Source organism: Flavobacterium sp. 270, assembly GCF_004368785.1.
In the GTDB taxonomy this organism is placed as follows: Bacteria; Bacteroidota; Bacteroidia; order Flavobacteriales; family Flavobacteriaceae; genus Flavobacterium.
Window position 1 is genome coordinate 281,205 of record NZ_SODM01000004.1, and the last position, 115,343, is coordinate 396,547.

Annotated in this window: 78 protein-coding genes (2 of these 78 cut by a window edge); 37 read left to right on the top strand and 41 right to left on the bottom strand. The window is 35.8% G+C overall.

The features are described from left to right. Positions 1 to 2,403: the 5' portion of a right-handed parallel beta-helix repeat-containing protein gene (locus tag EV144_RS15915; protein WP_134150158.1), read on the bottom strand. The gene continues 117 nt to the left of window position 1, outside the view; 2,403 of the gene's 2,520 nt are visible here — the first part of the coding sequence; it begins with the start codon at positions 2,401 to 2,403; its stop codon lies beyond the left edge, outside the window. A gap of 616 nt (positions 2,404 to 3,019) precedes the next feature. On the opposite strand from EV144_RS15915, the gene EV144_RS15920 reads away from it, so the two are divergent. After that, a complete protein-coding gene (locus EV144_RS15920; RefSeq protein ID WP_134150159.1) occupies positions 3,020 to 4,711 on the top strand; it encodes a glycoside hydrolase family 28 protein in 1,692 nt (563 codons plus the stop codon). 164 nt (positions 4,712 to 4,875) lie between these two features. Here EV144_RS15920 and EV144_RS15925 read toward each other — a convergent pair whose 3' ends face one another. The 3 genes from EV144_RS15925 to EV144_RS15935 form a co-directional block, all read right to left on the bottom strand. Beyond that, a complete protein-coding gene (locus EV144_RS15925; RefSeq protein WP_134150160.1) occupies positions 4,876 to 5,712 on the bottom strand; it encodes an amidohydrolase family protein in 837 nt (278 codons plus the stop codon). Between the two features lie 5 nt (positions 5,713 to 5,717). Further along, the gene (locus EV144_RS15930; RefSeq protein WP_134150161.1) at positions 5,718 to 6,515 is read right to left on the bottom strand and encodes an SDR family oxidoreductase; all 798 of its coding nucleotides are present in this window, start codon (positions 6,513 to 6,515) and stop codon (positions 5,718 to 5,720) included. A 216-nt stretch (positions 6,516 to 6,731) separates the two neighbouring features. After that, complete coding sequence (locus tag EV144_RS15935) at positions 6,732 to 7,745, bottom strand: zinc-binding alcohol dehydrogenase family protein (protein WP_134150162.1); 1,014 nt, start codon at positions 7,743 to 7,745, stop codon at positions 6,732 to 6,734. Positions 7,746 to 8,116: 371 nt separating this feature from the next. Between EV144_RS15935 and EV144_RS15940 the strand changes: the two genes are divergently transcribed. The 7 genes from EV144_RS15940 (at position 8,117) to fucP (ending at position 15,952) form a co-directional block, all read left to right on the top strand. Continuing rightward, positions 8,117 to 9,265, top strand: a complete 1,149-nt coding sequence (locus tag EV144_RS15940; RefSeq protein WP_134150163.1) for an ABC transporter substrate-binding protein — start codon at positions 8,117 to 8,119, stop codon at positions 9,263 to 9,265. After that, positions 9,262 to 10,407 (top strand): CaiB/BaiF CoA transferase family protein, encoded by a 1,146-nt coding sequence (locus EV144_RS15945; RefSeq protein WP_134150164.1) that lies wholly within the window; start codon positions 9,262 to 9,264, stop codon positions 10,405 to 10,407. Before EV144_RS15940 ends, EV144_RS15945 begins: the two co-directional genes overlap by 4 nt. A 2-nt stretch (positions 10,408 to 10,409) precedes the next feature. Then, positions 10,410 to 11,549: a CaiB/BaiF CoA transferase family protein gene (locus tag EV144_RS15950; RefSeq protein ID WP_134150165.1), complete on the top strand. Its 1,140-nt coding sequence runs from the start codon at positions 10,410 to 10,412 to the stop codon at positions 11,547 to 11,549. Next, positions 11,549 to 12,775, top strand: coding sequence for an ABC transporter substrate-binding protein (locus EV144_RS15955; RefSeq protein ID WP_134150166.1), 1,227 nt, complete (start codon positions 11,549 to 11,551; stop codon positions 12,773 to 12,775). The genes EV144_RS15950 and EV144_RS15955 overlap by 1 nt, the downstream gene beginning before the upstream one ends. 68 nt (positions 12,776 to 12,843) lie before the next feature. Next, on the top strand, positions 12,844 to 13,917 hold the full coding sequence (locus EV144_RS15960; RefSeq protein WP_134150167.1) for a Gfo/Idh/MocA family protein: 1,074 nt from the start codon (positions 12,844 to 12,846) through the stop codon (positions 13,915 to 13,917). 90 nt (positions 13,918 to 14,007) lie between these two features. Beyond that, positions 14,008 to 14,496, top strand: coding sequence for a MaoC/PaaZ C-terminal domain-containing protein (locus EV144_RS15965; protein ID WP_243854686.1), 489 nt, complete (start codon positions 14,008 to 14,010; stop codon positions 14,494 to 14,496). 151 nt (positions 14,497 to 14,647) lie between these two features. Then, positions 14,648 to 15,952 carry an L-fucose:H+ symporter permease gene (gene fucP / locus EV144_RS15970; protein ID WP_134150168.1) on the top strand — a complete coding sequence of 435 codons (1,305 nt, stop codon included), beginning with the start codon at positions 14,648 to 14,650 and terminating at the stop codon, positions 15,950 to 15,952. 218 nt (positions 15,953 to 16,170) lie between these two features. Here fucP and EV144_RS15975 read toward each other — a convergent pair whose 3' ends face one another. After that, positions 16,171 to 18,615 carry a glycoside hydrolase family 3 N-terminal domain-containing protein gene (locus EV144_RS15975; RefSeq protein ID WP_134150169.1) on the bottom strand — a complete coding sequence of 815 codons (2,445 nt, stop codon included), beginning with the start codon at positions 18,613 to 18,615 and terminating at the stop codon, positions 16,171 to 16,173. A 288-nt stretch (positions 18,616 to 18,903) separates the two neighbouring features. On the opposite strand from EV144_RS15975, the gene EV144_RS15980 reads away from it, so the two are divergent. Then, on the top strand, positions 18,904 to 19,650 hold the full coding sequence (locus tag EV144_RS15980; protein ID WP_134150397.1) for an NUDIX hydrolase: 747 nt from the start codon (positions 18,904 to 18,906) through the stop codon (positions 19,648 to 19,650). Between the two features lie 304 nt (positions 19,651 to 19,954). On the opposite strand, the gene EV144_RS15985 is transcribed toward EV144_RS15980, so the two are convergent. The 4 genes from EV144_RS15985 to EV144_RS16000 form a co-directional block, all read right to left on the bottom strand. Next, the gene (locus EV144_RS15985) at positions 19,955 to 20,443 is read right to left on the bottom strand and encodes a hypothetical protein (protein ID WP_134150170.1); all 489 of its coding nucleotides are present in this window, start codon (positions 20,441 to 20,443) and stop codon (positions 19,955 to 19,957) included. Positions 20,444 to 20,575: 132 nt separating this feature from the next. Continuing rightward, entirely contained in the window at positions 20,576 to 21,979 is a 1,404-nt protein-coding gene (locus tag EV144_RS15990; RefSeq protein WP_134150171.1) for an efflux transporter outer membrane subunit, read from the bottom strand. Between the two features lie 18 nt (positions 21,980 to 21,997). Beyond that, the gene (locus tag EV144_RS15995) at positions 21,998 to 25,165 is read right to left on the bottom strand and encodes an efflux RND transporter permease subunit (protein WP_134150172.1); all 3,168 of its coding nucleotides are present in this window, start codon (positions 25,163 to 25,165) and stop codon (positions 21,998 to 22,000) included. Positions 25,166 to 25,174: 9 nt separating this feature from the next. Beyond that, positions 25,175 to 26,335: an efflux RND transporter periplasmic adaptor subunit gene (locus EV144_RS16000; RefSeq protein ID WP_134150173.1), complete on the bottom strand. Its 1,161-nt coding sequence runs from the start codon at positions 26,333 to 26,335 to the stop codon at positions 25,175 to 25,177. Between the two features lie 262 nt (positions 26,336 to 26,597). Between EV144_RS16000 and EV144_RS16005 the strand changes: the two genes are divergently transcribed. The 4 genes from EV144_RS16005 to EV144_RS16020 all read left to right on the top strand — a co-directional run bounded on the left by EV144_RS16005 (position 26,598) and on the right by EV144_RS16020 (position 30,447). Further along, positions 26,598 to 27,647 carry a sensor histidine kinase gene (locus EV144_RS16005; RefSeq protein WP_134150174.1) on the top strand — a complete coding sequence of 350 codons (1,050 nt, stop codon included), beginning with the start codon at positions 26,598 to 26,600 and terminating at the stop codon, positions 27,645 to 27,647. Beyond that, positions 27,644 to 28,375, top strand: coding sequence for a LytR/AlgR family response regulator transcription factor (locus tag EV144_RS16010; protein ID WP_134150175.1), 732 nt, complete (start codon positions 27,644 to 27,646; stop codon positions 28,373 to 28,375). The genes EV144_RS16005 and EV144_RS16010 overlap by 4 nt, the downstream gene beginning before the upstream one ends. Positions 28,376 to 28,387: 12 nt before the next feature. Next, a complete protein-coding gene (locus EV144_RS16015) occupies positions 28,388 to 28,681 on the top strand; it encodes a DUF3861 family protein (protein WP_134150176.1) in 294 nt (97 codons plus the stop codon). Positions 28,682 to 29,217: 536 nt separating this feature from the next. After that, a complete protein-coding gene (locus tag EV144_RS16020; protein WP_134150177.1) occupies positions 29,218 to 30,447 on the top strand; it encodes a PQQ-dependent sugar dehydrogenase in 1,230 nt (409 codons plus the stop codon). Between the two features lie 73 nt (positions 30,448 to 30,520). On the opposite strand, the gene EV144_RS16025 is transcribed toward EV144_RS16020, so the two are convergent. The 3 genes from EV144_RS16025 to EV144_RS16035 all read right to left on the bottom strand — a co-directional run bounded on the left by EV144_RS16025 (position 30,521) and on the right by EV144_RS16035 (position 32,233). Beyond that, a complete protein-coding gene (locus tag EV144_RS16025; protein ID WP_134150178.1) occupies positions 30,521 to 31,138 on the bottom strand; it encodes a thioredoxin family protein in 618 nt (205 codons plus the stop codon). A gap of 3 nt (positions 31,139 to 31,141) precedes the next feature. After that, positions 31,142 to 31,621, bottom strand: coding sequence for a TlpA family protein disulfide reductase (locus tag EV144_RS16030; protein WP_134150179.1), 480 nt, complete (start codon positions 31,619 to 31,621; stop codon positions 31,142 to 31,144). 108 nt (positions 31,622 to 31,729) lie between these two features. After that, the gene (locus EV144_RS16035) at positions 31,730 to 32,233 is read right to left on the bottom strand and encodes a CinA family protein (RefSeq protein WP_134150180.1); all 504 of its coding nucleotides are present in this window, start codon (positions 32,231 to 32,233) and stop codon (positions 31,730 to 31,732) included. Between the two features lie 202 nt (positions 32,234 to 32,435). On the opposite strand from EV144_RS16035, the gene EV144_RS16040 reads away from it, so the two are divergent. Genes EV144_RS16040 through EV144_RS16050 form a run of 3 tightly spaced genes read left to right on the top strand, consistent with a single transcriptional unit; the run spans position 32,436 to position 33,673 of the window. Next, the gene (locus EV144_RS16040; RefSeq protein ID WP_134150181.1) at positions 32,436 to 32,939 is read left to right on the top strand and encodes a hypothetical protein; all 504 of its coding nucleotides are present in this window, start codon (positions 32,436 to 32,438) and stop codon (positions 32,937 to 32,939) included. A gap of 27 nt (positions 32,940 to 32,966) precedes the next feature. Next, a complete protein-coding gene (locus tag EV144_RS16045; protein WP_134150182.1) occupies positions 32,967 to 33,359 on the top strand; it encodes a hypothetical protein in 393 nt (130 codons plus the stop codon). Between the two features lie 38 nt (positions 33,360 to 33,397). Beyond that, positions 33,398 to 33,673, top strand: a complete 276-nt coding sequence (locus EV144_RS16050) for a PrgI family protein (protein ID WP_134150183.1) — start codon at positions 33,398 to 33,400, stop codon at positions 33,671 to 33,673. Positions 33,674 to 34,235: 562 nt separating this feature from the next. Here EV144_RS16050 and EV144_RS16055 read toward each other — a convergent pair. The 5 genes from EV144_RS16055 to EV144_RS16075 all read right to left on the bottom strand — a co-directional run bounded on the left by EV144_RS16055 (position 34,236) and on the right by EV144_RS16075 (position 41,513). Beyond that, the gene (locus EV144_RS16055; protein WP_134150184.1) at positions 34,236 to 34,607 is read right to left on the bottom strand and encodes an STAS/SEC14 domain-containing protein; all 372 of its coding nucleotides are present in this window, start codon (positions 34,605 to 34,607) and stop codon (positions 34,236 to 34,238) included. Positions 34,608 to 34,842: 235 nt separating this feature from the next. Then, on the bottom strand, positions 34,843 to 36,612 hold the full coding sequence (locus EV144_RS16060; RefSeq protein WP_134150185.1) for a RagB/SusD family nutrient uptake outer membrane protein: 1,770 nt from the start codon (positions 36,610 to 36,612) through the stop codon (positions 34,843 to 34,845). A 6-nt stretch (positions 36,613 to 36,618) separates the two neighbouring features. Next, positions 36,619 to 39,903, bottom strand: a complete 3,285-nt coding sequence (locus tag EV144_RS16065) for a SusC/RagA family TonB-linked outer membrane protein (protein ID WP_134150186.1) — start codon at positions 39,901 to 39,903, stop codon at positions 36,619 to 36,621. A gap of 78 nt (positions 39,904 to 39,981) precedes the next feature. After that, positions 39,982 to 40,905 (bottom strand): FecR family protein, encoded by a 924-nt coding sequence (locus EV144_RS16070; RefSeq protein WP_134150187.1) that lies wholly within the window; start codon positions 40,903 to 40,905, stop codon positions 39,982 to 39,984. An 83-nt stretch (positions 40,906 to 40,988) separates the two neighbouring features. Beyond that, a complete protein-coding gene (locus EV144_RS16075) occupies positions 40,989 to 41,513 on the bottom strand; it encodes an RNA polymerase sigma-70 factor (RefSeq protein WP_134150188.1) in 525 nt (174 codons plus the stop codon). A gap of 272 nt (positions 41,514 to 41,785) precedes the next feature. On the opposite strand from EV144_RS16075, the gene EV144_RS16080 reads away from it, so the two are divergent. Beyond that, positions 41,786 to 42,850 (top strand): phosphatidylinositol-specific phospholipase C1-like protein, encoded by a 1,065-nt coding sequence (locus EV144_RS16080; protein WP_134150189.1) that lies wholly within the window; start codon positions 41,786 to 41,788, stop codon positions 42,848 to 42,850. Positions 42,851 to 43,372: 522 nt separating this feature from the next. Here EV144_RS16080 and EV144_RS16085 read toward each other — a convergent pair. Continuing rightward, complete coding sequence (locus EV144_RS16085) at positions 43,373 to 45,313, bottom strand: metallophosphoesterase family protein (protein ID WP_134150190.1); 1,941 nt, start codon at positions 45,311 to 45,313, stop codon at positions 43,373 to 43,375. Between the two features lie 117 nt (positions 45,314 to 45,430). Next, a complete protein-coding gene (locus tag EV144_RS16090; protein WP_134150191.1) occupies positions 45,431 to 46,069 on the bottom strand; it encodes an HAD family hydrolase in 639 nt (212 codons plus the stop codon). 402 nt (positions 46,070 to 46,471) lie between these two features. Here EV144_RS16090 and kduI point away from each other — a divergent pair, with 402 nt between their 5' ends. The 3 genes from kduI to EV144_RS16105 are packed head-to-tail and all read left to right on the top strand — an operon-like array spanning position 46,472 to position 49,286. Next, positions 46,472 to 47,311 (top strand): 5-dehydro-4-deoxy-D-glucuronate isomerase, encoded by an 840-nt coding sequence (kduI, locus tag EV144_RS16095; protein WP_134150192.1) that lies wholly within the window; start codon positions 46,472 to 46,474, stop codon positions 47,309 to 47,311. Between the two features lie 5 nt (positions 47,312 to 47,316). Beyond that, positions 47,317 to 48,108 (top strand): gluconate 5-dehydrogenase, encoded by a 792-nt coding sequence (locus tag EV144_RS16100; RefSeq protein ID WP_134150193.1) that lies wholly within the window; start codon positions 47,317 to 47,319, stop codon positions 48,106 to 48,108. An 11-nt stretch (positions 48,109 to 48,119) separates the two neighbouring features. Next, the gene (locus EV144_RS16105; RefSeq protein WP_134150194.1) at positions 48,120 to 49,286 is read left to right on the top strand and encodes a DUF4861 family protein; all 1,167 of its coding nucleotides are present in this window, start codon (positions 48,120 to 48,122) and stop codon (positions 49,284 to 49,286) included. Positions 49,287 to 49,436: 150 nt separating this feature from the next. Here EV144_RS16105 and EV144_RS16110 read toward each other — a convergent pair whose 3' ends face one another. Beyond that, positions 49,437 to 50,579 carry a LacI family DNA-binding transcriptional regulator gene (locus EV144_RS16110; RefSeq protein ID WP_243854687.1) on the bottom strand — a complete coding sequence of 381 codons (1,143 nt, stop codon included), beginning with the start codon at positions 50,577 to 50,579 and terminating at the stop codon, positions 49,437 to 49,439. 14 nt (positions 50,580 to 50,593) lie between these two features. Here EV144_RS16110 and EV144_RS16115 point away from each other — a divergent pair, with 14 nt between their 5' ends. The 15 genes from EV144_RS16115 (at position 50,594) to EV144_RS16185 (ending at position 75,771) form a co-directional block, all read left to right on the top strand. Beyond that, complete coding sequence (locus tag EV144_RS16115; RefSeq protein WP_134150196.1) at positions 50,594 to 51,601, top strand: sugar kinase; 1,008 nt, start codon at positions 50,594 to 50,596, stop codon at positions 51,599 to 51,601. A 151-nt stretch (positions 51,602 to 51,752) separates the two neighbouring features. Then, the gene (locus tag EV144_RS16120; protein ID WP_134150197.1) at positions 51,753 to 52,202 is read left to right on the top strand and encodes a YhcH/YjgK/YiaL family protein; all 450 of its coding nucleotides are present in this window, start codon (positions 51,753 to 51,755) and stop codon (positions 52,200 to 52,202) included. Between the two features lie 12 nt (positions 52,203 to 52,214). Continuing rightward, positions 52,215 to 52,877, top strand: a complete 663-nt coding sequence (locus EV144_RS16125; RefSeq protein ID WP_134150198.1) for a bifunctional 4-hydroxy-2-oxoglutarate aldolase/2-dehydro-3-deoxy-phosphogluconate aldolase — start codon at positions 52,215 to 52,217, stop codon at positions 52,875 to 52,877. Between the two features lie 277 nt (positions 52,878 to 53,154). Next, positions 53,155 to 53,967, top strand: a complete 813-nt coding sequence (locus EV144_RS16130) for an SDR family oxidoreductase (protein ID WP_134150199.1) — start codon at positions 53,155 to 53,157, stop codon at positions 53,965 to 53,967. Positions 53,968 to 54,113: 146 nt separating this feature from the next. After that, positions 54,114 to 55,298, top strand: coding sequence for a mannonate dehydratase (uxuA, locus tag EV144_RS16135; protein WP_134150200.1), 1,185 nt, complete (start codon positions 54,114 to 54,116; stop codon positions 55,296 to 55,298). Positions 55,299 to 55,501: 203 nt separating this feature from the next. Then, positions 55,502 to 56,875 carry an MFS transporter gene (locus EV144_RS16140; protein WP_134150201.1) on the top strand — a complete coding sequence of 458 codons (1,374 nt, stop codon included), beginning with the start codon at positions 55,502 to 55,504 and terminating at the stop codon, positions 56,873 to 56,875. A gap of 79 nt (positions 56,876 to 56,954) precedes the next feature. Further along, entirely contained in the window at positions 56,955 to 58,604 is a 1,650-nt protein-coding gene (locus tag EV144_RS16145; protein ID WP_134150202.1) for a DUF4955 domain-containing protein, read from the top strand. Between the two features lie 204 nt (positions 58,605 to 58,808). After that, a complete protein-coding gene (locus EV144_RS16150) occupies positions 58,809 to 62,900 on the top strand; it encodes a two-component regulator propeller domain-containing protein (protein ID WP_134150203.1) in 4,092 nt (1,363 codons plus the stop codon). A 206-nt stretch (positions 62,901 to 63,106) separates the two neighbouring features. Then, positions 63,107 to 66,109, top strand: a complete 3,003-nt coding sequence (locus EV144_RS16155) for a SusC/RagA family TonB-linked outer membrane protein (RefSeq protein WP_134150204.1) — start codon at positions 63,107 to 63,109, stop codon at positions 66,107 to 66,109. A 16-nt stretch (positions 66,110 to 66,125) separates the two neighbouring features. Further along, positions 66,126 to 67,643 carry a RagB/SusD family nutrient uptake outer membrane protein gene (locus EV144_RS16160; RefSeq protein ID WP_134150205.1) on the top strand — a complete coding sequence of 506 codons (1,518 nt, stop codon included), beginning with the start codon at positions 66,126 to 66,128 and terminating at the stop codon, positions 67,641 to 67,643. Between the two features lie 386 nt (positions 67,644 to 68,029). After that, the gene (locus EV144_RS16165; RefSeq protein WP_134150206.1) at positions 68,030 to 69,211 is read left to right on the top strand and encodes a glycoside hydrolase family 88 protein; all 1,182 of its coding nucleotides are present in this window, start codon (positions 68,030 to 68,032) and stop codon (positions 69,209 to 69,211) included. A 99-nt stretch (positions 69,212 to 69,310) separates the two neighbouring features. Continuing rightward, positions 69,311 to 71,644: a glycoside hydrolase family 2 protein gene (locus EV144_RS16170; protein ID WP_243854688.1), complete on the top strand. Its 2,334-nt coding sequence runs from the start codon at positions 69,311 to 69,313 to the stop codon at positions 71,642 to 71,644. A gap of 130 nt (positions 71,645 to 71,774) precedes the next feature. After that, positions 71,775 to 73,607: a glycoside hydrolase family 2 protein gene (locus EV144_RS16175; protein ID WP_134150208.1), complete on the top strand. Its 1,833-nt coding sequence runs from the start codon at positions 71,775 to 71,777 to the stop codon at positions 73,605 to 73,607. Positions 73,608 to 73,704: 97 nt separating this feature from the next. Continuing rightward, positions 73,705 to 74,265, top strand: coding sequence for a DUF2911 domain-containing protein (locus EV144_RS16180; RefSeq protein ID WP_134150209.1), 561 nt, complete (start codon positions 73,705 to 73,707; stop codon positions 74,263 to 74,265). 111 nt (positions 74,266 to 74,376) lie between these two features. Then, positions 74,377 to 75,771: a serine hydrolase domain-containing protein gene (locus tag EV144_RS16185; protein ID WP_134150210.1), complete on the top strand. Its 1,395-nt coding sequence runs from the start codon at positions 74,377 to 74,379 to the stop codon at positions 75,769 to 75,771. A 69-nt stretch (positions 75,772 to 75,840) separates the two neighbouring features. Here the strand turns inward: EV144_RS16185 and EV144_RS16190 are convergent, their stop codons facing one another. Genes EV144_RS16190 through EV144_RS16200 form a run of 3 tightly spaced genes read right to left on the bottom strand, consistent with a single transcriptional unit; the run spans position 75,841 to position 79,680 of the window. After that, the gene (locus EV144_RS16190; protein WP_134150211.1) at positions 75,841 to 78,057 is read right to left on the bottom strand and encodes a xanthine dehydrogenase family protein molybdopterin-binding subunit; all 2,217 of its coding nucleotides are present in this window, start codon (positions 78,055 to 78,057) and stop codon (positions 75,841 to 75,843) included. A gap of 7 nt (positions 78,058 to 78,064) precedes the next feature. Beyond that, positions 78,065 to 79,045 (bottom strand): FAD binding domain-containing protein, encoded by a 981-nt coding sequence (locus tag EV144_RS16195; protein WP_134150212.1) that lies wholly within the window; start codon positions 79,043 to 79,045, stop codon positions 78,065 to 78,067. Continuing rightward, complete coding sequence (locus tag EV144_RS16200) at positions 79,042 to 79,680, bottom strand: (2Fe-2S)-binding protein (RefSeq protein ID WP_134150213.1); 639 nt, start codon at positions 79,678 to 79,680, stop codon at positions 79,042 to 79,044. The genes EV144_RS16195 and EV144_RS16200 overlap by 4 nt, the downstream gene beginning before the upstream one ends. Positions 79,681 to 80,054: 374 nt before the next feature. Here EV144_RS16200 and EV144_RS16205 point away from each other — a divergent pair, with 374 nt between their 5' ends. Further along, on the top strand, positions 80,055 to 81,191 hold the full coding sequence (locus EV144_RS16205) for a cysteine desulfurase family protein (RefSeq protein WP_134150214.1): 1,137 nt from the start codon (positions 80,055 to 80,057) through the stop codon (positions 81,189 to 81,191). On the opposite strand, the gene EV144_RS16210 is transcribed toward EV144_RS16205, so the two are convergent. Beyond that, positions 81,180 to 81,809 carry an NTP transferase domain-containing protein gene (locus EV144_RS16210; protein WP_243854689.1) on the bottom strand — a complete coding sequence of 210 codons (630 nt, stop codon included), beginning with the start codon at positions 81,807 to 81,809 and terminating at the stop codon, positions 81,180 to 81,182. The two genes, EV144_RS16205 and EV144_RS16210, sit on opposite strands and share 12 nt — an antisense overlap. Continuing rightward, positions 81,772 to 82,896 (bottom strand): XdhC family protein, encoded by a 1,125-nt coding sequence (locus EV144_RS16215; RefSeq protein ID WP_134150215.1) that lies wholly within the window; start codon positions 82,894 to 82,896, stop codon positions 81,772 to 81,774. Before EV144_RS16215 ends, EV144_RS16210 begins: the two co-directional genes overlap by 38 nt. Positions 82,897 to 83,022: 126 nt before the next feature. Between EV144_RS16215 and EV144_RS16220 the strand changes: the two genes are divergently transcribed. Continuing rightward, positions 83,023 to 83,355 carry a YegP family protein gene (locus tag EV144_RS16220; RefSeq protein WP_134150216.1) on the top strand — a complete coding sequence of 111 codons (333 nt, stop codon included), beginning with the start codon at positions 83,023 to 83,025 and terminating at the stop codon, positions 83,353 to 83,355. Between the two features lie 246 nt (positions 83,356 to 83,601). On the opposite strand, the gene EV144_RS16225 is transcribed toward EV144_RS16220, so the two are convergent. The 16 genes from EV144_RS16225 to EV144_RS16300 all read right to left on the bottom strand — a co-directional run. Then, positions 83,602 to 83,991, bottom strand: a complete 390-nt coding sequence (locus EV144_RS16225; protein ID WP_134150217.1) for a helix-turn-helix transcriptional regulator — start codon at positions 83,989 to 83,991, stop codon at positions 83,602 to 83,604. A gap of 179 nt (positions 83,992 to 84,170) precedes the next feature. After that, complete coding sequence (locus EV144_RS16230; RefSeq protein WP_134150218.1) at positions 84,171 to 84,590, bottom strand: hypothetical protein; 420 nt, start codon at positions 84,588 to 84,590, stop codon at positions 84,171 to 84,173. A 341-nt stretch (positions 84,591 to 84,931) separates the two neighbouring features. Then, positions 84,932 to 87,811, bottom strand: a complete 2,880-nt coding sequence (locus EV144_RS16235; protein ID WP_243854690.1) for an RICIN domain-containing protein — start codon at positions 87,809 to 87,811, stop codon at positions 84,932 to 84,934. A gap of 323 nt (positions 87,812 to 88,134) precedes the next feature. After that, positions 88,135 to 89,757 (bottom strand): glycosyl hydrolase family 18 protein, encoded by a 1,623-nt coding sequence (locus tag EV144_RS16240; protein WP_134150219.1) that lies wholly within the window; start codon positions 89,755 to 89,757, stop codon positions 88,135 to 88,137. 100 nt (positions 89,758 to 89,857) lie between these two features. Next, entirely contained in the window at positions 89,858 to 92,527 is a 2,670-nt protein-coding gene (locus EV144_RS16245) for a beta-1,3-glucanase family protein (protein ID WP_134150220.1), read from the bottom strand. A 172-nt stretch (positions 92,528 to 92,699) separates the two neighbouring features. Further along, the gene (locus tag EV144_RS16250) at positions 92,700 to 96,668 is read right to left on the bottom strand and encodes a family 16 glycosylhydrolase (protein ID WP_134150221.1); all 3,969 of its coding nucleotides are present in this window, start codon (positions 96,666 to 96,668) and stop codon (positions 92,700 to 92,702) included. A 213-nt stretch (positions 96,669 to 96,881) separates the two neighbouring features. Next, on the bottom strand, positions 96,882 to 99,797 hold the full coding sequence (locus EV144_RS16255) for a triple tyrosine motif-containing protein (RefSeq protein WP_134150222.1): 2,916 nt from the start codon (positions 99,795 to 99,797) through the stop codon (positions 96,882 to 96,884). A 329-nt stretch (positions 99,798 to 100,126) separates the two neighbouring features. Continuing rightward, positions 100,127 to 101,314: a serine hydrolase domain-containing protein gene (locus EV144_RS16260; RefSeq protein WP_134150223.1), complete on the bottom strand. Its 1,188-nt coding sequence runs from the start codon at positions 101,312 to 101,314 to the stop codon at positions 100,127 to 100,129. A gap of 145 nt (positions 101,315 to 101,459) precedes the next feature. Beyond that, entirely contained in the window at positions 101,460 to 102,653 is a 1,194-nt protein-coding gene (locus tag EV144_RS16265; protein ID WP_134150224.1) for a hypothetical protein, read from the bottom strand. A gap of 244 nt (positions 102,654 to 102,897) precedes the next feature. Further along, positions 102,898 to 104,832, bottom strand: a complete 1,935-nt coding sequence (locus tag EV144_RS16270) for a family 43 glycosylhydrolase (protein ID WP_134150225.1) — start codon at positions 104,830 to 104,832, stop codon at positions 102,898 to 102,900. Between the two features lie 50 nt (positions 104,833 to 104,882). Beyond that, positions 104,883 to 107,435, bottom strand: a complete 2,553-nt coding sequence (locus EV144_RS16275) for an alpha-L-arabinofuranosidase C-terminal domain-containing protein (RefSeq protein ID WP_134150226.1) — start codon at positions 107,433 to 107,435, stop codon at positions 104,883 to 104,885. After that, entirely contained in the window at positions 107,435 to 108,805 is a 1,371-nt protein-coding gene (locus tag EV144_RS16280; RefSeq protein ID WP_134150227.1) for a glycoside hydrolase family 27 protein, read from the bottom strand. Before EV144_RS16280 ends, EV144_RS16275 begins: the two co-directional genes overlap by 1 nt. Positions 108,806 to 108,929: 124 nt before the next feature. Then, positions 108,930 to 111,353, bottom strand: a complete 2,424-nt coding sequence (locus EV144_RS16285; protein ID WP_134150228.1) for a sugar-binding domain-containing protein — start codon at positions 111,351 to 111,353, stop codon at positions 108,930 to 108,932. 237 nt (positions 111,354 to 111,590) lie between these two features. Further along, a complete protein-coding gene (locus EV144_RS16290; RefSeq protein ID WP_134150229.1) occupies positions 111,591 to 113,177 on the bottom strand; it encodes a glycoside hydrolase in 1,587 nt (528 codons plus the stop codon). Between the two features lie 126 nt (positions 113,178 to 113,303). Further along, positions 113,304 to 114,944, bottom strand: a complete 1,641-nt coding sequence (locus tag EV144_RS16295) for a glycoside hydrolase (RefSeq protein WP_134150230.1) — start codon at positions 114,942 to 114,944, stop codon at positions 113,304 to 113,306. A 1-nt stretch (position 114,945) separates the two neighbouring features. Then, on the bottom strand, positions 114,946 to 115,343 hold the 3' end of the coding sequence (locus tag EV144_RS16300; protein WP_134150231.1) for a RagB/SusD family nutrient uptake outer membrane protein. 1,204 nt of this gene lie beyond the right edge of the window; only the last 398 of its 1,602 coding nucleotides appear in the window; its start codon lies beyond the right edge, outside the window; its stop codon occupies positions 114,946 to 114,948.

Consider the following 115,343-nt stretch of genomic DNA (forward strand, 5'->3'; position numbering starts at 1 on the left):
ATTGTTTTGGGTTGTTTTTGGATTTAGTTTATCCAGATTTTCACCTTTCGGAATACTGATTACCAAGATCAATTGTCTTTCGTTTTTAAAGACTTGCAATTGCTGGAAATCGGCATTACAGAAACCTTTGGCAACTTCCGGCCATTTTTCGAATTGTGTTTTGTGATATTCTACATATTCTTTCTGTAGTTTTTCATCCGAAGGTAAATTCGCTGTCAATACAATATTTTCCCAATCTGATGCCGGTTTTGAATCTTTACATCTTTCAAAATTTTGGAAATCATAAACCAGATCTTCATAAATTTTTATTTGTAAAGAAGGAAAAGCACCTGCCAGTTTTCGTTTCGTTCTTTCCGGCTCATTCATTTTTCCGTAAATCACCAGATGATTTTTCCATTGGTACAATTCCTGACCTACAATTCTGAAACCTGTCAAAGTCGATTTGATTTTTTCGATGTCGAAATCATTTCCGATTAATTCAATCGCATACGGTTTTGGCATTTCCTGCAATCCCCATTTTTCGTCGATTACGACTTCTTTTTCTAAAGCTTTATAAGGTGCTCTAATTCCAGAAGCTTCTATAATTTTCGAGCTTACATACGGATCATTGTGCTCCCAGATATTTCCTTTTGGGCCGTTATGGTTTTTCAGGATTTTCTTTTCGGCAATCCAGTTGTTTTTGATCGTAAAACCTTCCGAACCTTCATCGGTATACAAATACAGCCATAAAAACGGATCGTGCGCATACGGACTATTGTAGACTTTGTCAATATAATTTTCTTCGATTCGGCTGTTTGGCTGAGCCGAAAGCGTGTAAATTCCCGCTACATCATGAAGATGTTTGGCATAATGATGAATTTTATTGGCCAGGATTTTATTGTTCTGCATCACGTTTGGCGTATGCGTCCAACCCCAGCCCATTGAAATTCCGGAATACGAAACATCCGAAATCTCATTGTGTTCAATCGTAATATTTCGAACAAAACCTGCTGCAATTCCTAAAGTTCCCCAATCTTCATTGGTTACATCGGTGATTAAATTATCGGCAATAATTTCATCCGAAGACATTTCTCTTTCATCTTTTATGATTAAAGGCAAATGCGCCTCAAAAGGTTCTTCAGAGAAAATCCCAACATTGATGGCACTTCCGCCAATATCTTTGAATAAATTTCCTTTTACAGTATTGTGATTCGTTCCTTTATTTAAATCCAAACCTGTCGAAGACAAATGCTCAAAACGGCAGGATTCAAACTGAATGTTATTCGAATAATTGATTTCGACCGCAGCACGAGGTCTTCCCACCCAAGCCTGATTTTCTAAATTCGACTGATTTGGCGTTCCCGGTTCTTTTAGTTTATAAGCATCTAAAAGATACATTCCCGCCTGCAAAGGCACGTGACCTTGTTGCGAAGGACGAAGCCAGTTGCTGTATTGAAACGAAATGCCGCCAAAATTAAAATGATGAACAGGCGAGTCAATTGTTCCTTTTACTTCTACCAGATTTTCTAAAACAGGCGCTGTAACTTTTACTGAATTAATTTCTTCTCCCGCTTTCGGAATGTAATAGATTTTGGCATTTTTTCTATCTAAAAACCATTCGCCAGGTTCATTCAACATTGAGATTCCGTTATTTAAATAGAAAGCAGAATTTCCGTTATTTTTAGAAATCCATGGCGCCGGCCACGGATGTTCGCTTTGAATTCTTCCTTCTGGTTCTTCAAACGAAAGTCTGGCGCTGTCTTTTTTTACTTCAATATTTTTGATGCGAAGATTTGCCGTAGACCACCATTGCACTATAAACATTTCCATTCCCGGCTCGAACTTAACCGATTTATCTTTAAACGGAATCCAGCAAGTCTGCGCTTCATGATCCCAAGATAAAATTCGATCCATTTGATTTCCGGCGGTACTTTTAGCGCGAACGGCTTTTTTTCCGTTTACCCAAAGTTGTCTGTAGTTAATTAAAGCTCCCGCTTGTGTTGGCGCATCTGCAACCCAGACGGTTCCTTTTTTTAATCCGTTGATTATTGTTTGAGATTTTGTCCAGTTTTTGATTTCAACACCGCCACTTAAAATTGGTTTTGCGTTGGCATCGGCAATAATCGTTGTCGGACTTTCCGGAGTTCCGGAATCTTCAGGTCTTATAAATATTGGTTCGCTTAAATAATACGTTCCGTCCATTACTATTATGCGAATACCGTCTTTTGCAGAAGCGTCTTTTAGTCGGCGTAATTCTCTGGCTTTTCTAACCGCCATTTGTACGGTCGCCAGCGGACTTGCTTTTGTTCCGGCATTTTTATCGCTTCCGTTTTTTGATACCCATATTTCGGCTGCATTCATAGAGAATGAAACACAGATTATCGCAAAACAGATTAGTATTTTCTTAAAAGTAGTAAAGTGCATTATTTAGTTTTTTGATTTTTTTCTAAGAATAAAATTATGAGGCATTCAATTTAAACAATATTAATTTTACAAATAAATGTATTTTTAACACTTTTACCAAATAATTGGGACAATTTAAAAGAATATAAAATTATAGGCATCCTGTACCCTCCTGTTATGTGTGTTGTTTTGAACCATATAAGTTATATAAGTTCATTTAAAAGTTTTGTCTTTAGACTAATCTCGCAGAGGCGCGAAGACGCTAAGATTATTTCTCTTTTTTGTCATTTCGACCGAAGGGAGAAATCACAAAAGAAATTCCGCAAAGGGAATAGACAATCTTTGTCGACTTACGAGTGCGATTTCTCCCTTCGGTCGAAATGACAAACTGTACTTATATGAATTGAATAAAAAACTCTGCGCCTTAGCCTCTCTGCGAGATTAATTAACAAAGTAATTAAATGAACTTATATCACTTATATGGTTTAAATAATTTCAAAAATCTTAATTTTTCGACACAATTCTGTTTTGTAAACTTTTTTTAATAGATTTGTGTAATCGATTACAATTACATTTTCTTATTTATGTTGAAGAATAATTTCTGCATCAATAAAAAAATCAACAAAAAACTACTAACATGAAAACCAAACCACTTCATCAATTATTTCTTGCTGCAACATTTTTGCTGGCGAGTTGTTCTACATTAATTGCGCAAAATTCAGATTCTTATGATACGTATAAAGGTATCGAATTTAAAATGGCAAAAGTCAATGAACCTGTTATTCCGAAAAACAGTGTGAACATAAAAGATTTTGGTGCGGTAAACGGTGGTTATGTTTTGAATACTAAGGCTTTTGCTGATGCTATAGAAGCTGTTTCTAAAAAAGGCGGCGGAAAAGTAATTATCCCTCCGGGAATCTGGCTTACAGGACCGATTATCCTAAAAAGCAAAATCGAAATGCATGCTGAAACTGGCGCATTAATAAAATTTTCTCCTGATAAAAGTTTATATCCAATTATAGAAACCACTTTTGAAGGTCTAAATACCTGGCGTTGTATCTCTCCTATTTATGGTAAAAATCTGGAAGATGTTGCTTTTACAGGAAATGGTGTTTGGGACGGTTCTGGCGAAGTTTGGAGACAGGTTAAAAAAGACAAATTAACCGAAAGCCAATGGAAAAAATTTGTGGCTTCGGGCGGTGTTTTGAATGATAAAAAAAACAGCTGGTATCCGTCAGAAGTATTTATGAATGCTTCTAAAGAAGGTCCGACAGATCAGAACGTTCGTTTGGATTTGAAAACAAAAGAAGATTTTGAAAAAATTCACGACTTCCTGCGTCCGGTTATGGTGAGCATTCAAAACAGTAAAAGGGTTTTATTGGATGGGCCTGTTTTTCAGAATTCTCCAGCTTGGAATATTCATCCTTTTATGGTCGAAGATTTAATTGTGAGAAATGTAACAGTTCGTAATCCGTGGTATTCTCAAAACGGTGACGGTCTTGACGTAGAATGCTGTAAAAATGTAGTTGTAGAAAATTCAAGTTTTGATGTAGGTGACGATGCGATCTGTATTAAATCCGGAAAAGACAAAGACGGACGTGACAGAGGTGTTCCGTGCGAAAATATTATTGTAAAAAACAATATTGTGTATCACGGTCACGGCGGTGTAACGGTTGGAAGTGAAATGTCTGGCGGCGTAAAAAATCTTCACGTTTCGAACTGTACTTTTATGGGAACAGATGTTGGTTTGCGTTTCAAAAGTGCGCGCGGACGTGGCGGTGTGGTTGAAAATATCTTTATTTCTGATATTAATATGACTGATATTCCGTCTCAGGCTATTTCTTTTAATCTATATTATGGTGGAAAATCTATTGCAGAAACTTTGGAAGAAGGCGGCGATAAAGTGGTTAATAAAGCGATGCCTGTAGATGAAAAAACGCCTCAGTTTAAAAACATCGTAATCAAAAATATTACGATTAAAGGTGCTCAGCAAGCGGTATTTTTACAAGGTCTTCCGGAAATGAATTTGGAGAATATCGAAATCACGAATTTAATTGCAAAAGCGCAAAAAGGATTCTCTATTATTGATGCGAATAAAATCAAAATTACGAATGCTAGTTTGGATATTGAAGACAAGAATGCATTCGAAATTTACAATGTAAAAAACATGTCTTTTAAGAATATCGAGTTTAATGCAGGTTCTTCAAAAGCGGTTACTATTGACGGTGAAGCTTCTGCAAATATTGATTTGAGCGGTTCTAAAACTGCAGATTTTTCTAAGAATACAACTGTTGGGAAAACGGTTGCTAAAGGCGCTGTGAAGTTTTAATTTTTTTTTGAACCATATAAGTTATATAAGTTCATTTAAATTTCATTGTATATAATAATCTCGCAAAGACGCCAAGTCGCAAAGTTATATTTTCTTTGTGGCTTGGCGTCTTTTTTGTCATTTCTCCTTCGTCGAAATGACAAAACTGTGAGGTCAAATTGTAATTAATCCTTTAACTTATAAAATTTCTTAGCATTCTCAAACCAAATTTTATTCTGATCTTCAATAGAAAGATGTTTCATATAATCTTCCAAGGTTTTTACAACTTCTGTATAATCTGAAGCTACATTAAGAACCGGCCAATCAGATCCGAACATTAATTTATTCGCGCCGAAATTTTCAAAAATAACATCTAGATATGGTTTTAAATCATAGATTTTCCAGTTTTTCCAATCGGCTTCTGTGACCATTCCCGAGACTTTACAAAGAGCGTTTTCGTATTTTGAAATTTCGATAATATCTTTTTTCCACGAATCAATATTTCCTGATTTAATATCTGGTTTTGCGATATGATCTATTACAAAATTTTGATTTGGAAAATCATTTACCAAACTTATTGCAGCCGGCAATTGACGATGAAAAATTAATATATCATAGGTATAATCAAATGGTTTTAAGGCTGAAATTCCTTTGCGAAATGCTGTACCGTACATAAAATCATCAGCTTCTCCCTGCACTACGTGTCTAAAACCTTTGAATTTTTGATAATTAGAATAAAAAGCCAAACGTTCTTCTATATTTTCTGCTCTTAAATCTACCCAGCCGACAACTCCTTTTATAAAATCATTTTTAGAAGCCAAATCCAACAGAAAATTGGTTTCTTCTTCTGATTGACTTGCCTGCACTGCTACACAGCTTTCAAATTGATTGTTTTGAAGTTCTGGCAAAAGATCATCTGGAAGAAAATCTCTCTGAATTACAGCCATTGTTTCGTCAATCCAGCTGTCTCTTACGGGATCGAATTTCCAAAAATGCTGATGCGAATCTATTCTTTTACTCATAACTTTTAGTTTACATCGCTAATTAAAGCGCGGTCTAAATGTACGTAACCTCCATCTACAAAAACAAATTGTCCTGTAGTATGAGAAGATCGGTCTGAGATAATAAACAAAGCCGTATCCGCAATTTCAACAGTTTTAGTCATTCGGTTTTCAAACGGAATACTTTTGTTGATTTTGTTTAAAACGCTTTGTCCATCTTCCAATGTTTTAATCCAGTCTTCGTATGCCGGAGTATAACTTTCTGCAATAATAATCGCATTCGAACGGATTCCGTATTGAATTAAATCTACCGCCCATTCTCTTGTTAAGCCCAAAACACCGCCTTTTGCAGCGGCGTAACCAGACGTTCCGCCCTGCCCTGTTAAAGCGACTTTTGAACCAATATTTAAGATGTTTCCTTTTGATTCTTTTAAGTATGGAAGCGAGAATTTAGCCAATAAAAAATAACTAACGACATTCAGTTTTAGCGAATTCATAAAATCCTCGTAGCTTGAATCTAAACCTGCTCCGTCATTAACACCAACATTATTGATAATAGCGTCAATTCGTCCGTATTTTGCAACGATTGTTTTTACTGCATTTTCCATTTCGACAGGATCAGTAACATCTGTCTGCACAAATATAGAATCGATGCCACGCTTTTGGAAACCTTCCGCGTAAGCGAAACCTCTCGCATTTCTGTCTACCAAAACCGGGATTGCTCCTTCTTCTGCCAAACGGTTAATAATCGTTTCTCCAATACTGCCTTCTTTTCCAGCAGAACCAGAAACGACAACTACTTTATTTTTTAAATTTAAATCCATTTTGTGTGGTTATTTAAAGTTATACTTATCTTCATTTTTGTCATCCTGACGAAGGAAGGATCTCCGTAAGAAACTCGACAAGTTAAATCAAAATCTTTGTCAAAGTTTTAAACTTTGACAAAGATTGCTGCGTAAAAATCTTTGCAGAGCTACTTGTGGAGATCCTTCCTTCGTCAGGATGACAAAAAGTGTCTTAAAATATTTTATTTAATATTCTTATTCTATTTCAATCAAAGCTTTGATTACGTTATTTTTAGGATCCGTTATGTTCTTAAAATCAGTAATCATTTCTTCAAAATTAGTTCTGTGTGTAATGTATTTTTTAGGATCAATTTTTCCTTCTTTCAAACATTTCATTACATATTCAAAATCTTCAATTGTGGCATTTCGGCTGCTCATCAAAGTTGATTCTCTTTTGTGAAAATCAGGATGACTAAAACTCAATTCACCTTTTTGAAGTCCGACCAAAACAAAACGTCCTCCATGCGAAATATAATTAAACGCACTGTTCATCACACTTTGATTTCCTGTTGCATCAATTACAACATTCGCAAAATCTCCGTTTGTGATTTCGGCAAGCCTTTCACTTACATTTTCGTTTAACGGATTTATTGTTTCATCAGCATTCAATTGTTCTTTACAAAAGTTTAATCTATAATCGTTTACGTCTAAAACAATCACTTTTGCTCCGGCAATTTTAGCAAACTGAATCAAACCAATTCCAATTGGGCCTGCTCCCATTACCAAAACGGTGTCAGTAGCTTTTACAGCAGCTCTTCTTACTCCGTGTGCAGCGATTGCCAAAGGTTCAACCAAAGCCAATTCATCATAATCTAAACCTTGTCCGTGCAATAAATATTGTTCTGGAATTGTAACATATTCCGCCATTCCTCCGTCGATATGCACTCCAAAAACTTTGATATTTACACAGCAGTTCGTCAGTCCGTTTCTACACGCAACACATTTTCCACAGTTAAAATACGGAATAAAAGTTACTTTATCGCCTGGTGTAAAACCTTTTGCATTTCCTTTTATGTATTCTGCAGCCAATTCGTGGCCTAAAATTCTTGGATATTCAAAATACGGCTGCGTTCCGCCAAAAGCGTGAATATCAGTTCCGCAGATTCCTATTCTTTTAATTTTCAATAAAACTTCGCCGTCTTTTGGTTCGGGAATACTGGTTTCTTTTAATTGAAATTCCTGAGGTTTTTCACAAACAATATATTTCATCTGTTTTGTTCTTTTATAATGGATTAATTCTTTTTCTAAAATATATTTCGCCTTATTTCTATCGATTTAGATCAATACAAAACAGCTGAAAATAATAAATGTAAATTTTACAATTACAAAAGTAATTTTAATAATTAATATATGCGATATATTTTGATCTCGAAGTGTTAAAATGCTCATACTTTAAAATATTATAACATTTTTTAAACCATTTGTAAATATTTTATAAGTAATATTCTATTAATGCAAAAAATATAGGTTATTAAATGCGGGTTTTCTTGTGCATTTCAATCTTATTTCTACTTTTGTAATTGTAAATTTTACATTTATTATTTATTGCACTACAATACTACATTTTAATCCTATAAAAAATGATAAAATTAAAAGGCATAACTTGGAATCATACCCGAGGTTTACTTCCAATGGTGGCAACATCACAGCGTTTTACCGAGTTATTTCCTAACGTTGAAATAACGTGGGAAAAAAGAAGTTTACAGGAATTTGCAGACGCTTCTATCGAAGATCTTGCAAAACGATTTGATTTATTGGTAATCGATCATCCATGGACAGGTTTTGGCGCTGCTACAAAAGCTATTCTGCCGTTATCAGATTATCTTTCTCCAGAATATATAAAGGATCAGGAAATAAATACGGTTGGAAAATCGTACGGGAGTTATGTTTTTCACGACAAACTTTGGGCATTGCCTATAGATGCTGCAACTCCGGTTGCGTCTGCACGTTTGGATATTTTAGAAAAAAACGGACTTGAAGTTCCTAAAACGTACGAAGATTTATTGGCTTTGGCTAAAAAAGGATTGGTTGCTTTTGCCGGAATTCCGGTAGATGTTTTAATGAGTTTCTACATGTTTTGCTGCAGTTTGGGTGAAGCTCCTTTTTTGTCTGAAGAAAAAGTAATTTCTACAGCAACAGGAAAAAAAGCTTTGCAAATGTTTAGAGAACTGGCACAATTAATTGATCCGGCAAACTTTAACAGAAATCCAATTCAGGTTTACGAAGCGATGGTAAATTCTGATGCCATTGCCTACTGCCCTTTTGCTTACGGATATTCTAATTACTCTAGAACGGGTTACAGCCAGAAACTGCTTCATTTTTATGATTTAGTGTCATTAAATAACAATAATATGATTTCTTCTTTGGGCGGTACTGGTTTAGCGGTTTCTTCATTTAGTCAAAATATTCAGGAAGCTGTAAAATATGCCGAATTTACAGGTTCATCTCAGGTTCAGCAAAATATTTTTGCCGATAACGGAGGTCAGCCGGGACATTTACAAGCTTGGAAAAGCGATAGAATCAATGCCTTAACTCATGATTATTTTAAAAATACTTTACCGGCATTAGAAAGAGCTTTTTTACGTCCTAGATATTCCGGACACATGTATTTTCAGGATCATGCCGGAGATATCGTTCGCGATTATTTAATGAAGGGCGGTAACGAAGAACAAGTTTTAGAAGTTATGGATGCGCTTTACGCGAAATCTTTAAACCTGCAGACTACATGAAACCACTAGAAGGATTAATTGTTTTAGAATTCTGCCAGTTTTTGGCGGGACCTTCGGCTGGATTAAAATTAGCCGATTTGGGCGCGCGCGTGATCAAAATTGAACGTCCCGTAAAAGGCGAAGCCTGCAGACAATTAAGCATAAAAGATTTATTTGTAGACGACAGCAGTTTGCTTTTTCATACTATTAATAGAAATAAAGAATCTTTTGCAGCCGATCTAAAAAATCCTGATGATTTGGTTTTAATAAAAAAACTAATCGCCAGCGCGCATATCATGACGCACAATTTTAGACCGGGCGTAATGGAAAAAATCGGATTGGATTTTGAACAAGCTTTGACTATAAATCCACAGATCATTTACGGAACTATTACAGGTTACGGAAATGAAGGTCCGTGGGCAAAAAAACCGGGGCAGGATTTGCTTCTTCAATCGCTTTCTGGCTTAAGCTGGCTGAGCGGTAGAAAAAGTCAAGGCCCAGTTCCGTTTGGTTTGGCTGTCGCCGATTTAATGTGCGGCAATCATTTTGTACAGGGAATTTTGGCTGCTTTACTTAAAAAAGCCAAAACCGGAAAAGGCGTTTTAGTCGAAGTAAGTTTACTAGAATCTATTTTGGATGTTCAGTTTGAAGCGATTACTTCTTTTCTTAATGATGGTGGACAACTGCCGGAAAGAGGCGATATAAAAGGAAGTGCGCACGCATTTTTGAGCGCTCCATACGGCGTTTACGAAACTCAGAATGGCTATTTATCACTGGCAATGGGCGATTTAATTTTTATTGGAAAAGTGCTTGGTTTAGATTTAAGTAAATATTCCGATAAACATCAATGGTTTGTGCAGCGTGACGAAATTAGAACTATTCTTGGCGAAAAAATTAAAACTCAAACTGCCGATTACTGGATTGCATTATTGCAAAAAGAAGGCATTTGGTGTGGTAAAGTTTTGAATTACGAAGAGTTAGATAATCAGCCTTTTGTAAATGAATTACAATTGAAACAAACCGTAAAAAATTCCGAGGGAAAAACTTTGGTTACAACAAGAAGTCCGATTCAGCTTGATGGTGCGGTTTTGCTAAGTAAAAAAGCAGCGCCAAAAGTGGGAGAAGATAATGAAAACATACACAAACAATTTTTAAACAATTAGAAGTGAAACCATTAGAAGATTATTTAATTATAGATTTCAGCCAGTTTCTTTCTGGACCGTCTGCGAGTCTGCGTTTGGCAGATTTGGGCGCGCGCGTTATAAAAATTGAGAAACCGGGAACGGGCGATATATGCCGTACTTTATATACTTCTGATTTGATTATGAACGGAGAATCTTCTGTATTTCATACCATTAACAGAAATAAAGAATCCTTCGCTATAGATTTTAAACAACCGGAGAAACTTCAAAAATTAAAAAAAATATTGGCCAAAGCCGATGTTGTGATGCATAATTTCAGACCCGGAGTTATGGAGCGCATTGGTTTAAGTTATGAAGAAGTAAAAACCATAAATCCAACGGTTATTTATGGTTCGATTTCTGGTTTTGGCAACCATCCTGATCTTAAAGATTTACCGGGACAGGATTTATTATTACAATCTCTCACCGCTTTAACCTGGTTAAGCGGTAATCAGGAAGATGGTCCTGTACCAATGGGATTATCCATTGTAGATATGCTTGCGGGCGCTCATTTGGCGCAGGGAATTTTGGCTGCTTTATATAGAAAAGCGACTCAAAATATTGGAGGTACAATCGAAGTGAGTATGCTGGAATCTGCTTTTGATTTTCAGTTTGAAACTATTACGACATTTTTTAATGATGGCGGCGAACTTCCTGTACGAACAAAAACCAATAATGCACATGCCTATTTGGGTGCGCCTTACGGAATTTATCAAACTAAAAACGGTTATTTAGCATTGGCAATGGGATCGATTCCAGTTTTGGCTTCACTTTTAAAATGTGATGCTTTGCTGGCTTTTCCAGAAAATAAATTTACGCTTAGAGACGAAATTAAAAATATATTGGCTTCTCATTTACAGACTCAGGAAACACAATTCTGGCTGGATATTTTAGAACCCGCAGACATTTGGTGCGCTGGAGTTTTAAACTACGAACAACTTTTTGCTTCAGATGGCTTTAAGGTTTTAGAGTTTACACAGCAAGTGCAAATGATTGATGGCTACTCTTATAAAACAACGCGCTGCCCGATTAAAATTGATGGTGAATATTTAACTTCAAGTAAAGGTTCGCCAAAATTAGGTCAGGACAACGAACGAATTATTAAAGAATTTATTGACTGCTGATGGAAAAATTTAGAATCGCCGTTAGAAAATTCGATCCTTTCGAAAGTACACTGCAAAAGCTGTGGGATGCTTTCTGCCTAAAATACAATATTTCAATTGCCGTAGAAATGATTCCGTACGAATTGCATAATCTTTATGTAGAAACGATTGCAAAGAAAGGGCTTCAAAACGGGACTTGGGATATTGCACATCTTAATACAGATTGGATTTTTGATGCTGCAAACGAAAAAGCGGTTCTCGATTTAACTTCATTAATCAATCAAAATCCACCGGAAAATTATCCTGACGGATGGCATAAATCTTTACTGCATTTACAGCAGATTAATAACGGAACTTTCGGACTTCCGTTTCATGACGGGCCTGAATGTCTGATTTTTAGAAAAGATTTATTTGAAAATTCCATTGAAAAAGAAAATTTCAAAAAGCAATTTGGTTACGAACTTCATCCTCCTAAAACCTGGGAAGAATTTATGCAGATTGCCACATTTTTTAATAGACCTGACGAAAATTTATACGGTTGCGTTTTTGCCAATTTTCCAGACGGTCATAATATGGTTTTCGATTTCTGCCTACAATTATGGACGCGTGGCGGTTCTTTATTAAACGAAAACAATCAAATTTACATTCATCATAATAAAGCAGTTCAGGCTTTAGATTTTTACAGGAAAATTGTAAATAACAACAAAGCGGTTCATCCAAAATCTAAAAAATTTGGTTCTGTAGAAGCTGGTTTGGCTTTCGCCGAAGGACAAGCAGCAATGGCAATCAATTGGTTTGGATTTGCATCGATGTGCGAAGTGATTGAGGAATCTAAAGTAAAAGGCAAAGTTGATATCGCTGAATTACCGCACGATAAAAACCATAATACGGCTTCTCTAAATGTGTATTGGCTCTACACAATTGGTTCTGGAAGTAAACATCAAAAACTGGCTTACGACTTTTTGAGATTTGCAACTTCTGCAGAAAGCGATAAATTATTAACGACAGAAGGCGGCATTGGATGCAGAAAATCAACTTGGAATGATGCTGAAATCAATACATTAATTCCATATTATCATAAATTAGAAATGCTGCATGAAAATGCGCTGACTTTACCACAGACTCCAATTTGGCCAAAGGTTGCTGAATTAATAGATCAAATGGTTTTGAAAGCAATTGAAACCGAAGTTTCGTCTGAAACACTTTTAAAAGAAACACAAAAAGCGATTACAAAATTAACGAGTTGAAGCGCAAAAACCTTTGTCAAATTTTAAAACTTTGACAAAGGTGCACGAACTCAAAAAACATATATAAAATGAATATTCCATACAAACCTTTACTGCCCGAAACAGTCCAGCCGATTATTATTATCGGTGCAAGCGGTATCGTAAAAGATGCTCATTTACCAGCTTACGAAATGGCTGGTTTTTCTGTTTTTGGCATTACCAACAGAACGATTTCTAAAGCGTATGATTTGCAGAAACAATTTAAAATTGATCATGTTTTTGAAAATGTTGCCGAAGCGGTAAAACACGCACCAAAAAATGCAGTTTACGACATTACGGTTCTTCCTGATCAATATATTGAAATATTAGAACAATTGCCTGACGGAGCTGCGGTTTTGATTCAGAAACCAATGGGAAATGATTTGGCGCAGGCTAGAGAAATTGTTGAAGTATGTGAACGTAAAAATCTGGTTGCTGCAATTAATTTCCAGCTTCGTTTTTCGTCTTTTGTAAGCGCTGCAAGACATTTGATTAATGAAGGAATTATTGGCGAATTGTACGATCTGGAATTTAAAGTGACGGTAAATACGCCGTGGGAATTGTTTCCGCTGATAAAAGAACATCCTAGATTGGAAATTCTTTTTCATAGTGTGCATTATATCGACTGTATCCGTTCTTTCTTAGGAAATCCAAAAGGTGTTTATGCAAAAACTGCAAAACATCCGCTAAAAAAGTTATCTTCGAGCCGCTCAACAATTATTCTGGATTATGGCGAAGATAAACACGTGGTTATCAATACGAATCACGATCATCATTTTGGTCCTAAACATGAAGAAAGTTACATAAAATGGGAAGGAACAAAAGGCGCGATTAAAGCCAAAATGGGATTATTAATGAATTATCCCGACGGGCTTCCTGATGTGTTTGAATATGCCTTACCAATTACAGAAGGCGGTAATGATTACGAATGGACAAAAGTTGAATTGGAAGGTTCGTGGTTTCCGGAAGCTTTTATTGGCGCAATGTCAAATTTAATGCGTTTTAAAGAAGGTTCGGATAAAGTTTTATCTGCGAGCGTACAAGACGTTTTAGGAACGATGAAAGTTGTCGAAGCGTGTTATATAAGCAACGCAAATGGCGGCATAACACTAGATAAACTATAAAAAAATATTGAACCATATAAGTTATATAAGTTCATTTAATATATTTTGCGTAAAGCTTTTATTAAAGTCAATATAAGACTGAAAAATTAAATGAACTTATATCACTTATATGGTGAACCAAAAAAAAATAAAACTATGTATTTCAAATCGACTTTTTTTGAAGATTATACAATCGACGACAAACGAGTAACTGTAGGCAGAACGATAACAGAAACGGATTTTGTGGTTCATGCCGGACATACGGGAGATTTTTTTCCACATCATATGGATGAAGAATGGTGCAAAACACAGCCTTTTGGACAAAGAATCGCTCACGGAACAATGATTTTCAGTATCGGAATTGGATTAACGGCTTCTGAAATTAATCCTGAAGCTTTTTCCAGAGGTTATGACAAAATGCGTTTTGTAAAACCGGTGCATATTGGCGATACGATTCACTCTGAAATTACTATTTCTGAAAAAGGAGAAGCTAAAAATCCAGAAATGGGCGCTGTTACTGAACATGTTGAGATTATTAACCAACGTGGCGAAGTTGTTTTGGTTTGTGATCATTTACTTTTTGTGAAGAGAAAGGTCTAAGGTTCTGAGTCTATTAGCTTTAAAATAATCTCGCAAAGGCGCGAAGGCGCAAAGTTTTTCTTTTCTATATTTTAAAACTTTGCGATTCTGCGACTTTGCGAGAAACAAAAAAATTAACTTCAAAAAATTAACTTCAAAAAAACTATCAAGAATGCAAATTACAAACCAAACTGGCGATCAGCATGAAGTGCCAACCGAAGGCGGAAACGGTAAACAATATCTTCTGCCTTTTATCTTAATTACGACTTTATTTTTCCTTTGGGGAATGGCGCACAATCTGGATTCTATCCTGATTCCGCATTTAAAAAAGGCCTGCGAACTAAACAATCGCCAATCTACTTTAATTGATACTGCGGTATTCTTTGCTTATTTTGTTATGGCAATTCCGGCGGGAATGCTTATTAAAAGATTTGGTTATAAAAACAGTATAATCACAGGATTGGTTGTTTTTGCATCTGGAGCTTTCTTATTTGTGCCTGCGGCAAATACCAGAACTTACGAATTATTCTTATTTGCTCTTTTTGTAATTGGCTGTGGATTAACCATTCTAGAAACAAGTGCAAATCCGTATGCTGCGATTTTAGGACCTGCAGAATCATCTTCTAAAAGATTAAATCTTGCAGCTTCGTTTAACGGTTTGGCGGCTATGGTTGCGCCAATTGTAGGTTCGTTGTTTATTCTTTCTGGAACTAATCATACTAAAGAACAAATGGCTGCAATGCCAGACGCGACAAGAGCAGCTTATTTACTTGAAGAAGCTGGCGCTGTAAAATTGCCATATATTATTTTAGGAACGGTTTTAATTTTGGTTGCTGTGATCTTTTATTTCATGCATTTACCATCAATGAAACCACAGCATACTGAAGCTGAAATTAAACCGGGCTTTTTCTCTGTTTTAAAATTCAGACACTTAAGCTGGGCAGTTGTAGCGCAGTTCTTTTATGTGGGTGCACAAGTTTGTATCACAAGTTTCTTTATCAGAATCGCACAACAAGGCGCTGGATTAGACGAAAAAACGGCTGGATACTATTTAGGAATTTATGGTTTCTTATTTATGGCTGGACGTTTTATCGGGACTTTCTTTTTACGTTTTGTAAAAGATTATGTATTGCTTTCAATCTACTGCGTAATGAGTGTAATTCTATGCGTTGTAGCTATTTACGGTACAGGAATCGTAGTTATTTATGCACTTGGAGGAATTGGATTCTTTATGTCAATTATGTTTCCAACGATTTTCTCTTTGGGAATTGTAGGTTTAAAATCAAATACTGAAACTGGATCTTCTTGGTTGGTAATGTCTATTGTTGGAGGTGCTATTTTGCCTTATTCAATGGGAACTTTAATCGATATGAACCATGATGATATTCAGTCTGGATATATTATTCCGCTGGTTTGTTTCTTGATCATTCTTTCTTTTGGATTGATTGGACACAAAGTAAAAAACGCTGCAGCATAGTTTTTTGCCACAGATTATATGGATTTAAAAGGATTTTTTTATCTCCATAATCTGCCAAATCTGCGAGAGTAATTTTTTCACGCAGATTTAGCAGATCTGGCAGATTTTTTAATCAGTGAAAATCTTTTTAATCTGTGGCAGAAAAAAACAAATCAAAAAAGCCTTCAAAACTTATGTTTTAGAAGGCTTTTCTTTTTTAACAAATAACTAACCAAATCTTAAGGTTTTAAGTCCGTGAATTTTAAATCAGACTCAAAGGCTTTTTTTACTTTTTCAACAGTCAGTTCATTATCAACAGAAAATGAAGCTGTTTGTTTGATATTTAAAGAGGATGCCCCAACCAAAACTTTATACGTTCCCGCTTCTGCAATCCATGCGCTTTTGCCTTCTAAAAATGAAGCCAAATCTTTTGGAGATAAAGTGAAAGTTAATGTTTGGCTTTCTCCCGGTTTTAATTCTTTTGTTTTACCAAAAGCTTTTAATTCTTCTTTTGGTTTGTCTATAGATTTAGACGGAGCATTTAAATACAATTGAACCACTTCTTTTCCAGCCGTTTTTCCACTGTTTTTTACTGTAACCGAAACCGTTAATTTATCTTTAAAAGTTGAAGAACTTACTTTTATTCCAGAATATGCAAAAGTGGTGTACGAACTTCCGAAACCAAACTCGTAAGAAGGTTTTACATTAAAAGTATTATAATAACGATATCCCACATAAACGCCTTCTTCGTATGTAACTTCTTTCGGATCATTTGCCGGAAGTCCCAACCAATTTTTTGCTGACGGCGTATCTTCATATTTCATTGGGAAAGTCATCGTTAATTTCCCGGACGGATTTACTTTTCCGGAAAAAACATCTGCTACAGAGTTTCCTCCTTCTTGTCCCGGCTGCCATGACAATAAAATTGCATCTACTTTGTCTTTCCAGCTTGCGGTTTCGATAACGCCGCCAATATTCATAATTACAACAACTTTTTTCCCTTTAGCATGAAAAGCTTCAGATACATTGTTGATTAATTCAATTTCATCCTGAGCCAGATTAAAATCGTTATCAACAGTACGATCTCCGCCTTCGCCAGAATTTCTTCCCAAAGTAATTATTGCCAAATCAGATGATGAAGCTTTCTCGTTTACTAAAGATTTATCCAGTTTTAATTCCGGTAATCTTTGCGGTAAAGCCAAAATTCCTTTATTACGACGACTTTCTAATTCTGCTGCTTTTTCTTTTGCTACAAACGGCGTGTACAACGTTTTTAATTCTCCGTCAAGCGGATAACCAGCTTTCGTTAAACCTTCGATTAAAGAAACCGTATAAGCTTCGTTTACGTCGCCGCTTCCAGTTCCTCCAGAAATAAAATCGTAGGATGTCACACCAAAAACTGCTACTTTTCCTTTTTTATTGGTAAAAGGTAAAACGTTTTGATCATTTTTCAGCAAAATCATTCCTTCAGAAGCTGCTTGTCTGGTGATCTGAGCATTTTCTTTTAAGTTAGGTTTATCCGAATATTTATAGTTTTCCATAATCGGAGATTTCAAAACCAATTCTAAAATACGCTGTACATTACTATCTACAGCTTCTTTAGAAAGTTTTCCGTTTTTCATGTTCTCCTCAATCGCTTTTCTTTGCGCAGGAATTCCCGGCATCAACAAATCGTTTCCCGCTTCTAATTGCTGTGTAACATTACTTGAGCCTGCGCTGATAGATTGAAAACCTGCAAATCCGCCAAACCAGTCTGTCATTACAATTCCTTTAAAACCCCATTCTTTACGCAGAATATCTGTCAATAAATCTTTTCTGGCAGAAGTATAAGTTCCGTTGATTAAATTGTACGAAGACATAACCGTCCACGGATCAGATTCTTTTACCGTAATTTCAAAACCTTTCAGATAAATTTCACGCATGGCTCTTTCGCTGATATGTTCGTTAATCGAAAGGCGATTGGTTTCCTGATTGTTTGCTGCAAAATGCTTGATAGAAGTCCCTACTCCATTCGACTGAATTCCTTTTACCATCGCCGACGCAATTTTTCCTGCAACCAACGGATCTTCAGAATAATATTCGAAATTTCTGCCACACAAAGGATTTCTGTGAATGTTTAGCGCCGGAGCCAATAATACATCAACACCATATTCTTTTACTTCATTTCCCATTGCTTTTCCAACAGTCTGAATCAATGCTTCGTTCCAGGTTGAAGCCAAAGCTGTTCCTACCGGAAACGCAGTACAGTAATAGGTATTTTTATCGTTTTCACGAATGGGTTTTATGCGAAGTCCCGCAGGACCATCGGCCACAATTATCGCTGGAATTCCTAAACGTTTGATTTCGTAAGTTCCTCCTGCAGCGCCCGGAACACGTCCTTCTACTGCGCCAACAACGGGAGTTAAACCATCAAAACCGGGCATTCCGGTTCCCATCACAAAATTTGCTTTTTCTTCATCAGTCATTTTTTTGACCAAATCGGCTGCGCGTTCGTGTATAGAAAGACGCGTGTCTTCGTAAATATCGAGTTTTCCATTTTGGTTTAAATCCTTAAATGTAAAACCGTTAATCGTAATTAATTGAGGAACATTTCCGTCATTCGGAACTGTATTCCAAGATAAATTCGAAAGTATCAAAGCGGTCAAAAGAGATACCCGAGCTGTTTTTGTAATGGTGTGTTTCATAGTTGAAGTTTTAAATCCTTTTTAGGAAATGAAAGCTTTAATTCTTTTTAAAAAATATCATTGCTTCATTATGAAGCAATATTAATTACTTTTTTTCATATCAGCAAATAAAACGTTCTTAAATTTCACATAAACCAATGTAAATCAATAACAAATATCAAATTAGCAATACTTTTATCATTTTAATAATAAGAAAATCTTTTCTCAACAGGAATATATCCGAACATTGAATTATTTACATGATATTTAAAATTGAAAAAGATTAAATTTGAAAATAATTACAGCATAATGGAATTCAAAAAATTAATTGAAAAGCGGTCTGAAGAGTATTGGAAAAATTATATTCCGACACTTTCTATTGACTGCGTTATTTTCAGTTTTCACGAAACTACACTTCAGGTTTTGATTCTTAAAATGAAAGAGCAGGACAATTGGGGACTTCCGGGCGGTTACGTAAAAAAGGAAGAGAATGTTGATGAAGCTGCTGTACGTATCTTAAAAGACCGAACTGGAACTGAAAATATCTATCTGCAGCAATTTTATACTTTTGGAAATTTAAAGCGTTCTGAAAGCGCTTTTGAAGATTATAGCGATGCTCTTTGGCACAAACAGCGTTTTGTATCTATTGGGTATTTTGCCTTGGCAGAACATTCGAATGTAAAGATGATTGTTGATGAATATTCTAACTTAGTTGAATGGCACTCTATTGATAATCTTCCGCCTTTTATGATGGATCACAGAACTATTGTCGACAAAGCTTTGATTACGCTTCGCGAACAGGTTAACAATCATCCTATTGGTTATAATCTTCTTCCTGAAAAGTTTACAATGCCGGAACTTCAAAAATTATATGAAATTATTTTGGGCAAAAAACTGAACAGAGGAAATTTCTACAGAAAAATACTTCGCTATGATATTCTGATTAAGCTAGACGAATCACGAAAAGGCGGTGCACACAAAGCTCCAGATTTGTATAGTTTTGATTTAGAAAAATACAATGCTGCTTTAAAAGACGGATTGCAGGGGAACTGGTAATTTTTTAGCCCCGAATTACACGAATTGCACTAATTTATAATATCGTGTATTTCTTTTGCCACAGATTAAAGGATTAAAATATTTTTTTTATCTCCATAATCTGCCAAATCTGCGAGAGTAAATTTTTTCACGCAGATTTAGCAGATCTAGCAGATTTTTCAATCAGTAAAAATCCCTTTAATCTCTGGCAAATAAAAAAAATCGTGCAATTCGTGCAATTCGTGTAATTCGTGTAATTCGTGGCTAAAAAACCATAAAAAAAACGCCTCCAAATTGGAGGCGTTTTTCATCTAACAAATTTTAATTAACGTCTATCATTGCCATGAGAATGGTCGTGATCATTTTTAGAGTTTCCTCTGCCATTTCCTTTTTCGTTGCCATTATTTGATTTATGGCCTTGTGGTCTGGCTTTTTTCTCTGGTTTTGGTCCTCTGTTTTTTTGAGGTTTTCCAACATATCCTTTTGGATATTCAGCTCTGTGTTTTGTATGATAGCTATACGGTTTATCGCCTCTGTAATCGTTTAAAACTACTTTGTAACCTGAATAGAAATCATAATTTCTGTATCTCGCAGGTACTCTTTTTTCGCGTACCCAAACACCATTATTATCGTAGATATACTGACTGTTTGTTACATCATAATAGATATCAATATCTGGTAAATAGTAATATCTGCTGTCATCATATCCTTGTGGTCCCCAGCTTGGAGGTGTGCCAATATTTACATTGACAGAAACTTGTGCATGTGTAAAAACACTTACTAAAAGCACTAAAGCTAATCCTAGTTTTTTCATTTTTTTTCGTAGTTAAGTATTAAATTTGATTTGTATAAATCGAAAATAATACCAAATTTATCGTTAGCATTATACTTTAGACCGAGAGGCAAAACTAATCGACGAAAACCCGATTTTACCCCACTTAAACTTTTATTTCCAGCCTCCGCCTAATGCTCGGTACAAATCAACCAAAGCCTGCAGTTTTTGCAAATTGTCATTGACACCGCTTAATTGTGCTGCCAAAAGATTTTGCTGTGATGTTAATACATCGGTATAATTGGTTGCAGAACTGTATTCTAAAAGCTGCTGCGTAAAATCTACTGCTTTCTCTAAAGATTCTATTTGTTTTGCTCTTGAATCTTGTTTTTCTGCCGCCATTTGATACGCATACAAAGAATTTGAAACTTCCTGACCAGCAACTAAAAGTCTTTGTTGAAAATTATTCAACGCTTGTAATTGTTGTGATTGTGCAGTTGTTAATCTGGCTTTGTTTTGTCCGTGATTAAAAAGTGGCTGCGTTAATCCTCCGATAATCGAATAAAAAATAGAGCGATCAAAGAAGTCTTTTATTTCTAAATTCGAAAAGCCGCCGCTTGCTGTAAGTGTAAGACTTGGATAGAAATAAGTGCGTGCCAGATTGGTACTTTCAAAAGCTACTCTGAAATTAAATTCGGCCTGACGTACATCCGGGCGATTTTGTAATAATTGAGAAGGCATACCAATTGCAATATTATCCGGAACTGCCTGCTCGCCCAAAACCCCTCTGTCGATTGGTCCCGGAGCTTGTCCCATTAAAATATTCAAAGCGTTTTCGGTTTCACGAATGCTTTGCTTTAAATCCGGAATTAAAACTTCGGCAGCATAACGATTGGCTTCACTTTGTACTACAGCGGCGCCGGTTACGATTGCTCCTTCTTTTAAATCTTTTATCGTTTCAACATTTTTGATACGGGTTTCTAATGTTTGTTTTGTTATTTCTAACTGCTTATCAAAAGCCAGTAACAAGAAATAATTGTTGGCAATATCAGAAATCAATTGTGTCTGTACGGCTTGTTTTGCAGCATCTGTTGCCAGATAAGATGCTAAAGCAGATCTTTTAGAACTGCTTAATTTTCCCCAGATATCAGCTTCCCAAGAGGTACTTAAACCTAATTTATAAGTCGTAGTTAAGGTATTGATATTGATTCCTGCCGGAAAATTAAGTCCTGCTTCTGATTGTTTGGTACGCGTAACGCTGGCATCCAAATTTAAGGTTGGATAATACGCTAACTTACTTTGACGTAATGTGGCGCGCGCCTGAACGATATTTTCTATCGCATTCTTCAGGTTTAGATTCTGATCGATTCCTTTCTGAATTAAGGCATTTAGTTTCGGATCTTTAAAAACAGTCTGCCACGGCATATCTGCAATTGTCGTAGAATCTGTCGACGTTTCATCGCGATAAAGTTTATCTGTAGAAACCGTTGTGGGACGCTCGTACTTTTTAACTGCACACGCACTCAAAAGTACGCTTGCGGTTACTATAAGTATATATTTATTTGAACTATGAGTCATCTTTTTTTAATTAAATTATTACTCTTTATGAGCTTCTATTAGCATTACTTCCTCGTCATCATCACCGTCATCGTAACCATCTTTGGCCGGACCGCTTATTCTTTCTTGTAAAGTCTGGAAAACGATAAACAATACCGGAATAACAAAAACTCCTAAAACAGTTCCGATTAACATTCCGCCTACAGCTCCAGTACCAATAGATTTATTACCAACAGCTCCTGCGCCAGACGCAAACATTAAAGGCACAAGTCCTAAAATAAAAGCAAAAGAGGTCATTAAAATTGGTCGTAAACGTGCTACTGCTCCGCTTACTGCAGCTTCTACAATTGCCATTCCTTTACGTCTTCTTTCGAGGGCAAATTCTACAATCAAAATACCGTTCTTCGCCAAAAGTCCGATAAGCATGATTAGGGAAATCTGCAGGTAAATATTACTGTTTAATTTGAATATAATCGAGAACAAATACGCTCCTGCCAATCCAAAAGGAATCGAGAATAATACAGCAAATGGTAAAATATAACTTTCGTATTGTGCACTCAATAAGAAGTAAACAAACACAAGACATAATATAAAGATGAAAACAGTTTCACTTCCCGAAGCCAATTCCTCACGCGTTAATCCAGAGAATTCATAGCCATAACCAGCAGGAAGATCTTCTGCAGCAACTTCCTGAATGGCTTTGATGGCGTCTCCTGAACTATACCCCGGATTTGGAGCTCCGGTTATAGAGATAGAAGAGAAAAGGTTAAATCTTGAAATAGATTCTGGCCCAAAAACTCTGGTCATTTTTACAAACTCTGTAATTGGAGCCATGGTTCCCGAACTGTTTCTAACGAAGATTTTATTAAGTCCTTCTGTATTGGCACGAAATTCTGGTGCAGCCTGAATCATAACACGGTATTGTTTTCCGAATTTATTAAAGTTCGAAGCGTATAATCCACCATAATAACCCTGCATCGTAGAAAGAATTGTATTTACAGAAACACCTGCATCTTTGGCTTTTGCCAGATTAACATCCATCATATATTGAGGGAAACCCGGATTAAAAGGAGTTGTTGCATATTGAATTTCAGGACGTTTAGACAACTTATCTAAAAACTCTGTATTAACCTTAAAGAATTCAGCCGTTGTGTGCCCGCCTTTATCCTGCAATTGAAATTCAAATCCACCACTTTGTCCAAATCCCTGAATGGTTGGAGGCGAAATAAAGAAGATGTTAGCTTCGCGAATGCCGCTTGTTTTGGCAAAAAGCTGTCCGATAACATCATTTACACTTAAATCACGTTTGTCCCATGTTTCTAGTTTTACAATAACCATACTGTAGGCACTTCCCGCTCCAGCGGTAAAGTTCTGCCCTACAATACGAAGCGTGTTTTTTACACCCGGAATTGTATTGGCAATACTATCCACTTGTTTGGCGATTTTATCAGAACGCTCCATAGAAGCCGATGGCGGTAAACTAATATTGGCGAAAACTGTTCCCTGATCTTCCGCAGGAACGAAAGCTGAAGGCGTAGTTTTCATCATATAAAATAACGATGCACCAGCAATAATAATAGCTGCCAAAACAATCCATTTTTTAACGGAAAGAAATTGAACCGAACGTTTGTATTTGCCTGTTACATTATCAAATGCAACGTTGAATGACGTATAAAATCTCTGGATAAAACTTTTATGTTTATGATCGTCAGCATGAGGTTTTAAAAGCAAAGCACATAATGCAGGGCTCAAAGTCAAGGCATTAACTGCCGAAAGAATAATCGCAACCGCTAATGTAATACCAAATTGTTTGTAGAAAACCCCTGTAGATCCATTAATAAAAGTTACCGGAATAAATACGGCCGCCATTACAAGTGTGATCGAAATAATCGCTCCGGAAATTTCGTCCATCGCATCAATTGTTGCTTTTTTAGACGATTTATAACCGTGATCGAGTTTGGCATGCACAGCCTCGACGACGACAATCGCATCATCGACCACAATACCAATCGCTAATACCAATGCAAAAAGCGTTAATAAGTTGATTGTAAACCCGAATAAACTCAGGAAGAAAAACGTTCCTACAATCGCAACGGGAACGGCAATTGCCGGAATTAAGGTAGATCTAAAATCCTGAAGGAATATAAATACAACGATAAAAACCAAAATAAAGGCTTCGATCAAAGTATGGATTACTTTTTCGATAGAAGCATCTAAGTTTTCGTTAACGTCAACCAGTAATGTATATTTTACTCCTTTTGGGAAATTTTTTGCTGCTTCTTCAATTAGTTTTTTAGAATTATTAATTACATCACGCGCATTAGATCCCGGCGTCTGGCTGATCGCCATCGCTGCAGATTCTACACCGTTTGTTTTAATAGTTGCTGCATAACTAAGCGATCCTAATTCTACTTTGGCAACATCTTTCAATCGTAACATTTGTCCGTTTCCGACCGATTTAATGATGATATCACCAAATTCCTTGTCGCTTGTTAAACGTCCTTTGTATTTAATTACGTATTGAAAAGACTGATTTCCGTTTTCACCAAATTTACCTGGTGCCGCTTCTATATTTTGTTCTGCCAAAGCAGCCGATATATCGCTCGGAATCAGTTTGTATTGCTGCATAACATCTGGTTTCAGCCAGATTCTCATCGAGTAATCTTTTGCTCCAAAAACCGTTACATCTCCTACCCCAACAACACGCTGGATTTGCGGTACAAGATTGATCTTAGCATAATTTTGAAGGAAAGTCTGATCGTATGCTTTATCATCACTATATAAAGAGAAAATCAATAAGTTACTACTCTGACTTTTTGTAACTGTTACCCCAGCCTGAGTTACCTCTACAGGCAATAAACTTGTTGCTCTGGAAACCCTGTTCTGAACGTTTACCGCTGCTAAATCGGGGTTTGTTCCTACTTTAAAGAAAATCTTAATAGAAGCATTTCCATCATTTGTTGCTGTAGAAGTCATGTACGTCATGTTTTCTACACCGTTGATTTGCTCTTCTAACGGAATTACAATACTTTTAAGTACTACATCGGCATTTGCTCCGGTATAACTTGCCGAAACGTTTACTGTTGGCGGCGCGATATCCGGATATTGAGAAATAGGAAGCTCAACCAAGCCTAAAACTCCTAAGATGACAATAATAACCGATATTACTGTCGAAAGTACAGGTCTTTGTATGAATATTTTAAACATTTTTTTCTTTTATTTTAAGTCAGCGTAAACCGTTTCTGCACTCACATTAGTAGCCTTAATTTCAGATCCGTCTTTAAGTGAAGCTACTCCTTCTAAAACAATTTGATCACCAGGTTTTAAGCCGCTTGTCACAACATAATAATTACCCGCAGTATTTTCAAGTTTCGTAATATTCACATTTTTTGTTTTTCCGTCTTTTCCTACTGTCACTGCAAAAATTTTATCCTGCAATTCGAATGTAGCGCTTTGAGGAACTAATATTCCGTCTTTTACTTCTTTCGGAATTCGCACTGTTGTACTGCTTCCGCTTCTGATAATTCCTTTTGGATTAGGGAAACGTGCTCTAATATTTACAGTACCAGTTTCGGTATTAATTAATCCGTTTACAGTTTCAATATGACCTTTTTGATCATATTCTGAACCGTCTGAAAGTAATAATGAAACGGCTGGCATTTTTTTGATTTTTTGTGCCAAAGATGCGCCTTCATTTTCCTGTGTAAGGTTAAGAAGCATTTTTTCATTCAATGCAAAATAAGCGTATACATTTCCGATGCTAGAAACAGTTGTCATTGGCTCAGCTGTTGCAGAACCTACCAAACTTCCTAAACGGAAAGGTATAGAACCTACAACACCATTTACAGGACTTGTTACGGTAGTGTAACCTAAGTTAACTTTGGCGTTTACCAAAGCTGCATTTGCTTGCGCTAAACTTGCCATTGCAGACTCATACGTATATTGAGCAGATTCTAAATCGTATTTGCTGATAATTCCTTTTTCTACCAATGGTCGCACTTTATTTACAGCCAGTTTTGCTGTACTTACTTGTGCCTGAGCGCTTTTTATACTTGCAGAAGCCGTACGAACTTGCTGCTCGTATTCTGGTGCGCTAATTTTAAATAAAGGCTGCCCCGCTTTTACAACGGCACCTTCATCTACATATATTTTATCGATATAACCTTCTACTCTTGGTCGGATTTCTATATTTTCCTGTCCCTGAATACTTGCCGGATAATCTGTGTTTAAAGTTGCAGATTGCGACTGTAAAGTCAAAGTTTTATATTCCTTAACTTGCGGTGCTCCTCCGGCCTGTGCCGATTTATCATCTTTTTTACCGCATGAAGCGATTACAATTGATGCTGCGAGAATGCTTAAAAATGATTGCTTATTCATTGTAAAAATGTGTAATTATCGATTATATACTGACAAAATAAATAAAATAAAAGGTACGATTTTTTTTCAATAGACGAACAGCAAAACACAATCGATAGAGATAACTTAATATCCGATGGAATTTTAGATGTATTAAACGAGTGTTTAATTTTTGTCTCATCGGCTCTAAAATGCTCTTTAAGGATTGTGATTCTATGTTGAGCGATTGGTTTAAAATCGTATTCAAATAAAATGTAATATTGCCTTTAAATCCTATTTTATAATGGCACCAAATTTTTTCAGACCCTACTTATTTGCCGGACTTCACATTCTTGGCTGGTTGTTATTGGGGTTTATTATGTTGTTTTATATTCCCTTAACCTGGAAGGTTGTACTTCCTGATGTTTTTTGGCTTTGGCAGATTATTGTTTTGGTCTTATTGATTGGTTTGTTTTATTCTAATGCCAAAATAGTCGTTCCAAAAACCATTATTAAAAACAATACTTCTCCTTATCTGGCGTGGGCTTTTTTAATGATTGTTGTCATGCAGGTTATTGCTTATTTTTATTCTTCTCAAACCGATGTTCATACCAAAGTAAGTGCCGTTTTAGGCTTTACCAAATACAGAAATCCGTATTTCGATAATTATGTTTTAATGCTCACTTTGTTGGTTTTAGGTATCAGTACGAGTTGGTCTATGTTGCAATACTGGCAGAAAGCAGCACAGCACAAACAGAAACTGGAGCAAGACAAAACAATGGCAGAACTTGCCATGTTGAAAGCACAGATCAATCCGCATTTTTTCTTTAATTCACTTAATAGTATTTATTCGCTTACATATTCTAACATAGAAGATTCCAGAAATGCACTGCATACTTTGAGTCGCATGATGCGTTATTTATTGTACAGCACAGAAGGCGAACGTACTACTTTATTGAAAGAAGTAGAATTTTTAAAAGACTTTATTGCGCTAATGAAACTTCGCGCCAACAGCAAATTAACGATTACTACAGAAATTCCCGAAAAACTGCAAGATTATCCTATTGTACCGATGTTATTATTACCTTTAGTAGAAAATGCTTTTAAACATGGCGTAAATGCAACAGAGAAAAGCGAAATTATTATCAAATTAGAACAAGATGATGCCAATCTTAAATTTGGCGTAATCAATACTTTCTTCGAAAAAACCGCAAACTCTGAACCGGGTGGAATTGGTTTAACGAATACAAAACGCAGATTACAGCTTATTTATCCTCACAAACATTCTATAGAATGTGGTATTAATGAAGAAGGGAAATATGAAGTAAACCTGCAAATAACTTTAGAACAATGACCGTATTAAAATGTATTGCAGTAGACGATGAACCTTTAGCTTTAAAACTGGTAGAAACTTTTATTGCGCAGACTCCTTTTCTGGAATTGTCCTGCAGCTGCGATAATGCTGTAGATGCAATGAGTCTGATTCGGGAAAAACAACCGGATATTGTTTTTTTAGACATTAATATGCCCAATTTAACGGGTATGGAATTGGCGAGACTTTTACAGGAACAGCCGGGACCGCTGCCTAAAATTATTTTTACAACAGCCTACAATCATTATGCTATTGAAGGTTACAAAGTAAATGCCGTAGATTATCTTTTAAAACCTTTTAGCTACGAAGAATTTCTACGCGCTGCAAATAAAGTGCTGCAACTTTCTGAAGAAGCATCCAATCAGATTCAATCCGTTACTGCAGATGATGAATTTATCTTTTTGAAGGTAGAATATCAATGGGTTAGAATTTCGCTGAAAGACATTTTATACATTGAAAGTTTAAAAGATTATGTAAAAGTGCATCTCGAAGATTCTCAAAAAGCTTTACTTTCTTTAATCTCTTTAAAAGCATTAGAAGAAAAACTGCCATCCTCCAAATTTATGCGCGTTCACCGTTCGTTTATTGTTTCATTAGATAAAATAAATGCGATCAGTAAAAACTCGATTTTTATTAATAAAACCGAAATTACAGTTGGCGAACAATACAAAGAAACCTTTAAGACCATTGTAGATAAATGGTTGAAATAAAAAATTAGTATCATGGAAAAAAGAGCCAATAAATACCATTTAAAATTAGCACTTACACAATATGCCAACGGTGAAACTGAACCTGCAAAAGAGCTGGAAATTGATTTTACCAATCATGACGAAATATTCGAAATTATCGAAAGAATGAAAAATAAAGGTCTTTTTGAAGATCCGTCAGAAGCCATTCAGTTTGCTTTGGGACTTAAATTATTTGGCGAAATCAAATTGAAATACCGCAAAAATCCACTTTTTGACGAAATAAATGAAGCGTTTCCTGTTTTTATGAAAAAACTGAAAAGCTTGTAAAATTGCTGCACTGATTTATTGGAGGCAATTATTTTAACACATAGAAACATAGTTTTATGCACTAAAAAAGGCGTTTCACTTAGTTGCAATTCACATAGCTTCTATGTGTGAGAAATAAATTTCTTTTTTATATCTCTTTTAGATTAAAACCTATGTTTCTATGTGTTAAAATCTTTTTTGAAATAACACCCCACGAATTTAAATTTACTTCACTACGTAATATACGAAAAAGAAATTCAATAAAAAAACAATAATAATATTCTTACGTACAATATTATACAATAAACCTTCGTTCAAATTAAAGCATACCACTAAGTAAATGTCAATTAGCTTTTTTTCTAAGAAATAGAAAATTCAGCAACTTTTGTAAATGACTAAAGAATTCTTAGCGGAATTACATTGATAGAAAATTGAACGTAAATAATATATAAAGAAACCTAAAGCTCGTTTTTTAAGCGGGTTATTTTTACAGCAATCTTCTGCTTCGGTGTGGTTAATAATTAAAAAAACATTTCTAACCCTAAATTGAAAGCATTATGATGATTCAAAAAAGCATTTATCTACTTACCTGTATTTTAGCATTAAGCAGCTGTTCTAACAACGATTCAATAGGTACTGATCCCGATGTTGGCACTGTAGGAAATCCAGTAGAAACGAATCCGGCAAACAGTTCTTACACTCCTGCCTTTGCCGGACAAACCAGAGCCGGAAGTATTCAGACTACAACAGAATACGAAGTTAAAATCCTTACTAGCAACCTTGCGTCTCCGTGGGGCGTAGCGAGCCTTCCTGACGGTCGCCTTTTGGTAACCGAAAAAGCAGGAAAAATGAGAATTGTTACTCAAGCCGGAGTTGTTAGCAACGCCATTACCGGAATTCCAACCGTAAATCCTGCAGATCAGGGAGGTTTACTCGGTTTGTGTATCGATCCTAATTTTGCCACAAACCGAATGATTTATTGGGTATTTTCTGAAGCCGTTGCAGGAGGTAATATCACCGCTGTCGCGAAAGGAAGACTGGCAGATAACGAAGCCACAATAGAAAACGCCACTGTAATTTATCGTTCTAATACGCCAAACAGCAGTACATTACATTATGGAGGACGCGTTTTATTTGATAAAAACGGAAATCTTTTTGTGAGTATCGGTGAACGTTCTGTATTGCAAACACGTCCGCTTGCACAATCTGTAAGCAGTAGTTTAGGAAAAGTTGTCCGCATTACAACCGGCGGTCAGCCTGCATCCGGAAATCCTGTTTTTACAGGAGCCGGAGCTTTACCAGAACTTTATAGTATGGGGCACAGAAATCCGCAAGGATTGGCTGTACATCCTACAACGGGAGAACTTTGGCAAAGTGAGCACGGCCCAAGAGGCGGTGACGAAATTAACCGAATTACGCCCGGAGCAAATTACGGATGGCCGACAATTACGTACGGAATTGAATATAGCGGCGAAAAAGTTGGAGCCGGAATTCAGCAGCAAACCGGATTAGAACAACCTGTATATTATTGGGATCCTGTGGTATCGCCAAGCGGTATGACTTTTTATAAAGGAAACCGAATCAAAGAATGGGAAAACAATCTCTTTATAGGCTCTTTGAGTGGTATGCACATTGTACGTCTGGCATTTAAAGACAACAAAGTTGCAGGAGAAGAAAGATTATTGGCCAGCGAAGGCCAGCGTTTTAGAGATATTACGCAAGGAAAAGACGAAGCATTATACGCCGTAACCGATCAAGGAAGACTTTATCGAATCGATAAAAAGTAAGCTTGTTCACATACATGCACGAAAAACGCCCCAAATTATTGGGGCGTTTTGTATTTTTAAAAACAATAAAAAATTATGCTTTCGCTTTTCTTTTTACGGTACAGCCAATTTCTTTTGTTGCCGTTACCGTTGGTTTCTGATTGCTTTTTAATGCTGCAATTACATCTTCGGCATATTTTGTTTTTTCGGTTTTAGTGCCTTCAGGATCATTGTCTATTGCGCCTACATATTCTACCACATTTCCTTTGGCAGTTTTAGACACAATAAATAAATGCGGCGTATGCTTTGCCCCGTATTGATCGGTAATCAATTGTCCCTGATCGAATAAATAAGGGAATGAATATTTTTTAGACTTTGCCAATTCCTGCATTTTATCAAAGCTATCTGCTTTAGAAGCTTCCGGATCATTTGGGTTTATGGCAATTACCGGATATCCTTGTGGTTTAAATTTCTTATCCAGTTCCATAATTCTTTGTTCGTACGCCACTGCATAAGGACAAGTGTTGCAGGTAAAAACTACAATATAACCTTTTGCTTTTGGAAAACTCTCAAAAGATACTTCTTTGTTATCTACATTTTTAAGTTTAAAATCTGGTGCAGTATCGCCAGCTTTAAGTGTTGTCGTCTGTGTCTGTGCCTGAGCCAGAAAGGCAGTAAATGCCAGGACTAATTGAAGGATTATTTTTTTCATTGTTTACAGTTTTTTATATTCAGTTAATAATTGTTCGTAGGTAAATTCATTTTCGGCAAATTTTCGTTTATCGCCTTTGATGAAGATTGTTGCGGGAATACTTCCTGACCAGGACGGTTCTATTCTATCTATATATTCCTGCGGATTGCTTTCGTTAAGAAGAAATACTTGACTTTTCATATTTTTTCTTTTTACGAATGGAATTACACCAGAATTTAATTTGGATTTAAAATCAACTGAAACCAATAGAACTGCCAGTTTTTCTGATTTGTGTTCCTGATTCAGACGTTCAAAATGCGGCAATTCTTTTATACACGGCGCGCACCAAGTTGCCCAAAAGTTGACAACGTATGTACTGTCTTTTCCGTTTTGTATTCTTTCTTTCAATTGATCTACGGTAAGTAGTTTTACGTTCTGACTGTAAGAGTCCAGTGACAAAGATAAGAATAGGAAAAGAGCAATTTTAGAAACTATACTTTTCATAATACAATAAAACGGCAGAATGCCTTTAATTTATAAATGCTTATCACAAATATAAACTAATGAATCGCCGCTTTTTGTTAATAAAAGTTTAATGCTTTAAATTGTAATTTAGTTTTCGGGAAGGTTTTTATCCTCCTTTTGAACTTCATACAAAAGTAAATCTGCAATATGATCGATCGCCTGATTGATAATACTTTCGGCATCTCCTGTAAATTGAAAACGCTTTGCAATTTCATAATCAGAAAAAACAATGTGTACAAATATTGTCCCTATGGGTTTAGTCGGACTTTCACTTCCGCCCGGAGTTGTTAATCCGGTTAAGGCTACACAAATATCCGATTTTACATAGCGATAGAAATTCTCTGCCATTAATTTGGTTACAATGGCAGATTCTGCAGTGTGTTTTTCTATAGTGCCGGGAGAAATGGACAATAAATCTTCTTTCATCGAATGGTGATAACAAACCATTCCTCCTATTAAGATTTGTCCGGAATTTATAACGGTAGAAAATTCGTAATTCATTTTTCCTGCCGATGCACTTTCTACAAAAGTAATCGTCAATTTTTTTTCTATTAATGCCTCACAACAGGCAGTAACTTTATCAGAAGCCATAATGTTTTGAAGTTAAAATTAATTTCTATTAAAATTAAAACTATACTGGCTAAACGAATTTACACAATTCCGCACGAAGCTTATATTATAAATAACTGATAATTATAGAACTACAAACTGTATTTGTATAAAATTTAAAACTGGGTCCTTTCCTAATTTTGTAAAACACCCAATATTTAAATTAATTTAAAAACGATATATCATGGAAAATTTCAATAATGAAAATTACGGACATATTGATCCTGATTTTATAGAACAAAATACTTTTATCGAAAGTTCAATGAATTCTTATTATGATGATGAAATGAAATTTGATCTTCATAACGAGGAAAATAATTATGGTGTTTCTGATCCTGATTATATTGAGCAAAATATTTTTATTGAAAATGAATTTGTGGCCATTTATGAGGAACAAAATCATTTTCATTACAATGAAGATTATATAGATGACACTAATCATCAAACGAATGATTTTAATCGAAATGAAACTTTAAGAGCTGAAAATATTCCGAATGAAGAAAGAATTGTAAATGAAGACGGCCTTATTACAAATGATGAAGAAAGAAGTGATCTTGATGATGATGACAATTCTACAGGTTTGGATTATGAGGATGATGACATAGAAAAAGATGGTGATCTGGATAATGATGAGGAATTGGATGATTTTGACGCGGAGCATTATCCAGAAAATCACCCTCGAGAATAAGTTTAGTTTTCAAAAACCTGATTCATTATGACTATTGGCACTCAAATTATCTGGCTTTTTGTACTCGCTGTTCCGATAGCTTGTATCAGCTGGACTGTAACGCACGAAGAGATTTTTAGAGAACCGCATGAATGGTGTGTAAAACATTCGCAGACAGAACGCTATTTATTGTCGAGAAAGTTTTTCTATCTCCTTACCTGCGAATATTGTTTTAGTCATTACATTACAATTGGTGCTTTATTTTTTACCGATTATAAACTTTTGTTAATTGATTGGCGGGGCTATATTTTGGCAGGCTTTTCGCTGGTTTTTATGGCAAATATCTATATGAGTCTTTTTGCTTTGTTAAGACAGGCAATTAAAAAAGAAAAGGTAGAAATTGAAAAAATTGAAAACGAAACGGAAAATATCAAACAATAAAGATTTAAGAATAAGTATAATTAAAATAAATTAACATCATGGAAAATTTAAATTTTATAGACCCGCTTTTACACGGAATTGTACCTCAAGGATTAGAACAATCTACTACTAAACTGTCTGTTAAACAAATGGTTTTAGCCGGAGTTGGTTCTTTGGTTGCCGGAGCAATTTTGAAAAAAACTGGCCATCACATAACTGGTGCTATTGTAGGTTCACTAGCTTTACCCATATTAGCTACTGCATGCTACAAGAAATTTGGAAATAAACCAAAAGACGAAAGCCACGTAAGCAGCGGTATTGAATATAATCATTAGAAAACAAAACTTTATAAAAAAAGAGCACTTTACACTGCTCTTTTTTTATGAAGTTTTGTTTTTGTTTCAGGTTCTGTTTGTTTCAGGTTTTGTTTGTTTCTTGTTTCAGGTTTGAAGATTGAAGTTTCAAGTTTCAAGTTTCAGGTTTCAAGTTTTTACCACGATCTTGTCATTTCGACGGAGGAGAAATCTCTGCAAGAAACTCTACAATCAAAATCTTTCTCAAAGTTTAAACTTTGACAAAGATTGCGCGAAGTACTTCCGCAAACTTGTCATTTCGACCGAAAGGAGAAATCACACTCGTAACCACAAAGATTGTTACTAACGGTACGGAATTTCTAGTGTGATTTCTCCCTTAGGTCGAAATGACAAAACTGTGCGTATAATCATAAATAATAAACTATAAGTCAATTATCTATTTATTACAAAATCCGCCGAATCTGCAAAATCTGCGAGAGAAAAACACTAACGATATTGATTTGTGGTAACATAAGCTAGGCGAACTGCCATGCGCCTCTAAAGAAAACCTTTGTCCCTCTGCACCTCAGATCCTTTGAACCTTTTAAAAAGAAATATTTCCTTCAACCCAATTCAAGGCTTTATTGAATTCTGTTTTTTTGAAACCTTTAAATTCACCAGGAACGATATAGCTGAATCCGTTAGTAAAAGAAATGATTTCATCTGTATCGGTAACGATTGCTGCTCTGTTCCATTTTCCCAGATGTTTTAGACCTAGCAATGCATCCTGAAGCCATGCACCAGCAGTAAAATTTTTAATATCGGTATCTAAAACCAATAAGAAATTGATTTCGTTGATTTCTTTTACCAAATGTTCTACCGCAGGAATAACTGCAGTTAAAAAATCTTCTTTGGTAACTTCTGCCAATGCTCTAAAAGCTACAATATTATCTGTAGTATCAATTTGATGTATCATGATATTTGATTTGAGTTTATTATAAATTTTGCTTGGATTTTCAAACTAAATTCAAAAGAAAAAGGTTTAAAATTTTACTCAAAATTACCCACAGATTGTCATTTTATTCTTATATTTTATGATTCATTTCTTACAGAATAACTATCTGATTATTTAGTGTATTTTATAAAATAACAAAAGCCCGTTTCTTGCGAAACAGGCCCTTTGTAAAAAAAAAATAAACTAACACAAAATTTTAATTATATCCTTGGTTTTGAGTGAATTGTTTCGTCACATCAATTGTTGTCTGAGGAATTGGGAATATTCTTCTGAATGGCTGTGAAACTGGTTTTGCAGTTCCTGCCAAATCAAATTTTCCGAAACGGATCATTTGTGGTCTTCTGTACAATTCCCAGTATAATTCAAAACCTATTTCGTTATACAATACTGTTGCATCGATAGCAGTAAGCGTTTTTCCTGGAGCACTTCCGTATAAAGATTCTCTCTTTCTGCTAGTACGTAAAATATTTAAATCCTGAAGTGCAGCTCCTGTGTTTCCTTTTCTAAAATAAGCTTCTGCTCTCATAGTGTAGATTCCACCTAAACGGTACAATGGCATATCAACATTACTATTACCATTTCCTCCTTCTGGGTCAAATTCGTATTTAAAACAACGAGCTCCCTGATTGATTTCGTTTTGAGCAAATACTGCCTGAGTTGGGTCTTTAAATGTTAATGATGGTGTAAAATCCATTCTTGTAGTCGTGCTTTTTTCCATGTATAATGGAGAAACTTTAATACGTCCACCAACCATTTCTAAAGATCCTGAAGGCAATAATATTGGTCCATATTGTGGTCCTGCTATAATACCTCTTGTAAAGTGAAACCATGGCAGACCAGCGCTTTTTGGTACAATGTCTGTTGCTGGGACACTTGGGGTTGTGCCGTCATTTGTAAACCATGTTCCGTCTGAGTACTGATATGCCTGATTAAATCTTGGATCATCATGATTATTATTCCAAGTTGCGTAAAACTCTGGAGTTATACATGATGAATTTGTTCCTCTGTTTGCAGCAGAAGTTCTTTGGTTACGCTCCATAGAGGCATAAGCAAAACTGTTAGAACCGTTTCTGATGTAATCGATTTTTTGTACAATCGCAAAAATAAGCTCACTTCCGTTGTCGTTAGTTCTTGCAAAGTTTTTAAAATAATCGCTTTCTAATTTGTATTTTCCTGAATCGATCAATAATGATGTATAGTAAATAACACGGTCCATATCTGACCCTGTACCGGTTACAGCTGGCTCAGTAAAATTAAAATTAGAAGATGCATTAAAACGATCTTTAAATACAGCACGGTTTAAATACATTGTACTTAAGAAACCATAAGCAGCTTCTTTTGTAAATCTTCCGTGGTGTGTTTGCTGCTCGCCCATACTTGCCAAATCTGGAATCAATGCTTCTACATCTTTAATCAATTGATCGATTTGAGTATCTGCTTTTAAGATTTGCAATGGCGCATTTGGATTCATTGGATCTCTATATGGCGCTTGTCCGTATAAATCTAATGTTGTGTATAAATAGTATGCTAAAAGTCCTTTAGCTTCTGCCAAAAACAATTTCTTTTCTGGAATTGTACTTGTTTCTGCAGACTGAATTGCAGTAAGCGAACGTGTGATTCCGTTTGTCAACAAATCCCAGTTGCTTCCAATAACAGCATTATCAGACTGCCATGTAAATTCGTGCATCGCTCTCCATTTTCCACCATCTCCCCAGTCACTTCCGCGAGTTGGTAAAATAGCTTCGTCTGAAGAGTATTCCTGCATAGCAAAAACAGCTCCGTGATCTGTAAAAGTTCCGTCTCCTAATCTGTCGTAAGCTGCTGCAAGTGCTCCAGCTGGATTAGAACCGTTTTCTCCTAAAACCTCGTCTAAAACTTTTTCGTCTAAACTTGTACAGTTAGCAAAAAGTAAAACAAAAGAAGATAAGGCTAATGTCTTTATATTAAAAAATGTATTTGTCTTCATAATAAATTATAATTTTAAAGTTGCTCCAAAACTAAAAGTTCTAGAAGTTGGGTAACTAGCATAATCAATACCAATAGATTGGTTTCCACCGTTTGATTTTGGACTATTAATCAAAGGATCATATCCTGTATAATGTGTAATCGTAATCAAGTTTTGACCTGTAACATAAAGTGTTAATCCGTTGATCCAGCTTAATCCTTTTAAATCAAAATTGTATCCTACACGAGCTGTATTTAATCTAATGAAATCAGATTTCTCTAAAAACAAAGTAGATAAAATTGGAGAGTTTGTAGCATTTGCACCAGACTCATAATATCCTGTAGCAACGTTTCTATCTGAAGCTAAATTATTTATGTTTAATGCATTAAGACCTGTATTGTTTAATAAATAACCTCCAGTTTGTCCGATAATAGAGAATGATAAACTAAAGTTTTTATATCTCATATCACTATTAAATCCGTAGTAGAAAGTTGGTAAAGCGCCTTCGATAATAATTCTGTCGCTGTTATCAATTTTACCGTCTCCGTTTTGATCTTTAAAGATATTCGCTCCATTTGCATCAAAACCAATGTGTTGTAACAAGTAGAATGAACCTGCAGCATAACCGCTTTTGTAAATGTTAGCATTTACACCAGATTGTCCTGGCCCAGAAATAGTTCCTGTTAAGATTTCTGAAACTGGAAGATTTTCAATTTTATTGTTTAATGTTGCTCCGTTTGCATCAACATTCCAAGAGAAATCTTTAGTATCGATAACTTTTGCACCAACCATAAACTCTAAACCTTTGTTGATGATTTTTCCATCAATATTTGTCCAGATTGTAGTTGTTGGGCTCAAAGCCTGAGATGGAATATTTAAGATCGCATCTGTAGTTGTTTTATTGAAATAATCTAATGTTCCGTAGAATTTATCATTCCATAAACTAAAATCTAAACCTACGTTGTATTGTGTAACAACTTCCCATTTTAAGTCAGGATTTGGAGTTCTGTTTACAGAAACACCATTTACAAGATTTAAATCATTGTACAAATAATATCCATCTGCACCAGCAAGAGAATAACTTGCCTGAGTAATTTTATTTTGTACTTCCTGATTTCCTGTTTGTCCCCAGCTCGCTCTTAATTTTAAGTTGCTAAGTGCTTCAACATTTTGCATGAAACTTTCTTTAGCAATATTCCAACCTAAAGCAAATGATGGGAAGTAACCGTATTTGTTATTTTTACCAAAACGAGTAGAACCGTCAGCTCTCATAGAAGCTGTTAAAAGGTATTTATCATTAAAAGTATAATTCAACCTTCCGAAGTAAGACTGTAATTCATTCTCTTGAGCGTAACCTGTAGTTCCAGATTGTGTTCCTGCAAAACCAGGATTAATAGATGGTTTTATACCTGTTCCTTCATTTGCAATTCCGTCAATACTAAAAGCAGTTCCAGATCTTTCAAATTTTTGATAAGAGAATCCGCCTAAAGCCTCGATTTTATGTTTGTCTAAGGTAACATTATACGTTAAGTAGTGCTCTACCAAAGAGTTTTTAGAATCAAGATTGTTTTGTACGTATCTTCCTTTTGGATTTAAATCGGTTAAGTTTGGAAAAATAGTAGTATTTCTTTCTGCAGTAGAACGGTCAATACCAAGATTTAATTTATATTCTAAACCGTCAACGATTCTTAAAGAAGCTTCAAAATTTCCTAAAACTCTCAAAGTACGAGTTTGATCTTCGTAGATACTCAATAAATACGCTGGGTTGTAGTGCGCATTCATGTTGAAATTTGTATAATTTCCGTTAGCATCAAAAACAGAACGAGTTGGGTTTGCCATCAAAGTGTGCACCAATAATTGTCCGTTAGAACCTCCATCGTCACTCGTAGGAACACCATCATCTTTAGTTTCACTTGCAGTAAGATTCATTTTTAATTTTAAACGTTTGTTGTCCAAAAATGATTCAGCAGCGTTGATTCTACCTGTCATACGTTTAAAGTTGCTGTTTCTAATAATACCTTCCTGATCTAATTGAGATACAGATGCATAATAGTTTCCAGATTCTGTTTGTTTAGCAAAAGACAAAGCGTTACTTTTTGTAACAGCTTGTCTAAAAATTACATCTTGCCAATCTGTATTTCCACCGTGATCAAAAGCAGGATCTTTAATTGCTTTTCTGTATTCGTCAGCACTTAAAACATCTAGTTTATTAGCAACAGTAGAAATTCCTAAAGAAGAATCATAAGTCAAAGTTCCGTCACCTTTAGCACCTTTTTTAGTCGTAACCAAAACAACACCATTAGAACCTCTTGCTCCATAAATTGCAGCGGCAGAAGCATCTTTAAGAACCGTAATAGATTCGATATCACTATTATTCAAAAAGTTTAACGGGTTTTTAGCAGCCGAAGCACCAAAACCAACATTTGATCCAGAAGGGCTTACATCGTCATTAGACAACGGAATTCCATCAACAACAAATAAAGGAGTACTTCCGCTTCTGATAGATCCAACACCTCTAATTGTAACATTTACTCCAGCTCCAGGCTCACCACTTGTACTTACAACACGTACACCAGCAACTTTTCCTTGAATTAAATTATCTGGAGAAATACTTACACCTTGTTTAAAACTTGAAGCATCTAATTGAGTTACAGCACCAGTAACATCTTTTTTAGATTGTTTACCATAACCTACAATTACAACCTCACTTAATTCTGAAGTATTTGGCTCTAATTGTATCGTCATGAAACTCTTTTGAGCAATTACAGTTTTAGTTTTATACCCTAAATACGTAACCTCTAAAGTTCTTCCTTCTTCTACCATAATTTCAAATTCTCCGTCAAAATTACTTACGGCAGCATTTTTAGTAGTAGCCTCAAGAATAGATGCACCAGGAACCGGTACACCGTTTTCGTCCAAAATTTTTCCTTTTACTTTTACTTTATCGGCAGCTTCAATTTTTGTAACCGCTTTTACAGCTGTTTTCTGAATCAAAACTAATTTACCGTTGATGTTGTAATTAAAAGCCGCTTTTTTAGAAAGCTCATCCAAAATTACAGCAACAGATTCATTAGTATAATTTACGGTATAAGTTGTGTTATCAGCAATTATTGCCTGACCGTAACTAAATTTATAGTCAGTTTGCTGGCTCAATTTCGAAAAAATAGAAACAAGAGTCGCTTTTTCTATTTTATTTTTTACATTTGATTTTTCTACGGGATTGGTTTTACTCTGTCCATTCTGAAATGACAGTAACGCCAGTACTAAAAAGACAATTCTCTTTAGATTTAAATAGGAAGGTTTAAAATACATGATTTAAGTTATTGGTTTTTTTTACGATACTTAATTTATTAATGGGCAGTTGTTCTCAGCAACTGCTTTTTTTTGTTTTTAATTCACTTTTACTATTTCGTCATAAACTTTAAATTTTAGGTTTGTGATATAATTTATTTGTTCTAAAACATTTTCCAAAGAGGCGTCTTTTTTGATAAATACAGTAAGCGGCACTGCCAACACTTTTTCGTCATTGTATTGAAATGCAACACCATACTTATATTGTAAAACCGAAATAACTTGTTTCAGCGTAGTTTGATTTAGCGTTATGTCGGTATTGTACCAATTCACCAAATACATTTTCTCGGCCATTTGTTTCGTTAATTTATTACCTTCAAACAAAGCTTGTTCGTTCGGAACCAAATCAACACTTTGTCCTTTTGTAGAAACATTTACTTTTCCGGTTACTACAATTACTTCGCATTTTAATTTGGATAACTGAATGTGAAATGACGTTCCTACAACTCTGGTTTTAATGGCACCAGACTGAATTATAAAAGGATGTTTTTTGTCTTTGGCAACTTCAAAAAAGGCATTTCCTTTAAGGAGCGAAACGTTTCTTTCTTCACTTCCAAATTTTTCAGGATACTGAAATAATGAGTTTGCTGCCAGATAAATTTTCGAACCGTCGCTTAATTGGATAGATTTGGGAATCGATGACGTTCTAAATGTTAACTGCTTTTCTATTGCAACGCTTGGTTTATATAAAAATCCTAAACCAACAAGAAAAAGAATACTGGCAGCTGCCATGTATTTTAAATACGGATTGAATCTTTTTTTCTTTTCTATTCTAAGTTGAATATTCTCGTATATATTTTTTGAAGCTTCATAAGAACTGCCCATAGCAACATCATCCCATTCTGAGTTTTGATATTCATTTAAAGCAAACTCATTCAGTAAATTTTCTTCTGATTCTGAAGTTTTTTTCTGCGCACTTTTATTGATAAGATATTCTAAACTATGCTTTATTCTTTTTACCATAATACTTATTGTTACCTATAAGTACTAGAAAAGCAAAATCGTACTATCCAGAAATATTATGAAACCATTAACAGAAAGTTATCTTAAAAATTATGGTGAAAAATCACGTATGGAAGTAGCCAGGTCAGGTCTTTCAAGCCTTCGCGAAGTTGTTTTAGCGCTGCAGAAATTTGATTTTTTACGGTTTGTTTCGAAATTCCAAGTTCATCTGCAATCTGATCGATAGACATATCCTGAAATTTATACATTAATAAAACCTCTTTTCTTTTCTCCGGAAGCTGGTCTAATAATTTATAAAGCATATCCATTAATTCCGGATCTATAGACGAAAAATTGTCTATAATGTAATCTTCAAATTTATCCTCCAGAATCGTCTTATCAAATCGATTGTTCTGATAATGTTTAAAAACCTGATTCTTTACCGCACGAAATAAATAAGGTTCAATTGCATTAATGTTCAGTTCGTCTTTTCGTTCCCATAAATCAACAAAAACATCCTGAACAATATTCTGCGCCAAGTCTTTATCCTGAGTCATAGTATACGAAAACGCATTTAGCTTTTTCCAGTAATCGGTATACGTTTGATTAAAAATTTCAGGGTTTTTCATAGGTAATTAGACTCGTATTATTACATGTAAAATAATAAAATGAAACACCAATCCTTTTTTCCTCAAGGTTAACTTTAAATTAAAAAATAAACTCTTTTGTTTTAATAATACTACTATTTTAGAGTAACAATGACAATCATATATCCTTTTATTTTTATTTTAGTAACACAAAAATCAAAATCTGATTTTAAATTAGTAGTTCCAAAAGAGGCAGTATTCTCAGCTCTTCTCCTCCCCACATCTATTAATAGTAATTACAATTTCAAAAAATCATGAAACAAATTCTGTTTACATTATTTCTTGCCGGCTCTATATGCAGCGCACAGGCACAAGACGACAATCTAAAAATGAATCAAATACAAGTAATTGGTTCGCACAACAGTTACAGACAAAACATTGAACCGGATTTATACAATTTCATTCAGGCAAAAGATACTTTGCGTTCTCTAAAAGGTTTACAATACACACATATTCCAATTACAGATCAATTAAATAAAGGTTTAAGAAATCTGGAAATTGATGTTTTTGCCGATTCTAAAGGCGGAAAATATGCGCACCCAAAAGGTTTAGATTTGGTAAAATCTCAAAACGCATACGATCCAAAAGGATTAATGAACAAACCCGGATTTAAGGTTTTCCACATGCCGGATATCGATTTTAGAACTTCTTGTTATACTTTCGAAATCTGTCTGCAAGAACTTAAAAAATGGTCTGACGCAAACCCAGATCACGTTCCTGTTTTTATTACTTTGGAACCAAAAGACGGCGAAGCGAATTTCTTCGGAACTAAACCAGAAGATTTTACTCCGGAATTGTTTGACGCTTTAGACAAAGTAATTCGCAAAGAATTAGGAAACGACAAACTTATCACGCCAGACATGGTAAGAGGAAAATACAAAACGCTTGAAGAAGCTGCTTTAAACAACAATTGGCCAACGCTGAAAAAAGCTAAAGGAAGATTTTTATTCCTATTAGATAATAATGGTGCAAAAAAAGAAATGTATGCATTAAACCATCCTTCTCTAAAAGGTCGTGCCGTTTTTATTAACGCCGAACCAGGAAAACCAGAAGCTGCAGTTATGTTTAGAAACAACGCCGAAGATCCGGAAATTGCATCTTTGGTTCAAAAAGGATACATCATCCGCACGAGAGCCGATTCTGATACCAAAGAAGCCCGCAAAAATGATTATACGCATTTTGAAGACGCCAAAAAATCTGGAGCGCAAATCATTACAACAGATTATTACCTGCCAAGCACTCTTTTTGATTCGCCATACATGATTAAGTTTGATGATAACTCTTATGTGAGAACTAATCCTGTGAATGGGAAGAAATAGAATTTTTTTGTTTTTTTTGTTTCAGGTTTAAGGTTTCAGGTTGAAATAAACTTAAAAATTTAACCGCAAAGATTCTAATGTAAGGTTTTACAAAGACATAAAGTTCGCAAAGCTATATTGATAAAGCTTTGCGAACTTTTTTATTTATAGAAATTGCTAATATAATCTTTGTCAAACTTTGCGTTTAATCATACAGTCATTGCGAGGAACGAAGCAATCACACAAAACTAATCGACAAAGATTTCAATTACAATATAAAAACATAGCCCACGGTTTCAACCGTGGGAACGCAATGATTAACGCAACGTTATCCCTAATACGTTTCCCACGGTTGAAACCGTGGGCTATATTTGAAATACAGATTTAATAAAACCAAAAAATCCGCAAAGCTATATTGATAAAGCTTTGCGAACTTTTTTATTTATAGAAATTGCTAATGTAATATTTGCCAACCTTTGCAAAAATCTTATCGCCCTTTGCGATAAAAATCCCCTAAATCTGCTAAATCTGCGAGAAAAAAAATTAACGTTCCTTACGTTTAATCTCCCCACTTTTCAAATCAACAGTAAAATGATCCGCAGGAACCTCATGCATAAACTTATTAAAAATAATCAAAAACAATCGCAGCTGATTTTGAAGCGGTTTCCTATCATCCTTATAATTCTCAAAAAACAAATCAGACAAAATTTTATATTGTTTTACCCTTTTCTCACCAACATCAACCAAAGCCAATTCATCGGCACTTCTAAAACGGTAAAAATCAACCAGAAAATCATAACCCGTCCAGTTTAAATCTTGTTTTTTGATCTTATTTTGAGCTAAAACCTTTTCCAATTTAAGAGAAGCATCAGCCCATTCTTTTTTATAACTGTCTTTATTTTTCAGTAATTCAGTATAATCCTTATCCGAATTTATATTCGCGAGAAGCAATAAATCTTCTGCAGAAATATTTAGAATAAAATCCTTAAAAGCATCCGGCCAATCGTCTTTTAAGAAACGCAAGCGAACCAATTCCTTTAGCTGAAAATCCGTAAAATCATGATAGTTTTTAGTCAGCAGAATATCTTTATTCCAAATGTCTTTCGTTTTTTGAGATTCTAAAAACTGATATTCCATTTTATACAAATCAAAAAGTTCGTTGTAACGCGGCACATTATCAATCGTAATCGTCTGAATATCGACAACATTCTCCTTTTTAAAAGTCAATAATTTATAAGCCGGAATATAAGCCGCCAAAGAAGGCGTCTGAATATTAACCAAAGTATTTCCTTTTGCCGTCGTTCTCGTTCCCGTGTCATTGATGTGCATATGTCCGCCAAAATGAATTTTTAAACCCGCATCTGCAAAAACCTGTGCCACTTCTTCAACCGGAACACGATTCAGCTGCCATTTATTCGGACCTAATAATTCTTTAATTTCCGTAGAAGCGTCATCATTAAAATCAATCATCGGGAAATGACTAAAAGCTATCAAAGTTTTGCCTTGTTTTTTCGCTTCAAGCGAAATATCCTCAACCCACTTTATCAAATGCTTTTTGTTCGAAAGTACATTATTATAACCTGTACTTGCCTCAGCATAGTTTTTAGAATCTGTGGCGTCTGCTGTGGCATTTTTTTTAGGAATATAAACATTACCATCAATCGCCATCAACCAGATTCCGTCAACAGGTTCAACCACATAACTTACGTCTGGAACTTCATAACCCGGCGCTACTTCGTAAACGCGGTTTGATAGTAAAGCACTTTCCTCCGCTTTCGCGAAAGTATAATTCTCACTTGTATATTTTGAAAACGGAGTTGCCCAAAACTTATATTTTTGGTTTGGATGAAAACCGAAATACTTCAAATTATCGGTAATTCCCAAATAACCATATTTTGCAATATCTTTCGTGACAACAACCGGATTTTCTAAAGCTAAATTCGGCTGATAAAGTCCGTCTTTGCTAAAAATTGGCTGACTTTTTCCGTCTTTACCCAAAAAATCTTCCTTACCCGATTCCTGCGCAAAAGGTCCAACAGGATCATGATTTCCAGTTGTGATAAAAAACTCAATATTGTATTTTTTGCTGTACTGCTCTAAAATTCTTTCTAAACCTTTTACATGTATCGGCTGTCCGTCGTCTGTATAATCTCCCGGAAGCGCGACTAACTTTATCTTTCGTTTTGCGATATCTTCCAAAGCGGCGATAAAAGCAAAATAGTTTTCATTAAAAATTCTCGTCGAATGCAATTGAGAAGCCATCGTTCTCACCAATACATATTTTCCGGTTTTTGGGTTTAAAACACCATGATAATTATTATCAGAAAAAGTTCCGAAAAGGTCTTGCAAATGCACATCAGAAAGAAAAGCGATTTGAGTTCCGTCTAGTTTTTTAGCCGTCTGCGCCGAAACTTTAACGACAAACAAAACTAAAAATAGTAATATTAAAAAGTTTTTATAGCGAAAAGTAATTTTTGAATTCATAAGTAAAACGTATAGAAATGGGGATTTCAAAATAAAATTAAAAAATACAATTTTATAGTTTTTCGCCCAATTTACGTTTATGTTATTGTTATCGAAAGATAATCTTTGCAAACAAAATTAAATTTCAAGAATCGTACTCAATTCTTCAAAACTAGAAAATAAAATAGCTCCTTCTTGTTTTAAATCTGCTGCATTATTTTCGTTAGTAAAACCGTAAACCTTAAAACCGCCTTTTACACCCGCCATAACGCCTGCCTTGCTGTCTTCGATCACAATACATTCGTTTACGGCAAAACCCATTTCTTTGGCTGCATGCAAAAATATTTCGGGATCTGGTTTCCAGCTTTTAATGGTGTAAGAACTGAATATTTTATTTTCGAATTTATCCAGCAAACCCGCAGTTTCAAGATTCAATCTAATTTTGTCCTCTGGCCCGCTCGAAGCCACGCAATACGGAATCTTTAGTTTTGCAATAAAATCTTCTACGCCTTCCATTGGTTTTACGTCTTTTTTAAAAGCTTCAAAACTTTTTTCACGATATTGATTCTCAAAATCTTCTGGAAGTTTATGTCCAATTTCATTTTCGATATAAAGAAAACATTCTTTTAAATTTCTTCCGTTGAAGTTTCGGTAAGCATCTTCCAATTTCATTTTAAAACCATATTCACCCGCCATGCCAAGCAGGATTTCGTTACCGATTTTTTCTGTATCTACAAGAACGCCGTCACAATCGAAGATTATACATTTGATATTCATATTATTATTTCAATTTTAATTGGCAATTAGGCCAGATGTAAATTACAAAAAAATATACTTTTAATACCTTAAATTTTATAATTGTGAGTGAATTTATTTTAACACATAGAGACATAGTTTTTGTGTTCTAAAAAAAGCGTTTCACTTATTGCAAAACATCCCGAGGCTTCGGGACTATGTGTCAGAAATAAATTTCTCTTTCATACTTTTTTTGCCACAATAAAATCTATGTCTCTATGTGTTTAATCTGATTTTTCAATTTATCAATATTAAAATTTAAAAACTACAGGTATCCTAGAATCCAGTGTTTTGTACATTTTTACTCCCATTATGTATTTTTATTTGACTTTTGATTTGTATTTTTATAAAATCATAATTCTCATTCAACAAAAAAATATCAAAATGTCAATATCTTACGAATCCAGATACGCATCAAGTCCAGAAGCTGTTAAACACTACGACACCACACAATTAAGAAATGAATTTCTAATTGATAACTTAATGAAAAAGGGCGAAATCGCACTTACTTACTCTCATTATGACCGTTATATTGCGGGTTCTGCTGTGCCGGTTTCTCCGCTGAAATTAGAAACTATTGATCCTCTTAAAGCTTCGTATTTCTTAGAAAGAAGAGAATTAGGAATCATTAATGTCGGCGAAAAAGGTTGTGTAGAAGTTGACGGAACGAGTTACGAACTGGGTCATAAAGATGCATTGTACATAGGAAGCGGTAATAAAGAAGTGATTTTTAAAAGTGATAATCCAGAAAATCCGGCACTTTTTTATCTGAATTCTGCTCCTGCTCACACCCAATATCCGATAAAAAAAGTAAGCTTGGCCGAAGCGAATAAACTACAGCTTGGAACAATGGAAACGGCAAACCACAGAACGGTAAACCAAATGATTATTGGCGGTATAGTAACGACTTGCCAATTGCAAATGGGAATGACGGAGCTACGACCTGGAAGTGTTTGGAACACGATGCCGGCGCACGTACACGACCGTAGAATGGAAGTTTATTTTTATCTTGATATTCCGGAAAATCAGGCCGTTTGTCATTTTATGGGACAACCGCAGGAAACCAGACATATCTGGATGAACAATCATCAGGCTGTGATTTCGCCGCCGTGGTCAATTCACTCCGGATCAGGAACTTCAAATTATAGTTTTATTTGGGGAATGGCTGGCGAAAACCTGGATTACGGCGATATGGATGTGGCGAAAATAACGGATTTAAGATAAATAATATGATAGATTTATTTGATGTAAAAGGCAAAATTGCCCTGATTACAGGAAGCACACATGGTTTGGGAATGGCAATGGCAAAGGGTTTAGGACAAGCTGGTGCAACTATTATTGTAAACGGAAATTCGTCGCAACAAAAAATTGACGATGCTGTAAAAGAATTAAAAGAAGAAGGCATAAAAGCTTTTGGTTATAAATTTAATGTAACTGATGAAAAGGAAGTTATAACCGCAATTGAGAAAATTGAATCTGAAGTTGGCGCAATTGCCATTCTGATTAATAACGCCGGAATTATCAAGAGAATTCCACTTATAGAAATGGAAGTTGCTGATTTCAGAGAAGTTATCGATATAGATTTGGTAAGCCCGTTTATTGTTTCTAAACATGTTGCAAAAGGCATGATTGAAAGAAGACAAGGCAAAATTATCAATATCTGCTCGATGATGAGCGAGTTAGGCAGAAATACGGTTAGCGCTTACGCTGCTGCAAAAGGCGGACTAAAAATGCTGACCAAAAACATGGCAACAGAATGGGCAAAATACAATATCCAGATTAACGGAATTGGCCCGGGTTATTTTGCTACTGAACAGACAAAACCAATTCGCGTAGACGGTCATCCGTTTAATGATTTTATTATCAGCCGTACTCCTGCAGCAAAATGGGGCGATCCGGGCGATTTGGCCGGAGCTGCGATATTTCTATCGTCTAAAGCAAGTGATTTTGTAAACGGTCATATTTTATATGTAGACGGCGGGATTCTGGCGACAATTGGTAAACCTTCTAACGAAAATTAAAACCTTAAATTTTGAAAAAATATCTTTTATTAACTACAATTCTGGCGGGTAGTTTTGCTGTTCATTCACAAAATAAAACCATTACTGTTACCAATTCCCTTCCGATAGATCGGGAATACGAAACGATCGAATTGACAAAAAAAGCGCTCGGATTACCCGAAAATGCTAAACTTGAAGATTATACCGTAAAAGAAAAAAGCGGCGATTTATTTTTAGAAACACAAGCTGTAGATGAAAATAATGACGGCGTTATGGATGTTTTATTGTTTCAGCCTAAAATAAGTGCTTCGTCTCATAAAGATTTTGAACTTGTTGCTGCCAATCCTGCAACTCCAAAAAACATAAATTGCTATTCGAGATTTGTTCCCGAACGTATCGATGATTATGCCTGGGAAAACAATAAAGTGGCTTTTAGAACTTACGGGCCAGTTGCTCAAAAAATGGCAGAAGATAAAGTTTCCGGCGGTACTTTGACAAGCGGAATCGATGCCTGGTTAAAGAGAGTAGAATATCCAATTATCAATAAATGGTACGAAAAAGCAACAAACGGAACGGGAACGTATCATAAAGATACGGGCGAAGGTTTGGACAATTTTAATGTGGGCGATAGTCGCGGCGTTGGCGGAATTGCTGTAAATGCAGAAAACAAATATTATTTTTCTAAGAATTTTATCAGTTGGAAAACCATTACGACCGGACCTATTAGAACAAGTTTTATTCTAACTTACGCTGATTGGGACGTTAATGGCAAAAAAGTAACCGAATCAAAATTGATCAGTCTTGACTACGGAAGTTATCTTTCTCGTTTTGAAATTTCGATTACTGGCACAAAAACAATTGCTCCCGGATTAACACTTCATGAAAATAAAGGAATTACGTCTACAAACTTAAAAGAAGGCTGGATGAGTTATTGGGAACCAATCGACGATTCTGAAATTGGTTTAGGTTTAGTCGCTCCAAAAGGAACTTTACAAAGTTTTGCTAAATATGTAACCAGAGAAAAAGACCTAAGCAACTTGTACGGAAACATGGAAGTACAAGATAAAAAAGTGGTGTACTATGCCGGTTTTGGATGGAAAAAAGGAAGTCCTTTTCAGACCAAACAAGATTGGGATGCTTATTTGAGTTCTTATTCTAAAAAGATCAATCATCCACTTATCGTTAAAATTAAAAAGTAGTTAATAATCTCGCAAAGTCGCAAATTTTAAACCATATAAGTAATTTAAGGAAATATAAGTTTAGCTTAATTGTACTTATATAACTTATATGGTTTAATAAAAACTTTGCGGCTTTGCGAGATTAATAAACTTAAACCTTTAAAATTATTATTACTTTCTCGGAGAATAATTCTCTTTCAAAATAATTTCAAGCGGGATATAATGCATGTTTTCTACCGTTTCCTGCAGCACCAATTTTTTATACAAATAATTAATCCCCATATACCCCTGCTCTTCGGGTCTTTGGTTGATTAAAAAATCGATAACACCACTATTTAGGTATTCGATATTTTCTTTAAGTAAATCGTAACCAATTATTCGAACACCTTTTATATCATTCTGATCTAAAAATCGGGCCACAATATAAGCTCTGGAATTCGGAACAAAAACGCTATTAATTCCAGAAAACATTTCCAGATTCAATTGATCGATTCCCGAATCTTTAATCGTGACTTCAGAAAATTTAAAATTTGTCAGCTCATCATGATCTTTAAAATAAGAATAAAAACCATCAATACGCTGTAAATAAACCGAAGTAGATTCTATTTCTCTCGTAATTTTAAAAATCAGAACCTGTCTTTCATTTTTAACAGCAAAACTTATCAACCTTCCAGCCAGATAACCGCTCTGAAAAGCGTCTTGCCCAACATAAGCATGTTCGGTATTCGAATCAATATTGGAATCGATCATGACAACCGGAATATTTTTCTTTTCGTATTCTTTTAAAAAACGAACCGATTCCTCGTAAAAAATTGGCGCAAACAATAAAGCATCGCATCCAAAATCTAAAACTTTTTTGACCGATTGTTTAAAAGAAGCGACATCAAAATCATAAAAGAAATAATCCAGAACAACGCCAAACTTACTAAATTCAACCGCTGCTTTTTCTATACCGGCAATCTGGCTTTTCCAATATTCAAGATTTTCATACTTCGGTAAAAAAACAGCAAAATGAAATTTCTTATTCAAAGCAAGATTACTGGCCAGAATATTTCGTTTATAACCGTATTCTTCAATTATAGCATTTACCTTATCCACATTTTCCTGAGCAACCTGCCCGCGATTGTGAATAATTCTGTCAACGGTTCCCGGAGAAACGCTGGCGAGTTCAGCAATTTTTTTTATTGTTATGATATTGATTCTTTTTAAGTTAAAATAATAGAAACTATTCTGGATAATTATATTTTTTTCAGCTAAGATAAGTTGTTTTACACAACTTTTTACATACATTTGTAAAGTTCCGTGTGCGTACACGCAAATTTACATTTATGTCAAAAAAAATCATAACTTTTGGAGAAATATTATTAAGATTTTCGCCTCCAAATACCGCAAAACTTTTTAAAGCAAAATCATTTGAAGCATTTTATGGAGGTGCAGAAGCAAATGTGGGCGCATCTTTGGCGCTTTTTGGCTGTGATGTAAAATTTGTAACTTCTCTTCCGGACAACGAACTTGGAGATTCTGCTGTAAGCGAATTACGTTCTTACGGCGTTGAACCAATTGCAGTAAAACAAGGAAACCGAATCGGAACGTATTATTTTGAACAAGGTTCTTCTGAAAGACCCGGAAAAGTACTTTACGATCGTGATAATTCTTCTTTTGCTAATTTGAAAAAAGGAATGATCGATTGGGATGCCGTTTTAGATGGTGCAGATTGGTTTCATTGGTCTGGAATAACACCTTCTTTATCACAAGATTTAGCCGAATTATGCCAGGAAGCTTTAGAAGCAGCTTCTAAAAAAAACATCACTATTTCTGCCGATTTAAATTATCGTCCAACTTTATGGAAGTATGGTAAAAAAGCTGCCGAAATTATGCCTAACTTACTGCAACATTGTGATGTGTTGTTAGGCGGTACAGATGACTCAGAAAATTGCCTTAATATTAAAATTGATTCCGCTGAAACTGCTGAAATTGTTTACAGTAAATGGAAAAAAGAATTTCCGAAACTAAAAACGATAGTTTCAACTATGCGTTACGATGCCAATGCTTCTTCTAACACAATTGCGGCAGTTTTATGGAACGACGGAAAACTATTAAAATCTAAAGAATATAAAATTTCTCATATCGTTGACAGAATTGGAGCCGGCGACGCTTTTATGGCGGGATTAATCTACGGATTAATTACATGGCCAGAACTGCCGCAACAAACATTAGAATATGCAATTGCAGCTTCGTGTTTGAAACATTCAATTCCGGGAGATATTAATTTATCGAGTATAAATGATATTACGGCACTTATGAACGGTGCGAGCGGCGGGAGAGTGATTCGATAAAAGAATATAGAGAATAGAATAAAGAATATAGATTTAGATAGATTCGTTTTATAGACTATGAGTTTTTATAAAAGTGAAACGCCTTTAAACACATTTAAAACTATGTTACTATGTGTTAAAAAAAATACGACAAACCAAACAAAACAAAAATATGATAATTGATTCATTACATAATGCAGCAAAATATTACAGTCTGCACCCGAACTTTAAAACAGCATTTGACTATGTGAGTCAAAATGATATCAGCAAACTTGAACCCGGAGCATTTGAAATTACGGAAGGTTTAAAAATCATCGTAATTACCGGCGACGCAACAACTAAAGAAGAAAGTATTAAAGGTTTTGAATGTCATGATAAAAACATTGATATTCAGATTTCTGTACAAGGGCCGGAAACTTTTGCATGGAAACCGAGAGAAAAATGTGTAAGTCCAAACGGAGATTACAGCGACGAGCGTGATGTTCGTTTTTTTCATGATAAACCGGATATGTTTTTTCAATTGCAGGAAAAACAGTTTGCTATTTTATTTCCAGAAGATGTACACGCCGCTATGATTGGCGAAGGAGTTATAAAAAAAATCGTTTTTAAAGTAAAAATTTAAAAGTTATAAGCTATGAGTACTATTCAAAACACAATTGATGTGATCGTAAAACAAGGAATTCTTCCTTTGTATTTTAATGCTGACGAGAATAAAAGTATCGCCGTTTTAAGAGCTCTTTATAATGTTGGAATAAAAGCGGTTGAATATACGAGCAGAGGTCCTGAAGCTGTTTCTAATTTTAAGAAAATGGTTGAAGTGCGAAATGCTGAAATGCCGGGAATGCTTCTTGGAATTGGTACGATCAAAAATTATACTCAGGCCGAAGAATTTTACAATGCAGGAGCAGATTTTTTTATAAGCCCGGGTTTTGTAGCAGAAGTTGCTTCATTTTTAATTAGTAAAGATATTTTGTACGCGCCTGGTTGTATGACGCCTACAGAAATTATTACTGCCGAAAATGCCGGAGTAAAATTCGTTAAACTTTTTCCCGGAAATATTTTAGGCCCTGATTTTATGAGCGGTATCAAAGATATTTTTCCGAATTTAATTTTCATGCCTACTGGCGGTGTAGAAACTACGCTGCAAAGTATTCAAGGCTGGTATTCTGCCGGAGTTTCTGCAGTTGGAATGGGAAGCAAATTAATCAGTAAAAAAGTGATGGATTATGAAGCTTACGAGACTATCGAAAAAGAAACAAAAAGAGTTTTGGATTTAATTGATAAAATTAGAAGCTAATACAATTATTTAAACACATAGAAACATAGATTGAAAGTGAATAAAAAGAGCATAAAAACAAATCTAGATTTGAACACATAGTCCCGAAGCTTCGGGATGTCTTTAGATAAATGAAATGCCTTTTTATAGACAACAACAGACTATGATTCTATGTGTTAAAAAAAATAAAGCCACAGATTAAAAGATTAAAAAAGATTAATCCATTAAATCCTTTAATCCCGATAGCTATCGGGAGTGGCAAAAAATACATAAACGCATAAAAATCAGAAAAATTTAAATGGATTCAATTTTTAATCTAAAAGGGAAAATCGCCCTTATCACCGGAGGAGCCGGAGTTTTAGGAAGTAATTTTGCGAACGTTTTGGCTAAGCAAGGCGTAATTGTTGGAATTGTTTCTCAATCTATTGAAAAAGCCAATAAAACTGTTGAAACAATCGAAAGTAACGGCGGACAGGCTTTTGCTGTTCAGGCAAATGTTTTAAACAAAGAAGAATTAGAAAAAGCAAAAGATTTTATTGTAGAAAAATACGGCAGACTTGATATTTTAATCAATGCGGCGGGAGGAAATATGCCGGGAGCTACAATTCAACCCGATCAGGCAATTTATGACATGAAAACCGATGATTTACAAAAAGTTGTCGATTTGAATATCATCGGAACAATGCTTCCTTCTCAGGTATTTTCAGAACTTTTTGCGAAACAGAAATCAGGAAACATAATCAATATCTCATCAGCATCGGCGCAAAGGCCATTATCCAGAGTAGTTGGATATTCGGCATCAAAAGCGGCGATTGACAATTTCACACAATGGATGGCGGTTGAACTGGCTGGAAAATATGGCGAGGGAATTCGTGTAAACGCTATTTCTCCAGGCTTTTTTATTGGCGAACAAAATCGTGCTTTATTATTGACTCCAGAAGGAAAATTAACGCCTAGAGGAGAAAAAATCATTGACCATACACCAATGGGACGTTTTGGAACTCCAGAAGATATTGATGGTGCATTGTTGTTTTTATGCAGCGACATGTCGAAATTCGTAACTGGAATAACGCTAAAAGTTGACGGAGGATTTGCTGCAACAAGTATCTAAAATTCTAATCCATAAAGCCGTCCTGCAAGGTTTCCAAAACCTTGTAGGTCTAAAATTTGGACTTAGAATATAAAACGTAAAAATATAACTACAAGATTTTGAAAACCTTGCAGGAAACCAAAATAGTAATTAAAAAATAACCAAAAATGGAACAAACTTTAAGATGGTTCGGACCAAATGATCCTGTTTCTTTACAAGATATTAAACAAACCGGCGCAACCGGAATTGTAACCGCATTACACCATATTCCGAACGGACAAGTATGGACTATAGAAGAAATCATCAAACGAAAAGTAGAAATTGAGCACGAAAATGGCGATCCTAAAAAGGGCAGTTCTGGCTTGACTTGGTCTGTTGTAGAAAGTATTCCCGTACACGAAGACATTAAAAAACAAACTGGAAATTATCTTCAATATATTGAAAATTATAAAGAAAGCATTAGAAATTTAGCTTTGTGCGGTATCAAATGCGTTTGTTATAATTTTATGCCTGTTTTAGACTGGTCAAGAACCGATTTGTCTTATACTACGGCAGACGGCTCTAAAGCACTTCGATTTGATATTAATGCTTTTGCTGCTTTTGAATTGTTTATTTTGAAAAGACCAAACGCACAAAAAGAATATTCACTGGAACAAATTCAAAAAGCCAGAGACTATTTTGATGCCATGACCGATGATGATAAAGTAAAACTACAACAAAACATTCTGGCTGGACTTCCTGGTGCCGAAGAAGCGTATTCTGTAGAAGATTTTCTTGTTACTTTAAGCGGTTACAACCACATTGACAGACAAGCTCTTAAGGATAATTTATTCTTCTTTTTAAGAGAAATAATACCTGTTGCAGAAAGTAAAGGCGTTTTGATGGCAATTCACCCAGACGACCCGCCCTACCCGATTTTAGGACTTCCGAGAGTAGTAAGTACCGAAGAAGATTTGATCGAATTAATGGACGCTGCAAAATCTAAATCAAACGGATTTACTATGTGTACAGGCTCTTACGGCGTTCGTGCTGATAATGATCTTCCGGGAATTGTGAGACGTCACGGCGATAAAATGAATTTTATTCATTTAAGAAGTACCGAAAGAGACGCAGAAGGAAGTTTCTACGAAGCCAATCATCTTGAAGGCGACGTTGATATGTACGAAGTGGTAAAAGCAATTATTGAAGTTGAAAAAAGAAATAACAGCAACTTACCAATGCGCCCGGATCACGGACACCAAATGCTGGATGATTTGAAGAAAAAAACAAACCCGGGATATTCTGGAATTGGCCGTTTAAGAGGACTTGCCGAATTACGCGGTTTAGAAATGGGAATTAAAAAATCACTATAAAAGTTTTAGCCGCAAAGGCACTAAGACGCAAAGATTTTATTTAAGATAATCACCTTTGTCAAAGTTTAAAACTTTGACAAAGGTTTACAAAGAAAAACATTAAAACTTTGTGCCTTCGAGCCTTTGTGGCATTAAAAAAAATAGCTAGGAACTGACCACTCCAAGCTTCTCACAAAAACAAATGCTGCAAACAACTAACTATCATGACCATCAACCACGAATCAATCGGAAAATACCGCTGGACCATCTGCGGACTTCTATTTTTCGCTACTACAGTTAATTATCTCGACCGACAAGTTTTAAGTTTACTGGCGCCAAGCCTTTCAAAAGAATTCAATTGGAGCAATACCGATTACGCAAATATTACGGCTGTTTTTCAATTTGTTTACGCAATTTCGATGTTATTTGCAGGAAGATTAATTGATAAATTAGGCACAAAACTTGGCTATATTTTAGCCATTTTCATTTGGTCAATTGGAGCCATAATGCACGCTTATTCCATACAAATTGGAGGCGCTTTTAATCATTTATTAGTTTGGGTTGGCATTGGTGCCGTTCCTGTTTCTATTGCCGGTTTTATGATTTCGAGAGCCTTTTTAGGTTTTGGAGAATCAGGAAATTTTCCTGCAGCAATTAAAGCAACTGCAGAATATTTCCCTAAAAAAGAACGCTCGCTTGCTACCGGAATATTCAATTCGGGTTCTAATGTCGGAGCAATTTTAGCGCCGATTACAGTGCCGTGGATTGCCGTAAACTGGGGCTGGCAGATGGCTTTTATTATTATTGGAGGAATTGGTTTTCTTTGGATGTTCTTTTGGTACGTTTTTTACGAAAAACCAATCTTTCAAAAAAGATTATCAAAAGCAGAATTAGATTATATTACAGCAGAAGAAGTTCAGGAAGAGAACATTGCTGAAAATATTCCGGCAGAAAAAATTTCATGGATTAAATTATTGAGTTACAAACAAACCTGGGCTTTTGCCATTGGAAAATTCATGACTGACGGAATTTGGTGGTTCTTTTTATTTTGGTTGCCAAAATATCTAGAAGCACAATTCGGAATGGAAAAAACAGAAATTACAATTCCGTTAGCCGTTTTATACAGCATGACAATGGTTGGAAGTATTTACGGTGGTTATTTCCCGATGTATTTCATCAACAAAGGACATAACCCGTACGAAGCCAGAATGAAAGCGATGTTGATCATTGCGCTTTTCCCGCTTTTTGTACTTCTTGCACAACCTTTAGGCTACATTAGTTTTTGGATTCCGGTACTTTTAATCGGAATTGGAGCGTCTGCGCATCAGGCTTGGTCGGCAAATATTTTTACGACAGTTTCTGATATGTTTCCTAAAAAAGCAATTGGCTCTATAATTGGAATTGGCGGTATGGCTGGCGGTATTGGCGGTGTTATCGTTTCTAAACTTGGCGGTGCTTTATTTGATTATTACGAAGGTTTGGGACACATAGAAACGGGCTACACGATCATGTTTGTAATTTGTGCTGTAGCGTATTTATTGGCTTGGGCTATCATGAAAACTTTAGTTCCAAAATATAAATTGATTACAGATTTATAAATCGCAGTCACCTTTGTCAAAGTTTAAAACTTTGACAAAGGTTATTGAGAATACCTAACTATCATTAATAACCACAAACATGAACAACAAAGCCGTTATAATCTGCTATAGTTTATTTCTAAGTTCGATGAATGCAATCGGACAGGAAATCCCTAAAATATTAAGTTCCAACCAAAAAGTTACTGCAAATTATTTACCTGATTTTAGTTATGCAGGGTATCATTTTGGAGAAAAAAGCCTTCCTGATTTTCAGGGAAAAATAATTAATGCAACAGATTTTGGTGTAAAAGCCAATGACGCTTTAGACGATTCTAAAGCCTTATTAAAAGCCATAAAAGCAGCAAAAGAAACCGAAGGAAATGTAATTCTGCAATTGCCTGCCGGAAGAATTATTCTAAGTGATATTTTATATATCGAAAGAAGTAATTTTGTTTTAAGAGGTGCTGGTTCTGGCGAAAACGGAACCGAAATTTATTGTCCAAGACCGATGATGTATCTTAAAAATCCAGAATCTTTGGCAGAACTTCGCGAATATTTAACCACTCTAGATAAAAGACAAAAAGAACCAGAAAATAATATTGATCTTCCTTTTTCGCAATACGCGTGGTCAGGCGGTTTTATTTGGACACAAATTCCAAACGAACGTGTAAAATCATACTTGGATAAATATGAACCAACACCAAGTTATCTGGCGAAAGTGAGTTCTGGAAATATGGGCGAGCATATTATTAATGTTTCTGAAGTAAAAAACCTAAAAGTTGGTGATATTGTAGAATTACAATTGTTTAATAAAGACGGTGAAAAAGGCGAAATTATTACCGATTTATACAAAGGTGCAAAAGTAAAACCGGGGTCTCATCATTGGAATTTTCCTAAATTACCAATCGTAAGACAACAAGTTGAAATCACAAAAATTTCGGGTTCAAAAATCACTATAAAAACGCCTTTAACAATTGCTATAAAACCAAGTTATCAGGCGCAATTAGTAGAATGGAAACATTTGGAAGAAGTTGGAATCGAACACATTAAATTCACTTTTCCGGATATTCCGAGAGTCGCACATCATGTGGAACCGGGAAATAATGCTATTTTCTTAACTCGACTTTTTAACAGCTGGGTAAAAGATGTTTCGATTACAAATGCCGACAGTGGAATCCTTGCCGAAGAAGTTGCGAATACAACCATTCAGGATATTGTGACCGATGGAAGTCATTTGGCGCATTATACAGTCACTCTTGGCGGTGTGCACAATATTTTGGTTAAGAATTTAAAGATCTATAACAAAGCCGTTCATCCGCTGAGTTTTAACACGTTTGCAACCAAAAATGTATATCAGGATTGTGAGATTTTTGCAGATCCGGTTTTAGATCAGCATTCGGGAGCGAATCATCAAAATTTATTTGATAATATTACCGTTCATTTTTCTACGGATAAAAATAATAGCTACGCCTTATTTGGCGGTGGCGGCGCAGAATATTGGAAACCTTCACACGGACCTTTCAGTACTTTTTGGAATTTGAATGTTAAGATTGAAAATCAAACAGATACAACAAAACCAATTTTGCTTTACGGCATGAAAGACGGCGCTTTTGCAAGGATTATCGGCGTAAACGGAAATGCAAAATTTGAAATAAAATACGATCCTGATCCTTATGTTGAATTTTTGAATCAATCTATGGAGAAAGTTCCTTCTCTTTATGATTATCAATTGAAGAAAAGGTTGAAATGATATTTTTTGCCACAGATTAAAAGGATCAAAAATGATTCTGTTCTGTATCAAAATAATCTCGCAAAGTCGCAGAGTCGCAAAGTTTTTTTACTTATTAAGATATTACTTTGCGCCTTAGCGACTTTGCGAGATTAAACAATTAAAACTTTTAAATAAAAACTTAGTGCCTTTGCACCTTTGTGGCTAAATAAAAATCCAATCGCTATGAAATACAAAATAGCTTTTCTAGTCCTAATCTTTATTACTGCGAATTTACAGTCGCAGAACAAATACAGATTAAAAAACATCTCTACAACCGACGGACTTTCGCAGAGTTCTGTTATTGCCATTCATCAGGACAAATTTGGCCAGATGTGGTTTGGCACGCGCGATGGTCTTAATAAATACGACGGAAGTAAATTTACCATTTTTAGAAATGATGTTAACAACAAAGCCTCTATCAGCAACAATGATATTTTGGCAATTACAGAAGACAAAAGAGGCAAAATCTGGGTAGGAACTTACAATGGATTAAATTGTTACGATCCTGTAAGAAATACTTTTAAACGCTATCTGCACAACAATACCAATAATACCATAAGCAGTAATGCGGTTTGGTCTATTAGGGAAATTGGCGGTGAAATCTGGTTTGGAACTTCAAAAGGATTGAGTATTTACAATAAAAAAACAAGGCAGTTTATTTCTGTTTTTCATTCAGATACAGAGCAAAATACGTTACCGAGCAACAATCTTCTCAGTATTTTAAAAACTAAAAAAGGCGAAATCTGGATTGGTACAACAAAAGGTTTATGCTTGTTAACAGGTAGAAAAAACAATAAGTTTACGTTTAAAACCTATTCTACAAACAACGCAGATTTATTAAATGTGCAGTCTGTAATCGAAGATGCAGCCGGTGATTTATGGGTAGGAACAAAAAACAAAGGACTTTTAAAATTTGATAAAAAAACGAACCATTTTGTTTCTTTTTTATCGGCTGAAAAAAACAACGAAATCAATAACGACATTCGTTCGCTGGCAATTGACGGCGAAGGTTCTTTATGGATTGGCGCGTACGACGGTATTTATATTTACGGAAAAGATAAAAGCCTTCAAAAAATAAACAATACCAATAACAGCAACGGAATCGACAAAGTAAAATCGGTTTATATTGACCAGAAAGGTTCGGTTTGGATTGGCTGTTATTACAAAGGTGTCAATATTTGGGATATTTCTAATGTCAATTTCTCTAATTACAACCAGAATTCTAAAAAGATTCCGATGAGTTTTGATGTTGTGAGTTCGATAATTGCCGATAAAAATCAGAACGTTTATTTTGGAACCGAAGGCGGCGGGATTACGATTTACAATAAAAATTCTGAAAACGTTTCGTACATCAACAGTAAAACAGGACAGAATATCAAAAACGATATTAAATCGATGTGTCTTTCCGGCGATATTTTATGGATCGGAACTTTCTCTAAAGGAATATCGGCATACAATACTTCATCAAAAAGAATTGAAGACAACAGAATTTCATCCGAATTAAATGATTTATTAAAGGAATCTGGTGTTTATTCGCTTAAAGCGGAAGAAAACGGAATCCTTTGGATTGGTACTTTCGGAAAAGGTTTGATTCGATATAATACGGCCGAGAAAAGTTTTGTGATGATCGAAAACGATAATTTAAAACCCAATTTCTTAACCAATAATATTGTTCGTACGATTTTAATCGATCAGAAAAAAGGCGCTTGGATTGGTACTCAAAACGGGTTGAATTATATTCCGTTACAAAATTTCAACCCAAATAAATACGTTATCAAACATTACTTTTTTGATAAAGCTTCCTTATCTGGAGATGATATTTTGACTTTGTTTCAGGACAGCCAAAAGAGAATCTGGGTGGGGACAAAAGCAAAAGGATTACATTTTTTTGATGGAAAAAAATTCAACAGAATCAATTTAAGAGTTGGAAATACGAATATTACTTCAATACATTCTATTCTTGAAGACGACGATAAAAACCTCTGGATCAGTACCAATCAGGGAATTATAAAATACAGTACTTCATTAAAAACAATTGTTATCTACGATCAAAAAGACGGATTAACGAGTAATGAATTTAATGATAATGCGGCGCTGAAATTGGCTTCAAATAAATTTTATTTCGGAAGTCCGTCTGGAGCAACTTATTTTGATGCGAAGAAAATCTCATTGAATAAATATGCGCCTCAGGTTTTAATTACCGATTTAAAAATCAAAAATGAAACTATTGATCCGAATCACAGTGCCGATATTTTAGAAAAAAGTATTGGTTATACCAAATCGATTATTTTGGATTATGACAAAGCGAATTTCACGATTAGTTTTGCGATTCCAAATTACATTCGATCCAAAAACAATCAATACAGTTACCGCTTAATCGGGTTGGAAAATAACTGGACAACGACTAAAAATACCGAAGCTATATTTGCGATTCAGAATCCGGGAACGTATGTTTTTGAAGTTCGCGGCGCCAACAACGACGGCGTTTGGAACAAAAATCCAACAACACTTACTGTTACCGTAAATCCTGCGCCGTGGCGAAGTATTTGGGCATTTTTGCTTTACGGAATTGTGATTGGTCTGGGTTTATACGGCTTGATTTGGATTATGAAATCGAAAGCGAGACTGAAACAAAAATTAGAACTGGAATATCTGGAATCGAAACGTATTGAAGAAAATAATCTGGCTAAATTAGATTTTTTTACGAATATTTCGCACGAATTTAGAACACCATTAACCTTGATTTTAGGGCCTTTACAGCAAATTTTGGCCAATTATAACGGCACAAACGAAATGTATAAAAAGTTATTGGTTATTGAAGGAAGTGCCAATCATCTTTTGAGTTTGATTAATCGTTTGATGGATTTTAGAAAATTGGAAAATCATCAGGTTACGCTGGAAACTGCAAACGGAAATCTGGTAAAATTTACCAAAGAAATCTTTTTGTCTTTTATTGAATATGCAAAAGACGGCGGTTACAATTATACTTTTGAAGCCGAAGAAGAAGAAATTCTGGTTTATTTTGACCGTTATAAATTGGAACGTGTTTTTTATAATTTGATTTCAAATGCTTTTAGATACACTCCGAAAGGCGGTGATATTCATTTAAAAATTTCCAAAAACGACGAAAACATTTTTATCGCCATAGAAGATTCAGGAGTTGGAATTGCGGACGAACATATTGATAAAATTTTTGATTTGTTTTTTGAAGTTCCGATGCACAAGAATGTTCAGAAAAACTACAATAAAGGAACCGGAATCGGTTTATCGATTGTAAAAAACATTGTAAAACTGCACAAAGGAAGTATTGATGTTGCTAACAAACCTTCTCACGGCGTTGTATTTACGGTTGCATTGCCACTAGGAAAAGAACATCTTTTGGAAAGTGAAATCATTAAAGACTTTAAAATCAGTGATGATATTGCCCAATATACTGCGCAATTAGAACCTTCAGAAACCACTGAACCAGAAGATATTGAGGATTTTGTGGTAAATGAAGAAAGAAAAACGATTTTGATTGTAGAAGATCATAAAGTGCTGCGCACATTTATGAAAAACCTGCTCAAACCCGATTATAATATTATAGAAGCCGATAATGGTAAAACAGCGCTGGAAAAAGCTTTAAAATATGCACCAAACCTGATTATCAGTGATGTAATTATGCCAGAAATGGTGGGTACAGAATTGTGTTCTAAAATAAAAGAAAACATCAAAACGAGTCATATTCCGGTAATTCTGCTGACTTCCAGAACTTCTTTGGTTTATAAATTTGAAGGTTTAGAAAGCGGCGCGGACGATTATATAAGTAAACCTTTCAATTTAATTGAATTTAAACTGCGCGTAAAAAACCTTTTAAATTCAACCGAAAGATTAAAAGCGAAATTTAGCAGTGATGATAATTTTATTCCGTCAGAAATCACGGTTTCTTCACTAGATGAAGAACTATTAAAAAAAGCATTCAAAATTGTAGAAGAAAATATTTCGAACGAGCAATTTGATATTCCGTTTTTCTGTTCAGAATTGGGTGTAAGCCGTACGATGTTATTTTTAAAAATAAAAGCATGGACAAATTATACACCAAACGAATTTATTCATGAAATACGATTAAAACGTGCTGCTCAATTATTAGAACAAAATAAACTAACGGTTTCAGAAATCAGTTATAAAGTCGGGTTCAATAATCCGAAATACTTTAGTAAATGTTTCCAGAAAAAGTATGGCGAGACGCCGACACAATTTGCAGATAAATTCTTTAAATCTTCTGCTTCAAACTAAACATTCCACTGTTTTCAAGGGTTAAAAAAGGGTATCTGTATTTTTAGATACCCTTTTTTGTATTTCTATATCGTTTGCGCCTAATACATTTGCGATATGAAAATCAAGAAAACAAAATTCCTGTTACTACAAATTCTATTTGTAATGGTCATAATAGGAATGAGTTTATTGCTTTTCTATTTTATCTAACCTTAAACCAAAAGTGAATGTTTACAAAACAAAAAATCAAATCGTTTAAATGGTGTTTGCTGGTATGCTTTTTACTGGCCAATATTGTTATGAATGCGCAGGAGAGAAAAGTCACCGGAAAAGTTACTTCCAGTGAAGACTTGCTTGGACTTCCGGGTGCTAATGTTTATGTGAAAGGATCTTCTGTTGGCGGCTCTACAGATATGGATGGAAATTACAGTGTTTTTGTTTCTGAGAAAAATGCTGTTTTGGTTTTCAACTTTGTGGGTTATCAAACCATAGAGATTCCTGTGGGAAATAAAACGGTTGTAAACGTAAGTTTAAAACCAGATACTAAAACCCTTGATGAAGTTGTAGTAGTTGGTTATGGTACACGTAAAAAGAGCGACATTACAGGTTCTGTATCTTCTGTTACAGCAAAAGAACTTACGGCTTATCCTTTGTTAAATGCAGAACAAGCTTTACAAGGCCGTGCTGCGGGTGTTGCGGTACAATCTAATAATGGTGGTGAACCAGGTGCGCCAATTAAAATTAGAGTTCGTGGAGGAACATCTATCAATGCAAGCGGCGATGCACTTGTTGTGGTAGATGGTTTTGCAGGAGTTTCTATGCCGGCGCCTCAGGATATTGCTTCTATCGAGGTTCTTAAAGATGCATCTGCAACAGCTATTTACGGTTCCAGAGGTTCAAACGGGGTTATTATGGTTACGACCAAAAAAGGTAAACCGGGAAAACCTGTTATCGAGTTTAGTAATTCTACTTCTGTACAAAGTGTAAACAACAAATTGCATTTACTAGATGCAGATCAGTTTGCGGCTTATAGAAAAAGTTTTACGACACATACGCAGGGAACTGACAACACAGACTGGCAGGACGTAATTTATCGCGAAGGAATGGTTTCTAATACGCAGTTGTCTTTTTCTGGAGGTTCTGATAAGGTGAAGTATTATGTTTCTGGAAACTATTTCAACCAGGACGGAGTTGTTATCAATTCTGGAATTGACAGATATACGATTGTAGGTAATTTGGAAGCTGACTTATCAGACAGGTTAAAAGTGGGTTTAAACACTTTTCAGAGCAAACAAAACAAAGAAGGTATTATTTCTCAAACGGGAGCCGGAGGAACGGGTGCTGCGGGTGTAATTGCTGCTGCGTACCGATTTATGCCGGACAAAGGAATCTACAATGCCGACGGAACTTATACTTCTACAGCGCCAATTGGTGATGATATTGATAATCCGTATGCTACGGCAATGGAGAATGTTTTAGAAATCCAGAATATCATTAGCAGAAATAACTTTTTTGCAACGTATAAAATTACCAAAGACCTTGAGTTTAAAACTACTTTAGGTTTATCCGATTCTAATTCTCAAACCGGAAGATATATTCCGTCAACTTTAATTGCAGGAAAAAATATCAAAGGAGAAGCGTCTGTAGGTAACAGCAGAAACTCTTCTTTCCTGACAGAAAATTATCTTACATTTAAAAGAGAAATTATCTCAAAAGGAATTTTAACGGTTCTTGGAGGTTATTCATACCAAAAAAATAAAAGCGAAACTTCTACTGCTGCATCAAGAGGTTTCTTAACGAATACCAATTCTTACCACAATTTAGGAGCGGGAACGGTATTCTTAAAACCAACTTCTTCGTTGTCTGAAACTGAATTAATTTCGGCTTTTGGAAGGTTGAATTTTGATTATGACGATAAATATTTATTGACTTTTACAGCAAGACGCGACGGTTCTTCAAGCTTTAGTAAAAACTACAAATACGGAACTTTTCCTTCTGGAGCAATTGGATGGAATATTGGTAAAGAAAATTTCTTAAAAGACAGTAAAACAGTTTCAAACCTTAAATTAAGAGCCAGTTATGGTGCAACAGGAAATCCTTCTATCGACGCCTACTCTACACTTTCTAGGTTTTCTGAAATTTATGATGTGAGCGGTGACGTTATTGTAAATGCGGTTCAGTTGACTTCATTAGATAATCCGAATTTGAAATGGGAAACTTCATACCAGCAAGATTACGGAATTGATTTAGGTTTGTTTGACAACAGAGTAAACATAACAGCAGATTATTATAAAACGATTACCAAAGATTTGTTGTTTAACAGACCATTGCCGGGAGTTTCTGGAATTGCTTCTCAATTACAAAATGTTGGAGAATTAGAAAACAAAGGATGGGAATTGGGCATTAATACTAAAAACTTTATCGGACAGGATTTTACATGGTCAACAAGTTTTAATATTTCTTCAAACAAAAATAAAGTATTAAAATTAGCCGATAATAAGGATCTTTTAATCAACTCTACGCCTGGGCATTTCCTTGCTACAGATTCTCAAATCCTGAGAGTCGGGCAGCCGGTGGGTTCTTTCTTCGGGTTTGTTTATGATGGTGTAATTCAGCAGGGAGAAACGGCTCTTCCGGGTAACTTTGAAACGGCTCCGGGCGGTGAAAAATTTAAAGATGTAAATGGTGACGGAAAATTAGATTCTAATGATAAAACATTAATTGGAAATCCAAATCCTGATTTCATCTTCGGTTTTAATAATGATTTCACTTATAAAAATCTGGACTTGAATATCTTCTTTCAAGGTTCTGAAGGCAATCAAATTTTAAATTATACTTTGATGGAACTGGCTTCTGGAAACAACAATGCTACAACAGAAGTTCTAGATGCATGGACACCAACGCACACCGATACAAATGTTCCTGCAAATGCGGCAAGAACCAAAAGAGTAACATCAAGATTTGTTTACGATGCAAGTTACATTCGTCTAAAAAACATTTCTCTTGGTTATAGTTTAGATGAAAAAGTAGTTTCAAAAATTGGATTGAGCAAAGTTCGTTTTTTCATCAGTGCACAAAATATCTGGACGATTACTAATTATCCGGGTTCTGATCCAGAATCAAGTTATCTAAATGATACCAACGCCAGAAGTAACACCAACTTAGGTTTAGAATACGGAAGTTATCCTAATGTGAGAACTTTTACAGCAGGTTTTAATTTAAAATTCTAGTTTAAAAAATAACATTATGAAAAAATATATAGCTTTTCTTTTCTTAGGAATGTTCGCTTTAGGATGTTCAGACTTAGAAGAACATCCGGTTGGAGTTATTAGCCCAGATAACTTTTTTAATAATACAGACGATTTACAGGCGGCAGTAAACGGTGCTTTTGCCAACATTGCCCACAATAATTATTGGGGAAGAGAATTTACAATTGCCCTAATGCTTCGCGATGATATGTCTGATATTGGCGACAGAACGACACAGGCGGCGAGAATTGATGTAAATGATTTTAGTATGAATGATACCAACGCGCTGGTTGCCAACTTTTGGCCGCAATCGTATATCATTATCACCGCAGCAAATCAAGCCATTGAAGGCGCTAAAAAAACGCCGGGAGATCCTGCAAAAGTAAATGCAATTGTAGCGCAGGCTTATTTTGCAAGAGCATTTACCTATTATCATTTGGTAAGGCTTTTTGGAGATATTCCGTATGTTGATTTTGTGGTGAATGATGTATCTCAGGTAAATTCTATGAGCAAAACCAAAGAAGCAGACGTTTATCCAAAAATCATTGCCGATTTAGAATTTGCAAAAAAATGGCTGGAAGACAAACCAAAAGTAAAAGCCGTTCCCGGAAAAGGTACAGCTGCAGGTTATTTGGCATCGGTTTATCTTACTTTAGGACAATACCAAAAAGCGTATGATGAATCTAAGTTTGTAATTACAAACGAAGCAAAATTTGGTTTAGGTCTTGATGCTGATTTTCAGGATTTGTTTAATGCTACAAAAACAGCGTCATTAAAAGAACCTTTGTTTACAGTAGATTTTAATAACTTAGTTTCAGGAAATTACGGTCAGGATTACACTGCGTTTTTTACAGGATCATTAAAAGATGACAGTTACAGCTACGGACAAGGATTTTCTGTTGCCGTACCATCTTTAAAAGTATTCAACACTTGGGATCAAAGAGATTACAGAAGAGCCGTAAGTTTTGATACCATTATAAGAAAGAAAACTGGCCCAGGCGGTTCATTACAAGTTTTCCCATCAAGCGATAACGAAAAAGCGCCACGTCCGCATATTGCAAAATACTATCGTTTTCCAGGAAAAGCAGGTGCAAACGGAAGAACGTCACAACACAATTACATTACAATGCGTTATGCCGAAGTTTTATTGACTGCTGCAGAAGCTTTAAACGAAATTACTCCGGGAACATCAGAAGCAGACGGTTATGTAAACCGTGTTCGCGCAAGAGCAAGAAACAAAGCAGGAAAACTAGTTTCTTTTCCGGCAAATGTAACACCTGGATTATCTCAGGCAGACTTTAGAAAGATGGTAATCGACGAAAGAAGATTAGAATTTGCATTTGAATATATCAGATGGTACGATATTAAAAGGCTTAAAAACGGTCCGGAAGTATTTGGCCCGTCAGGTTTAGAACCACACGCCAATTTTAATCCCCAAAGAGATTATTTATTTCCATTACCAGGAACAGAATTGGCAATAAATCCAAATTTAAAACCGAATAATCCTGGTTATTGATTTAGAACGCTGATCAAACGGATTTTATATGCTGTTGTGCATATTGGGTTTCACGCAGATTTAAAATGATTTAAGCAGATAAAGCAAATTGTTTTTTAATCTGTATAAATCGAGATTACAAAACGAAAAAATCTGTGCAAATCTGCTTAAATCTGTATAAATCTGCGTGAAAATAAAATCAGCTCATAAAATTTCGCCAAATCGATTTTGGCTTAAAAAAATAAAAACCAAATAATCATGGTTTTTAAAACGTTAGTTTAATTAGTTTTTCAGGTGAAGTTATATTTTAACACATAGAGACATAATTTTATGTGTTAAATCCTTCACCAAATTACGCCCTCAATTTAAAACCAAACAATACTGGTTATAAAAATTATATTATAAGTATGAATAAAGTTAGTTTCATTTTTTCTATCCTTGGGTTTGCAATGCTGACAACAGCTTGCAAATCTAAGGTTATTTTACCCCCTCAAAACACCACATCAGTAGATAATCTTCTGCAGACACGTTACCAAATGTTATTAGATTATCCTGTAGATTCAATGTCAATGCCCAGAAGCATGACCATTAATACCAATCTCATAAAGAAAGTACCTTCGCGAGATTGGACAAGTGGTTTCTTTGCCGGAAATCTTTGGCAGTTATACCGAATTACAGGCAACCAGAAATATAAAGAACAAGCCGAAAAATGGACTCCGTTTAGCAAAAAAGAAAGCGTAAACAGAGGTTCTCACGATGTAGGTTTTAAAGTTTACTGCGCTTTTGGCGAAGGCTTAAAAGTCGAAAAAAATGCTGACTACAAAAAAACCATAATCAAAGGAGCAGAAACATTATGCACTCGTTTTGATGAAAAAGTAGGCGCTATACGTTCTTGGGATTTCAACAAAGAGGTTTGGGATTATCCCCTAATCATTGATAATATGATGAATTTAGAATTGCTTTTTGAAGCTTCAAAATTATCAGGAAATAAAAAGTATCAGGAAGTTGCCATAAAACACGCCAATACAACTTTAAAAAACCAGTTTAGAGCAGACAACAGCTGTTATCACGTAATAGATTACGACCCAAAAACAGGTGCTGTAAGAAAGAAAACAACTTTGCAGGGTTACAATGACGATTCGGTTTGGGCACGTGGGCAAGCTTGGGCAGTTTACGGTTTTACAATGTCGTACCGCTATACAAAAGACAAAAAATATATCGATCAGGCCGAAGCTACAGCAAAGTTTTTTATGGCAGATAAAAACCTGCCCGAAGACGGAATTCCGTATTGGGATTTTAGAGACCCAAGTATTCCAAATGCGGCGCGCGATGTATCGGCTGCGACCGTTATGGCTTCTGGTTTATATGAACTTTACAGCTATACCAAAAACAAAAGTTATCTGGCTTATGCCGATAAAATAATCAACACCTTACATTCGGATAAATATATTTTAAACAAAGAAATTAATGCTCCATTTATTCTAGATCATAGTACCGGCAACTGGCCAAAACATGACGAAATTGACGAACCAATAATTTATGCCGATTACTATTTTCTAGAAGCATTATTAAGAAAAAAAGACCTGTAATTTATGAGAAAGATGTCCCACAACTATAAGTCTTTTTTTACTTGTATTTTTGTTTTTCAGTTTTGTCTGAGCAGCATTTTTGCTCAGACAAACACTGATATGAGAACCAAAATCAATATCAATGACAATTGGCTTTATTTAGAAAATAATACGCCAAACTTAAACGATGCTGCAAAAGCACAAAACTGGACTGGAATAAACCTGCCGCACAGCTGGAATAGCGAAGATGCAACAGATTTAAATCCCGGTTACAGACGCGATGCAAGCTGGTACCAAAAAAAGCTGAACATTGCTAAAATTGATTCAAATCAGCGTTATTTTTTATATTTTGAAGGATCAAATATTACCACAAAAGTCTATTTAAACGGCAAAGAAGCCGGCGGACATATTGGCGGTTATATTGGTTTTACAATTGATGTTACGAATTTAATTAAAGAAGGAAACAACGACATTTTTGTTAGAGTTGACAACAGTTACGACATCGAAGTTATTCCATCTCAAAAAAGTGATTTCTTTATTTACGGAGGAATTACGCGCGATGTCTGGTTAATTTCTAAATTTAAAAACAACATTGATAATTTAAAAATTACAACTCCTGAGGTTTCCGCTAAAAAAGCGAGTTTAAATATTATTGCGTCAACCATAAATCCAGAAAATGCAAAGGATTTATCATTGACGGTAATTCTTAAAAATCCGAAAGGGAAAAAAGTAGTTTCTAAAACAATTCCTGTTACCGATAAAACTTCAAAAATAACCTTTGAAAACATCAAAAACCCAGAACTTTGGGATACAGACAATCCAAATTTATATACGGTTTCTGCTATTTTATCAGAAGGAAATAAAATCAAAGACAGCGTTAACGAAAAAGTAGGTTTTAGATGGTTTGAATTTAAAGATCATGGGCCGTTTTTTCTTAACGGAAAAAGACTTTTACTTCGCGGTACACACCGTCATGAAGAACAAGCCGGAGTTGGCGCAGCAATGAGCAACGCGCAGCATCGCGCCGATATGGAACTGATAAAAAGCATGGGCGCTAATTTTGTGCGTCTGGCGCATTATCCGCAAGATCCGGAAATTTATAAAGCCTGCGATGAACTTGGACTTTTGGTTTGGGATGAACTTCCGTGGTGCCGCGGTGGTATTGGTGATGAACTTTGGCAGACGAATACTAAAAATATGCTGGCAGAAATTATCAACCAAAACTACAATCATCCAAGTATTATTATTTGGTCTTTGGGTAATGAAATGAACTGGCTTCCTGATTTTCCCGACGGTGATAATACGGATAGAACAAATGTGTTTTTAAATCAATTAAATGATATTGCACATAAAATGGATCCAACCAGAAAAACGGCTATTAGAAAGTATTATGAAGGTTCGCATATTGTAGATGTTTTCTCGCCTTCCATCTGGTCGGGGTGGTATTCTGGAAGTTACAAAAGCTACCAAAAAGCAATTGATGTTTACAAAAAAGAATACAATCACTTTATTCATGCCGAATATGGCGGCGACAGTCACGTTGGTCGTCACAGCGAAAATCCGGTTACAGGCGAAAATGTCATAAAAGCTGAAGGCTGGGAAGAAGCAATTGTGCAAACTAAAGTGGCCAATATTGCGCAGATTGGTGATTGGAGCGAGAATTACATTGTTGATTTATTCGACTGGCATTTACACGTTTCTGAAAATGATCCGAATTTTGTTGGTAATATTCAGTGGGCATTTAAAGATTTTGCAACGCCTTTACGTCCCGAAGATGATATTCCGTATATGAACCAAAAAGGTCTTGTGGACAGAAACGGAAACCCGAAAGATGCTTTTTATGTTTTTAAAAGTTATTGGGCAAAAGAACCGTTTACTTATATCGAATCGCATACTTGGACAGAGCGTCAAGGCCCTGAAAATACACCGAGAACAATTAGTGTTTTTAGTAACTGTGAGAAAGTTACGTTATTTCACCAAGGAAAATCACTTGGAGAAAAACAGCGAAATCTTGCGCTATATCCTGCAAATGGTTTGACTTGGGATGTGAATTTTTCTAAAGGAGAAAATATCTTGATCGCCATTGGAGAAGCTAAAAACGGAAAAAAAGTTTCGGATACCATTAAAGTGAATTATCGTTTCAACAAAAATGAAACAGCAACTTCACTTCAATTATCAGCAGAAAAAATGAAAAACGGTCATTATCTGGTTACGGCAATTGCCATTGATAATAATAATTTACGTTGTCTGGATTACGAAGAAAGTGTTTATTTTCAATGTTTGAAAGGCGGTAAAACCATGAAAAATCAAGGTACGCCAACCGGAAGTGAATCTATTAAAATGGCAAACGGAAAAGCTTCGATAGAAGTGATTCCTGATAATCCGAATACCCCGATTGAAATGACGGTTTTAAATCAGAATTTTAAAGGAGAATATTTGAAGATTGCTAATTAATTTAAGCTTTTTTTAGCTGCTAAGACGCTAAGGCACTAAGTTTTTGTTTCTCGCTCCCGATAGTTATCGGGAGCGAGAAACAAACTTTGCGCCTTCGTGGCAATAAATACAAAAACAATTAAAATAAAAAATGAAAAAACTACTAACCGCATTACTCCTAACCTCCACTATTTTTGGATTTGCACAAAACCTAATCTCTAACGTACCAAACCGACATACAACATCTTTAAACGGCGTATGGAATTACATTGTAGATCCTTATCAAACTGGTTATTACAGCTTTCACCTTGATCAATACGACAAACAAGAAAAACCAAATAAATCCTCTTTTGCCAGCAATTATCACGCAGTAAACAAACAGGAATTGGTAGAATATGATTTTGATAAATCACCAACAATTACTATTCCTGGCGACTGGAATTCGCAGGTTCCTGAACTTAAATATTACGAAGGAAATGTTTGGTTTAAAAAGTCTTTTGATTATGATTTAAAAGATAAAAAACGCCTTTTTGTTTACCTCGGAGCGATCAATTATAAAGCTGATGTTTATTTAAACGGAAAAAAATTAGGAACGCATGAAGGCGGTTTTACTCCATTTAATTATGAAGTAACTTCTATTGTAAAACCAAAAGACAATTTTCTGGTTATTAAAGTTGACAATACACGTCACAAAGAAGATGTTCCAACGCTAAATACAGATTGGTGGAATTACGGCGGTATCACGCGCGATGTGACTTTGATTGAAGAACAAGCTTCGTTTATAGAAGATTATAAGATTCAATTGAATCAAAAAGACAAAAGTAAAATTTCGGGTTTTATCAAAATCAACAATTTAGACGCAAGTCAAAATCAAGTTGCCGTTTCGATTCCGGAATTAAAAATTAATTATAAAGGAAAAGTGGGTACTGACGGAATTTTAAATTTTGAAATTCCTGTAAAGAAAGTTTCTTATTGGTCGCCGGAAAATCCAAAATTATATGATGTTACAATTGATTTTAACGGACAAAAACTAAAAGACAATATTGGTTTTAGAACGATTGAAACTAAGGAAGACAAGATTTTATTAAACGGAAAACAAATCTTTTTAAGAGGAATTTCTATTCACGAAGAAAATGCAAAAGGCGGACGTGCGAATTCTGAAGAAGATGCTTTACGTTTATTAAACTGGGCAAAAGAATTGGGATGTAATTATGTACGTCTGGCACATTATCCGCATAACGAAAACATTATTAGAGAGGCTGATAAATTGGGAATCATGGTTTGGGAAGAAATTCCGGTGTATTGGTCCGTTCAATTTACCAGAAAAGAAACGTATGACAATGCTCAGGATCAATTAACAGCTGCGATTACCAGAGATAAAAACAGAGCTTGTATTATTATTTGGTCGATGGCAAATGAAACTCCAATTTCTGATGCGAGAAACGAGTTTATCAAAAACCTGGTTACACATACCAAATCTTTAGACAATACCAGATTAATCAGTGCGGCATTATTAACTAAGAATGAAACTATTGATGACGAAATTGGCCAGTATTTGGATATTATTGCATTCAACCAATATTTAGGCTGGTACGGCGGTAATCTGGAAGATGCAGAAAAGAAAGTCTGGAAAACCAAATACAATAAACCTATTATTGTTTCTGAGTTTGGAGGCGATGCAAAAGCAGGTTTTCACGGAGAAAAAAATGAACGCTGGACAGAAGAATATCAGGAATACTTGTACATTCAGAATTTGAAAATGATCGACAAAATTCCTCATATAAGCGGTTTAAGTCCGTGGATTCTGGTTGATTTTAGATCTCCAAAAAGACTGCTTCCGGGCATTCAAGACGGATACAACCGAAAAGGTTTGATTTCTAATGACGGCGAAAAAAAGAAAGCTTTTTATATCATGCAGGATTATTACGCTAAGAAGAAAAAAGAAGAAGAAAATTCCTCAGCGAATAAAATGAAAAAAAATTAAGACTGTTACCAATTCATTAACAAAAAACAGGCTTATATTTATATGATTTTTCTTCATTATTAACTTACTTTGTAGTAATTCTAAAAATTGTAATCCTATGAAAAAATTATGTTTATTAGCAGTTGTTTTATTTACTGCTATTTCAGTTAATGCTCAGGCTGTTAAGTTTCCACCATTAGACGGAAGTCCAGCTGATATTGCTTATTTCCCAAATAAATCTGTAAAATTCAAAAAAACAGATACTCCTGCTCCAGTTATTAAAGTGATCTACTCTAGACCTTCTGTAAAAGGAAGAACTATTTTTGGTGATTTAATTAAATTTGGTGAAGTTTGGAGAGTTGGTGCCAACGAAAACACTGAAATCAAATTTTACAAAGCGGTAACTATCAATGGTGTAAAAGTTCCTGCTGGATCTTACAGTTTGTTTGCTATTCCAGAAAAAGACAAATGGACGATCATTATCAATAAAGAAACTGATCTTTGGGGCGCGTACGCGTATGACGAAAGCAAAGATCTTGTAAAAGTTTCTGTACCGGTAAAACCAGTTTCTGATGTAATCGAAGCTTTATCTATTGCTTTTACTACTGAAGGTTCTGTTGCAAATCTTGTTATTGGATGGGACAAAACAACTGTTGAGCTTCCTATTACGATCAAATAAGGCATAAAAAAATAATTTTTCAAAAAAAGAGACACTAAATGTTAATTAAGTGTCTCTTTTTTAGTTAAATTACCTTCAATTAACTAACCACCAATATTTTAAAGCCACAATATGAAAAAATACCACTTGCCTCTGTTATTTTTATTGACGATTTATGCCACCTACTCCCAACAAAAATTTAAAACTACTTACGAACAATTAAAAGAATATGAAGGTATTTATGAGTACACCAATAAAGGAACTCTAAAAATTGCCGCTTCGCCAAAAGACACGCTTCTTTATGCTATTATAAACGAAAGCAGATACAAATTGACTCCATCTGAAAAAGACGTTTTTTTAAATATGTCGAAGGAAAAAGTAACTTTCGTCAGAAAAGCGAATGTTGTTTCTGGTTATTCTTCTGATGGAAATAATTTTAATCTGATTAATAAAAAAATAGTTTTTCCTAGAGAAATGTGGTACGCGAAACCAAAAGATTACAAATACGTGTACCAACAACCCAAACAAGATCTCGATGGTATTCTCACTGGTAATATTGACAAAACAAGTTTAGATAAAACTTTGCTGAATGAAATGATGCAAAAAATTGTGGACGGGACTTATCCAAACGTTCATAGTGTTTTAATCATAAAAGATGGCAAATTAGTCTTTGAAGAATATTTCTATGAATATAACAAAGGAAAACTGCACGAATTACGATCTGCAACAAAAAGCTTCGTTTCGGCTTTGACCGGAATTGCAATCGATAAAGGTTTGATAAAAAGCAAAGATGAAACCGTGCTTTCTTTCTTTCCAGAATATACTTTTAAAAACCTTAATGAGGACAAAAGAGCAATCACGATCAAAAACCTTTTAACCAATCAAAGCGGACTGGATTGTGATGTAAGCAATCCAAAATCAGAAGGAAATGAAACCACGATGAACAATTCGCAAGATTGGATTCAATTTACTTTAGATTTACCAATGGTTGATGTGCCGGGAGGAAAAGGAATGTATTGTTCCGGCAATCCAATTACAATGGGCCGAATTATCGAAAAAGCAACAAAAATGCCTTTGCCTGAATTTGCAAAACAAACACTTTTTAAAGATTTAGGTATTAAAAATTTCACATGGAATTTCAAACCAGATGCATCAAGTGCCGAAACTTTTTGTCAGGTTTATTTAAATTCGAGAGATATGGCGAAATTTGGTTTGCTCTATCTTAACAAAGGAATTTGGAACGGCAAACAGGTTATTTCAAAAGAATGGGTAAATGAATCATTCACCAAACAATCTGTTGTACAAGGCGTAAATTACGGTTTTTTATGGTGGCTGAAATACCTTATGGTTGATGGCGTAAAATACACTGGAAAAGCCGCACAAGGAAACGGTGGCCAAAAAATTTATGTTTGGGAAGAACAAAATATGATTACGGTTATTACCGGCGGAAACTATAATTCGCAATCGCCTAGTGATGAAATTATTCAGAAATACATTCTGCCTTCTTTCAACAAAACTAAAATCTAATTTATATAGCAATAAAAAAATCCCTTTAAGATCAATTTCCTTAAAGGGATTTTATTTTTATATATCAAATTAAGCCGTTGCTGTCGATGGTTCGATGATTTTATCCAAAGTGATAGGCAAATCTCTAACGCGTTTTCCAGTTGCATTAAAAACGGCATTGGCAATTGCAGGCGCCATTCCGACCAAAGCCGTTTCTCCCAAACCTTTTGTTCCCATTGGGTTGCTTACAGGGTCTTTTTTATTGACAAAGAAAACTTCTTGTTTTTCAATATCTGCGTTTACAGGAACATGATAATCTGCAAAATTATTATTGATTGGTCTTCCGAAGCGGTGATCAATTTCTAAAGCTTCCATCAATCCCATTCCGATTCCGCCTACTGCACCGCCAAACATTTGTCCCGCAGAAGTTTTTTGGCTGATTACTGTACCAATATCAGCACAAGAAACCACGTGCGCCAATCTTATTTTTCCAAGATTTGGGTTTACCAGAACTTTTACAAAATGCACTGAGAATGAGTAAATAGAATATTTTTTAGCTTCTTCGTTTGCTTTAGATTCATTTTCTACGGCTAATTCTTCTAATTTATTTTCACTTAAAAGCGAAGCCAAACTTATTGATTTAGCACTATTTTTTTTAGAAACAACCATTCCTTCAACCAATTCTAAATCTTCAGCAGGAATATTTTTAAAAATTGGATTCTGAGAAGCCAATGTTATGGCTTTTGTTACCAATAATTTACAAGCATCATTTACAGCCGAACCAACAGATGAAGTCGTTGCAGAACCACCTTGCGTTGGGCCTTTAGGAAGTCCGCTTTTTCCCATTTCAATAACAATATTTTCTGCGGGAAAACCTGTAATATCGGTACCAATTGCCGTCATCATAGTTGCCGTTCCCGGGCCCATATCGTTTACACTGCATTGTAATATCAAAGTACCATTTGGTAAAAATTTTGCTTTTACAGAAGTAGCACTTCTATAACATCCAAAAGTTCCCGTTCCCATTCCGTAACCTACAAGCCATTCGCCTTCACGAACTGATGCCGGTGTATTTTTACGGTTTTTCCAGCCAATTTTTTCCATTCCCGCTTCGTAACATTCTAAAAGATGTTTACTGCTCCACGGTTTATTTTGTTCCTGATCTTTATCAGCGTGATTTAGTTTACGAAATTCAATTGGGTCCATATTTAGCTTATGTGCCAATTCATCCATCGCACATTCTAAAGCAAAAGAACCTGTTGCTTCGCCCGGACCACGCATCCAGATTGGCGTACAAGTATCTACAGAAACAATACGATAACGTGTTGTAACATTTTGTGAATCATATAAAAATCGTGACATGTTTACTGTGCCTTCCATAAAATCTTCATAAGAAGAAGTCTGTGCTACAGCTTCATGCGTAAGTCCCACAATTTTTCCGTCTTTAGAAGCGCCTAAACCAATATTCTGAATGGTATAAGGCCTGTGTCCAACATTGGTAAACATCTGTTCGCGATGCAATACTAATTTTACCGGTCTTCCTAATTTTTTAGCTCCCATAAGTGCCGCGATTTCATACGGCCAGGTATGCAGACCCATTCCAAAAGCACCTCCAACATATTCTGAATTTACGACCACATCTGTTGGCGGAATTCCGAATACAGTACCAATGCTTTTTCGGGTTCCTTCTACACCTTGACTTTTAGTATAAACTGTCGGTTTATTTCCGTCCCATTTTGCGATTATATTCGCTAATTCCATTGGGTTGTGAACCTCTGTCGGAATTGTATATTCGGCTTCTAAAACTACATCAGCATTTTTATAACCGTCTTGTACACCGCGGTTGTAATCACCACCTTTTTTGCCTTCAACTTTTCGTTCTTTATCTTTTTCTTTTGCTTTATGAAGTTCTGTAATATGCTCTTCTTTAGTATAAACTGCTTTAACGAGACTTGCTGCATATTGCATACGCTCAAAAGTATCTGCAATTACAAGTGCAATTGGCTGGTCGTAATACAAAATGGTATCGTCTTTAAAAATCTGTAACGGCTGCCCAAAATTATGCGGATCTTTTGCATCTTTATATCCGGCTGGTTTATCTACATTTAAATGCGTTATTACCGCCAAAACACCCGGAGCCCATTCTGCTTTTTTGGTGTCAATGGTTTTAATTCTTCCTTTTGCGATTGTACTTCCAACCAAACAAGCGTACACTACACCGTCTGTTTTATATTCTGCCGAATACGTGGCGCTTCCGGTTACTTTTGCAAATCCATCGACTCTGTTAATATTACTTGTTTTGCTCATAATATGCTTATTTAGATGCAGCTATCGTTAATGCTTCTGCAATGGCATTCGCGCCAAGCGTTATTTTAAAATTATTATCTCCATAACCTTTTGCTTCTTTCATAGCCAAATCTCCGGCATGTTTAAAAGTACTTTCAGAAACTGTTTTTCCTTTTAGATATTCTTCTGCTTCGGTCAGTCTCCACGGTTTATGCGCCACACCGCCCATAGCGATCGTTGCGTTTTTGATAATATTATTTTGAATGTCTAAACCTGCGGCCACAGATACTAATGCAAATGCATAACTGCTGCGGTCGCGGACTTTTAGATAATGTACATTTTTGGTGAAATTATTTTCGGGAATTTCAACAGAAGTAATCAATTCGTTCTTTTCTAATGTATTGTCTTTCTCTGGTTTATTTCCGGGAAGACGATGAAAATCCCCAAATTTGATTTCTCTTTTTCCTTTTGGGCCTTCTACAAAAACGGTAGCGTCCAGCGCAGCAAGTGCTATACACATATCACTTGGGTGAACGGCAATGCAACTGTCTGAAGCACCAAAAACGGCATGCATTCTGTTGGAACCTCCAATGGCACCGCAGCCACTTTTGGGAACTCGTTTATTGCAGGGCATATCGGTATTGTAAAAATAAGAACAACGAGTACGCTGTAACATATTCCCCCCAACCGTTGCCATATGTCTGATTTGTTGTGATGCACCTGCCGACAAAGCAAGCGACAACAACGGATATTTTTCTTTGATTTGTTTGTCTTCGGCAACCTGACTGTTTTTTGCTAATGCGCCGATGGAAACTTTTTGGGTTAAAAATTCTATCTTTTTTAAATCTATTGCATTGATATCTATCAATTTATCTGGAGTGGCAACATTTTTCTTCATTAAATCAACCAGATTTGTTCCTCCGGCAATATACATCGATGAAGCTTCTTTGCCAGAACTGGTTACGGCCGAACCTGCTGATAATGCTCTAATTATTTGGAAGTTTTTCATGACAGCATCCCTCCTTCCTTCACTTCTGTAATCGCATCTACAATATTGTGATATGCACCGCAACGGCAGATATTTCCGCTCATATATTCTCTGATTTCTTCTCTGCTGTTGGCGTGGCCTTCTTTTATGCAGGCAATACCCGACATGATTTGTCCCGGTGTACAATAGCCACATTGAAAACCGTCATTTTTGATGAAAGCTTCCTGCATTGGATGCAGTTTTTTTCCTTTAGAAAGTCCTTCGATTGTGGTTACTTGTGCATTTTGCTGCATAGATGCCAATGAGAGACAAGACAAAATTCGGGTTCCGTTTACGTGTACTGTACAGGCACCGCATTGTCCGTGGTCGCAGCCTTTTTTAGTTCCTGTTAAAAATAATTGTTCTCTTAATAAATCCAATAAAGTTGTTCTTGGTTCGATATTAAGATTGTGTTTTGTTCCATTTACTTCGATAGAAAGCGGCACGGTCTCTATATAAGAAGCAATTTTTTCGTCCCACTTGTTTTCTGACGCCATCACCAATGAAGGCGGCGTAAGAGCCAGAGCGGTAAATAATCCCGATTTTTTTATAAAGTCACGACGCGAATTAGAATCGTCCTGTACTTCATTATTTTTGCTTGTTTTTTTAGTGGCCATTCAGTCTATTTTTAAATTAGCAAAATCACAATTGTCATTCTAACAAATTTAACAATCTTATGTGAGAAATACTTATAAAATTCACACAAAACCACTATTTAGAATAATTTCATTGAGCGAAAATTTACATTTAAAGCTTTGTGAAATTTTGACGCGGATTAAACGGATTCGCTTTGCGAAAAAGCGGATTGACACGGATTTTTTCTCTCGCAGATTTAGCTGATTATGCCGATTTTTGAAAATTTAATCTGATTATAAAATCATTTAATAAAATCTGCTCAATCTGCAAAATCTGCGAGAGAAAAAATAATTACATCCAACAGCTTTACATTATAAATTTCAAAATTGTATTTTTACGAGATTAAGAATTAACTATGTCAAAGCCTCATCACATTTACCTCGATAATAACGCATCTACTCGTTTGGATGAACGTGTTTTAGAGGAAATGCTTCCGTATTTTACAGAAAATTATGCCAATGCCGGAAGTCCGCATTTGGCAGGATTGGCGGTAAAAGAAGCAGTAGAAAAAGCGGCGTGGCAGACTGCAAATTTAATTGGCGCAAAAGAAGAAGAAATCATCTTTACTTCTGGTGCTACAGAGGCCATAAATTTAGCTTTGAAAGGTTTCGAAAATGAAAACAAAAAACACATTGTTACGATTGCAACAGAACATAAAGCAGTATTAGATACCTGCCAATATTTAGAAACAATTGGATATGAGGTTACTTATCTTTCTGTTGAAAATGATGGAACTCTAAATCTTAATTTATTAAATGAAGCCATTACAGATAAAACACTGATTGTCTGTATTATGATGATTAATAATGAAATTGGTGTCATACATGACATTGCAAAAATCGCATCGATTGTTCATGCTAAAAATGCACTTTTTTTATGTGATGCTACACAGGCTGTTGGAAAAATTCCGATTGATGTAAATACACTTGGAATTGATATTATGCCGATTTCTGCACATAAATTTTATGGCCAAAAAGGTGTTGGCGCGCTTTATATTTCATCAAAAATAAAAAAGAAATTATCGCCTTTATTACACGGTGGCGGTCAACAGCAAAAACTGCGAAGCGGTACGCTTAATACAACTGGAATTATTGGTTTAGGAAAAGCTGCCGAAATTATTGTAAATGAACTTGAAAGCAATAAAGTAAAAATCGAAAAGCTTCGCGATCAATTGGAAAAAGGCTTATTACAATTTGAAGGTTCTTTTGTAAATGGAAATACTCAAAATCGAATTTTTAATACTTCTAATATTTGTTTTCCGGGCGTAAATTCAGAGACTTTAATTTTGGCTTTACAGCATATTTCGGTTTCTAATGGTTCGTCTTGTTCGGCTATAACTTCTGAACCTTCACATGTTTTAAAAGCTTTAGGATTATCAAACGAAAATGCTTTGAGTTCAATTCGTTTTAGTTTGAGCAAATACAATACTTCCGAAGAAATTGAAGAAACGATTGCCACGGTTCTTGCTTTGGCAGAGAAATTAAGAAATTAGGTTTTGATAATCTTCCTGCGTGTCAATATCAATCACGCCTTTTTCAAAAGGAACTAAAGAACTGTCTTCAATATAATTTTTAATTATTTTTTTAGCGCCAGATTGTTCATCCAATTCCAAAAGAGCATTGAAATATTTTCGCTCAAATAATACCGGAATTCCAAATGTTCCGGCATAACTGGATGCAATTATTCCTTTTTTTGTTTTAGAATGTGCAGTTACTAATTCCTCAAAAACAGTATGTGTAAGATACGGCTGATCGCAAACTGAGAAAATACAAGTGTTACTTTCGGGTGCTGAAACCATAAATTCTTTAAGTCCTGCAATAATCGACGACGACATTCCCAATTCCCAATCTGGATTAAAAACGATCTTTATTTTAGACGGATCTATTTCTTTTTCTATGGTTTCATGAACTGCGCCAGTAACGACAATTACTATCGAATTTGGAACTAATAAAGCTTCGTTTATGGTATTTTTGAGAAGTGTAGTGTTTTTAAATTCAAGCAATTGTTTGGGTTCGCCCAATCTTGAAGAATTTCCTGCGGCCAAAATTACGATACCCGTTTTATTTTCTCTTTTAGCCGACATAGGTTGTGGTGCTGTGTATTTTTCCAACTTTATATTTTAACGAAGCTCCGTTTTTAACCGACATTACGGCTTTGATTTCGGCTGTAATGGCTAAAGCAATTTCTTCTGAAGTTTCTGCGCCAACGTCCAGACCAATTGGGCCGTAAATTCGGCTAAGTTGTTCTTCGGTTATCTTTATGCCTTCATTACTCAAATCATCGATCATTCGGTCTAGTTTTGTTTTCGGACCTAAAATGCCAATATATTTACAATTGCTTTCTAAAAGCTGTTTCAGCATTTCTAAATCGTATTTATAATTGTGCGTCATTAAAACAAAATAGGTTTGCGCGTCTATTGTAATATTTTGCAGAAAATCTGCTGCTTTTATGGTAAGTACTTTTTTAGCTTCGGGAAAACGTTTTGATGTTGCATAAGCTGCGCGTCCGTCGCCAATTGTAACTTCCCAGCCCAATAAAACTGCAATTTTTTCTAAAGGCTGTACATCATTTCCTGCTCCGGCAATTATAAGTGCCGTTGGCGGATTTATGCATTCTATTAGGGCTTCTGTCTGCGATTCTTCGTTTATTTTTTTTATTATGGTGGTTTTGTTTTTCAATACTTCTTTTGCTTCAGAAAGTAATTCTAATGCATTTTCATTTTGATATAAAAGCGACATTTCATCTCTGTAGAATAAAACGGTGCCAATTTGTTCGGTATATTTTTGTATTGAAAATAAGGTAATTACAACGGCAGCTTTGCGTTCTTTTTCTAATTCCTGCAAAAGCCAAATCGGGTTGTTTTGTATCTCATCGTTTATATATTCAAAAAGAATATGAACAATTCCGTTGCAGCCAAGCTGTAAACCTATTTCTATGTCGTCTTCGTTACTGGTATTATAAGTAATAAGTTTATTCTGTTGTTGTTGTATCGAGAGTAATGCTTTTCTTAACGCATCCCCTTCTAAGCATCCACCGCTGATTGCGCCGGTAAGAACGCCGTCTTCTGTAACCAGCATACGCGCTCCGGGCTGACGGTAAGAGGAACCTTCAACTTTTACGACAGTTGCCAAAGCAGTCTTTTTTCCTGCTGTTTTTGCTTCTTTATAGGCTTTTAAGATATCGCTGATTTCTTTCATAAAAATAATTACTCCTTAACAAAAATAGCTAATTATTTTTTTAACTGATGTATGATTTGTATGACGAAGTTTTGTATTTTTATCTGCAGCAAAATATTTTAATTTCAAACCTAAACAACAAACTAAATGGGAAAATTTGTAATTACTCAAAGAAAGAACGGAGAATTTCAATTCAATTTAAAAGCAGGTAATGGACAAACTATTTTAACCAGCGAAGGTTATTCGAGCAAATCGGCTTGTACTAACGGAATTGAATCTGTAAAAACGAATTCGCAGGACGATAGCAAATATGACAAAAAAGAATCTACAAGCGGAAAACCATATTTTAATTTAAAAGCTGGAAACGGCCAGATTATCGGCGCAAGCGAAATGTATGAGAGTACTGCTGCAAGAGATAACGGAATTGCTTCTGTAAAATCAAATGCTCCTGAAGCTACGACAGACGATCAGACTTCTTAAATTTATTGATGTATAATAATAAAAAAAGCGAAGTTTTATGACTTCGCTTTTTTTGTTTTTCTTAGTGTATTTATAATCACAAATGTTATTTCCTGCAATTTTGTCATTGCGAGGAACGAAGCAACCACACTAAATAATTATACAAAGTTTGATTTTGCAAATGAGATTGCTTCGTTCCTCGCAATGACAAAACTGGACTTAACTTTACTAAATTTTAATTCGTGAAATTAGTGGCAAAAAAACCAATTAAATGTCACCAAATTTGTCTTTGTAACGGTCTAATTCTTGTTCTGTTCTGCTGAGTAATTTTTCTAAGAGTTCTATTTTATCTTCGTAAAGATGTTTTAGCGCTGCGCTGTCGTCAGAATTTATGATGACTCCTGAACTGTTGTTGTTTCCTTTTACGGTGTTGAAACTATTGAAATAACGCTGGCTGTCGAAACTAATTATGTCTTCTACGCTGACTTCTAGTATCCGGGCAATTTCGACTAGTTTTGCAAAGGAAAGAATGGTTTTTCCTTTTTCTATTTTACTGTAACCTGCTTGTGTGACGCCCAATTGATCGGCGACATATTCCTGAGTATAATTTTTCAACTCTCTAATACTTTTGATTTTGTTTTTTATTGAAGTGGTCATAAGCTTTGCTTGGGGGGATTTTAGGAGCTATACCGTTTTAATGAATATCTGATTTTTCGACTGTAGGTAAATGGAAAAATCTTTTTTATTTCTTTTTCATGGTGATTATAAAACCATAAACTATAGCTAAAAAGATAAAGGCTATGTGGTAATTTGAGTTTTCGGTTAAGAACATTAATTTAGATTAAAATTGGGGATTTGCTTTCCTGAACGAGGCGATTAAACTCTAAGGATAAATATTGATCTATTTGTTTTCCGATTACTGGACGGTCTAAAGTCTTGATTTTGACTTTGGTTTCTTTTCTGTAAATGTCTTTTACAATTACATAATATTCAAACTCTATTGTATTATGAAATCTTAAAATTATGAGTACTGTATACATTAACAAAGCCGGGACGATGTAATACAATTCCATTAAATTTGAAAAAAACATGCAATAATAGGCTAAGGCAGTGACTGAAATAAAGGCACCGTTTTCGAGAAGGTAGGTCTTCTTTTTTTTGAGAAGACCAAGCTCTACAATTTCATTAAAATTGTATTGCCAGCGTTTTGAACCATAGTCAAAATGAACATGGTCATTTGTAAGGGTAATGAACATAATAATTAAGCGTTATTAAAAAAATAAGAATATATTTGTACAGAAAGCAAATGTAAAACTGGCTTCATACGAGAATATGGTATGAAAATGCTAATATTCTGACATTAAACTTTATAATCGCAATATTACGAATTAAACTCCCTTTTTTTCCTACAAGACCCTTATAGAATATAACTAAAAGTTATAATTAATTCTAAAATGTAAAGTTTTACTTATCATTCAGGGCAAATCAGGCTATTCTATTCTATCTTACTTTTAAATTTTAAAAATAACGCTATAAAAAAAGCCCCAAACGTCTCTAATTTCGAGAACGTTTGAGGCTTTCATAACTAACTCAAATCTTATTTTTTAATAAAACGTTTTGTTGTTTTAGTTCCGTCTTTATCAAAAACGATAAAATAAATTCCCGTTCTTAAACCTGAAACATTCAGACTGTTTTCGCTGATTTTCTGGAAAGCAATTACAGTTCCGGTTTGAGAATCTACAACGCTTACATTTCCTCCTGTTATATCTTTGGTAAAATATAGGATATCTTCGGTAGGATTTGGATATACGTTTAATGCAATAGCTTCTGTTTGATCATCAATTGAGACCATAGCTGCCGAAACTGGCGCCCCCGCACCAACTTTGGTAATTCTGATCCAATTGATGTTCATTCCCGTATTCTGAATATAAATTCCAAAATTGTACGTTCCTGCATTTACATTCACAGTTTGCGTTACGGTCTGCCAGTTTTGCCAGCCTCCGGTATTAGGCACATCAACATTTCCTAATAAAACAGTACCGCCGTTTAAGTCTGAAGATAATTTACCTCCTGTAACTTCACTTGCAACTCTGTATTCTATTAAATAAGAACCATTTGTTGGAAAATTGATATTGTTGTACGCCATCCAGTCGCCTGTTTCGGTATAACCAACATTTAATCCTCCGCCAGCGTCTGTTGTCGTTTCGGTTTGAATACCACTCATTGCAGAGTAATCTTCTGCCTGAATTAATGTTGAAGTCTGCGCGCTTGTTGTAGCAATTAATTTCCATTGTCCGCACGTTTGTCCGTTGTCGTCCCATTGCTGAACATTAGCGCCGTTTGCTGTGCTTGCTCCGGCAACCTCAACAATTCTACCGCTGTGACGAGCAATAATTTTATAGAATCCATCGCCAGCCGAAACTAATATAAATTGCTGATTTGTAGTTCCGTTATACGGATATTGCTCTACATTGGCCCCATTGGCTTTATTAAAATTATTTACATCTAAAGACTGTCCGCTATGATTCACAATGATTTTATACAATCCGTCGCCTAAATGCGTAAAAGTATATTTCTGATTGTTTCCGGTATTTACCGTTCCCTGCGCAACGTTTGCTCCGTTTGATAAACTGGCGTTCCAGACATCCATATTTAAACCACTATTTCTGTTTTGAAGAAAGAAAGTTTGGTTTCCTAAAGTAGTAACACCGTTGGCTAATATTCTAATCGAACTTACTTTATCGTTCCAGGTTGTATTTAAACACGAATTATCAGAATTTATTACCGTTGAAGCTCCTCCAAAATTATCATCCTGATATAAAATCGCCTGAAATCCCTGAGTGATTTTTAGTGACGAAATATCATCGTTTAAAACTCCTAAAGAATTTAATCTTGCCAGATTATAATCTCCAATAGTTAATCCGCCAGAAAAACCGGTGTAGTTACAATCTTTATAAACCGTAATTACATCTGTAGATGCCGCAATATTTCCTCCCGGTGGAATTGTTCCTGTAATGGAATAACTTCCGATAGAACCATACGCCGAATAACCGCCAGAACCAGCATTTCCTGCTCCTGTTCCGTCAACGCCTACAAAATATTTTCCTGCCGGAAGATTTACATTCATAGAAGCATTCAAAGCAAAAGGATCAGAATTCCAATACGTTCCCATTTCTGCTCCTGCCGAATTGTATAATCGCATTAAAAGATGCAGATTCCCGTCTCTGGAAACAGTATTTGCATTAATAGAAACATTTCCTCCACCAGTAGTAAACGTAAAAAAGTCATAATCGGCTTCGCTCGAAATAATTCCGTTTTTCTGATTGATTGCACCGCTTGCGTTATAATCTAAAGTTGCTGCAGATCCAGTTGTATTTCCGTAATCATCTCCTCTGTAACCTACTCCAAATTTTGAACCTGCAATAGTGGCGACATCATCCTGAAGATTGTTGGCAAAATTGTACTCGCCTTTGCTCCATTGTACAACAGGTCTGTAATATCCTGCACCCATAATTGGCGCCCAAGCAGTATTATTTAAACCTACGAAATAATCTTCTGCCGGATTCGTACGTCCGTCATGACCCAAATCAAAAGTATGTCCAACTTCGTGTGCCGAAGCGTCTCCACCAGATTTTCCAGAAGTAATAAATACCCAGCACGGCACATCGTTATCCCAATTAAAAGAACCAATATACGCTACTCCGCCCGCTCCCGGCGCTGCAGTATTGGTTGGCGTCACTACAACTCGTATTCTTCGGTTTCTTGGATAGGAATTAAAAACGGCTTCATTTGTGGTAACGTTTACATTAAAAGGTCTGTAATCTTCAGATACTACTTCCCAATGTTGCTGTACATCTGCATCGCTCATTCCAGAAGCTGCAGCGTTGATGGCATTTCCGTTGTTCCAAAGATTTCCAGCCGGCATATTGTAACCGTCAAAATCTAACATTACACAGCCCGCTGCGCCCGGTAAACTTTGAAGATTTAATAATGCTGGTGCAATTGCTGCAACCTCAGCTTTACTTGTTGATTTGTTTGCTGCATTTGAAGGAACGTTTCTATAATCGATACAAACTAAAGTATTGATATCAACTTTCTTTACAAAAGCGTTTCCTGCAGCATCTGAGTAATATTTGTAGGCTTCTTTTGCGGCTTTCAAAAGAATGTGTCCTTCCAGTGTTTGGTCTTTGACTTTAATGTAAAATGAAGATTCCGGAATGTTTTTAATTTCTCCGATCAGAAATTCACTAGACGCATCTGATTCTTTAAAATTAATTTTTCCGTTGAAGTTTTTAGCATTGGAAACTTCAAGTAAAACTGTTTTTTCTGCACTTTTTGAAGTTGCAGAAGTAACAAGTCCTTTTTTTAAATTGTTCATAAATGTTCTACTCGAACCTAAAGAAGTCTGCGCGACGGCAAAACTTGTAAAAGCAATAAATACGAGCAAACTTAACCGTAATCTGTAGTTGTTTTTCATAATCTATGTAGGGGTTTGGGGTTTATGCTTTTTTGAGTGTTGTTTTTTTAACACATAGATACATAGCATACTTTGGGGTAAAAAAGGCGTTTCACTTTTCTTTAAAACACATAGCTATGTGTGAGAAACTAGTTTCTTTTTACATTCTTATTTAATCTAAAAAAACCTATGTCTCTATGTGTTTATTTTTTTGTCACTCCCGATGGCTATCGGGAGTGGCAGAAAAATTTAACCGCAAAGAGCGCAAGGTTTACGTAAAGGACATAAAGCTTTATCAAAATAACTTCGTGTTTTTCTTTGCGAACTTTGCGGTTAAAAAAAGCTTATTTTTTAATAAAACGTCTCACCGTTTTAATTCCGTCTTTTTCTACAGCAATTAAATAGATACCGCTTTTTAAAGTCGAAACATCTATACTATTGTTGCTTACCGTTTGAGAAGAAACTGTTGCTCCGCCTTCGGTATTGATGATATTTACATTTCCACCAGAAACTTCAGCTGTAAAGAAAAGTTCACTTTCTGCCGGATTTGGATAAATAGTCAGGCTTTCGATTTTATCAGATGGAGCAGATTTTGCTGCCAAAGCTGAACCCGATTTTGTAATTCTAAACCAGTTTAGGTTTACACCAGAAGCCTGAATGTAAATTCCGAAATTGTACGTTCCTGCATTTACGTTTACGGTTTGAGAAACGGTTTGCCAGTTTTGCCATCCTCCAGTATTCGGCACATTTACAGCGCCAAGCTGAATTGTTCCGGCATTTAAATCTGATGATAATCTTGCTCCTGTAACGGCACTTGCAACTCTGTATTCTATTACATAATTTCCTGAAGTTGGGAAATTGATATTGTAATACGCCATCCAGTCGCCTGTGTCTGCGTAACCAACATTTAATCCTCCGCCAGTATCTGTTGTCGCTTCGGTTTGTACACCGCTCATTGTAGAATAATTTTCTGCTTGTATTAAAGTTCCTGTTCCCGGAGGATTACTTCCTTTTACAACTTGATCTACAGCTGTAAGCAATGATTTTGAACCTGTTGCATCTTGCGATAATTCCCAAATCATAACACCGCCAGAATTTTGAATGGCAAAAGTTGTTTTTGCTTTAATAGTCGGGATTCCGTTATAATAAATAGTATTTCCAACCTGATCCAGATTTTCTGCTCCCGGATATTGCGCCACTATATTGGCATAAGAAATTCCCTGATTGGCAGAAGCTCCAAAACCGTATCCGTAAAACGGAAGTCCGATAATGGCTTTTGCTGCAGGTAAACCTCTTCCTGTCCAATAATTAAATTGATTAACCGCCATACTGTAAGGTGAATGTTGCCCAGGGCTGTTTGGCTGCCACGGACCTGTTGCATCATACGCCATGATGTTGATCCAGTCGTAAGCTGCAAAAGTAGATGCAGGTACATTTGCACCACCATATCCTTCTGAAAGCGCTGCCGAAATCAATTTACCATTGGCATGAAGTTTATTCGCCAAAGCAATTACAAATCCTCCGTAATCTCCATTAATAGCAGGACCTTCAAGATCTACGTCGATCCCATCAAAATTGTGGGCTACAACATAATCATACAGCTTTTGAATAAAAGCGGTTCTGTTTGCTGGTGTAATCAAATTAAAATAATTGTCGCGAATGGCGCCGCCTTCTGAAACTGAACCTCCTCCAAGCGATACAAATACTTTTACATTTTGGGCATGTGCAGCATTTATAATCGTGTTGCTTCCGGAGTTGAAACTTAGATACCCATTTGCATCTGGATTTTCAAATGCAATATTAATGTGGGTTAATTTGCTGTACTGTACACTGCTCGAAAACGAGTTGAGATCGACCCAGTTTGGGATGTACGCAATTACTTTTTTCTGTGCAATTGACAAATTGCAAACTCCAAATACTAAAATCATCATCCATTTTAGCGGCATTTTTTTGTAGTTGTTTTTCATAATGTTCATAATTCAATAGTTAATAGTAGGGTTTAATTATTGCTTTGAAAGTGAGAAGCCCTGAACAATTAAATGCCCAAGGCTCTTACTTATTCTGAAATTATTTTTTTAGAAAACGTTTTACAGTCTTCTCTCCGTTTTTATTAAAAACTACCAGATAAATTCCGGTTTTTAAACGCGAAACATCAATACTGTTATTGCTGATTTTCTGCTCAGAAACTACTGTTCCTGTCTGAGAATCTACAATACTTATATTTTCTCCGTTTACGGCTGATGTAACATAAAGTGTATTTTCTGCCGGACTTGGGTAAACGCTTAATGCCGTTTCTGCAACTTCTTCTTGTACGGGAACAGAAGCTGTTTTTGCAGCTGCACCAGCACCAACTTTAGTAATTTTGATCCAGTTGATGTTCATTCCGGTATTCTGAATGTAGATTCCGAAATTGTACGTTCCTGCATTTACGTTTACGGTTTGAGAAACCGTCTGCCAGTTTTGCCATCCTCCGGTATTTGGAATATCAACATTTCCCAATTGTATCGTTCCTGCATTTAAATCTGCAGATAATTTCCCTCCGGTAACGGCACTTGCCACTCTGTATTCTATTAAATAAGAACCCGTTGTTGGGAAATTAATACTGTTGTATGCCATCCAGTCGCCTGTTTCGGTGTAACCAACATTTGAGCCTCCGCCTGCATCTGTAGTGGCTTCAACCTGAATACCGCTCATAGAAGAGTAATCTTCTGCCTGAATTAAAACGGAAGTCTGAGAACTTGTTGCCGGAACTAATTTCCATTGTCCGCAAATTTGATTGTTATTATCCCATTGCTGCACAATTGCGCCAGAAGCTGTGCTTGCTCCTGCAACCTCAACAATTCTTCCGCTGTGGCGTGCAACAATTTTGTAGAATCCATCTCCCGTAGCAACCAAAATAAACTGCTGGTTTGTAGTTGCATTGTATGGATATTGCTCTACACGTGCGCCATTTGCTTTATTGAAATTATTAATATCCATAGACATACCACTGTGGTTTGCTATGATTTTATACATTCCGTCTCCTAAATGCGTTAAAGTAAATTTCTGATTGTTTCCAGAAGTCAAAGCGCCTTGGTTTATTCCAGCACCGTTCGCCATGCTTGCCGTCCAAACATCCATATACAAACCGCTGTTTCTGTTTTGTAAAAAGAAAGTCTGATTTCCTAAAGTTGTAGTTCCGTTTGCAATAATTCTTATCGAAGTTACTTTATCATTCCAGGTCGTATTCAAACAAGAATTATCAGAATTGATTACCGTTGAAGCTCCTGTAAAATTATCATCCTGATATAAAATCGCCTGGAAACCTTGCGTAATTTTTAATGAAGAAATATCATCGTTTAAAATTCCAAGCGTATTTAATTTCGCTAAATTATAATCTCCAATTGTTAATCCGCCAGAGAATCCAGTGTAATTACAATCTTTATAAACTGTGATTACGTCTGTCGTTGCCGGAACGGAAGGAACAGTTCCTGCATATCCTCCAAAAGTGGCAATAACTTTAGTTGGTTGTGGCGAATGCAATGATGGTGACTGATCTGCAACATCATCATAAGCAAATCCGTACGCCAGATTGTCTACGCTGATTCCCGGTAAATGCCAAAATTTAGAATAATGATTCGTTGGGTTTACCTGATAAAATTTTGATGCATCGTACCAGTTTTGCTGCCCCGGATTTGGCGTTGTAGTATTTACAACGTGTCTGTTTATTGCCGCCGTTAATTGCGCCTGAATAACCAAATCTAAATCTCCGTCAACTAATCTTCTGTCCAGAACACCTTTTCCTTCCAACGCTTCCTGAGTCGAAGGTCTGTTTTGTACGCGTCCTGTACGACCAACAAATCCGCCGGATTGTCCAACCATTTCTAGTTGTTCGCCAATAACTCTTCCTTTAAAAACTCCGGCGTCTCCGGCATAAAAGATTAAATCTTCATTTTTGTATTTGTTCCAAATCGCATCAATGTATGATTTTAGATAATTCGCCTGAGGTCCAACTGAAGTTCCTCCTGATCCATCCGCGAAAGCAGGAGTTTTAGACGGCGCCGTAATTTCGCCTGTGGCATCGTTTACACATCCTTGAAATTCTGACGGAACATTGGCTTTAAAAGCGGCTACGATATCGGCATGTTTTTTTAATTCACCCACACGTTTTTGGTATCCGTTTGCTCCAAATAATTCCAATCCCATTGGGTATTTATACGAATCTACTCTTGATGGATTTCCGAAGAAACCGTATTGATTGTTCGTCAATTCGATGATTTCATACAAAATTCCCTGATTCGGATCTGTTGCATTTAACGGGTTTGGCGAAGTATATCCTGACGGAGCGCCACTTGCACCAAAGAAATAAAAATACAATTGCTGTCCTTTTGAAATGAAAACTCTACAACCCGCAATTTGTGGCAAAGTGAATGTTTTGTTAGTGATTTCACTCAACTTTGTAAAACACGCTGCATATTTTGAGTTTTGTCCCGGGCCGGTATTCCCACCAATTGTTGGTCCAGTTACGGTATTATAAGAAGAACTCATTGGCAAAACCTGACTTGTTTTGGCGTTTACCCAAACGTGGTTTCCGGTAGTATAATCGATACCTACAATGGCTACATAAAGCTCATTGTCATTGTATGTTGAAGTATTACTTATGGTAAAGGGAATGGGTCCTTGCCCGTGCATCAAATTTGAAAACACCAGAAAGAGTGTCATCAAAAAAGAAATTCTTGTAAGTCTAATTTGTTTCATATCTAAATTTTTTTGGGGTTACTAAATTAATTTTCAACCTTAAAAAATCATTTGAATAAATGACTTTAATATCCGTCAGGTGTAATAATGGTGCTATCCTTAAATTTAATCTCCGGACTATTAAAAACCGGTATATTATTTTTAATTAAATCACACCCAACGGATTTTTAACTTATTTCTTGATTAATTTTTGAGTAAAGCTTTTTTGATCTGATTTAAAATTCAGGATATAAATTCCTTTTGGAAGCTGGTTGATATCCACGATACTTTCATTTGCAGTAGTATTAATTCTTGATCTTAATACCAGATTTCCTGATAAATCATAAATCGTCACTTCTTTATTGGCAAATTCTCCTGATACTGAAAGCTGAATATAATCGCTGGCAGGATTTGGATAAATAGCCAAACCTGTTACTTGTTGTTCTGGAGTTTCTTCTACAATTACGGCTGCTTTTTTGGCTGTAGATGCAGATCCATAAGCTTCGATTTCATACAATGAATATCCGTAAGGTGCTAAAGCCTTTGCCGTACATAAAATTCTAAGATACCTTCCTGATCCGCTCACGGTTAAATCGTCTGTTCCGCCGTCGCTTGCAGTCTGTGTATTTATTGTTTCGTTTTCGGTAAAAACATTATCTGTAGAAAGCTGTACTTTGTATTGCGTTGCAAAAGCAGCTTCCCATTTTAGCACTACTCTATTGATGTTGTAATTGCTTCCTAAATCAACATAAATCCATTCTGTAGCGTTGGCAAAAGAACTCGCCCAACGGCTTACTGTTCCGTCGCCATCTGTTGCTTTTGATGCAGCAAGTGTTGCATTTTCTTCTGTTGAAGCTGTTGCTGTTTTGGCTAAAGCTAAATTCACATTTGGGTTTGGCGTAATGTTTCTAACAATTACATCGCTGAAAACTCCTGTTCCCAAAGTTCCATTTGCATGGGATGTTACAGCCAAACCTACATAAATAGTGTTTGCCATTGTAATAGTTCTTGGTGTTCCAACTTGTGTCCACGTAGTTCCATTATCCGAAGAATAAGAGGTAAATGTATTTCCTGATCGTACCAGACGAACCCATTTTGGTGCAGCACCGCCAACACCTTCAAAAATGGTTGTTCCCGATGTTGTATCTCTAGATAAGAATTCGATTCCTGCTCCGGCGCTTGCATCGGTCATGGTATGTTTAGAAGTTGCTGTAAGCGTTTCTCTAAACATTACTCCAGCTTTTGCATAAGTGCTTGTATTGGTCAATGAGTTTACTTTGGCAATAATTTCCGCATCTCCTGTTATTGGCTGATTTACATATTGAAACTGATCGCTTGATTCCCAAATATCTGCGCCTGCTCCTTTTACTGTAAATGTGCCGCCAGAATAGGTGGCTTCTCCTGCTGGTGTAACGGCACCTAAATCTGTGCTTACCCAAGGAGACGGTAAAGTATTCGTTGGGTTTTCTGTACCAACTAAATTTAAACTTCTAATGTTGTCAAAATAATAGGTATTTCCAGAACTCGTTCCCGGTTCTAATAAGAATACGAAACGATTTACTTCGCTGTCTAATGTTGATGCATCTGGCGAACTTACATACGTAAATATAAGGGTATGCCATGTATTGGTTTGTTTTACAACGGCCTGATAAATACTATGTCTGCCCACTGGATAATTAGACGGAACTGACGCGCTGCTTTCTGCCTGCCATGAAATTATAGATCCAACTGGTGCAGAAGTATAAACATCCATTGCAAATTTCTTAGTGCCGCTTTTAAAATCTCCGATATTGGTTAAAGTCGAATTAAAAGAGAAATTATCATACAACTCGGTTGATTTTCTAACGTATTTACCAACTGTCGAAGAAGTATTAATTCCAGTCGCACTCGGATTTGGCGTGTTTGCTGTATATGTTCCAATGGCATCTCTAAACGTGATGTTGTGAATGGTTTGATAATCTTCGTAAACTACTCCGGCTGTGTAGGTGTCTGGTAATTTTGTTGATCCAATTCTGATGTTGTCAAAATAATACGTGTCGCTGGTATAAGAACCTGAATTGAACAATAAAACCATTTGGTTTACCGCAAAGTTGGATGTTCCTTCGTCTGGACTTGAATTATAGTAGAATGTCAACGTTTCCCATTGATTTTGTTTGGTTGTAATGGCTACATAATTACTGTTTCTTCCCGTTGGATAATTGGCTGGAAGTGATGTTGCGCTATTTTCTAAGTTCATGCTCACAACAGTTCCTATTGGTGCAGAGGTATAAACATCGATCATGACTTTATTGGTTTGATTTTTAATTAAACCTGCATTTTCGATCGTGTTTTGTGTATTAAAAAATAATACATCGTATTGTTCTGTCACATTTCTAACGTACTTCGCAACATTCGCGGAAGCGTTGACAGCATTAGAACCCGGATTGGCTACAACAGAATACGTTCCGGTTGTTGTTCCTTTTATAATTTTATTGATGCCGTCGTAATTCTGTAAAACATCTGTGGAAACAATTGGTTTTTCCGGTGCTGCTTTCGTCAATAAATTATCAAAATAATATGTCGCTCCAGAATTTGAGTTAGACTCAAAAAGGAAAACTACATTATTAATAGTCAACGCACTTGTATTTGGGTCGATTACTTTTTCGAATTCAAACTCTATCGTTTCCCATTTGTTTTGTACGGTTGTTGTGGCTTTATAACCGCTGTGTCTTCCCGACGGATAATTGGTTGCTGTTGTTACCAGACTGTTTTCTAACTGCATCGAGATTTTTGTTCCAACGGGTGCAGAAGTATAAATATCAAAAGACAGTTTTTTTCTTCCGTATACATAATCGTTGGCGTTGGTAATGGTTACATTTTTAATATTTAATACATCGTACAATTCAGATGCATTACGTACATATTTTCCAACCAAAGCAGAAGTATTCACTCCAGTTGCCGAAGGATTTGCCACAGCTTCTGTTAAAACTCCGGTTTTTATCGGGTACAAAACATTTCTGTTGCTTTGAAAATCTTCGTGAATTTTCTCGACCGGCAAAGGCGGTTCTGTCGCTACAGCCAATTTATAGGTTATGGCATTACATCCCGAAACTGATGCAACAACAGAAATATCGCCGCCGGCAGTTCCCCAATTTACAGTAATGCTATTGGTTCCCTGCCCTGAAGTAATTGTTGCCCCAGACGGAACCGACCAGTTATAAGCTGCGCCTGCAATTGCGTTCAGTGTATATGTTTTTCCTGTTTCGTTGTTGTACACTTTTGCGTCTCCGATTACACCGTGCGTAAAACTTCCGTCGTAAACACGCACATAATCTACTTGTAATTTTGCCGGAAAATCTGCTGGAACTGGCGCTACGCCTGCTCCGTTTACACTTGTGTAAGGTGTTCCTGCGCTTCCAACGGCTAAATTTAGAATGATATAAAAGTTATTATCATTAAAAGGCCAGCCTCCGTTTACGGTAGTATTTGGAGTTGCGGTATGAAATAAATTGCCGTCAATAAACCATTTAATTACGTTTGGCCCCCATTCTACGGCATACACGTGAAATTCTGTAGATAAATCGGTTGGCGAAGTATAACTTCTTCCTGTATAATGGTATCCTCCTCCATCATAGTGAATCGTTCCGTCTATAGATTTCGGATTTCTATGCTTGGCTTCCATAATATCAATCTCTCCGGTATACGGCCATACGCCCGTTGCACCCGCAGGAAGCATCCAAAATGCCGGCCAGGCGCCCTGCCCGTTAGACAATTTCATACGTGCTTCTACTCTTCCGTATTTCAAAGAATATTTCCCTTCCGTTGTCAGTTTTGCCGAAGAATATGGCTGATCCGGAAACGATCCGTTGGGATTGTATTTGGCTTCTATATTAAGATAACTGTTGGTTCCTTCTTTTACGATTGTCGCCTGATTGGGATCGTATCGCTGTGCTTCGGCATTTCCGAAACCGCAGAGTGACGGACATCCGTTACCGGAAATACTCTGCCATTTTGTGGCATCTACTGTGGTACCATTAAATTCGTCTGCCCAAACGAGCGTGTTACATTGTGCATGTAGTTTTAAAAAAGGAGTCAATACTACAATTAAAAGCAGTAAACACTTCCTTAATAATGCTGCATTACGTTCTGGTGGTCGGCCAGAAGAAAAGTCATTTTGTTTCATTTTTTTAGTTTTTTGTTAGTGAGTTTCTTATTAATAAAAAATCGATTCAGTAAAAACCGAATCAAAATTTTAATAATAATTCACAATATTAACAAATAAACTACCCAAGAAACCAATTTTGGAATACGGTTTGACTACGGTGTTGATAAAAAATTGTAGTAAATAGCATTCAAAAAACGTAAAACTACTTAGGATTTTACTGATTTAAACACATCAGAAATTGAGAATAAACTCAGTGATATTGGCATCTGACGGCAATTGCAGCTTTTTTCGGATACGGTATCGGGTATCTTCTACGCCTCTTACGGAGATTCCTAAAAGCGGTGCGATCTCTTTGGTATTAAAATTCATTCGCAGATAAGCACATAATCGCATATCGCGCGGCGTTAATTCTGGAAAACTATTTTTTAAACGCTGCATAAAATTATCATGAAGCTGATTAAAGATTTCTTCAAATTCATTCCAATGCTGATCGCCTTGCAATTCGTGATCAATAATTCGGTTAATTTTCGTCAGCAGACTTAAATCATTTTCTTTTTTAATCTGCAGAACCAATTCTTTAATAGAAAGCAGAATTTCATTTAAATGAATAAGATTGACGGTATTCGAAGCTACTTTTGCATTTTTAAGACTAATTGTATTTTCGAGATTTTCGCGCACAATTGCCATATTTTTCTGTTCTAATTCTAGTCTTTTTTCATTCAGTTCTCCGCTTCTTCGTAATAATTCCTTTTCCTGACTCAGAATTAATTGACCGCGTTCGCGTTCTGCCAGATTTTTTTGGTACCTGATAATCGCATAAATTAAAATCCAAAAAAGAATGGAATACAGCATATAAGCCCAAAGTGTTCTGTACCACGGCGGCGAAATTTTAAATTTAAAAACCGCTTCCTGACTTACAACATCGTAAATGTTTTTTGCCCTTACGTGAAAAACATAATCGTTTTCGGGCAGATTGGTATATTCTTTTTCGGTCTGCAAACTCCAATCAGACCAATTGGGTTCAAAACCTTCCAGCCAATATTCGTATTCTGTACCATCGGCATCATCGTACCAAAGCGATGCAAACGATAAATGAAGTGCATTGTTGGCATACGGCAAGTCAACACAAAAATCTTCTTCTGTCTTTGCTTTTTTATTTTTAATGACATCGTATCGGTTAGAAAACAGCAGGCTGTCTTTTGGAATAATGCATTTTACTTCAGAAATTACGGCTTTGTATTTCGACTTATAGTCTTTGTTTTTTTCGCTGTTATAGTGAATTAAACCGTCCTGAGTTCCGAAGAAAACATCGCCGCTTGAAGTTGTTTGAATGTTTTCAAAACCGGGAACATATAAATATCGAAGTTTTCTAAAAGCTTGTTCTTCTTTATGAAAACTTCCATTTTCTTTTGGAATAATCTTTCCTGTATTTTCGCCAGAAACGTACCAAATATTATTTTTATTGTCTGGTTTCAATAACCTTATATGGCTATCCATTCCGAGATATTTCTTGAAAACCGGATCTGGAATCATTTTTTTTGAAGTCGGATTTTGTTTGTAAACTCCTTTTGTGCTTCCAAAAAGAATCTGATCTTTTATCTTGAATGTATTCAAAAACAAGCTCGACGGAAAACCATCTTTTTTATCATAAAACTCCGTACTCAAAACGCTGTCGAATGTTTTGTTGAGTTTTATTTTAAAAATTCCTTTGTAACCGTGTGCAATCCAGATATTCTCATTCGCATCTATAGAAATCACACGGCTGCTTTCTGCAAATCCTTTTATTTTCTGTTGAAAAACCCAGGAATTGTTTATTTTTTTAAGCAGATACAATCCCGTATAACCGCCCACTAATAAAACATCAGGATGATTGGTCATGATTACACCCTGCCACGCGCCATCGGTTTTGGCAAGTAATTGTGCCGAATTGCCTTTTATTTCGAAGATTCCGTTTTTCTCAAAAGCCAAAAGTACATTATCATAAATGCCGATATTCCAGACATTTTCAGACATTCCGTCAATGTATTGATAATGGACATTTTCGTTTTTCCCATTTTTATATGCATCCCAATCCAGCCAAAACAAACCGTTGTCTGTTGCTATATATAATTTATTCTGATAAATCTGGCTGCAATAAATTTTGGTTTCAGAATTATTACTGGCAACAATTTTTGACAATGGTGAAGAAATCTGAATTTGCGAAATTCCTTCTTTTAAGGTTACCCACAAATTGCCTTCTTTATCTACTTTTAGATTCGTAACATAATCATTTTGAAGTCCGATTTGTTTGTTGATATGTTGTATCAAACGGCCTGAACCATCAATAATTATCAAACCGCTCTGGCGTGTTCCGATGGCAAAATAACCATCTGAAAGTGCAATAGCCACTGTTATTTGATTTTCTTTGAGCAGATAATCTACTTCGGTTACAAAAGGCTTTAAAACTTCATCTTTATAAATAAAAAGACCTTTTTTCTGGGTTAAAACCAAAAGTCCATTTGGAGTCTGAAATAATTGTCTGCTTGTGAGTTTGGCAAATTCTGTCCCGTTTTTAATTGGTGTTAGTTTTCCTTCTTTTAGTTTTGATAATCCTTTAAGAGGATCAGAAACGTATAGTTCTTTGTTGACTTCAAAAAATTCATCAAAATTGGTACTCGAATCTATAATCTGAATTTTGTTGTTTTTGTAAATGAAGATCACATCATTAGTAAAAAAGAGCACTTCATTATCGTAAACAACAGTATGCAATACGTCGCCAAAATTCTGAAATGCCAAAGGAATAAGTTTGACCAACGATGTATAACTATATTGTCCGTTTGGAAGCTGCACCGTAAAACCAAAATCGCCCTGCGCGCCAATATAAATTTTGTCTTTTTTATCGATCGCGAGCGAACGAATCATGCTTTTATTAGCAGGCTGCGTTACAATACTCCATCTCACACCGTCGAACTGCATTAAACCAAAATGATTGGCAAAAAACATCATGCCCTGTGAGTTTTGCAATACATCCCAATTCTCAGATGCCGCTTTATATGTTTTAGGATTGTAATTGGTGATAAAAGGAACGCCGATCTTTTTTATCTGGGCGCTGCTGTAGACTGAATAGAATAGAAAAAGAATTAAAAAACGTAAACTGAATTTTATCATTTTGTTTCGATGCTGTAGGTTATTTTGAAACTTGGGTATTTTAAAAACAACCATTTGGGACAATTGCTTTTAAAATCATATCAACCCTTTTAACAGTTATACAAAGTATTAAAATTCAACATTTTGTACAATCACTAAAACGATGTAATAAATCAAATATAGTAAAAAAATATTGCGATGGTTAAGAAATCGTCAATTATTTGTCAGAAATTATAGATGTAATTTTTACATTAATAAAAATAAAAATTCCCGTTTCTGCATGATTCGAATCTTAATTCTTACTGCAATCGGGAATTTCTATTTGTAAATTATTTATTCTAAAAGTCTATTTAATTCTTCTTTTGATCATAAGGAATATATTGATCCCACTGCCACGGTGTGTATTTATCTGCAATTCCGGTTTCTAATAAATATTTCATGATACCGTCTGTATTATAACTGTTCGACATAATAAGCATTGCAATTCCTTTCTCCGGAAATAAAATTCCGTAATGCTGAAAACCAGAGCCCTGACCTTCTTTAAACGCTCCAAATCCGTATGGTGATTTTACCAATCCCCAGCCCAAACCGTATGAAAGTTCAATGTTATCATTAAAGTTTCCATCTTCTAGCGCGCCTGGGCCAAATTGATTTCTGGAATGAATTCTAATCTGCGGTTTAAACATTTCTTTGTATGATTTTGAAGTCAGGAGTTTTTTATTCAAAACAGCCGTAATAAATTTGCTATAATCCTCCAAAGTTGTCTCTAGTGTACCTGCACCTCTTGGCGCATTATCTTTGTCTTTTTCCTGCATTTTTCCGTCGTGCTCGTATCCGTAAGCATAATCTTTCTCAAACTCTTTTTGCCATTTATAGCTAGAGGCTGTCATGCCTAAAGGTTTGAATATTTTTTCCTGCGCGAGTTCTTCTAAAGGTTTTCCTGTAATTTTTTCTAAAACAACCTGAAGATACGTAAGTCCTTCGCCAGAATAACTGTATCGTGTTCCAGGTTCAAATTTTATGCGTAGTTTTTCGTCGGGTTCAAACCAACGCCAATTCGGAAAACCGGTCGTGTGATCCAAACACATTCTTGCCGTAATTTTTGTGTATTGAGGATTAAATTCCAACTCTTTATAATCTTCGTGCCATACTTTAGATTCATATTGATAAATAGGTTTAGGAAGATAACTTTGAAGCGGTTTATCCAATGTAATTACGCCTTCGTCAACCAGTTTCATAACCAAAACAGCAAATACGGCTTTACTTAAAGAAGCCCCGTAAAGATTGGTCTGTAATGTTAACGCTTTTTTATCTGCCACATTGCTGTAACCAAAAGCCTTCATGTAAACGGGCTTTTTAGAATTAAAAACGGCAATAGTTAATCCTTGTACGTTTCCTTTATCGATAAGTGTTTTTATCGCATTAGTAAGACTATCCGACGAAATTGTGCTTCCGTCAAGTCGTTTTATTAACGCAGTATTTTGTGCGGAAAGAGAAAAAATACCTGCAAAAAAAGTAATTAGAAAAATTTGTCTCATATTAAAGTTATTACATTATGGTTCACCGCTTAACGTATTATCTCAAATAAGTTTCTCACTTTCATCAACAAATTTCTGAAACTTTCTACAAGCGATAAATATAATTAAAAAACTGATAATTAGACAACTAAAAAAATATTTACTTTTAATTACCTGAATTTACAGACTTTCTGTTTTTATAATTCCACAAAATATAAAGTAAAAATCCGAACAGCCAGACGATAATTATTACGGTAAAATAAATTCCAATAATCGACGGATGAAGATAATTCGGTTCGTAAAAAAGTCTGTTTAGTGTTTGGAATTTTTCAGACAATGTTTTCCTGTCAAACTGATTTCTGATTTCGTTTAATGAGCCTTTATGATCTCTAAAATAAAATGCATCTTTATTTATTTGCTTCGGATTTAAGTAGGTTTCTACATTGTATCTTTTGAATAAAGTATCTAACTTTTGAAATTTGTATAATAAAGAATCCGGCTTGTATTTATACAGCAGTTTATATCTTTCTACAGCATTTTGATACTGCTGTTTTTCAACTGAAACATCTTTAATAGGACTGTACAAATTCTTGTTTTGCAGAAAAATACAAATTTCATTATCATAATCAGGACTAACTTCTCTACCTCTGTAGATAATTTGTGTACTGTCTTTTATAACTTTTTTAGAAAGGATTCTTTTCGTTAAATCTGTTTTGTCAATTCCCAGAATATCAAAAATAGAATCGGCTTTACTGTTTACTTTATCAAAGTTTGCAGTCAGCACTTTCAGCGTATCAATACTATAATAATTATATTCTAAAGTATATTGTTCTTTGTTATTTGCATCGTAAAAAAGAGTGTCTTTCTGCTCTATAACCGGATAAGGTTTTGGATATAAAATATTCTCGTAATTGAATAATTTTTCTGAACTATAAGAGGTATAATTATACAAAAAGGGATTTAAAACATTAACTAAGGTTTTGTCTTTATTGAAATTAGTTTCAGACAATTCCGTTTTTAGTTTTGCATTTAACCCAAAACTGTAACTGACAAAAAAGGAAAGAGACAGAAATACTATAAACAGTAAAATCCCGCCAATTTTAAGAAGATTTCCTGCCGAATAATTTTGTTTGGAATGGTTTCGAAGTAAAAAAATAAGAACTAAAAGTAAAAACAAACCGCTAACGAAGAAATGCGAAATAGAAACATCATCGTAAAATTTGAACCTGTAGAATTCGGTATAAATGTTTATGTCTTTTATGCCTTCAAATTTAAAATAGCCATAAATAAAATAGGCTAAATGTATCAGTACTACTATTATAATCGATTTGATCAGGAATTGCTTTAATTTTTTGTCCATAGTATTTGTTTTGGATGATACTATGAAAGTAAGCAATTTCTTTAGGTTTTGAAAGTATAAATAGTTTTATTTAGATTGCGTGCACGAGCGGGACGCTCGCGCTAGCGATGCCGATATTCTAGACAGCTGGTGCGAGCGTCCCGCTCGTGCACGCAATCAAAATCTTTTAAAGCGAAACATAATCCATAAAAAAAGTTGCTCCGGACAAGTAGAGCAGCTTTTTTACAATTAAAACCAAAATAAGTTATTTAAGTCCTTGAATTCCCTGATGCGTGGGAACAACTTGTTTAATCGTTCCATCTGCATTAAATTCTAACTTATCAATACAAACTTCACGGTGAAAACCTCCAGCCTCACCCATTTTTATTCCGGTTGGATAGGAGAATCTGTGATAAGTTAAGTACCATTCGTCTTTGTTTGGAATTTGTAAAACCGAATTATGTCCAGTGGCGTAAATGCCTTCGTCTGGATTTCCCTGAATTACAATATTGTTTTCCGGCATTTCCAGCGGACCTGTCGGCGAATTTGAAATTGCATAACGCACTTTATATTTCGGACTTCTGGTGTCGTCCTCGCTCCAAAAGAAATAATATTTTCCGTTTCTGTAAATTACATAAGTTCCTTCGCGGAAAGATTTATTGACATTAATTAATTTGGTGCTTCCTTCTTTTAGCGAAACCATATCTGGGTTTAATTCGGCGACAGCCATGTACATATTTCCCCAATACAAATAACTTTTGCCTGTTTTTGGATCTGTAAAAACGTCTGGATCTATTTCCTGACCGTTTGTTATTCCTTGTGGTTTTGAACTTATAATAGCTTTTCCGCTGTCTTTAAAAGGGCCTGTCGGACTGTCTGAAACAGCAACACCAATTTTTTGTGCAGCCGTAAAATAATAGAAGTATTTGTATTTTCCTTTTATTTTTTTCTCCACAATACACGGTGCCCATGCATTTCTATTGGCCCAAGTCACGTCTTTTTTAAGATCTAAGATAACCCCTTCGTCTTTCCAATCTACTAAATTATCAGATGAAAAAGTTTTAAAATAATATCCCGACCAGCCGTCAAAACCGTCGCTTGTTGGGTAGATATAATATTTCTTGGTTTTATTTGAATATAAAATATCGGGATCTGCGTAATAGCCTTCTAAAACCGGATTGTTATTTACTTTTGGATATTTTGCCGGCATTCCCCATTTAGCTGTAATTCTTTTTAATTCTGAACGTGTTATCGGCAGAATCGTTCCGTGGCGCGGCTTAAAATCCATCGAAATATCATTATCGATTACCGTAAAATTTTCTAAATCCTTGCTTTTGGTAAATTGATATCTTCCTTTTTTATAAACATCATACATCAAAATATAATCGTCGGAATTGTTTAATTTGAATACACTGGAACCTTCTACAGATTCATTGGTTGGCTGTACATAATTGTCTTTTTCTGTCCAGTTTCCGGAAGTTAAATCGGTTGTTGTCGCTGTTTTTATTCCTGCAGTTTCGGTTTCTGTTTTATAAAAAAGATGATAAACGCCGTCTTTTTCTATAATATCTCCGTCGATACAAGCGCCTTTTGATTTTGGAACAAACAGTAATTTTGGTGCACTTTCTAAAGCCGTGAAATCCTTATTCGCATAAGCGTAATAAATTTTATCGGGATCATTACCATGCTTCATACTGAAATAAATCAGATACTTTCCGGCTTTGGCATCGTAAATAGTCTGTGGTGCCCAGACTCTTTTTAGATCTTCGTTTCCGGAAAATGCGGTCTGAATATTTACTTTACTGCTTTCCCATTTTACAAGATCAGTGCTTTTTAGTAAAACCATTGCGCGGTTACTGTCCCAGCCTTTTGATGAAGTCATATCGGTTAAAACCATATAAAAAGTTTTACCGTCATCACCACGCAAAATATGCGGATCACGTACGCCGCCTGTCGAGCTGATTACTTTACTGTCTATAACGGGTTTGTTGTCGTTAAGATGATAATAATGATATCCGTCTGCGCTTACTGCATAGCAAACCGCCTCCTGCTCTACTTTATTTCCGGTAAAATACACAAATAAATAGGCTGTAAGGTCTTTTTCTGCAATTGCCGGCGGTGTTCCTGCTTCTTTTTGCTGCGCTTGTAAAAAGGTTAAAACCGCTAAAAATAATACAAGGGTAAATTTTGATTTTTTCATTATTTTATTCTGTTTTTATACTGCGTTAATTTTAGAAAAAACAATGCAGTTTATTTTGTTTTAATGCGTATTACGGTAAAAGAATAAGGTGGCAATTCTTTTGAAAACGCTTCTTTCAACGTCATATGCTGTGTTATTGGTCTTGCTGTTGTATTTTCCGGATTACCCGAAAATGAAGTATAAACAACATTTTCTGTCGTTGCCAAATCTTTAATAAAAATTGACGGAGTTACAGCGGCCGGAAGTACGTTGACCAATTTTACAATCAAATCTCCTGAGTTATTATCCTGTACTACAGATACTCCGATACGTTTGTTTACCTCATCATTGGTATCTGAAAGTTTCACTGTGCTTTCTATATAAACATTTCCCGGATTTTGTCCGTAAAGTTGTTGTACAAAATAATTTACGGTTGGTTTTACTTCATTTCCATTAAAATAAATCAAATCGGGATTCCATTGTGTGTGTTTTTCGCGGGCTAATAATGGCGCGTAAGAAGCCATTTCTACAACATCTCCATTACGTTCTATACCAGTAAGATACAAAGCTTCTGCCAGAGCATTATAAAATTTGTTTCCCCAAGAAGCATATTCGCCTAAATATACTTTTGATTTAGAACGGTCATAGCCATCATAAAAGTTCTGATTATTGATAAACCAGCCTGGACTTTGGTAATAATGTTCGTCTACAATGGGCAGTTTTAGATCATCGGCTATTGCCCAGCCTTCGTTATAATCTGTACCTTCATTAAATGGGCCTACGGTTCCGATTACGATAATTTCAGGATATTTTTGCTGTACGGCTTTTACAATCATTCTGTAACGTTCTTCAAATACATCGCTGATTAAATCTTCGTTTCCGATGCCAATATATTTTAAATCGAACGGTTTTGGATGACCGGCTTCGGCACGTTTTTTTCCCCATTTGGTAGTTACGCTTCCGTTGGCATATTCAATCAAATCTAAAACATCCTGCACATATTCGTCCATTTCTTGCATCGGGATTCCGAATTGTTGTCCCGCGCCTCCGTCTGAAGAATTCTGGCAAGGAACTCCCGCCGCTAAAACGGGAACTGCAACTGCGCCCATATCTTCGCAAAACTGAAAATATTCAAAATAACCCAATCCCATAGATTGGTGATATCCCCAGATATTACGCATTGGAATACGAGCTTCTATCGGTCCGATTGTGTTTTTCCATTTGTAAATATTATGGATTCCGTCACCGTGTGCAACACAGCCTCCGGGAAAACGCACAAACTTAGGATGCAAATCTGCAATGGTTTCTGCAAGATCTAATCGAAGTCCGTTTTTATGATTTTTGAAAGTCTTTTGCGGAAAAAGCGAAACCATATCTACAGCTGTTTCACCGTTAGTAGAAATTTCTAAATGTGCATCTGTAACTGTTTTGGCTGCTTTTAATGTAACATTAAATTTTTTCCAATTGTTGTTTGGTGCTAATGTTGCTTCTGCAAGTGTTTCTCCGGTTGTACTTTTTAGTTTTACAACACATTTTGCTCCTTTAGCAAATATGCTGAAATCGTACTTTTCATTCGCTTTAAGCGAAATTCCATCAAAACCAGAATTGCTTATTGTCCCTTTTGTAATTACGGCATAGTTTGGATTATTAACATGAATGGGGTTTTCTTTTTCGATTTTAAAATCACCGCTCCAGGCCATTGATGCATTCCATTTTGCATCACTTCCTTTTTTATCCGTTAACGCATATTCAAAATCACGATTTTGGATCAACTCTGCGTACAAACCGCCGTCTGCAGCGTAATTTATATCTTCAAAGAAAACACCTGTCAGCATATTGCTGATTTTTTTAGATTGCTTTCCGTTTATCGTAATTTCGGCTTTGATTGGTTTTAAACCTAAAAACATCAAACTGTCGCTTTTTGGCGAGGTATTGTTTTGTTTTTCTTTAAATTTTGATGCCTGCATGGTTTTAATCAACGCTTCCACAAAGCTGTAATCAACCTGCATCATGGTCCCTTTTTCCAGTTGTCCTTGTATCGTAATCTCGCTTTTTAATTGAAGCGTTTCTGTGTCTGGTTTTGTTTCGGTGTAGGTTTTAAAATCTTTGGTGGAATTGTAATATTTTTTGTTTCCCGAAATCCAGTGAATGAAATATTGATCGTTTTTTTGACTTACTTCTACGTTTTCAATGATTCCTTTTTCTCCTTGATTTTTTACAAATTCTTTCATTGCAGGAACATAATTCTGTCTTTTCCAGGTGATCAAATCTTTACTTGATGTGTGTGCAAAAACATCATCTTTTACACCCCAAAAACAATGAAAAATTCCGTTATTATCTTTAAATAAAAAAGCCTGAGACATGCTTTTGCCTGTTGGTCCCCAGCTTCCGTAATCTGATTTTAAAAAACTAAATTCCGGACCGATTCCGAACCAGTTTTTCTGATCGCTGCTCCACGCAAAATGAAGTCCGTTTTTACCATTATTTTTTAAAGTTGAATAAGCAAAAAGATATACTTTATCTGGTTTTTCTGTCGTTGTTTTTAATCTGAATCCGGAGAATAAAAATACAACGCCAAAAAGCGATAATAGACCTAACAAACTATTTTGCAGTTTCTTTCTCATTATTTTTTAGCTTTTAGCTGATATAAAACACAACTGTGCGGTTTTAAATCTGCGGCAATTTCGCTTGACGAAAGATTCGATTTTTCGCCCGTCCATAAATTGGTCAATTCTACTTTTCCAGAAAGATTTAGGTCTGAAAGATTTACAGCAACTTTTTCTGAATTTGTATCCGAAATATTGAATAATGCTAAATAAACGCTTCCGTCTTTTGCATTTTTTGAAGTCACGGCAATTTTCCCGTCTTTCTGGAAAAGTTGTTTTACAGCGGTGCTTTCGTTATGCATTTTTACCACTTCTTTGTTCCTTAATAAGGATAACGTAAAAGCGTCGTTGCTTGGTAAATCTCCACCAAAAAATAATGGTGATTTGAAGATATTAAAGAATGTTATTAAGGTATATTGTTCGTCTTTGGTTAAGCGTGTCATTCTATCATTACCGCGTTCTCCTCTCACTGAAATTCTTCCTAGCGGAATCATATCGCAGTCTGGCCATGTTCCCGGCGCGATGTACGGATACCATTTTTGAGCTACTTCCATTAAGTGTGTGATGTGTGGCCAAGTGTCCCAAACATCGTCTACCATTCTCCACATATTGGCGTGCGTGGTTACGTGCGGTGCGGCAGAAATTGGTGTTTCTCCCGGCGATGTACTTAATACAATTTTGCGTCCGCATTTGTCTATCGCATTTCTAATTAGGTTGATTTCACCTTCGTGATACGGTCTTGATAAATCATCAATTTTAATAAAATCTACACCCCATTGTGCATACAATTCAAATATCGAATTGTAATATTCCTGTGCTCCCGGTTTGTCTGCAAGTACGGTATAATTATCTTTCAGCCATTCGCATTGCAAAGCTGTAGTGTAAACTTGATCGGCTGTGATTCCGTTTGCGCCTTTTATTGGCATTTTGTCTTCAACAGCTTTTTTAGGAATACCGCGCATAATATGGATTCCGAATTTCAATCCTTTTTTATGAATGTAATCTGCTAAAGGTTTAAATCCTTGTCCGTCTTTTGCTGACGGAAAACGGTTTACAGCTGGCAGATATCTTCCGTATTGATCTATTACATATCTCGGATCGGTTTGGTTGTAACCTCCTGCTTTGTCGTTTTCTACAAACCATCGAATGTCGACTACGATATATTCCCAGCCGTATTTCTTGAGCTCTTTTGCCATATAATCGGCATTGGCTTTTACTTCGTGTTCTTCTACCGTTGGTCCGTAGCAGTCCCAGCTGTTCCATCCCATTGGCGGAGTTTGAGCCCATTGTTTGAACTCTTCTTTTGCGAAAGTTTTGTTTTGTGCGTTTGATGTAACAGATAGGAAAATTGCTCCTATTGCCATAGTGAGTAAGTGTTGTGGTTTCATTGTGTGTGGTTATGTGTAAGTTCTACACTTGTAAATATAATGAAATTTTTATTATACAGCTATATAATTAGACCTGACACGTTTAAAAACTTGTCAGGTCTGAAATCTTGCAAAATTCTTTAGCTTATTTTACATTAATTGTAACCTCAACCGGTTTTAACCATTGGCTTGTAAAAGTAACTTTTATAGGTGCTGTCGAATCTCCGTTTGACTGAATATATGCCGCAATATGTCCGTGGAAAACACGCTGCACATTGTCTGTATAATCAGTCATGTCGCTGTTGTTTCCGGCTTCCAGTCCTAATAAAGTTCCCGAACCTTGAATACTACAGGTAATTTCATTGTCTGAAAGCATTACAGGAAGTCCGTTTTGATCTTTTACCTGAACCATGATTTTGGCAACGCCTTTATCTTTTGCAATCGTGATGTCTTTGTCTGCAATTGTCAATTCTACTGGTTGTTGTGTCGAATTAATTGCATAACGGCTTACTTCTTTGTCGTTTGCATCTAAACCAATTGCTTCTAATTTTCCAGATGTAAATGGAATATCCCAATAAATGATTCCTGTTTTTTGGTCGTATAATTTAGTTTCTCCAATCACTTTTCCGTTTAATTCTAAACGTGCTTTTGCTGCGTTGGTATAACAAACTACACGAATTTTTTGTCCAGCTTCGTAATTCCAGATTGCCCACGCATCTTTAGAAATGTCTTTTTCATTTTTTAATGGATAAGTTCCAATATATACCATTGGTTTTTCTGACCATAATGACTGACGGAAATATCCTCTTGGCTTGATTACGCCTGCAAAATCTACTAATCCGGAATAAAATCCTCTTGAAGGCCATCTTCCTGATTCTCCTAAATAATCAATTCCGGTCCATAAAAATTGTCCGAAGATGAATTTGTTGTTTTTTACGGCTAGCCACGGATCCATATCGTGAACATTTTCACTTCCAAAGATTACTCGGTTTGGATATTTTTCGTGATCTGATTGGTATTTGCTTTCGGTATAATTGTATCCTGTAATGTCTAAGGCACCCGGATATTCCGTTTCGTTAGACATCGCAACTCCGGCTAAACCTGCAGTTGTCGGGCGTGATTTGTCGTATTTTTTTACGGCTGCAACCAAACGTTTTGCAATAGCTCCCAAACGCATGGCATCTGGCGCATCTTTTTTGTAACCGCCGTATGCTGCTTGTCCGAAACCGTCTTTTCCTTTGTCCAGAACTGGATGCGAATACGGATCGTTTGGATAATCTACTTCGTTACCAATACTCCAGCCAAAAACAGAAAGATGATTTCTATCGCGGCGTACAAAGTCTTCTAAATCTTTTTCTCCCCAATTGGCAAAAATATCAAACGAACCTTCAAATCCCGGAGTTCCGTAATTCCAGCCTTCCAGCCATTTGCGTTTTGGAAATTCCCATTCGTCATATGCTTCGTTTAAAACCAATAATCCTAATTCGTCACAAAGTTCATAAAAGTCGGGCGCTTGCGGATTATGACTTGTACGAATGGCATTTACTCCTATTTCTTTTAATGTTTTCAATCTTGTTTTCCAAACTTCTCTAGGCACTGCAGAACCTAAAACTCCGGCATCGTGGTGCAGACAAACACCTTTCATTTTCATTCCTTTTCCGTTTAATGAAAAACCATTATTTGGGTCGAATGTAAAAGTTCTGAAACCAGTTTGTGTTACAGTTTGGTCAATTTGTTTTCCGTCTTTTAAAACAGTTGTTTTTAGCTGATATAAATTTGGATTGTCTAAATCCCATAATTGTGGATTTTTGACATTTAATTTAGCAGCAATTTTTCCGTTTTGATTTCCGGCAACTTCTACTTTATTGGTTGCTTTTGCTACTGATTTTCCGTCTTTTGAGAAAAGTTCGTTTACAACAGTAAGACTTGTTTTTGCTTTTGATCCGTTTTCTACATCAACCTCAACATTTAAAGTTCCGTTTCCTTTATTTACTTCTGGATATGCATAAACTCCCCATTGCGCAATGTGAACAGGATTTGAATATACCAACCATACATTTCTATAAATTCCAGAACCGGTGTACCATCTTGAATCGGCGCTTTGACTGTGGTCTACTTTTACGGAAATCGTATTTTCTCCTCCAAATTTTACAAACTCAGTCGCATCATAAGCAAATGAAATATAACCGTTTGGACGTTTTCCTAACGAATGTCCGTTGATGAAAACTTCGCTTCTGTTGTAAACGCCTTCAAAATATAGATATACTTTTTCGCCGCTTTTACTTTGCGGAATATTGATTGCTTTTCTGTACCAGGCAATTCCGCCCGGAAGATAACCTGTGCAACTCGCTAAAGTTGGACTCAATTGTCCTTTTACGCTCCAGTCGTGCGGCACGTTTACAGACTGCCATTTGCTGTCGTCGAATGTTCCGTTTTGCGCGTCAGGTGTATCTTGCAAATTGAATTTCCAGTTGTTATTTATTTTTTGTGAATCTCCAAATGATATCTGGCTGAATGCCGACATGCAGGAGAAGAGAAGTACGGGTAGAATGATTTTTTTTCTAAACATTTTTTTTTAGGTGCTAAGTTGCTGAGATTCTAAGGTTCTGAGCTATTTGTTATTGTGTTTATTTTTGTTTTAGGTTTCAGGTTTCAGGTTCTCCGTTGCGGGGCTTCGACTTCGCTCAGCCTGACAAATCTATTTAGCCAGACAAAAACGACTATCAATGTCTTCCTGAGCGAAGTCGAAGCCCCGCATTTCAAACTTGAAACTTGAAACCTAAAACCTGAAACAAAAAACTAAAAACTAAAACTGAAGTTCCCCCACAAAAGTTACTATTGATTTTTCCGGGATTTCTAAATTATCTGCTTTTTGAATTTCGCTTCTTTTTAAGTTTGAATTTTCTGCTGTAATATAAGGCGTTAATTCGTTGTTTTTCAGTTGTCCTTTTAATAAATTGAATTTATATTTCTGATTGTCTTTTCCGCAGTTTACGGCTACTATGATCAGTTTTTTATTGGCTGTATCTTTGTAGGCGGTCAACATTACATCATTCGCGGCAGCGGCTTCATCTTGGTTTGGAACATCTACTCTCAACATTCCGGGACGTACAAACAAGGAATAATTTCCTAATGCCCAAAGCAGTTTAGAATCGTGAAACTGACCATCGTTTCTAACGTAATTGGGTTCTGTTCCGCCGTTGCTTTTTCCATCGTCCAGATAAATTAATCCGTCTTTGTAATCTACTCTTGTTAAGGATGTCCACCATTGCCATGAAGCTGCGTTGGCAACTGCAATATCATTGTGAATTAATCTTGCTACAAAAAGTGCGGTCTGCATTCCTAAGTCTCTTTCGCCTCCAGAGCCGCCGGGAATCTCTGCTTCTCCGGGGTTTTCTAAAATACAATATTCAGACTGCCAGTATTTTAATCCCGGTTTTTGCTTTATTTCTGCAGCGATTAATTTTCTGCTCAAAACTTGTTTGTCAACTGGCCAAGTCGTAAAATAGCTGTGTCCTAAAATGACATTTTTTACGTTTGGAAGTTTCGAAATATTGGTTTTGGTTTTTCCGAAGAAATAATCGATTTGATTGTCACGGTTTTCGCCATTTACATTTTCATACAAATAATTGATTTGTGCCGCTTCTGCAACTACAATTTCGGTACTCATTTTATTCGCTTTCAGTTTGTCTGAAAGTGCTTTGGTTACCTCGTAAATTTCCTGATTCGTGGCCGGCGTTCCTTCCTGACTGTTGGTTCCGTTGTTACCCGCCATCCATTCCCATTGCGGCTCGTTTAATGGACTTACATACTCGAATTTGATTCCTTCTTTTTTCTCTAATCCCTGAATACTTTGAACTAAGAAATCGGCAAATTTTGGAATTGCGCCATCTTTTAGATTCAGTTTATTCTTTTGAGAGGAAAAAGCTAATCCGTTGTTTGTCATATAAACGGGCGGACTATTGGTGAATATCAGGAATTTTTCGACGCCGCGTTTTTTAGCTGCCTGTAAAAACCATCTTTGACCTTCTTGTTTGGAAAAATCGTAAGTTCCGTCGGCATTTAGGAAACATTCACTTCTTCTCCATTCGTCAGATACTTTGCTGTTTTCTCCTTGTTCTGTACTTCCTGCACCGAGATTAAATCTCCAGATAGAAAGTCCGATTCCTTTTGGATTTCCTTGTGCATCAATTTCTTTGCTAAATAATAAATCGGCAATGGCGTTTCTTTTTTGCTCAGGCCAGTTTTTGCCGACAAACTGTATTCTCCAAGCATCAGAACCTCCAAAACCATCCATTGTCTGGACTACATGATCTGTGTTGATGCTAATGGTTCGCTGCGCAAATGTCAGGGAAGTTGTGAGCAGTAAAAGCGAGATGTATATTTTTCTCATTATTTATTATTCATGTTTTAATTTAACCGCAAAGAGCGCAAGGGTTTCGCAAGGGTCGCAAAGTTTAATTCAAGCTTTGCGAACCTTGCGTTTTTTCTTTGTGAACTTTGCGGTTAATTTTTACTATTACTTATACATTCCAACATAAGTTACTACTGACTTTGCAGGAATTTCAAAACTTGCTGCATCTACAGCAGTTCCTTTTTTCAAACTTAAAGTTTCAGAAGTAGTGTATGGTGTAAATTTATTGTCTATTAATGCTCCGCCAGAAAGGTTTAGTTTGTATGTTTTTGCCGAATTATTCATGTTTACAGCTACAATTACTAACTTTTTTGCTGTGGCGTCTTTGTACGCTGTCAGCATTACACCTGTTGTTGCAGCTGCGTTGTCAATTTCTGGAATTACCACTCTTACCATTCCCGGTTTTACGAAGAATGAAAAGTTTCCTAAAGCCCAAAGTGTTTTGGCATCTCTGATGTATCCGTCGTTTTTACAATAATTGGCATCTCCGGCTCCTTTGCTATTACCATCGTCTACGTGAACTAAACCGTCTTTGTAATCACCACGGCTAACTGCTGTCCACCATTGCCAGGAAGTAACACCTCCAATAGCAATATCTGAACTGATAATACGAGCGGTCCATAAAGCGGTCTGCATTCCCAAATCTCTTCCCGGTCCTGCTCCACCCGGAAGTTCTGCTGTTCCCGGAGCTTCTAAAATACTATATTCTGACGACCAAAGACTAACTCCACCGACTGACTGAATTCTTGATGCTGCATCTTGTCTTGACGAAATCAAAGTACTTAAAGGCCAAGCCTGCCAGTAGCTGTGTCCTGAAATGGTTTTCTTTACATTACTTAAACTGGCAATATTTTTAGCCGAATTTGCTGCAAAGAAATAATCGATTTGATTGGATCTGCTTTCTTTTCCTACTACTGTTTTGTACAACGATTCGTAAGACCCGGCTTCTCCAACTACAATTTGAGATTCTAATCCTTTTGCTTTTAGTTTTGGCGAAAGCACATTCACGAAAGTGTAAATATTAGCATTTGTTGCCGGAGAACCTTCTTGTCCGCTTCCGTCCCACTCGTATTGCGGTTCGTTAAACGGACTTACGTAATCTATTGTTAAACCGTGTTCTGATTTTAATTTTTCTAAAGATGTTGTCCAGAAATCTGCCAGTTCTGGCATTTTTCCGTCTTTTAGATTGTAGAATTCTTTTATTGTTGCGTGCGCTTTTCCGTTTTGGGTTAAGTACACTGGAGCACTATTCGTGAAAGCTAATAATTTAGAAACGCCGCGCGCTCTTGCTGCTTTCATAAACCAAACCTGCCCCGATTGTTTGTTCATATCGTACGTAACTCCGTTTGTGGTAAAACATTCGGTACGTCTCCATTCGTCTGTAATATCACTTGCGTCGCCTTGCTCTGTACTTCCAGCACCAAGATTAAAGCGCCATAACGAAAGTCCGATTCCTTTTGGATTTCCGTCTGCATCGACTTCATTGCTGAATAATAAATCGGCGATTTTATTTCTTTTTTCTAAAGGCCAATTTTTTCCAATGAAGTTACACTGCCAGGCATCAGATGCACCAAAGCTTTCCATCGTTTGAAGGTTCATATCCAGATTTACTTTTAGCTCTGTTACTGCCGAATTTTCTGTATTTGAAGTATTTGAATTTTCAGATTCACAGCCAACTAAAAAAGTGTTGGCGAAAAGCAAGCCTGCACACAGCAGACTTACTTTATTGTTGTTTATAAATTTCATTTTAATAACCAGGATTTTGTTTGATTAGTCCGCCACTCAAATCGATTTCTAATTGTGGAATTGGCCACAAAAGGTTTTTAGCAGGGTTAAAATTGATTCCTTTATCCTGAGATTCTCTTGTATTCGTAGTTTCGTACGGATCTGTCGAACTTAAATTATATTGCACAAAAGTTCCGTTTGGTCCCATTAAGGTTTCGATTACAGGTTTTCCTGTTGTTGGGTCTTTTTCACGACGAATATCGTATAAACGTAATCCTTCAAAAGCTAATTCTAAACGACGCTCTTTGTAAATTTGTTTTAGAAGTGTTGCTCCTGACAAATTTGTTTTTGGCTCTAATTGTACACGCGCTCTGATAATATTAATATCTGCCAATGCGTCTCCGCTTGTATGATAGCTTG

Bases quoted from the DNA above. Each gene is read 5' to 3' on its own strand.
- EV144_RS16190 (WP_134150211.1), bottom strand. From the start codon at position 78,057: ATGAGCAAAACAAGTAATATTAACAGAGTCGATGGATTTGCAAAAGTA.
- EV144_RS16030 (WP_134150179.1), bottom strand. From the start codon at position 31,621: ATGAAAAGTATAGTTTCTAAAATTGCTCTTTTCCTATTCTTATCTTTG.
- EV144_RS16035 (WP_134150180.1), bottom strand. From the start codon at position 32,233: ATGGCTTCTGATAAAGTTACTGCCTGTTGTGAGGCATTAATAGAAAAA.
- EV144_RS16140 (WP_134150201.1), top strand. From the start codon at position 55,502: ATGACCATCAACCACGAATCAATCGGAAAATACCGCTGGACCATCTGC.
- EV144_RS16220 (WP_134150216.1), top strand. From the start codon at position 83,023: ATGGGAAAATTTGTAATTACTCAAAGAAAGAACGGAGAATTTCAATTC.
- EV144_RS16085 (WP_134150190.1), bottom strand. From the start codon at position 45,313: ATGAATTCAAAAATTACTTTTCGCTATAAAAACTTTTTAATATTACTA.
- EV144_RS16285 (WP_134150228.1), bottom strand. From the start codon at position 111,353: ATGTTTAGAAAAAAAATCATTCTACCCGTACTTCTCTTCTCCTGCATG.
- fucP (WP_134150168.1), top strand. From the start codon at position 14,648: ATGCAAATTACAAACCAAACTGGCGATCAGCATGAAGTGCCAACCGAA.
- EV144_RS16020 (WP_134150177.1), top strand. From the start codon at position 29,218: ATGATGATTCAAAAAAGCATTTATCTACTTACCTGTATTTTAGCATTA.
- EV144_RS16155 (WP_134150204.1), top strand. From the start codon at position 63,107: ATGTTTACAAAACAAAAAATCAAATCGTTTAAATGGTGTTTGCTGGTA.
- EV144_RS16060 (WP_134150185.1), bottom strand. From the start codon at position 36,612: ATGAAGACAAATACATTTTTTAATATAAAGACATTAGCCTTATCTTCT.
- kduI (WP_134150192.1), top strand. From the start codon at position 46,472: ATGTCAATATCTTACGAATCCAGATACGCATCAAGTCCAGAAGCTGTT.
- EV144_RS16290 (WP_134150229.1), bottom strand. From the start codon at position 113,177: ATGAGAAAAATATACATCTCGCTTTTACTGCTCACAACTTCCCTGACA.
- EV144_RS16235 (WP_243854690.1), bottom strand. From the start codon at position 87,811: ATGAAAAACAACTACAGATTACGGTTAAGTTTGCTCGTATTTATTGCT.
- EV144_RS15940 (WP_134150163.1), top strand. From the start codon at position 8,117: ATGATAAAATTAAAAGGCATAACTTGGAATCATACCCGAGGTTTACTT.
- EV144_RS16115 (WP_134150196.1), top strand. From the start codon at position 50,594: ATGTCAAAAAAAATCATAACTTTTGGAGAAATATTATTAAGATTTTCG.
- EV144_RS16000 (WP_134150173.1), bottom strand. From the start codon at position 26,335: ATGAATAAGCAATCATTTTTAAGCATTCTCGCAGCATCAATTGTAATC.
- EV144_RS16215 (WP_134150215.1), bottom strand. From the start codon at position 82,896: ATGAAAGAAATCAGCGATATCTTAAAAGCCTATAAAGAAGCAAAAACA.
- EV144_RS16250 (WP_134150221.1), bottom strand. From the start codon at position 96,668: ATGAAACAAAATGACTTTTCTTCTGGCCGACCACCAGAACGTAATGCA.
- EV144_RS16015 (WP_134150176.1), top strand. From the start codon at position 28,388: ATGGAAAAAAGAGCCAATAAATACCATTTAAAATTAGCACTTACACAA.
- EV144_RS16040 (WP_134150181.1), top strand. From the start codon at position 32,436: ATGGAAAATTTCAATAATGAAAATTACGGACATATTGATCCTGATTTT.
- EV144_RS16270 (WP_134150225.1), bottom strand. From the start codon at position 104,832: ATGAAAAAATCAAAATTTACCCTTGTATTATTTTTAGCGGTTTTAACC.
- EV144_RS16295 (WP_134150230.1), bottom strand. From the start codon at position 114,944: ATGAAATTTATAAACAACAATAAAGTAAGTCTGCTGTGTGCAGGCTTG.
- EV144_RS15975 (WP_134150169.1), bottom strand. From the start codon at position 18,615: ATGAAACACACCATTACAAAAACAGCTCGGGTATCTCTTTTGACCGCT.
- EV144_RS16130 (WP_134150199.1), top strand. From the start codon at position 53,155: ATGGATTCAATTTTTAATCTAAAAGGGAAAATCGCCCTTATCACCGGA.
- EV144_RS16005 (WP_134150174.1), top strand. From the start codon at position 26,598: ATGGCACCAAATTTTTTCAGACCCTACTTATTTGCCGGACTTCACATT.
- EV144_RS15945 (WP_134150164.1), top strand. From the start codon at position 9,262: ATGAAACCACTAGAAGGATTAATTGTTTTAGAATTCTGCCAGTTTTTG.
- EV144_RS16255 (WP_134150222.1), bottom strand. From the start codon at position 99,797: ATGATAAAATTCAGTTTACGTTTTTTAATTCTTTTTCTATTCTATTCA.
- EV144_RS16080 (WP_134150189.1), top strand. From the start codon at position 41,786: ATGAAACAAATTCTGTTTACATTATTTCTTGCCGGCTCTATATGCAGC.
- EV144_RS15955 (WP_134150166.1), top strand. From the start codon at position 11,549: ATGGAAAAATTTAGAATCGCCGTTAGAAAATTCGATCCTTTCGAAAGT.
- EV144_RS16170 (WP_243854688.1), top strand. From the start codon at position 69,311: ATGAGAACCAAAATCAATATCAATGACAATTGGCTTTATTTAGAAAAT.
- EV144_RS16240 (WP_134150219.1), bottom strand. From the start codon at position 89,757: ATGAAAAACAACTACAAAAAAATGCCGCTAAAATGGATGATGATTTTA.
- EV144_RS16165 (WP_134150206.1), top strand. From the start codon at position 68,030: ATGAATAAAGTTAGTTTCATTTTTTCTATCCTTGGGTTTGCAATGCTG.
- EV144_RS16125 (WP_134150198.1), top strand. From the start codon at position 52,215: ATGAGTACTATTCAAAACACAATTGATGTGATCGTAAAACAAGGAATT.
- EV144_RS15990 (WP_134150171.1), bottom strand. From the start codon at position 21,979: ATGACTCATAGTTCAAATAAATATATACTTATAGTAACCGCAAGCGTA.
- EV144_RS15930 (WP_134150161.1), bottom strand. From the start codon at position 6,515: ATGGATTTAAATTTAAAAAATAAAGTAGTTGTCGTTTCTGGTTCTGCT.
- EV144_RS16230 (WP_134150218.1), bottom strand. From the start codon at position 84,590: ATGTTCATTACCCTTACAAATGACCATGTTCATTTTGACTATGGTTCA.
- EV144_RS16010 (WP_134150175.1), top strand. From the start codon at position 27,644: ATGACCGTATTAAAATGTATTGCAGTAGACGATGAACCTTTAGCTTTA.
- EV144_RS16070 (WP_134150187.1), bottom strand. From the start codon at position 40,905: ATGGTAAAAAGAATAAAGCATAGTTTAGAATATCTTATCAATAAAAGT.
- EV144_RS16280 (WP_134150227.1), bottom strand. From the start codon at position 108,805: ATGAAACCACAACACTTACTCACTATGGCAATAGGAGCAATTTTCCTA.
- EV144_RS15985 (WP_134150170.1), bottom strand. From the start codon at position 20,443: ATGAAAAAACTAGGATTAGCTTTAGTGCTTTTAGTAAGTGTTTTTACA.
- EV144_RS16045 (WP_134150182.1), top strand. From the start codon at position 32,967: ATGACTATTGGCACTCAAATTATCTGGCTTTTTGTACTCGCTGTTCCG.
- EV144_RS16150 (WP_134150203.1), top strand. From the start codon at position 58,809: ATGAAATACAAAATAGCTTTTCTAGTCCTAATCTTTATTACTGCGAAT.
- EV144_RS15965 (WP_243854686.1), top strand. From the start codon at position 14,008: ATGAACTTATATCACTTATATGGTGAACCAAAAAAAAATAAAACTATG.
- EV144_RS16145 (WP_134150202.1), top strand. From the start codon at position 56,955: ATGAACAACAAAGCCGTTATAATCTGCTATAGTTTATTTCTAAGTTCG.
- EV144_RS16185 (WP_134150210.1), top strand. From the start codon at position 74,377: ATGAAAAAATACCACTTGCCTCTGTTATTTTTATTGACGATTTATGCC.
- EV144_RS15960 (WP_134150167.1), top strand. From the start codon at position 12,844: ATGAATATTCCATACAAACCTTTACTGCCCGAAACAGTCCAGCCGATT.
- EV144_RS16260 (WP_134150223.1), bottom strand. From the start codon at position 101,314: ATGAGACAAATTTTTCTAATTACTTTTTTTGCAGGTATTTTTTCTCTT.
- EV144_RS16100 (WP_134150193.1), top strand. From the start codon at position 47,317: ATGATAGATTTATTTGATGTAAAAGGCAAAATTGCCCTGATTACAGGA.
- EV144_RS16245 (WP_134150220.1), bottom strand. From the start codon at position 92,527: ATGAAACAAATTAGACTTACAAGAATTTCTTTTTTGATGACACTCTTT.
- EV144_RS16120 (WP_134150197.1), top strand. From the start codon at position 51,753: ATGATAATTGATTCATTACATAATGCAGCAAAATATTACAGTCTGCAC.
- EV144_RS16265 (WP_134150224.1), bottom strand. From the start codon at position 102,653: ATGGACAAAAAATTAAAGCAATTCCTGATCAAATCGATTATAATAGTA.
- EV144_RS16055 (WP_134150184.1), bottom strand. From the start codon at position 34,607: ATGATACATCAAATTGATACTACAGATAATATTGTAGCTTTTAGAGCA.
- EV144_RS16090 (WP_134150191.1), bottom strand. From the start codon at position 46,069: ATGAATATCAAATGTATAATCTTCGATTGTGACGGCGTTCTTGTAGAT.
- EV144_RS16200 (WP_134150213.1), bottom strand. From the start codon at position 79,680: ATGGCCACTAAAAAAACAAGCAAAAATAATGAAGTACAGGACGATTCT.
- EV144_RS16225 (WP_134150217.1), bottom strand. From the start codon at position 83,991: ATGACCACTTCAATAAAAAACAAAATCAAAAGTATTAGAGAGTTGAAA.
- EV144_RS16180 (WP_134150209.1), top strand. From the start codon at position 73,705: ATGAAAAAATTATGTTTATTAGCAGTTGTTTTATTTACTGCTATTTCA.
- EV144_RS16065 (WP_134150186.1), bottom strand. From the start codon at position 39,903: ATGTATTTTAAACCTTCCTATTTAAATCTAAAGAGAATTGTCTTTTTA.
- EV144_RS16160 (WP_134150205.1), top strand. From the start codon at position 66,126: ATGAAAAAATATATAGCTTTTCTTTTCTTAGGAATGTTCGCTTTAGGA.
- EV144_RS16075 (WP_134150188.1), bottom strand. From the start codon at position 41,513: ATGAAAAACCCTGAAATTTTTAATCAAACGTATACCGATTACTGGAAA.
- EV144_RS15935 (WP_134150162.1), bottom strand. From the start codon at position 7,745: ATGAAATATATTGTTTGTGAAAAACCTCAGGAATTTCAATTAAAAGAA.
- EV144_RS16205 (WP_134150214.1), top strand. From the start codon at position 80,055: ATGTCAAAGCCTCATCACATTTACCTCGATAATAACGCATCTACTCGT.
- uxuA (WP_134150200.1), top strand. From the start codon at position 54,114: ATGGAACAAACTTTAAGATGGTTCGGACCAAATGATCCTGTTTCTTTA.
- EV144_RS16195 (WP_134150212.1), bottom strand. From the start codon at position 79,045: ATGAAAAACTTCCAAATAATTAGAGCATTATCAGCAGGTTCGGCCGTA.
- EV144_RS16025 (WP_134150178.1), bottom strand. From the start codon at position 31,138: ATGAAAAAAATAATCCTTCAATTAGTCCTGGCATTTACTGCCTTTCTG.
- EV144_RS15995 (WP_134150172.1), bottom strand. From the start codon at position 25,165: ATGTTTAAAATATTCATACAAAGACCTGTACTTTCGACAGTAATATCG.
- EV144_RS16275 (WP_134150226.1), bottom strand. From the start codon at position 107,435: ATGAGAAAGAAACTGCAAAATAGTTTGTTAGGTCTATTATCGCTTTTT.
- EV144_RS15980 (WP_134150397.1), top strand. From the start codon at position 18,904: ATGGAATTCAAAAAATTAATTGAAAAGCGGTCTGAAGAGTATTGGAAA.
- EV144_RS16175 (WP_134150208.1), top strand. From the start codon at position 71,775: ATGAAAAAACTACTAACCGCATTACTCCTAACCTCCACTATTTTTGGA.
- EV144_RS15925 (WP_134150160.1), bottom strand. From the start codon at position 5,712: ATGAGTAAAAGAATAGATTCGCATCAGCATTTTTGGAAATTCGATCCC.
- EV144_RS15920 (WP_134150159.1), top strand. From the start codon at position 3,020: ATGAAAACCAAACCACTTCATCAATTATTTCTTGCTGCAACATTTTTG.
- EV144_RS16050 (WP_134150183.1), top strand. From the start codon at position 33,398: ATGGAAAATTTAAATTTTATAGACCCGCTTTTACACGGAATTGTACCT.